The following is a 100,963-nucleotide window of genomic DNA, read 5'->3' as shown; positions in this document are numbered from 1 at the left end:
CCCGCCGGTAGACGTCGGCGGTCGCCTCGGCGATCCGGCTCCAGTCGAAGTCCGCGGCCAGCCGCGACTGCGCCGCCTTCGCCCGCTTCGCCGCGGCCGGCGCGTCGCTGAGCACCGCCGTCACGGCGTTGGTCAATTCCGCGACATCGCCGGGGCTGAACGCGAGCCCGGTCTCGCCGTGCACCACGACCTCGCCGAGCCCGCCGGCGGTCGACGCCACGAGCGGCGCCTTCGCGGCCGCGGCCTCCAGCGCGACGATCCCGAACGGCTCGTACCGGCTGGGCAGCACGACGGCGTCGGCGGCGGCCAGCGCCGCCCGCAGGTCGCGGTCGGAGAGGTGCCCGACGAAGTCGACCGCGCGCCGCACCCGCAGCTTCCGCGACTGTTCGACCAGCTCGTCGAAGTGTCGTCCTTTTCCGGCAACAACGACGCGCGTGCCCGGGTGACGGCGCCGGATGCGGGGGAGCGCGGCGAGCAGGTCCTGCACGCCCTTCTCCCACTCGAGCCGTCCGAAGTAGAGCAACAGCGGCGCGCCGGCCGGGCTGTAGACCTCGCGGGCGCGGGCGATCTCCTTCGCCGGCACCTGCCAGCCGCGTTCCTCGATGCCGTTGTGGATCACCGTGACGTCGGCCGCCTCGACCTCGAAGAGGTGCGCGACCTCGCGGCGCATGGCCTGCGAGCAGGTGATCAGCGCGTCGGCGCGGTTCGCCAGCCACCACTCGACCGAGTGAACCTGCTGGTTGAGCGGGTGCGACAGCCAGCCGGAGTGCCGTCCCGCCTCGGTCGCGTGGATCGTGCCGACCAACGGCACCCGCGCGGCTTCGGCGATCGCGATCGCCGGGTGCGCGACCAGCCAGTCGTGCGCGTGGACGACATCGGGCTGCCAGGTGCGCAGCAGGTCCTGGGCGGCGCGGATCATGGCGTGCCCCATGGCCAGCGTCCAGGCGACGAGGTCCCGCTCGAACGTCACGTGCATCGGGTCCTCGGCGACCCGGATGATCCGGACGCCCTCGACGACGCGGTCGGTGCGCGGGTGCGTCCCGGCGTCGGTGCCGGCGGCGTGGCGGCAGAGCACCACGACCTCGTGACCCTGACGCGCCAGGTGGGTGGCGAGCGCGTGCACGTGCCGGGCCAGGCCTCCGATGGCCACTGGCGGGTACTCCCACGACAGCATCAGCACACGCATGGGCAGAGGTTACTCGCGAGTCAGAACGCCCCGACGCGCCCGTGCTGGCGAAGTGTTCACATGTGATCCCGATCACTGGCGAGCACGCCGAACTCTGCCACCATCGACCGGGATGACTTCTCCCGAGGACACCGGCTGGCGCCGGCTCGACCCGCCCCTGCCGACCCCGTGGAGCGGCGACGTCGCTCCGGGCAACGCGCTGCCCGAGTACCCGCGGCCCCAGCTGACCCGGCCCCGCTGGCTGAGCTTGAACGGCGTCTGGGAGTACGCGGGCTGGCCGTCGTCGGAAAACGAACCACGGTCGTCCGGGTACGCCGAGCGGATCCTGGTGCCGTTCCCGCCGGAGTCGGCGTTGTCCGGAATCGGACGACGCGACGAGGTCCTCTGGTACCGGCGGCTCTTCGAGCTCCCGCCGGACTGGACCGGCGCACGGGTTCTCCTCCACTTCGGCGCGGTCGACCAGACGGCGAAGGTGTGGGTCAACAACCAGCTCGTCGCGACCCACGAAGGCGGCTACACGGCGTTCAGCGCGGACATCACCGACGTCCTGCGCGCGTCGGGGCCGCAGGAGCTGACCGTGCGGGCCGAGGACCGCACCGACATCGAGACGTTCCCGGTCGGCAAGCAGCGCAACGCCCCCGGCGGGATCTGCTACACGGCGTCGTCCGGAATCTGGCAAACGGTCTGGCTGGAGCCGGTGCCCGACCACCGCGTCGACCGGCTGGACCTGACGCCCGACCTGGCCGGCGTGACGGTGTTCCCGCAGGTCACCGGCGGTGCCGAGGTCGTTGTCATTCTTTCGGCAACCGGCGAGGAGGTGGCACGCGCGTCGGGCGCGGCCGGGACGTCGGTCCGCGTGGACGTCCCCTCGCCGCGCCTCTGGACCCCCGACGACCCGCACCTCTACGACCTGCGCGTCGAACTCCGGGACCGCCACGGCGCGCTCCTCGACGAGGTCGGCGGCTACGCGGGCCTGCGGACGATCGGCCTGGTCCCGGACGAGCGGGGCCGCCCGCGGATCGCCCTCAACGGCCGTGTCACTTTTTTGCACGGGCCGCTCGACCAGGGCTACTGGCCGGACGGCATCTCCACCGCGCCCACCGACGAAGCCCTGCGTTTCGACCTCGAAAAGACCAAGGAGCTGGGCTTCAACTTCGTCCGCAAGCACGTCAAGGTGGAGCCGGCCCGCTGGTACTTCTGGGCGGACACGCTGGGCTTGGTCGTCTGGCAGGACATGCCCTCGCTGACGGTGTCGTTCGACGGCCCGCCCGGGATCGCGCCGGACCCGGTGCCGCGGGCCCGCGAACGGTTCGAAGCGGAACTGGTCGAGATGATCGAACAGCTGCGGTCGGTCCCGTCGATCGTCGGCTGGGTGCCGTTCAACGAGGGCTGGGGCGAGTTCGACACGGCGCGTGTCGCGGAACTGGTCAAAGCCCTGGACCCGACGCGCCTGGTGATCGCGAACAGCGGCGTCAACTGCTGCTTCTCCCGCCCGGACACCGGCGCCGGCGACGTCTACGACGACCACACGTACGTCGGCCCGGGCGACCCCGCGGTCCACGACGCCCGCGCGATCGTCGACGGCGAGTACGGCGGTCTCGGCCTGGTCCTCGACGACCACCGCTGGCCGGGCCCGCCGAACGCGTACGAGATGACGCCCACCCGGGAGCGGCTCACCGAGCGCTACGCGGAAGTGAGCGCGGCGCTCGAGCGCGTGGTGGCGGAGCGCGGGCTGTCCGGTGCCGTCTACACCCAGACGACCGATGTCGAAAACGAGGTCAACGGCCTGCTGACGTACGACCGCCGGGTGGTCAAAGCGGACCCGGCAGTGGTTGCGAAATGCGCGAAGGCAGTGATCGAGGCGGGCTCGGCCTGACCGCGTTGACGCTGGTCAGCGCCGTGGTCGACTTTCGGCAACGGTCCGGGAGCGGCTCGTCGCGCCTGCTGGTCAGCTTTCGGCAACCGCCCTGAGCAGGCCGTCGCGCCCGTGGTCGAGCGCCGACAGCAGCGCCCCGCGCAGCGCCGCCGAGTCCGTCACTTCACCGGCTTCCACCCAGACCGGACCGGGTGTCAGTTCGCGGACCGTTCGCCGGATTTCGGCCACGAGTTCCCCGCGGCTCCCGGCCGGCCCGCCCAGCAGAACGAGATCCGGGTCGACGATGGTGCAGATCGCGGCCACGGCCCGCCCCAGCGTCGCGCCGAGCAGCCGCAGCCGTTCCGCGGCGAGGGCGTCTTCGGCGGCCCGGTCGAGCGTGGTCAAAATTTCGCCGACGTCCAGCGAAGGCGCATCCGGCCGGCCGAACCCCTGGTCGGCGAGTGCGGAAGCCAGCGTCGAGCCCGAGCTGTCCAGGTAGCCGATCTCGCCGGCCAGCCCGTGCGCGCCGCGGACGAGCTGGTCGCCGACGTAGAGGCTCACGCCGAGCCCCGCGCCGACGTAGACGTAGGCGAAGCTCTTCGCCTCCCGGGCGGCGCCTTCCCGTCGTTCGGCGAGCGCCGAGAAGTTGACGTCGTTGTCGAGCAGCACGCCGGCCCCGACGTCCCCGGCTCGGAGCCGCCCCTCGGGGAACGGTGACCCCGGCAGCGCGACGACCTCGTGGGTGACCGGGTCCACGGGGTTGGCCACCGAGACCGCGGTCGCTCGCGCCGGCCCCGTTCCCGCGGCGCTCGCGGCGGCGACGGCCACCCGGACGGCCTCGGTGATCGGCCGGCCGTCGGGCGCGTGCTGTTCGGTGGCCAGGACGGCCCCGGTCAGATCGGTCGTCACCGTGCGGACGCCCTGCTGGTTCACCTCCGCGGCGACGACGCGCCCGGCGTCGGCGGCCAGCTCGTAGAACGTGGCGATCCGGCCGCGGCGGCCGGTCTGGTCGGTGCCGGTGGCCCGCAGCGCGCCCGCCGTTTCGAGCCGGCGGACGGACTCCGAGATCGTCGGCTTCGAGATCCCGGTGGCCGCGGCGAGCTCGGCACGCGTGGTCCGGCCGTGGGTGAAGACCTGGTCGAGCACCGCGCGGTCGGTCATGGCCCGCAGCATCGCCAGGCGCGGGAGCGGCCGGTCGGGGTCGGACATCGCACCTCTTGTGGCGGGGAAGGAACTGGGGTTACCGTAGCGGGGACATTCTAGTAAGGAGTCCTAACCAAAAACCGGAGGACGCCGATGACCACCACCGAACTGCCCGCGAACATGGCCGAGGCCGTCACGCGCGCCAAGCGGGAGCTGCGCGCCCGGATCGGCGACGTCGCCGGCGCGTTCGCCGGGATCCGGGACTGGACGCGCCGGGAGGTCGACGCCGTCGCCGCCGATCCGGACGCCTTCCCCGTGGTCCGGTTTCGCGACATCGCCGACGGAACCGTGCCGGACCGCACGCTCGGCGCGATCCGGCGCCGCGGCTGCGCCGTCGTCAAAGGCACTTTCGCGCGCGAAACGGCCGAGACCTGGGACGCCGAACTCGCCGCCTACCTCGCGGACAACGACTTCGACGGCACCTACCAGGGCCCGGCCGACGACGTCTTCGCCGGGCTCGCCTCCGGCCAGCCACAGATCTACCCCGTCTACTGGTCGAAGCCGCAGATCCAGGCGCGCCAGCACGAGCACATGGTCGCGGTCCGGCGTTTCCTCAACTCCTTCTGGCGGCACGAATCGCAGGGCCGCGTCTGGTTCGACCCGGATCGCGACACGGCCTACCCCGACCGCATCCGCCGCCGCGCGCCCGGATCGGCGTCGCTCGGCCTGTCCGCCCACACCGACTCCGGCTCGGTCGAACGCTGGCTGCTGCCCGCCTACCAGCAGGTCTTCCGGCACGTCTTCGACGGCGACTGGCGTGCCTACGACCCCTGGGACGGCGCCCACCGCACCGAAGTCGACGAATACCCGTCGACGGTGATGTGCTCGGCGTTCCGCACCTTCCAGGGCTGGACCGCGTTGTCGGAAATGCGGCAAGGCGACGGCGTGCTGCACGTGGTGCCGATCCCATCGGCGATCGCGTACGTCCTGCTCCGCGCGCTCCAGGACGACATCCCCGACGACGACCTCTGCGGCGCGGCCAACGGCCAGGCGCTGCCGGTCAACGACAAGTACCACGACGACCTGCTGCCGGCGCTGACGTCGATCCCCGACGTCGAGCCGGGCGACACGGTGTGGTGGCACGGCGACGTCGTCCACGCGGTCGCCGACGGCACCAACCCGGACCGGTGGGGAAACGTCATGTACATCCCGGCGAGCCCGCACTGCGCGAAGAACGCCGCGTACGCGGCGAAATGCGGCCGCGCTTTCCTGGCCGGCAAGAGCCCGGGCGATTTCGCGCCGGAAGACTACGAAGTGAACTGGACCGGCCGGGCCACGCTCGACGACCTCGACGCCGTCGGGCGCGACCAGCTCGGGCTGTGACCCGGCGACGGTGGGGGACCGGCGTCCCCCACCGGCGGCCGTCACGCCGGAAGCGCCGCTTCGATGGCCTTGACGACCGTCTCGTCCTCGGGCTCGGTGCGCGGCCGGAACCGCGCCAGGACCTCGCCGTCCGCGCCGATCAGGAACTTCTCGAAGTTCCACTGGACGTCGCCCGCGGCACCCTCGGCGTCGGCGGTCTTGGTCAGCTCCGCGTAGAGCGGGTGCCGGCCCTCGCCGTTGACGTCGATCTTCTCGAACAGCGGGAACGTGACGCCGTAGGTCGTCGAGCAGAACGTCTGGATCTCGTCGGCGCTGCCCGGTTCCTGCCCGGCGAACTGGTTGCACGGAAAACCGACCACGGAGAAGCCCTGGCCGCCGAAGCGTTCCTGCAGCCGCTCGAGGCCGGAGTACTGCGGGGTCAGGCCGCACTTCGACGCGACGTTGACCACGAGCAGCGCCTTGCCGGCGAGCGAGCCCAGCGAGCTGTCCTGCCCGTCGAGGGTCTTGACCGGAATTTCGTGGATTCCCATGGGGCCCTTTCAGTCGTGCTTCAGCGCCCGGGCGTCGAGGTGCCCGAACGGTCCGTCGTCGGCGCGGTAAGCGGCGGCGAGTTCTTCGGCCCGCGCGCGCTCGCCGCGGCGCAGCAGCCCGGCCAGCGCGTCGAACCGTTCGGTGTGGACGGCCGCGCGGCGGCGCGCGTAGTCCGCGGCCGAGTCTTTCGTGACCATGAACGCCCAGTCGCTTTCCAGTGCCAGCATCGCCTCGGCGACGGCCTGGTCGGCGACGGTGTCCCGGGCTGTTGTCCCCAAATCGGCAACGAGGTCGAGCAGCCGCCGCTGCAGTGCCGAGTTGGCTTCGACCATGTCCTTGACCTGCTCGCCGTCCCAGACGCGCCAGTCCTTGCCCGACCCCCACGACGACGCCGGCAGGTCGATCGGCTCGCCGACGTGGTCGGCTTCGATCGCCCCCTTCAGCGTCGTCACGCGGACGCCGGCCTCGGGCAGCGCCCGCAGCACGCCTTCCAGCCAGGCCGGTCCTTCGTGCCACCAGTGCCCGAACAGCTCCGTGTCGTACGCGGCGACCACGAGCGCCTCACGCCCGTGCTGCGCCTTCAGCGAACGCAGCCGCGTCACGACCGTCTCGACGAAGTCCTTGACGTGCTGCTGCAGCACGTCCGCGGCGAGCGCGGGGTCGTAGGGCGCCTTGTCCTGCGGCTCGACCGTCTTGCCGGTGACCCGCGCCGCCTTCAGCCCGACCTCGTGCTGCCAGGTGTGGAAGTCGCGGTACGCGGCGTGCCCGGGGTAGCCGGCCTTCGGCGACCAGACGCGGTAGGTGACTTCGAGGTCTCGTCCGAAAGCGACCACGTCGCTCGCGCCGACCGGCCGCGCGGCCCACGTCTCGCCGCGCAGCGACGGGCCGTCCACCATGAACCGCCGCACGCCGGCGGCGGCGTAGTCGTTTTCCATGCCAGGCGCGTAGCCGCACTCCGGCGCCCAGATCCCCTCGGGCCGCGACCCGAGCCGCAGCGCCGTGTCGGCGAGCCCGGCGTTCAGCGCGAACTCGCGCACCCGCGGGTCCAGCAGCGGCTGGAACGGGTGGGCCAGCGGGCCCCCGAGCAGCTCGATAGTCGAATTTTCGACCAGGGACCGCAGCACCGGGGAAAAGCCGTGCCGCCAGCGCGTGCCCAGCTCTTCGGCGGCGCGGACGGCGGTCCGGTGCTCGGCCGCCGCGAGCTCGCGCAGCAGCGGGTCGCCGCGCCACAACGTCGACGCGTGCTGGGCGCGCAGCTGCCAGTGGCCGAGCCAGTCGTGGAACGCGCGGATGCTGTACGGGTCGTCGAGCTGCGCGGCGAGCACCGGCGTCACGCCCAGCGTCAGCACGTCCCGGCGCCCCTCGGCGGCGAAGCGTTCGAGCAGGTCGACCATCGGCAGGTACGAATGCGCCCACGCCTGGTACAGCCATTCCTCGCCGACCGGCCAGGTCCCGTGGTGCGGCAGCCACGGCAGGTGGCTGTGCACGACGAGGCAGAACGTCCCTTCGCTCATCGGCGCACCGCCACGGCGATCAGGTCGAGGCTCGCGTCCAGGTCGTCGCCGTGGATGTCGAACCCGGAGGCTTCGATCGCGGCGACGTCGGCGAGCAGCGCCGCCGGCCAGACGGCCTGGCCGGGCAGCTCACCCATGACCACGTCGAGCTGGGCGTCGATGAGTGAACCGCCGTACCGCTCGTCGAGCGCGCGCACGGCCTCGCCGTGGTGCAGCCCGTGCAGCGTCTCGATCTCGAAACCGGCGTCGTCGAGCAGCCCGGCCAGCTCAGACGGCGCCAGCTCACGGGTGTGGAACGGGTTCAGCGGCGTGTCGCTGTCCGGCGTGAACGTCAGCCGGTTCGGCGTCGTGACCAGCAGTTTGCCGTTTTCCGGCAACACCCGCCGGCACTCGGCGAGGAAGCCCGCCTGGTCCCACAGGTGCTCGATGACCTGGAAGTTGGCCACGACGTCGACCGCGCCGTCGCGCACCGGCAGGAACGCCAGGTTCGCCCGCGCGACGGCGAGCTCGGGGTAGCGGCGGGCGACGTGCTCGGTGGTCGGCACGTCGTAGTCGAGCGCGAGCACCCGGCGGGCGGTGGTCGCGAGGAGGCTAGCGCCGTAGCCCTCGCCGCAGCCGGCTTCGAGCACCGTCGCGTCCGCGCAGTGGGGGAGCAGGGCGGCGTACGCGGCTTCGTGGCGCTTGAACCAGTAGTTCTCCTCGGCGATGCCGGGGACGGTCCGTTCACCGGTCAGGTGCAGCGCCTCGGCCCGGGTGGCTGGGGTGGTCACCTGCGCGACCATAGCGGGTGTCACGTCCGGGCAGCCGGGCTCGTTCCGTGGTCATGCAACGGACCATCACCCGCGTACTGCTCGTCTTCTTCGGCCTGGTCGAAGCCGTGGTCGGAATCTGGCCACTGCTCTCGCCCACGGGCTTCTACCAGGACTTTCCCGGTTTCCGCACCGGCTGGGTGGCCATGGACGGCGCCTTCAACGAGCACCTCCTGCGCGACTTCGGCGGCCTCAACCTGGCCCTCGCCGCCCTGCTGATCGGCGCCGCCGTGATCGGTACCACAGCGGTCGCGCGGCTGGCCGGCGTGGCGGGGCTGCTGTTCGGCCTGCCGCACTTCGTCTACCACCTCGGCCACGTGGCGCACTTCGAGCGGCTCGACCAGGTGCTGATCATCGCGACGACCGGCCTCGGCGTCGTGGTCCCGCTCGTGGTCCTGCTGGTCCCGGGGCGGCGCGTCAGCCCACCGGCGACACCGTGATGCCGAGCGCGCCCGGGCCGAGGTGCGCGCCGATGACCGTGCTCGCCTCGACGACCATGCTCTCGGCCATCGCGGGCACCCGGCGTTCGATCTGCCTGCCGATTTCGAGCTCGTGGTCGCTGGCGCCGAACCGGGTGACCGCGATGTCGGCGCGGAACCCGCCGGACTTCTTCACCGCGAGGTCGACCATCTTGGCCAGCGCCCGCCGCGTGCCGGGGACCCTGGCCAGCGGCGCGACCTCGCCGTCCTTGACCGTGAGCAGCGGCTTGATCGAGAACGCGGTGCCGAGCATCGCCTGCGCGGCGCCGATCCGCCCACCCCGGCGCAGGTACTCCAGCGTGTCGACGTAGATGAACTCGGTGCTGGTCAGGCACCGGCGTTCGGCGGCTTCGATGACGCGCGCGGCGTCCGCGCCCGCCGCGGCCGCCCGGGCCGCCGACACCACGGCGAAGCCCAGGCTCATCCCGGTGGTGCGGCTGTCGAGGACGTGCACCGGGATGCGGACCTGCTGGGCGGCGTCCCGGGCCGCGCGGACGGTGTCGGACATGCGGCCGGAGATGTGGATGCTGACGATGGCGGTCGCCCCGGCGGCGGCCGCCTCCTGGTAGGTCCAGAAGAACGCCCCCGGATCCGGGGGCGAAGTGGTCAGGACTTCCCCGGCTCTCAGCGCGTCGATGACCTTGCCGCGGTCGAAGCGGTTTTCGTCGTCGAAGTGACCACCCAGGTTCAGCTGGATCTGGACGACCCCGATCGCCCAGCGGGCGGCGACGATGTCGGGCAGGCAGGAGCTCGAGTCGGTGATGACGGCGATGCGCGCGGGCATGCTGGGGAAGGTTAATGCCTGACATGCACTGCGAGTAGGCCGTGGTTGGTCCGATCGGACGAACGGCTGTTCAAGCGGGGTAACCGGTCGACTACTGGGACGATGGTCCCATTAGATTGCGCATCCAGGTGAAAGGCGTCACCTCGGCGGGTGCTGGGCGCCGATCAGCCCTAATCTACCGGCCAGTAGAGCACTGTCCCGTGGTCGACCGCGGGCCACGAACCGGGAGGTCGAAGCAGACCCATGACCAACATCGTCGTCCTGGTCAAGCAGGTACCGGACACCTACTCGGAGCGGAAGCTCAACGGGTCCGACCACACCCTTGACCGCGAATCCGCCGACGCCGTGCTCGACGAGATCAACGAGAAGGCCGTCGAAGAGGCGCTGAAGATCAAGGAAGCCGGCGAGGGCGAGGTCACCGTGATCTCGGTGGGCCCGGACCGCGCGACCGACGCCATCCGCAAGGCGCTGTCCATGGGCGCCGACAAGGCCATCCACGTCTCGGACGAGGCGCTGCACGGCTCCGACGCGATCGCCACCGCCAAGGTGCTCGCCGCCGCGGTCGCCAAGGTCGAAGGCTACGACCTGATCATCGCCGGCAACGAGTCCTCCGACGGCCGCGGCGGCGCCGTCCCGGCGATCCTCGCCGAGCTGCTCGGCCTGCCGCAGGTCACCTACGCTCGCGAGGTCACCGTCGAGGGCACGACCATCAAGGCCGTCCGCGAGACCGAGGACGGGCTCACTCGCCTCGAGGCGAACCTGCCCGCGGTGGTGAGCGTCGGCGAGAAGATCAACGAGCCGCGCTACCCGTCCTTCAAGGGCATCATGGCCGCGAAGAAGAAGCCGGTCGAGACGTTCACCATCGCCGACCTGGGCGTCGACGCGGGCGAGGTCGGCCTCGGCAACGCGTGGTCCACCGTGACCGAATCCGCGCCGAAGCCGCCGCGCACCGCCGGCGAGAAGGTCGAAGACGAGGGCGACGGCGGCACCAAGGTCGCCGAGTACCTGGTCGGCCAGAAGCTCATCTGACAACGGCTCTTCGAGGAGGAACAAGAACATGGCTGAAGTACTCGTCCTCGTCGACCACGTCGACGGTGAGGTCAAGAAGGTCACGCTCGAGCTGCTGACCGCCGCCCGCGCGCTCGGTGAGCCGTCGGCCGTCGTCGTCGGCCCGACCGGGACCGCCGCGAAGGCGAAGCAGGCGCTGGCGTCGCACGGTGCCGCCAAGGTGTATGTCGCGGAAGGCGACGACGCCGCGAACTACCTGGTCACGCCCAAGGTGGACGTGCTCGCCGCGCTCGCGCAGCAGGCGTCCCCGGCCGCCGTGCTCCTCACCGCCAGCGGTGAGGGCAAGGAGGTCGCCGCCCGCCTTGCCGTGCGCCTGGGCTCCGGCCTGATCTACGACGCCGTGGGCGTCAACGGCGACGGCGTCATCGACCAGTCCATCTTCGGTGGCGCGTTCTCCGTCAAGTCCAAGTCCGCGAAGGGCGCGCCCGTCGTGTCCATCCGCCCGGGCGCGGTCGAGGCCGAGCCGGCCGAGGGCGCGGCGGCCGAAGAGACCGTCGAGATCCCCGCGGTCGACGCGGCGAAGGCCACCCGCATCACCGGCGTCGAGCCGGTCACCGGCGGTGACCGTCCGGAGCTGACCGAGGCCTCGATCGTGGTCTCCGGTGGCCGTGGTGTCGGCTCGGCGGAGAAGTTCGACGTCGTCGAGAAGCTGGCCGACTCGCTCGGCGCGGCCGTCGGCGCGTCGCGTGCCGCGGTCGACTCCGGCTACTACCCGGCGCAGTTCCAGGTGGGCCAGACCGGCAAGACGGTGTCGCCGCAGCTGTACATCGCGCTCGGCATCTCCGGCGCGATCCAGCACCGCGCCGGCATGCAGACGTCGAAGACGATCATCGCCGTCAACAAGGACCCGGAGGCGCCGATCTTCGAGATCGCCGACTTCGGCATCGTCGGCGACCTGTTCAACGTCGCGCCGCAGCTGACCGAAGCGGTCGAGAAGCGCAAGGGCTGATCCAGTCCGTCGAAAGGGCCTCCCGGGACGTCCCGGGAGGCCCTTTTCGCGTTTTCAGCACCTGAGAGAAGCCTGAGAACCCGCCATTAACTGAACGTGCACCAATCGGTCATCGGATGGCACTCTCCGAGGCTTCCTACGCGCGGGTACACCTTGACCATGACGACGTCACAGCTCCTCGTCAGCACTGATCAGGCGGGTGTCGAGCTCCCCGCGGACGCTCCCCGGTACTCCCTCCTCGTCGCCCACGCGAACGACGAAGTGGTCGCCGCGCAACGCCTCCGGCACCGCGTTTTCGCCGAGGAAATGGGAGCGCGGCTGCACTCGCTCCGGCCCGGTCTCGACGTGGACGAGTTCGACGAGTTCTGCGACCACCTCGTCGTCCGCGACGACAACACCGGCGAGATCGTCGGCTGCTACCGGATGCTGCCGCCCGACCGCGCCGCGCGGGCCGGGAAGCTCTACGCCGACAGCGAGTTCGACCTGGGCGCGCTCGACGCGATCCGGCCGCACCTAGTCGAAACCGGCCGGTCCTGCGTGCACCCCGACCACCGCAGCGGCGCCGTCGTCAGCCTGGTCTGGGCCGGGATCGCCCGCTACATGCTGCTGTCCGGCCACCGGTACCTCGCCGGCTGCGCGTCCGTCCCCCTGGTCGACGGCGGTTCCTTCGCCGCCGGCGTGTGGGACCTCCTGCGCACCAAGCACTACTCGGACGAGGCCACCCGCGTCTCGCCGCTGATCCCGTGGGACTGCTCGGAGATCGAACGCCCGGCGCGCGCCACGCTGCCGCCGCTGATCAAGGGCTACGTCCGCCTCGGCGCCAAGGTCCACGGGCCGCCCGCGCTCGACGCCGACTTCGGCGTCGCGGACTTCTTCGTCGTGCTGGACCTGCACAACGTCGACGAGCGCTACCTGAAGTTCTTCCTCGGGACCCAGGGATGAGCCACGCCTGGATGCCGACGTCCCCCTGCGGCGACGGCTGCCTGACCGACGGCGACGCGGTGGTCGGCCTCCCACGCCGGATCCTGCGCTTCACGGCGGCGATCACGGCCGTGCTGGCGGCGCTGCTGTCGGCGCCCCTGCTGCTGGTGCCGTGGGGCCGCGAACGCCGGATCCGGCTGATCTTCCGCGGCGTGCTGCGGGCGTTCGGCGTCCGCCTGGACGTCCGCGGCGGCGAGGACTTCCTGACCGCGCCCGCCGGCCGCGGCGCCCTGGTCGTCAACAACCACATCTCGTGGCTGGACATCGTCGCGATCAACGCCCTGCGCCCGATGCGCGCGCTGGCCAAGAAGGAGATCGCGGGCTGGCCGGTGCTGGGCGGCCTGGTCCGCCGCGGCGGCAGCATCTTCCTCGACCGCGAGCGGCTGACGACGCTGCCCGCCACGATGGCGTCGCTCGCCGACGCGCTCCGCACGGGCTCGCTGGTGAGCGTCACCCCGGAGGGCACGACCTGGTGCGGCCTGGCGTCGGGCCGCTTCACGACGGCGACGTTCCAGGCAGCCATCGACGGCGGCGTCCCGGTGCGCCCGATCGCGCTGCGCTACCGCCTCGCCGACGGCCGCGAGACCAGCCGCCCCGCGTTCATCGGCCCGGAGTCGCTGATCGCTTCGCTACGCCGGGTCGCCGCACTGCGCGGCCTGGTCCTGGAGGTCCACATCTGCCCGGAAATCGCCCCCGGCCGCGCGGAGAACCGCCGCGAGCTGGCGGCCCTCGCCGAGGCGGCGGTCCATTCCGCGCTGGGCACGGTCCAGATCCCGGCGCAGCGGCGCCGCCGGACCGCACGCCGTCAGCCGGCGCCCCTGGCTTCGCCTCCCGCGAAGTGATCCGGGCCCTGTCGCCGCGATCCGGCGACAGGCCCGGATTGGCCGGGTTCAGCCGACGGTGATCGTGAGCTTCCCGCCGGGATGCCCGCCCTCGCTCTCGGTCTGCGCGGCGGCCGCGTCGGCGAGCGGGTAGCTCTTGCCGTGTGCGAGACCGACGCCGTGGTCGGTCACCCAGCCGGCGATCCCGGTCAGCACCTCGCGGCTCTGCTCACCCCCGCTGGAGAACGTGATCCCCAGCTCGAACGCGGCCGCGTCGGCGATGGTGACGACCCGGTCCTTCGTGCCCCGCAGCTCGACGGACCCGGGCAGCACCCCGTGCCCGACGGCGTCGAACACGGCGTCGATCGGCCCGGACGCGGCCTCGCGGACGCGCTCCACCCAGCCGTCGCCGTAGCGCACGGGAACGACGCCCAGCGACTTCAGGGCGTCGAGGCTGCGGCTCCCGCCGGTCCCGATGACGGTCACCCCCTGCGCGACGGCGACCTGGGCGGCGAACCGCCCGACGGTGCCGCTGGCGCCGTGGAGCAGCAGCGTCTCGCCCTCGCGGACGCCCAGCAGCCCGAGGACGCGAAGCGCGGTTTCCCCGGCGACCGGCAACGCCGCGGCGTCCGCCCACGAAAGGCTCGCCGGCTTCGGCGCGAGCGTCTTCGCCAGCGCGTACTCGGCGTAAGCGCCGGTCTCGGACCAGCCGAACACCTCGTCACCGACGGCGAAGTCCGCGCCCTCACCGACGGCGTCGACGACCCCGGCGACCTCGAGACCGGGCGTGTGCGGGAAGGCGACCTGGAAGTTCTGCTGCATGAAGCCGTTGCGGATCTTCCAGTCGATCGGGTTGACGCCGGCGGCCCGCACGGCCAGCCGCACCTGCCCCGGGCCGGGCTCCGGCACCGGCACCTCGGACAGCTGCAGGACGTCCGGTCCGCCGTAAGCGGAGAAGGTGATCGCTCGCATGGTTGTTCGGCACTCCTCGGTCGGTGAGAACTTCCTCGTCACATAGTCAACTCGCCCCGGCGCCCCCGCCGAACCACCCGGACGAGCAGTGTTCACTAGCCGGACGAGCAGGCCGCCCGACGGCGGACGCGCCTACCTTGGGGGTCATGGACGCTTCCTGGTCGGACCCGCGGCACGTGCTCGACGTCGTCGACCGGCTGCTGTCGGCCCCTCGGCCCCAGTTCCTCAGCCGGTTCTCCACCGAACTGGGGCGGCTGATCCCGCACCGAGCCGCCGCGATGCAGACGGGCGACTGCCCCCGCAGCCCGCTCAAGGCCGTCGGCGACGAGACGATTACAGCGACCGTGACGAGCGTCGAGCTGCAGCGCCTGGCCGACCGCAGCGAGCCGGGCAAAGCCCTGGTCATCGACGGCGACCTGGGTGGAACCGAACGCCGCATCGTCCTGCTCGCCTCGACGCCGGCGATCGGCAAGGGCGCCGTGCTCGCCGTGGTGCCCGAGGCCGGGGAACTGCACGCTGTCGACCTGGAGCTGGCCGCTCAGCTGTGGCACATCGTCAGCACGGACGCCGCCCAGCGCGCGACGGACCCGGGCCCGGACGTCCTGGCCAGCAGCCTCGCCGCGGCCTCCGCCCGAGCCCAGGCGATCACCGACCTCGGCCAGACCCACGCGGCGACGTTGGCCACGCTCCTGGCGGTGCTCCGTTCCAGCCGCCTCTCGGACACCGCCGCCCGCCGCACCGCGGTCGACCTCGCGGCCGACGCGCTGCTCGAGCTCAAGGGCGTGGTCGACCGCGACCAGGTCCTGTCGGTCGAACAGGCCGACACGGCCTTCGCGGTGTTGAAGACCCAGCTGGCCGACCTGGTGCGCCACACGGAGGTCGACGTCGACCTCGCCGACCCGATCGGCGACGCGTCCCTCCCGCAGGACATCGCCCACACGGCCCGCACCCTGACCCGTGGCCTGGTGCTCGCCGCCTTGGACCGCCCGACGACGACCCGTCTCCGAGCGTCCTGGCGCCTGGACGGAACAACGCTCCGCATCACCGTCCGTGACGACTGCCCGGAGGTCGCCGACGCGATCCCGGCCCGCGGCCTGACCGACCGCCTCACCGCCCTGGGCGGCCACTGGGAGGTCGACGCGGTACCCGGCTGGGGCACGACGATCACGGCGGTCCTCCCGCTCGGCGTGGCCGAACCGCCGGAGCTGCGCCCGCTGGACCGCCTCAACCCGCGCGAACTGGAGGTCCTATCGGGCATCTCCCAGGGCTTGCGCAACCGGCAGATCGCCGAACAGCTGCAGCTCAGCGAGCACACGGTCAAGTTCCACGTCCGCAACATTCTTGAGAAGCTGAGCGTGACCTCCCGCGGCGAGGCCGCCGCCCTGGCCCGCGACCTGCCCCTGGACCCGGTGACCCACCGCACGGCCTGAGGCGTCTTGACCTCCAGCGGGCTGGAGGTTGCACGCTGCTGATCATGGCCTCGACGATCGATTCCGCACCTCGCCGCCGAAGTGTGCTGTGGAGCGCGGAACACCGCCTGACGACGATCGCCCTGCTGCTCGTGGTCACGTTGGTCGCTTTCGAGAACATGGGCGTGGCGACGGCGATGCCGACCCTGGTCGCCGACCTCGACGGCCTGGCGCTGTACTCGTGGCCCTTCACGACCTTCCTCATCTCCAGCGTGGTCGCCACGGTCCTGTCAGGCCGCATCGGCGACCGCCGTGGCCCCGCACCGGCGTTGCTGGCCGGCCCCGCGCTGTTCGCGACCGGCCTGATCGTCGCGGGAGCGGCGAACGGCATGCCGGTCTTCCTCCTCGGCCGCGCATTGCAGGGCTTCGGTTCCGGCCTGCTCCTGGTCTCGGTCTCACTCCTGATCGCGCTGACGTTCACCGACCACGAACGCCCGGTCATCTACGCGGCCAACGCGGCAGCTTGGGTCCTGCCGGCGGTCATCGGCCCCTCGGTCGCCGGCCTGGTCACGGTCAGCATCGGCTGGCGCTGGATCTTCCTCGGCCTGGTCCCGCTCGTGGTCGTCGGAGCGGTCATGCTCCTCGTGGTCATCCGACGGCTGCCCCCGCACGCACCCGCCCTCGACGGTCGCCGCGCGAGCGTGCCCCAGGCGATCATCGCCGCCCTCGGCGTCGCGGCACTGACGTGGGCGGCCCAGCACCACTCCCTCCTTTCGCTCGGCTACGGCGCGCTTGGCCTCGTAGCCCTGGGCTACGCCCTGCGTACCCTCCTGCCGGTCGGAACGCTGACCTCCCGCCCGGGCCTGCCGACAGTCGTCGCTTCGCGCGCCCTGATCGCGGGCGCGTACGCCGGGATGGAGGCGTACCTGCCGCTGACGATGAGCGCCGTCCACGGCTACGGCCCCGCTCTCGCCGGCCTGCCCCTGACGATCACGGCGTTGGGCTGGTCCGCGGCGTCGGCAGCCCAAGGCCGGTTCCTCAACTGGTCGAGGGAGGCCTCGCTGCGCACAGGGTTTTGGCTGGTCGCGGCGGGGCTCGTCTGCTTCGGCCTGGTCTCGCAGCCCTGGTGCCCAGGCTGGCTCGCATTCGTGGCCTGCGCGGTCGGTGGTGCAGGCATGGGGATCGCGATGCCCGCGATATCGGTTCTCCTGCTGCGCTACTCACCCGAAGGTGAACGCGGCTTCAATACCTCAGCGATGCAGCTCGCAGACTGGGTGGGTTCCGCCCTGCTGATCGGCTTGGGCGGCGTCCTGCTCGGCGTGGTCGGCTCGGTACTCGACCCGTCGCCGGCGATGGCCCTGCTCACCCTCGCATTGGCGACGTTGGCGCTGCTGGGCGTCCGGCTGACCGGGCGGTGGCCGTCAAAGGTGTGACAGCCCACTTCGACGGCCAGGGTGGGCTTGGTCACGCGCTGGAGCGGACTACTCTGGTAGAGCGATGACCTATCTCGACCACGCGGCGACTACTCCGATGTTGCCCGAAGCCATAGCGGCGATGACCGAGGCGCTGTCCACCGTGGGCAACGCCTCCGCGCTGCATTCTTCGGGCCGCCGAGCTCGCCGGATGGTCGAGGAAGCCCGCGAAACCATCGCTGACGCGCTGGGCGCTCGTCCCTCCGAAGTCATCTTCACCGGCGGCGGCACCGAGAGCGACAATCTCGCGATCAAAGGCATCTACTGGGCTCGCCACGAAGAACGAGAGCAGCGCCGTCGCGTCCTATGCGGTGCCGCGGAGCACCACGCAGTACTCGACACTGTCGAATGGCTCGAAGCCCACTGCGGCGCCGAGGTCGTCTTGCTCGACGTGGACAACCAGGGACGCGTTTCGCCTGACGTCCTCCGCGCAGCCATCGCCGAGGAGCCCGACACCGTGGCGCTGGCCACTGTGATGTGGGCCAACAACGAGGTCGGCACGATCAACCCGATCGCCGGCCTGGCGGCAGTATGCGCCGAGTTCGAAATCCCATTCCACACTGATGCGGTTCAAGCTGTCGGCGCCGTTCCCGTGGATTTCGCCGCGAGCGGCGCAGCGGCCCTGACCCTGACCGGGCACAAGCTCGGTGGTCCGATCGGCGTGGGAGCGCTGCTGCTCGGACGGGATGTGACTTGCGTGCCTCTGCTGCACGGCGGTGGCCAGGAACGCAATGTCCGTTCCGGCACCTTGGATGTCCCGGCCATCGTGGGTTTCGCAGCAGCAGTTCGGACCAGCGTCACCACGCGAGCTGATTACGCCAAGCGCGTGGAGGGACTCCGGGACGAGCTCGTCGAGGTCATCCAGCGCGAAGTCCCCGACGTCATCCTCAACGGCGGGGACGGCGAGAGGCTGCCCAGCCACGCTCACTTCACGTTCCCTGGATGTGCTGGTGACAGCTTGCTGATGCTGCTCGACGCCAAGGGCATTGAATGCTCGACTGGATCGGCATGCACTGCCGGCGTCGCCCAGCCGAGCCACGTGCTGCTCGCCATGGGGGCCGATCCGGCCGCGGCCCGCGGTTCCCTCCGTTTCTCTCTTGGTCACACATCCACAGTTACCGATGTCGAGGCAGTGGCCGCGGAGATCGGCGGAGTCGTCCTGCGTGCACGGCAGGCCGGCCTCGCCGGAATGCGCAAGAAGACCCAGAAGCAAGAGGTGTAAGGCAATGCGGGTTTTGGCCGCGATGAGCGGAGGAGTGGACTCGGCAGTCGCCGCAGCGCGCGCGGTGGATGCCGGGCACGACGTCGTTGGCGTGCACCTGGCGCTGTCGGCCAAACCGGGAACGTTGCGAACCGGTTCGCGAGGGTGCTGCACGATCGAAGACTCGCACGATGCCCGGCGAGCCGCGGATATTCTTGGCATTCCTTTCTACATCTGGGATTTCGCCGAGCGATTCACCGAAGAGGTCGTCGAGACCTTCGTCGGCGAATACGCCGCCGGACGCACCCCTAACCCGTGCGTGACCTGCAACGAGAAGATCAAGTTCGAAGCTCTTCTCGAGAAGGCGATGGCGCTCGGCTTCGACGCGGTCGCTACCGGTCACTATGCGCGCCTGTCGGTTGTCGACGGTGTGCCTGAGCTTCGCCGTAGCGCGGACAGCGGCAAGGACCAATCCTACGTGCTCGCTTCCCTGACCGCGGAACAGCTCAGCCACGCCATGTTCCCCCTCGGCGACTCCTGGAAGTCTGATGTTCGAGCGGAGGCAGAGCGGCGAGGCTTGTCTGTTGCCAACAAGCCCGACAGTCACGATATCTGCTTCATCCCGGACGGCGACACCAAGAAGTTCCTGGAAAACCGCTTGGGGCAACGTCCGGGTGAGCTCGTCGACGCGGAGACGGGTGCGGTCCTCGGCCGGCACACCGGAGTGCACGGATTCACGGTCGGCCAGCGCAAGGGCCTGGGGATCGACGCTCCGGCGCCGGACGGCCGTCCGCGGTACGTCCTGTCGCTCGAACCGGTGTCCGGCTCCGTCAAGGTCGGTCCTGCCGCCGAGCTCGGCGTCAAGGTAATCGAGGCTGATCGAGCGATCTGGCCCAGCGGCAACCCGCTGACCGAACCGACCGAGTGCGTGGTCCAGGTCAGGGCTCATGGAGGCATTGTCGACGCGGTCGCCGACGTGGACTCCGACACCATGACAGTGCACCTGCGTGAGCCGCTCCGCGGAGTCGCTCCGGGCCAGGTCGTCGTTCTCTACCGGCCGGACTCCGAAGGCGGGGACGTCGTCCTGGGCAGCGCGAAGATCTCCGGTACTCGCTGATCACCCATCACTTCCGAGTCTTCTTTCGGCTTCGGTTACCCCGCCGTTGCTCTGGCTGGATCGACGGTGGCGTCGTCGAATGCACTTGCCCTGCCGGCGTCGCGACGTTCACGGTGCCATCCGAGGTGATTTCGTAGTCCCAACCGGGTTGTCTCTTCAGCCTGCGATGTCGTGAGCAATAAGTGACGGGCTGATCCGCTGTGCCTTCGGCTCCGCCCACGGGACGGGTCGCTTCGATCCCGCAATTCTGTGCAGGACGTGTGCATCCCGGCTGCCGGCATTCCTGGTCCCGGACCCGGATGAACTCGTCCTGGTGGAGGGGATAGCGCGTCGGCGAGAGTTCGAGGGCTTGACCGGTACGCGGCTCGGTGAGAACCCGTCGCAGTGCTGTGTTGGGCCCGCCGATGATGTTGCGGGCAACCGCGGCGGCGATCGGTCCGCGGCCGGCCAAAGCCGCTGGCGTTTCGCTGAGGCCGAGGTATGTGTCGAGGTCGATGTGCAGGAAGACCTCGGTGCGCTCGCTCGGGCCGCCCGTGCCGCTGAGCAGCAGATCCATGGCCACATCCGCGCGGAGCTGATCGAGGGAGCGAGCCTCTTGCGGAGTCTTCAGCGCTCGCGCGGCCCGATCGATGCGGGCGTAGGCAGCGGTCGCCTTCTCGGTCGGCGCGTTGTTGACCGAAATGTGGGTCACGCCGGTGTCCTGGTGGTGCAGCGCGAGACGCCGCTCGATGAGTTTCTGCTCGGTACGGAGTGCCGCGCCTTGCGGGTCGGCTTGCGCGGCCGCGTAGGTTGCCGCTCGACGGACCTGAGTGGCGTTCCTACCCGGGACTCGGTCCTCGAGTGTCGCATCGACGGCGCCTATGTGTTCTTGGGACAACCAGGCCGTCGCGTCGGTGACCTTCATGGCGCGGTAGAGATCGAGTCTGCCGTCGTCCATGAGGTTCAACATGCGGGGGAGCCGGACGATCAGTGCGCTGGCAGCCGAAACGATGGCTCTGGCGCGATGTTCGGTTATCGACAGGGCGAGTGCTACTTCCGAAGCTGCGCTGGGCTCACGTCTCCGCCGCACACTCAGATTTGCGATCGCTCTCAACTGAACAGCTTGGAGCTTGGAGATCTCCGCGTCGGTATCGCGGATGAGGTCGATGACTTGGTCGTCTTTCATGCGCTGCAACGATTCCGGGTCACAACGGACCGAGCGCAGCATCGTGGGGAGTCTGTCGTCGCTGCTCGTGGAGTCGGTTGCAGTGACGAGCTTGCGTACTGGTTGGGAAGGTGCCATGAGTTCGACCGTACGACGGCTCGCGGAAAAAGTCATCGAAAGGGCGCGAACGGTCCGTTCGCGCCCCTCATGGCTTGACGTAGTGCAATTAATTCGGAATGGTTTGCGTGCGTAGACGTTCGTGTCTGGTCGTGCAGGAGGTGGCTCGAGTGCCTTTGTGTCCGAAGTGGACAGAATGGCGATTGGCTGGCGGTGTGGGTGGTATTGCTCAGAGCTTGAGCTTGAATCCCGTGTGGCTCGGGACGAAACCGAGGCGTTCGTAGAAGCGGTGCGCGTCCGCTCGGGAGGTGTCGGACGTGAGCTGCACGAGTGCGCACTCGCGCCGCCGCGACTCGGTGATCGCCCACTGCATGAGGTCGGCGCCCAGCCCGGAGCCGCGGTGGTCCGCGTGGACACGTACGGCTTCGATCTGACCGCGAAACGCGCCTCGTCGGGCGAGGCCGGGGATGATCGTCAGTTGCAGCGTTCCGACCGGTTCGTCGTCGGACGCGACGACGACCAGCAGCTGATTGGAATCTTTGACGATTTCGTCGAATGCGCGCAGATAGGGGGCAAGGTCGTCAGGGTCGTCTCGGGTAGCGCCCAGCTGGTCGTCCGCCAGCATGCGCACGATTGCACCGATATCCTCACGTCGTGCTCTGCGGATCACGTATTCGGTCACAACACCCAGTATCACAGCGCGCGGGTGAAGCCTTGATAGCTGTGCTCGAAACCGAAGCGCGCATAGAACTCCCGCAGCTCGCCGCGAGTGAGACCGGAGTCCAGGTGGACACGAGCGCAGCCTCGCCGGCGGGCTTCGTCTATACCCCAGGTCAGAAGCGCACTCGTCACGCCGCGTCGGGTGGCGCGGATGCCTTCGAGCAGGCCGCGGGTCGCGCCGTTCCACGAGAGTCCTTGAAGCACCGTCAGTTGTGCGGTTCCGACGATGCCGTTGTGGTCCTCGGCCACGACCAGCGAGACGTGAGGGGTGTTCATGAGCTCACGGAGTGTCGCTGCCAACGGCTCATCGTGCGCGCCGAACAGGCGCTCAAGCGCCTCGATGTCCGTGGTGCGGGCGCGTCTGATGACATCCATTTCACCCAGTATGCAGGACGCCCGGCGATGGCTGTCGCTGTTACGGGGCGGCTACTCCCGGTGCTGCCTACGCGATCATCAAGCTACCGTGTAGTGCCGAACGCCGTCGACGATCTGCGTTGTCAGTTTTCCTTGCGACGCCAGCAGGTCGAGGTGAGCGGCGGTTTCCAGGACCGCGAGCATCTGGTTGAACGAGTCCATTTCGGACAGCTTGCGGTTCCGGCGGGTCCAGCCGACCCGGTGCGCGGCTTCGTTGGCGGTGGTCGCACCGGCTGCGATCTGGGATCCCATCGTTTCGAGGCGCTGCCGATGGTGTTCCAGCAGTTCGTCGACTCGCGTGTGCACGCTGTCGGACACGGGGCCGTGCGCGGGAAGCATTCGGCGGTCCGGCATCGCGCGCACCAGGCGGAGAGAGCCGATGAAGTCGTTGAGCGGCAACTCGGCGGGAACGGGCTGGAACCCGATCGACGGTGTAATGTGCGGCAGCACGTGGTCACCGGAGAACAACAGTTCGGCGGTGTCGTCGACGAAGACCACGTGCCCGGCCGTGTGTCCGGGGGTGGCGACGACGTTGAACTCGCGGCCGGGCAGGATCGGCCGGCGGCCAGGTGTCAGCCATTCGTCGGGCGCCTCCCAGAGATCGGCTTCCGTGTGGCGCCGGTTCGTGCCGAATTCCCGAGCGAGCGCCTCGACGACTTCGGCGGCGCCGGCCTGAAACAGGAGATCGACCTGGGCCTCCATCGGCAACCGGTCGGGATTGCCCGACGCCTTGAGCGATGGTTCCTCGTCCTGGCCGAGGGCGATCTTCGAGCCGAATTCGCGGCGGAGGACGACAGCCTGCGAATAGTGGTCCCGGTGCACGTGGGTGACCAGGAATTCGCTCACGTCAGCGAGTTCCGCGCCGATGCCACCGAGGGCATCCGCAAGCTGTTGTCGGGCCACGCTCAGTGCCCAACCCGAATCGACCAGGACTAGCTTCTCGCCATCGGTGACCGCGTAGACGTTGACCGCGCGCAGACCGTCGTTCGGCAGCGGCAAGGGGATTCGGTAGACACCGGCCGAGACCTCGTAGATCCCGGGCTCGGTCCAGCTCCTGTCGCTGTTTTCCGGCAACGGTTCCACGGTGACCTCCGTCCCGGCGAGACTGCGGCGTCCCGGCCTTTATTCACATTGAGCCGTGCCGGGCCCGCTGTCCACCGGGAGGAGATGAGACGCCGGTCACTTGATCAGTCGGTGTCCTGCTTCAGTGCGGTGTCGATCGTGAGCGCCGCGGCGACGACCATGCTGGCGAGCGGATCGGGCAGGGGGTGGGGGATCTCCACGACGTAGTTGTCAGCCGTCGTGAAAGCGGCCTTGATGAAGCCGCCCCACGTCTTCGTGACCCGGGCGACCTCGGTGCCGGTGTGGTCGCGGATCGAGAAGTTCCAGGCTCGCCAGTTCTCGGCGAAGATCCCGCCGACCGAACGGCCGTCCACGATGAAGCCGAAGCGGATCTTCCCGAAGACGTTCTCCTGCACGATCTCGCCGATCGGGGTCTCGTCGGCGCGAGTGACCAGGAAGCGTGATTTGAACACCTTCGCGGGCCGGGTCACCTTCAGCACTGTGCTGTGGTTGGCGTCGCGGACCTCGAACTTGTGGGTCAGGAACTGGTCGTACTTGGTCAGGAGCCGGATCGCCTTCTTCAGCGTGCTCTGGCCGACCTCCACCACGCCGCCGAGGCGGTTCCCGTTCTGATCGAAGACACCGAACTCGTTGGCCATCTCGATCAGCTTGGCGCGTTGGTTGACCACCAGCACCGGCTCGGTGAACAGGGTGCCCCCGCCGCTGCGTGCCGCCCCGCGGCCGCGCATCGCGCGGGTGACCTGGTTCTGGATCCGAGCGGGATCGTGGCCGCGTTCGATGTCCAGCTCGATCGGCGTCGAGTCGCTCGGCGGTGGTGCCTGGTGGGCGGGACGGGTGTTGGCGGTCCAGGCCTGGCCGTCCCACCATCGATGCAGACGGGGGTCCCGCGCATCGGGATACCAGCCCGGCTGCGGTGGCGAACTCGTCATGGCCGGTCAGCCTATCCGCGAGGGCACGTTCGTGGCGGCGGTAAACGGAAATGCGGCGAATGTCCGCATCGAGGCTGGCTGCCGAGACAGCCCGGTCTGCGCCGTCGGCGGGTGGTCGACCAGAATCGGTGGTCGTGAGTGAGCGACTTTGGCCCATCGGCGCCGCGACGGCGATCGGTTCGATGCCGGGTACCGACCCCGCGGAGGCGGCCGCGGTCGTGTTCGGCGAGCTGCCCGACTTCCCGCACCTGCCTGAGCTGCCGGCCCGCGGCGTCGGGGCCGACATGCTCGGCCGGACCGCCGCGTTGCTGGTCGACTTGGCCGTCGACGTCGTCCCGAGCGGCTATCGCGTCGCGACCCGGCCTGGTCATGACCATCGCCGGGCCGTCGACCTGCTTCGCTGGGACCTCGACGCCGTCCAGGAAGCGAGGGAGAGGGCCGGGGCCACCCCGCCCGTCTTCAAGGTCCAGCTCGCCGGGCCGTGGACGCTCGGCGCCGGGATCGAGCTGCCGAGAGGCCACCGGGTGCTCACCGACCGCGGCGCCTTGAGGGATTTCACGTCATCCCTGCTGGACGGGCTCGCGGGCCATGTCGCGGAGGTGCAAGCCAGGACCGGCGCGCTGGTGGTTGTCCAGTTCGACGAGCCGTCGTTGCCCGCCGTTCTGGCCGGCAGCCTGTCGACGCCGTCCGGCTACGGGAACGTCCCGGCGGTCCCGGAGCCCGAGGCCCGTGACCTGCTCACCACCGTGATCGAGGGCGCCCGCAGGATCACTGGGCGGCCGGTGATCCTGCACTGTTGCGCCGGCAAACCACCGCTCGGCCTGCTGCGCAAGGCTGGTGCGGACGCGCTGGCCTTCGACCTCGCGGCGCTCGACGGTGCGTCCGCCGCCTTCCTGGATGAGATCGGCGAGGTGTGGGACGGCGGGGCGACCCTGTTCCTGGGAGCAGTCCCCACCACGGGACCCGCGTCGCCGCCGAGTCTCAAGGACGTCGGCGAGCCCGCGTTCCGGTTGGCCGATCGGCTCGGCTTCAACCGCAGCGTCCTCGCGGAACGTGCCGTGCCGACCCCTGCTTGCGGCCTGGCCGGCGCGACGCCGGAATGGATGCGCCGGGCGCTCGCACTGACGCGTGATCTGGGCAAGGCCTTCGTGGAGCCGCCGGAAGGCTGGTGACGGAATCCGGCAACTCGCCGACGTCGGCTCCACCCGGCCACTAGCGTGTCGGTAGCCGACTGAACGAGGACCGTCCGCAACCATGCGCCTGTTTCGCCGCAAGAACACCGTCGCCGACCCGCCCGACCCCCGTACCGCCTGGCCCGAGCAGCACGTGCCGGACGACCCGGCGGCCGCCGCGGAGGCGTTCTGGCAGGGGTGGTTCGAGCTGCTTCCGCTGGTCAGCGCCGCTCTTGGGGAGGGCGAACCGCACCGGGTGGAGCACGAGCTCTGCCAGCTGGTCGAGGCGCTGCACCCGCGGCTGCACTTCTCCCTCGAACGTGGTCGCCAAGCGATCTATGCCCTGGTCGTGACCGGTCAGGAGGATCCCGAGGTGCGGCCGTTCACCGACGCGTGGCGGGCCGCCGCGCCGCCGGACGACGCGATCTGGGAGTACCACGATTCGGTTCCGCCGGTGCCCGATCCGACCGAGGTCACGGTGAACCTCGGCGAGCGCCGGATCGCGCTGGCCGACGTCCGGGTCGTCGCGCAGGTGGACGACGACGAGCGGGTGGTCGACGTCGCCGTCTACCACCCCGGGTTCGGTGACCTCGACGACGTCACCCGGCGGACCCTGACGTTCCTGCCGCTCGACGCCACACTGGGTGAACGGCTCGCCGCCGAACGACTACGGCGCGTCGAGACCGCGGAGGTCGAGCCGGCCGGTGCGATCACCCTTCTGGAGTTCCGTGAACTGGTCCGTGGGCTGGCCAGCGGGCCGGACGAAAATGTCGGTACCCCCGGCTAGGGTTACCACCCGTGAGCAGCACCGAACTCCCCCAGGACCAGATCGCGGCGGTCGACGCTCCCGTGACCGCCGAGGACGTCACCGACGTCCCGGCCGACGTGCGTGAGCGGCACGGCGCCCTCGCCGAGGAACTGCGGAACCACCAGTTCCGCTACTACGTCCTGGACTCGCCGATCATCTCCGACGGGCAGTTCGACGAGCTCCTGGGCGAGCTCCAGCAGCTCGAGGAAGCGCACCCCGCGCTGGTCACACCCGATTCGCCGAGCCAGCGGGTCGGCGGCACGTTCTCGACCGAGTTCACCGCGTACGACCACCTCGAGCGGATGCTCAGCCTGGACAACGTGTTCGACCGGGACGAGTTCCTCACCTGGGTGGAACGGGTCGAAAAGGAGGTCGGGCGCACCGAGTTCCTCGCCGAGCTGAAGATCGACGGCCTGGCGATCAACCTGTTGTACGAAAACGGCCACCTCACCCGCGCGCTCACCCGGGGTGACGGCCGGACCGGCGAGGACGTCACGCTCAACGTCCGCACGCTCGACCAAGTCCCGGAGACGCTGACCGGCACCGATCAGTTCCCGGTGCCCGCCCTGGTGGAGGTGCGAGGCGAGGTCTACTTCCGCGTCGAGGACTTCCTCGAGCTGAACGCGAAGATGGTCGAAGCGGGGAAGCCGCCGTACGCGAATCCGCGCAACACCGCGGCCGGCTCGCTGCGGCAGAAGGACCCCAAAATCACCCGTGAGCGGCGGCTGCGGCTGATCTGCCACGGGCTCGGCAAGCGCGAGGGTTTCGAGCCGCAGCGCCAGTCGGAGGCGTACGACGCGCTGGCGGCGTGGGGCTTGCCGGTGTCGCCGCACAGCAAGGTCCTGTCGACGGCCGAGGAACTCACCGAGCACATCGTCTACTGGGGCGAGCACCGGCACGACGCCGAACACGAGATCGACGGCGTCGTCATCAAGGTCGACCAGGTGGCGCTGCAGCGGCGGCTGGGCACGACGTCGCGTGCGCCGCGGTGGGCGATCGCGTACAAGTACCCGCCGGAAGAGGCCATCACCACACTGCTGGACATCCAGGTCGGCGTCGGACGGACCGGCCGGGTGACGCCGTTCGCGGTCACCGAGCCGGTCAAGGTCGCCGGGTCGACGGTGGCGAGGGCCACGCTTCACAACGCGGAAGAGGTCAAGCGCAAGGGCGTGCTGATCGGCGACCGGATCGTCATCCGGAAGGCCGGCGACGTCATCCCCGAAGTGCTCGGGCCGGTGGTGGACGCGCGCACGGGCGACGAGCGCGAGTTCGTCATGCCCACCCACTGTCCTGAATGCGGCACCGAGCTCGCCTACCAGAAGGAAGGCGACAAGGACATCCGCTGCCCCAACACGCGGTTCTGCCCCGCGCAGCTGCGGGAGCGGCTCTTCCACCTGGCCGGGCGCGGTGCCTTCGACATCGAGGTCCTCGGGTACGAGGCGGCGGTCGCGCTGCTCGACGCCCGCGTGGTCGCCGACGAGGGCGATGTCTTCGATCTGAACGAGGAGAGCCTCGCCGAGGTCGAGCTGTTCCGCACCAAGGCCGGCGAGTTGTCGGCGAACGCGCGAAAGCTGATCGCGAACCTCGACGCGGCGAAGGACAGGCCGCTGTGGAAGGTGCTGGTCGCGCTGTCGATCCGGCACGTCGGGCCGACTGCCGCCCAGGCGCTGGCCCGCGAGTTCGGGTCGATCGAACGCATCGAGCAGGCCACCGAAGAGGAGCTGGCCGACGTCGACGGCGTGGGTCCGACCATTGCCCATGCGACGCAGGAATGGTTCGAGGTCGGCTGGCACCGGGAGATCGTCGAAAAATGGCGACGCGCCGGCGTCCGGATGGAAGAGGAGCGCGACGAGTCGATCCCGCGCAACCTCGAAGGGCTTTCGATCGTGGTGACGGGCTCGCTCGACGGCTTCTCCCGCGACGAAGCCAAGGAGGTCATCATGGCTCGCGGTGGCAAGGCCGCCGGGTCGGTTTCGAAGAAGACCGCGTTCGTCGTCGTCGGGGATTCGCCTGGTTCGAAATACGACAAGGCGGTGCAGCTCAAGGTCCCTGTGCTCGACGAAGGCGGCTTCCGCGTCCTTCTGGAGCGGGGGCCCGAGGCGGCTCAGGAGGTGGCGCTGCCGACCGGGGACGAGACCTCCGAAGGCGAGCCTGGGGAGACGGATGAGTGATGTCGAGATCCGGCCGCCGCGCTCCGAGGAGTACGCCGCGGCGGGGGAGGTGACGGTCCGGGCTTACGACGTCGACGGTCACCTGGCCGGTGACGTCGGGTACGACGCCGTGCTGCGTGACGTCGCGCGGCGGGCCGAGCAGGCCGAGGTCCTCGTCGCCGTCGATGGTGCGGGGGAAGTGCTCGGGACTGTGACCGTCGTGCTCCCGGGGTCTGGTTTCGCCGAGATTTCGCGTCCCGGCGAACTGGAGTTCCGGATGCTGGCGGTCGCGCCGTCGGCGCGGGGCCGGGGCATCGGTGAGGCGCTGACGAAGGCAGTGCTCGACCGCGCCCGGACGCTGGGCATCCCCAAGGTCGTGCTGAGCAGCGTCGAAGACATGCGCAGCGCGCACCGGCTCTACGAGCGGCTCGGGTTCGCGCGCCTGCCCGAGCGGGACTGGCGGCCGTTCCCGCACATCAGCCTGATCGCCTACCAAATCGACGTCTGACCTGGGGTTGGTCGAAAAGGGGCGAGCCCGCGCGGGCTCGCCCCTGGGTCAATCCGCTCCAGGGTCAGCCGTCGAGGACGACCGCGACGATGCCCGCGAGGTGGGCCAGCCGGGCGACCTCGGCGGCTCGGAAGGCCGGGCCGCCCGGGCGGGCGACCAGCAGCGCCTTGCCTGGTTTGCCGAGCGGCGTGGCGGCCAGCTCGGTGCCGAGCTCCTTCCACGTCTCCGGGATCCAGGCCTCCTCGCCGTCGAGGACGGTCGCGCGCTCCAGCGGCAGCCAGGGAAAGTCGGTGATGGGCGTCTCCGGCGCGGCACTCGACGACGCCAGCCGGACCGCGCCGGTTTCGGCGTGCTCGACGACCATCGCCCAGCCGGCGCGGACGATGCGGGGCACGCCCTCGGCCAGGATGTCGAGGCCCGACTTCGGCTGCGCGGCGATCTCTTCGACCAGCTCGAGCTCGCGATGGGTGTCCAGGACACCCGCATAGGGCCGGACGGCGTCCACTTCGACGCCTTCGACGCTTTCCGCCGCCGTGATCAGCGCGTCGGGCAGGCGGCCCGACGGGAGTTCGACGACCAGGTCGTCCACGGCCACTCCGGTGCCGCGTTCGACGACGTCCACGCTGAGGATGTCGGCGCCTACCGTGCCGAGCGCCGTGGCGACCGCGCCGAGGGTCCCCGGGCTGTCCGGAAGGAGGACCCGGATCAGGAACGACACCACGCGCCCCTCTCACCTCTGGCGTCCCAGCCTTGCCGTGGGACGCTGAATGCCGGTCGCCGATTGTGACAGACCCGCCCGGCTCGCGGGACCTGCTGTCCGGCGGGCGGGACGCGAGCGTCGCCGGACGGCACTCGGCTTGCGCCGGGCGTAACCCAGTCGAGTCCGCCCGCGCCGTCACCATAGACTTGCAGCTTCCGAGACAACCCGCACAGCACAACCCGGGAGTCACCCGCGTGCCCAACATTTCCCGAGACGAGGTCGCGCACCTCGCGAAGCTGGCCAGGCTGGCCGTGACCGACGACGAGCTCGACGTCTTCGCCGGCCAGCTCGACCAGATCCTGGACTCGGTGGCCAAGGTGAGCGAGGTCGCCGCCGACGACGTGCCGCCGACCTCGCACGCCGTGCCGCTGACGAACGTCTTCCGGCAGGACGTTGTCGTTCCCGGGCTGACGCAGCAGCAGGCGCTGGCCGGTGCGCCGGCCGCCGAGGACGGGCGTTTCCGGGTGCCGCGGATTCTGGGGGAAGAGCAGTGACCGAGCTCATCAAGCTGACCGCCGCGGAGCTGGCGGAGAAGATCCACGCGCGTGAAGTGTCCGCGGTCGAGGTCACGCAGGCCCACCTGGACCGGATCGCCGAGGTCGACGACCACATCCACGCGTTCCTGCACGTCGACACCGAGGGCGCGCTGGCCGCGGCCAAGGCCGTCGACGAGGGCATCGCCGAGGGGAAGGCGCCCGCGTCGGCGCTGGCCGGGGTGCCGCTCGCGCTGAAGGACGTCCTGACCACCCAGGGTGTGCCGACGACCTGTGGTTCGAAAACGCTCGAAGGCTGGATCCCGCCGTACGACGCGACCGTGACGCGCAAGCTGCGCGAGGCCGGCGTCGTCATCCTCGGCAAGACCAACATGGACGAGTTCGCCATGGGGTCGTCGACGGAGAACTCGGCCTACGGCCCGACGCACAACCCGTGGGACCACGCCCGCATCCCGGGCGGGTCGGGTGGTGGTTCGTCGGCGTCGATCGCGGCCTTCGAGGCGGCCATCGCGATCGGCACCGACACCGGTGGCTCGATCCGGCAGCCGGGGTCCGTGACGGGCACCGTCGGGGTCAAGCCGACCTACGGCGGGGTGTCGCGCTACGGCCTGGTCGCTTTTTCGTCATCGCTCGACCAGGCCGGTCCGTGCGCGCGGACGGTGCTCGACGCGGCGCTGCTGCACGAGGTCATCGCCGGGCACGACCCGCTGGACTCCACCTCCATCGACGCGCCGGTGCCGCCGGTGGTCGCCGCCGCCCGGCAGGGCATGACGGGTGACCTCAAGGGTGTCAAGGTCGGCGTCGTGAAGGAGTTCGGTGGGGACGGCTACCAGCCGGGCGTCGAGCGGTCGTTCCAGGCCGCCGTCGAGCAGCTGCGGGCGCTGGGTGCCGAGGTCGTCGAGGTCTCTTGTCCGCATTTCGTCTACGCGCTGCCCGCCTACTACCTGATCGCGCCGAGCGAGTGCTCGTCGAACCTCGCGCGGTTCGACGCCATGCGTTACGGCCTGCGCGTCGCCGACGACGGCACGCACAGCGCCGAAGAGGTCATGTCGCTCACGCGGGAAAAGGGCTTCGGCGCCGAGGTCAAGCGGCGCATCATGCTCGGGACCTACGCGCTGTCGTCCGGCTACTACGACGCGTACTACGGCTCGGCGCAGAAGGTGCGCACGCTGATCACGCGTGACTTCGACGCCGCCTTCGAAAAGGTCGATGTCCTCGTTTCGCCCACGACGCCGACCACGGCGTTCAAGATCGGCGAGCGCGTGGACGACCCGATGGCGATGTACCTCGCGGACCTGTGCACGATCCCGTCGAACCTCGCCGGCAACGCCGCCATGAGCGTGCCGAGCGGGCTGTCGGACGAGGACGGGCTGCCGGTCGGCCTGCAGATCATGGCCCCGGCGCTCGCCGATGACCGGCTCTACCGGGTCGGCGCCGCCTACGAGGCCGCTCGCGACGCCGCCGCCGGCGGGGCGCTCATCCACAAGGTCCCGGAGCTGGGAGGAACGAAGTGACTGCCGTGGCCGAGTTGATGGACTACGCCGACGTCATCGAGCGCTTCAACCCCGTTCTCGGGCTCGAAGTGCACGTCGAGCTGAACACGAACACGAAGATGTTCTGCGGCTGCCCGAACGAGTTCGGCGGCGAGCCGAACACGAAGGTCTGCCCGACCTGCCTCGGCCTGCCCGGGGCGCTGCCGGCCGTCAACGGCAAGGCCGTCGAGGGCGCGATCCGGATCGGTCTCGCGCTGAACTGCGAGATCGCCGAGTGGTGCCGGTTCGCCCGGAAGAACTACTTCTATCCGGACATGCCGAAGAACTTCCAGACGTCGCAGTACGACGAGCCGATCGCGTTCAACGGATACCTCGACGTCACGCTCGACGACGGTGAAGTCGTGCGCGTGGAGATCGAGCGCGCGCACATGGAGGAGGACACCGGCAAGTCGCTGCACGTCGGTGGCGCCACCGGCCGGATCCACGGTGCCGAGCACTCGCTGCTCGACTACAACCGGGCCGGCGTTCCGCTGATCGAAATCGTCACCAAGCCGATCGAGGGCACGGGCGAGCGGGCACCCGAGGTCGCGCGGGCGTACGTCAGCGCGTTGCGTGACCTGCTTCGCGCGCTCGACGTGTCGGACGTCCGCATGGACCAGGGCTCGCTGCGGTGCGACGCGAACGTTTCGCTGATGGCGAAGGACGCGACCGAGTTCGGTACCCGTACCGAGACGAAGAACGTCAACTCGCTGCGGAGCGTCGAACGGGCCGTTCGCTACGAGATGACGCGCCAGGCGGCCATCCTCGCCGAGGGCGGTTCGATCAAGCAGGAGACGCGGCACTTCCAGGAGGCCGACGGCACGACGTCGTCGGGCCGGACGAAGGAGACCGCGGAGGACTACCGGTACTTCCCGGAGCCCGACCTGGTCCCGATCGCGCCGTCGCGCGAATGGGTCGAACAGCTGCGCGGCACGCTGCCGGAGATGCCTTCGGAGCGGCGGAAGCGGATCCAGCAGGAATGGTCACTTTCCGACGAAGCCCTGCGTGACCTGCTGAACGTCGGTGCGGTCGACCTCGTCGCGGCCACCGTCGAGGCCGGTGCGTCGCCGGACGAGGCGCGCGGCTGGTGGGTCAACACCCTCGCGCAGGAGGCGAACTCGCGTGAGGTCGAGCTGGCCGATCTGCCGATCACGCCGAAGCAGCTGGCCGAGGTCATCGCGCTGGTTTCGTCCGGTGAGCTGACGAACAAGCTGGCCAAGGAGGTCGTCCAGGGCGTGCTCGCCGGCGAGGGCGAGCCGCGCGAGGTCGTCGAGAAGCGCGGGCTGAAGGTCGTCTCGGACGACTCGGCTCTGCTCGCGGCGATCGACGAGGCCCTGGCGGCGCAGCCGGACGTGGCCGAGAAGATCCGCGGCGGCAAGGTCGCCGCGGCCGGCGCGATCGTCGGTGCGGTCATGAAGGCGACCAAGGGGCAGGCCGACGCCAAGCGGGTCCGGGAACTGATCATCGAGCGCGTCGGCTCCTGATCGTTTTCATGACGTCGCCGTTTTCCGTCAAGAGCGTCACCTGGCGCGAGTGGCTCGGCCTGACGGCCGGGCTGCTCGCGCTGGGGTCGACGTTCCTGCCGTGGACCACGCTGAGCACGAACAAACCGGACATCGAGGTCATCCTCTCGTCCCTGCCGCACAGCGACGTCGTGCGGAACGCGTGGCAGTCGAGCTTCTTCGCCTGGTGCCCGCCGCTGCCGCTGCTGCTGGCCGGACTGGTCGTGGTCGTTTTCGGGCGAATCCGGAAAGCGCGGGTCAGCGGCCTGCCACACCTGTGGCTGGTGGTCGCCGCGGCGTCGCTCCTGCTGATGGTGCTCGGCTGGTTCACGCTCGACTGGGAGTTCGACGCCGACCAGCGCGGCATCTTCGACGCCGCCGGGATCGCCATCGGTGCGGGCTTCGGGCGGTTTCTCGGGCTGTTCGCCGCGGTCGTTTCGGCTGTTGTCGCTTTCTTGGACATCCGGGCAGTTCGCGCCGAGAGCCGGCAGCCGCGGAAGCGCGACCCCAGGAGCAAGAGCCGCTGATCGGGTGGGTGCCGGAGTGGCGGCGCTCGGCGAAAGTGCTGCCGTTCGAGGCGGCGGTGCGGGTGACAGCGGCTGACCTGCGCCGTGGCTCCGGGTCGGAGGATGCGGCTGATGGCGTCCGAGGTTCGAGCCGGAGAACGTGTCGGCTGGGCGTCAGCGCTGAGGGCCTGAAGCCTTGGTGGCGTTGAAGTCGCGATGCCGAAGGGCCCGCTGAGGCTGTCGTCCGTTCCGGTTGACCACCCCGGGTGACAACGTTGACATCGAACCAGTGCGTTGCGTGAGAAAGCGCTTTCTGGAACGGTCGGCGGTAGTGGACCGAGGAGGGAGACCTGGGTTGACTCACGGAAAGCGCTTACGGGTCGCCGTTGTCGGCGCCGGGGGTATCGCGGCCGGCCATCGGGCTGCCTTCCAGTCGTACCGCGATGACGTCGACATCGTGGCCGCCGCCGATGTCGATGAGGCCCGGGCTGTCGCGTTTTGTGCCGAGGCCGGGAATGCCAAGCCGTATGGCGATCTCGATACCTTGCTCGCCGAGCAGGAACCCGATCTCGTCTCGATCTGCACGCCGCCGGGACTGCACGTCGAGCAGACCACGAAGGCGCTCGACAGCGGGGCCTGGGTCTGGTGCGAGAAGCCGCCGTGCCGGTCGCTCGCCGAGTACGACGAGATGGCCGCCGCCGAGCGGGAGGGTGGGCCCTACGTTTCGTTCGTTTTCCAGCAACGGTCCGGGGCCGGGGCCGCGCACTTCCGGAGCCTGCTCGCGGAGGGGGAACTGGGGCGTCCGCTGGTCGCGCACTGCCAGACCACCTGGTACCGCGATGCCGCCTACTACGCGGTGCCGTGGCGCGGGCGCTGGGACTCCGAGGGCGGCGGGCCCGCTATGGGACACGGCATCCACCAGATGGACCTCCTGCTCCACCTGCTCGGCGACTGGGTCGAGGTGCGCGCGATGACCGCGCGGCTGGTGCACGACGTCGAGACCGAGGACGTCTCCACCGCGCTCGTGCGGTTCGAGTCGGGGGCGCTCGCGACCGTCGTCAACAGCGTCCTGTCGCCGGACGAGGTGAGCCGGATCCGGGTCGACTGCGAAAACGCCACCGTCGAGCTGACCCACCTCTACGGCTACGGCGCCAAGGACTGGCGCTACACCCCGGCGCCGCACGTTGCCGAAAAAGCGACGAAGCGCTGGTCAGTGGCTTCGGCCGACGTCAGCTCGCATGTCGCCGCGTTCGGTCCGGTCCTCGTCGCCCATCGGGCCGGGCGGCGGCCGCCGTGCAGCGGGGAGGACGGGCGGCGGGTGCTGGAGTTCGTCGCGGCGTTGTACAAGTCCGCGGACACCGGGCTCGCGGTGCGCCGCGGGGAGATCGTGCCCGGCGACGCCTTCCACCGGTCCATGGCCGGAGCGCGGGCGTGAGCGCGGCGATCACGGTCACGCACCGGCACGGGGAGCGCGTGACCGTCGAGGCCGGCGGGGTCCAGCTGATGTCCTATGTGTACAAGCCCGACCCGGTGGCCTTCGAGTCCCGCAAGCCCTACACCCACCCGCTGCGGACCCTCGGCGGCCGCGGCGTCAGCGGGTACCGGCCCGCCGACCACCGGTGGCACAAGGGCCTGCAGATGACGTCCAGCCACCTGTCCGGGCAGAACTTCTGGGGCGGCCACACCTACGTCCCCGGCGATTGGTACCAGGACCTGCCCGACCGCATTGGCTCGATGCGGCACGACGACTTCGCCGCCTTCACCGTCGACCCCGACCGGCTGCGCTTCACCGAACGGCTCACCTGGGTCGCCAACGACGGCGCGGAGTGGGCGAGGGAGCGGCGTGACCTCGTCGTCCACTCGGTCGAGCCGGACGAAGGGGCCTGGGCGCTCGACTGGGGGATCGAGCTGACCAACGTCCGGGACGCCCCGCTCGAGTTCGGCAGCCCGACGACCGCCGGTCGCGAGCTGGCCGGGTACACCGGGCTGCACTGGCGGGGGCCGCGCGACTTCAGCGGCGGGCGCGTTCTCGGGCCCGGCGGTCTCGGCAGCGAAGACATGATGGGCGTGCAGGCGCCGTGGCTGGCGTTCGTCGGTGAGCACGACGACGTCGACGCGCATTCCACGCTGGTCTTCGCGCATTGGCCGGAAAACGACCAGGCGATCCACGAGTCGCACTGGTTCGTCCGCTCGCGGGAGACGCCCATGGTCGCTTTCTCGTGGGCGTTTTTCGACGAATTCGCGCTGGAGCCGGGGGAGAGCTTCACCTACCGCTACCGGATCGTCGTCGCCGATGGGGCGTGGGACCGCGGTCGGGTGAGCAGCTACCTGGATCGGCACGGATGGTCATGAACGCGTTCCCACTTCCAGGTGGAATCGGGGTCTCGCACCTGCGCGCCTACGACTGGGCGGCGGAGGATGGGGTGTGTGGCGGCAGCCCGCACCTGCACCTCGCCTGCACCGAGGCGTACGTCGTCACCGGCGGCCGTGGCGCGGTCCAGACGCTGAGCGCCGGCGGCTACGACGAGACGCCTCTGGAAGCCGGCGTGATCGCGTGGTTCGCGCCGGGGACCGTGCACCGGATGGTCCAGGAAGACGGGCTGCGCGTCACGGTGCTGATGCAGAACAGCGGGCTGCCCGAGGCGGGGGACGCGGTGTTCACCTTCCCGCCCGACGTGCTCGCCGACCCGGTCGCCTACGCCGAGGCAGCGGCGTTGCCGAAAACCGACCACGCCGCTCGTCAACGCCGTGACCTGGCGATTCGTGGTTACCTGCCGCTGCGGCAGGCGCTGCGGGACGGCGACCCGGAGCCGCTGCGGGAGTTCCACCGGGCGGCCGTCGCGCTCGTTTCGCCGAAAATCGGCGACTGGGTTCCGCGGTGGCGGGCCGGGGCGTTGCGGGCCGCCGAGCTGACCGGGGCGCACCTCGCGGCGCTCGCCGTCGGCGACGGGAGCCACCTCGAGCGGTCCGGCGTCCGGGTCGCGGCACCTTCGAACCCGGACGGCTACGGCATGTGCGGCCGTCGCGCGGATTACGACATCGACCAGGAAGGCCGGCAGTGATGAACCAGCCCAGTATCGGAGTGCTGCTCAACGGGGTCACCGGCCGGATGGGCTACCGGCAGCACCTGCTCCGATCGGTCTTGTCGATTCGCGACCAGGGCGGCGTCGCCCTGCCGGACGGCAGCCGCGTGCAGCTCGAGCCGATCCTCGCCGGCCGCAACGCCGCGAAGCTCAAGGACCTGGCCGACCGCCACGACGTGACCGCATGGACCACCGACCCGGAGTCCGCGCTGGCCGACGCCGGCATCTACTTCGACGCGCAGCTGACGTCGGCGCGGGAGCCGTCGGTGCGGGCGGCGATCGCCGCGGGCAAGCACGTCTACGCCGAGAAGCCCCTTGCCGAAAAACTGACATCGGCGCTGGAGCTGGCCGGGCTCGCGCGGGACGCCGGGATCTGCCACGGCGTCGTGCACGACAAGCTGTTCCTGCCCGGGCTGCGGAAGCTGCGCCGGCTGATCGACGGCGGGTTCTTCGGTCGGGTCCTGTCGGTGCGGGGCGAGTTCGGCTACTGGGTCTTCGAGGGCGACTGGCAGGAGACGCAGCGCCCGAGCTGGAACTACCGCGCCGAGGACGGCGGCGGCATCGTCCTCGACATGTTCTGCCATTGGAACTACGTGCTCGAGAACCTCTTCGGCCGCGTCGAGGCCGTGACCGCGAAAGCGACAACGCACATCCCACGTCGCTGGGACGAGCGGGGTGAGGCGTACGCGGCTACGGCCGACGACGCCGCGTACGGGATCTTCGAGCTGGAATCCGGGGTCGTCGCGCAGATCAACTCGTCGTGGTCGACGCGGGTGTTCCGCGACGAGCTCGTCGAGTTCCAGGTCGACGGCACCGAGGGCAGCGCCGTCGCCGGACTGCGGCGCTGCCGGGTCCAGCACCGCTCCGCGACGCCGAAGCCGGTCTGGAACCCCGACCTGCCCGCGACTGAGCCGTTCCGCGACCAGTGGCAGGAGGTCCCGGACAACGCCGAGTTCGACAACGGCTTCAAGGCGCAGTGGGAGGAGTTCGTCCGGGACGTGGTCGCCGGGCGACCACACCGCTACGACTTCTTCTCGGCGGCTCGTGGGCTGCAGCTCGCCGAAGCCGGGCTGACGTCGTCGGCGGAGGGGCGGCGCGTGGAGCTGAAGCCGCTCGCTTGACGGTCCTGACCAGCGAAAACAGGCTCTGGTCGAAAAACGGCGAACGCGGGCGTCAGTCCTTGCCGTTGCCGCCGCCGGAGGTCGCCGGGGTGATCAGGACGACGCGGTCGTCGCTCGACACCGGCGCGCCGCCGTCCTTGTTGACCGTGCCGGCCACCGCGAGCTGCGGGTTGATCATGCTCATCCCGGCGAGGCGCCCGTACGTCACCGGCGGTTTGCCGGTCTTGCCGTCGAGGCTGACCGTCGGCTTGCCGCTGACCGCGCCCTCCGGGGTGACCGGCAGGTTCTGCAGGTTGCCGGCCAGTGACGTGCCGACCGAGACCGAGCCGTTGGCGTCGACGAAGTCGGCGCAGCCCGCGACACCCGGCTTGTCGGGCCACGTCCACGCCGGCGTCGTCAGCGGCTGCCCGGCCTGGAGGCGGTAGAGGACGTCCTTGTCGGCGAGCCGGTCGGTGACCCAGACGCGGCCGCCGTCGGCCGAGGCGCACAGGCCGCCGGGGGCGTGCAGGCCGGCCGCCACGGTCAGGGCACCGCTCGGGTTGCCGGCCGCGGCCTTGCCGGACGTGTCGATGCGCAGCACCTTGCCAGCCAGGGAGTTCGGGTCGGCGGCGGCGTTCGGGTTGCCCGCGTCACCCGTCGCGACCAGCAGCGCGCCGCGGTTGTCGGTCGCGATCGTGCCGCGGTTGCCGGACGCGCCCTTCGGGATGCCGGTGAGCACCGGCTTCGCGGCCTGGCCCTTCGCGAAGCGCACCACGCGGTTGTCCGTCGCCGTCGTCACATAGGCGAACACCAGCTGGTCTTCGACGTACGACGGCGAGAGCGCGAGCCCGGTCAGGCCGCCGTCACCGGCCGCCTGGACGTCGAGCTTCGCGAAGTCCGTCGCGTCCTTGCCCGCCGTCGCCAGCAGCACGCGGCCGCTCTTGCGCTCGCCCGCGAGCGCGCTCGGCGTCGACCCGTCGCCCGGCAGGCCGACCACCGCCGCGACGGTGTCCAGGCACGTCGAGATCACCGACGGGTCGAAATCCTTGCAGCCCTGGGGTGGCGGCACCGGCGTCGCGGACTGGCCGGGACGCGCCTGCTTGCCGTCGCCGCCCGAATCCGCGCCGGGGCCCTGGACCTGGGGCGGCGATTCGGGGCTCGGAACGGGAGCGGGACTGAACGACTGGCCGGCCGCGGTGTCGTCGAACCGCGCGCAGCCGGCGGGCAGCAGGACACCGCAGGCCAGGATCGCCAGCAGGGCCGACCGGTACCGAGTGCGCATGATCCCCCAGCCTAGGGCCCGCCGCGTGAACCATGGGTGAGTACTCCTGGTTTACGTTGGGGATCATGACGCTGACCGTGCTGGTTCCCGACGACGAGGGCATGACCGTGCTCGCCGAGGTCCCGCGGGTCCTGCCCGTGCGCTACCAGTGGGGCGAACCCGTGCCCCCGGAAGCGGCGAAGGCGGAGGTCCTCATCCCCGGCAAGCACCCGCCCGGCGAGGAGCTCTGGCGCACACTCCCGAACCTCAAGCTGATCCAGCTGCTGTCCGCCGGCGCCGAGGACTGGGTGGGCAAGGTGCCCGACGGCGTCCTGCTCTCCACCTGCCGCGGCGCGCACGGCGGGAGCACCGCCGAATGGGTCGTCGCGGTGCTGCTGTCGATGTACCGGAAGCTGGACGTCTTCGCGGCGGCGCAGCGCGAGGGCCGGTGGGAGCGGCAGACGGCCGACACGCTGCAGGGCAAGCGCGTGCTCGTCATCGGCGCCGGCGACCTGGGGCGGCACCTGCGGCGCCGGCTCGAGCCGTTCGACGCGCGGTGCACGATGGTCGGGATGACCGCGCGCGAAGGCGTGCACGGCGTCAGCGAGCTGCCCGCGCTGCTCGGGCTGCACGACGCCGTGGTGCTGATGGTGCCGCTGACCTCGCGCACCCGGGGCATGGTCGACGCGGAGTTCCTGGCCGAGATGCGCGATGGCGCGGTGCTGGTCAACGTCTCGCGCGGCGCGGTCGTGGACACCGGCGCCCTGGTCGCCGAACTGACCACAGGACGGCTGCGCGCCGCGCTCGACGTCACCGATCCCGAGCCGCCGCCGTCCGGGCACCCGCTGTGGACGGTGCCGGGGCTGCTGCTGACCCCGCACATCGGCGGGTCGGTGCGCGGGGTGCGGGGGCGGTCGTACGCCGTCGCGGCGGCGGAAATCGCCCGGTACGCCGGCGGCGAGCTGCCGGACAACCTCGTCCACGGCGAATACTGAGCTCGCCAGGCCCGCGCCGATCCCCTACCCTTCGCGCGTGAGCAGTGGAGACGATTTTTCGCAGCAGCCCACCAGCCTTCTCTCCGACGTCGAGGACGACGGGGGTGACGACACCCCGCGCCAGGGCGGGCTCGGTCTCGGCCTGCTGATCCTGCGGCTGGCGCTCGGCGTGACCATGGGCGCGCACGGTCTGCAGCACCTGTTCGGCCTGTTCGGCGGGCCGGGCATCGGCGGGTTCGCGCGCGTGCTGGAGACGTTCGGCTACCACAAGCAGACGACGCTGCTGTCGTGGATCACGGGGATCGCCGAAGTCGGCGGCGGGGTGCTGGTGATCGTCGGGCTGTTCACGCCGCTCGCGGCGGCCGCGCTGCTCGGCGTGGCGGCGAACGCCGTGTACGCGAAGTTCCACGGCGGGTTCTTCGAGCAGCAGGGGCAGGGGTTCGAGCTGGAGCTGCTGCTGGGGGCTTCCGCGCTGAGCTTGCTGTTCACCGGGGCCGGGCCGGTTTCGCTGGAGCGGAACACGCCGTGGCGGAAGCGGCCGCTGCCGCTGGGGCTGGTGTCGCTGCTGCTGGCCGCGGCGGCGACCGTGGTGGTCATCGTCCTGACGCGGTAGGGCGCCGCCGCGGTCTGGGTTCGGCTCGGCTGGGCGGGCGTGGGTCTGGCTCTGCGGCGCAGCGCCCTTGGCGACGACTTGGTCGTGCGGGGCTGCCGGGGTCGGCTCGGCGCGGCGGCCTGGGGACAACTCGGCCGTGCGGGCCGGCCTGTGGACAGCTCGGGTCCGCGGCAGCCGCCTGGCCCGGAACTGTCGGTGCTCGCCGGTAACGTTGAAACCGGGGGTCCCCCTCGCGGCCGAGGGGTGGTCCGGGCACCGAAAAGGCCGCCCCGGAGCGGGACGGCCTTCGCGGCTGGAGCCGGGATGGTGCGGAGCGGCTGCCTACTTGTTCACGTCGCGGACCGCGCCCGTGTCCGCCGACGTCGCCATGCGGGCGTACGCGCGCAGCGCCGCCGTCACCGGGCGCTGGCGCTCCTTCGGCTGCCACGGCCGCTCCGACGCCTCCATCTTCGACCGGCGCTCCGCCAGGACCTCCGCGTCCACCAGCAGCTCCAGCCGGCGCTCGTGGACGTCGAGGAGGATGCGGTCGCCGTTCTCGACCAGGCCGATCAGGCCGCCGGCCGCCGCCTCCGGGGAGATGTGGCCGACCGAGATGCCCGAGGAACCGCCCGAGAAGCGGCCGTCCGTGATCAGGGCGCACTTCTTGCCGAGGCCCGAACCCTTCAGGAACGCCGTCGGGTGCAGCATTTCCTGCATGCCCGGGCCGCCTGCCGGGCCCTCGTAGCGGATCACCAGGACCTCGCCCGGCTGGATCTCCTTCTTGAGGATCGCCGAGACCGCTTCCTCCTGGCTCTCCAGGACCCGCGCCGGGCCTTCGAAGTGCCACAGGTCCTCGTCGATGCCCGCCGCCTTGATGACGGCGCCGTTCTCCGCCAGGTTGCCGCGCAGGATGGCCAGGCCGCCGTCCTTCGTGTACGCGTGCTCGACGGAGCGGATGCAGCCGCCGGCGGCGTCCGTGTCCAGGGACGACCAGCGGTTCGACGTCGAAAATGCCTCGGTCGTGCGGACGCCGCCCGGTGCCGCGTGGAACAGTTCGAGAGCGGCCGGAGACGGCGAAGCGGCCCGGATGTCCCACGAACCGAGCCAGGAATCCAGGTCCCGGGAGTGGACCGACCAGACGTCGGTGTTCAGCAGGCCGCCGCGGTACAGCTCGCCCAGGATCGCCGGGATGCCGCCGGCGCGGTGGACGTCTTCCATGTGGTAGTCCGAGTTCGGTGCGACCTTGGACAGGCACGGCACGCGGCGGCCGATCGCGTCGATGTCGGCGATCGTGAAGTCGACCTCGCCCTCCTGCGCGGCGGCGAGGATGTGCAGCACCGTGTTCGTCGAGCCGCCCATCGCCATGTCGAGGGCCATCGCGTTCTCGAACGCCGCCTTCGACGCGATCGAGCGCGGCAGCACCGAGTCGTCGTCCTGCTCGTACCAGCGCTTGCACAGCTCGACGACCGTGCGCCCGGCCTCCTCGAACAGCGCGCGGCGCGCGGCGTGCGTCGCCAGCGTGGAGCCGTTGCCCGGCAGGGAAAGCCCGAGCGCCTCGGTGAGGCAGTTCATGGAGTTCGCGGTGAACATGCCCGAGCACGAGCCGCACGTCGGGCACGCGGAACGCTCGACGATGTCGAGGCCGTCCTCGTCGACCTCCGGGCTCGCGGACGCGGCGATCGCGGTGATCAGGTCGGTCGGGGCCTGGGCGACGCCGCCGACGACGACCGCCTTGCCCGCCTCCATCGGCCCGCCGGAGACGAACACCACCGGGATGTTCAGCCGCATCGCGGCGTTGAGCATGCCCGGGGTGATCTTGTCGCAGTTGGAGATGCACACCAGGGCGTCGGCCTGGTGCGCGTTGACCATGTACTCCACCGAGTCGGCGATGATCTCGCGCGAGGGCAGCGAGTAGAGCATGCCGGAGTGGCCCATGGCGATGCCGTCGTCGACGGCGATGGTGTGGAACTCACGCGCGACGCCGCCGGCTTCCTTGACCGCGCCGGCGACGATCTCGCCGAGGTCCTTGAGGTGCACGTGGCCGGGCACGAACTGCGTGTAGGAGTTGGCGATCGCCACGATCGGCTTGCCGAAATCGCTGTCGGTCATGCCGGTGGCGCGCCAGAGCGAGCGCGCGCCCGCCGCGTTGCGGCCGTGGGTGGTGGTCCGGGAACGGAGAGGCGGCACGGCGAAACTCCCAGGTCGGATGGTCGGCGGGAACACTCCGCCAAACTGGTCCTACCAATTTATGCCAGTCGTGCGGAGCCCGTCCATCGAGGGTGCTACGAGCCGGGCTTGAGGTCTTCCTCTTCGAGCAGGCCGCTCGGATCGGCGACGAGGCCCTCGCTCACCAGCGACAGCACCGGCAGGTGCCGGGTCCGGACCGTCGGCAGCGGCACCTTCGTGTCGTCCTTCAGCACCGCCTGGACGCGGGACTTCTTGGTGATCGCGAGGCCCTTGAGCGCCGACCACGGCACGTCGCGCTTGCCGAACATCGTCCGGATCGCGAGCCCTTCGCGCGTGGCGATGGTGCGGTGGCGGACCACGAAGACCGCGAGCGCGATCGGGAAGATGTAGAGCCACTGCAGGTACGGGATTTCCCCGAGCGCGATCGGCGTCACGCACACCGTCAGGAGCGCGATCGCCATGAACGACGTGCGGGGGACGCGGAAGACGGCCTTCCGGCCCTCGTCCTGCTGAGCTTTTTCGGCCACCCCGAAATGGTGCACCGCGGCCGCGACCGGCCCGAACCCGGGTCGGGCGGGCGTGACACGCGTCGCGGCGGCGTCCAGCATCCGGACACACCGTCCCGCAGAGTTGACACCCGCGCGGCGTTCCGGCTAGCGTCATCGCCGTGACACCGCTGACCGGCCTCGTACTTCCCAAGCGCGTCGACGCTTAGGGAAGTCCTTCCGCTGCGTCGACGCGCGACCCTCGTGCGACCTTACGGTCGGCGAGGGTTTTTTGTTGCCCGAGGAGAAGAGCTTCTTCGCCGTACCGCATCAAACTGACCCGAACGAGTGACACCGAGACCCACGAGGCAGAACCGATGACCAGTGCCACGTCGCGCAGCGACGCGAAACCCGGGCCGACGCCCGGTACGTCCGGAGCCCGTCCGAAGCCGGCGCCCCCGGCGGGAACGCCGGTGCGCGTCACCGGCGCCCAGTCGCTCGTGCGCTCGCTCGAGGCCGTCGGCGCCGAGGTGGTCTTCGGCATTCCGGGCGGCACCATCCTGCCCGCCTACGACCCGCTGCTCGACTCGACGAAGGTCCGCCACGTCCTGGTCCGCCACGAACAGGGCGCGGGCCACGCGGCGACCGGCTACGCGCAGGCCACCGGCAAGGTCGGCGTGTGCATGGCCACGTCCGGCCCCGGCGCGACCAACCTGGTCACGCCGCTCGCGGACGCCAACATGGACTCCGTTCCGGTGGTGGCCATCACCGGCCAGCAGACCCGGGCGCTGATCGGCACCGACGCGTTCCAGGAAGCCGACATCTGCGGCATCACCATGCCGATCACCAAGCACAACTTCCTCGTCACGGACCCGGCGGAGATCCCGCGGACCATCGCCGAGGCGTTCCACCTGGCCGCGACCGGCCGCCCCGGCCCGGTCCTGGTGGACATCCCCAAGGACGTGCTGCAGGAGATGACCTCGTTCTCCTGGCCGACCGAGCTGCGTCTCCCGGGCTACCGCCCGACGCTGCGCCCGCACGGCAAGCAGGTCCGCGAAGCCGCGAAGCTGATCGCGAAGTCGCGCCGCCCGGTGCTCTACGTCGGCGGCGGCGTGATCAAGGCCGAAGCGCACGAGCAGCTGAAGCAGCTGGCCGAGCTGACGAACATCCCCGTCGTCACCACGCTGATGGCGCGCGGCGCGTTCCCCGACTCGCACCCGCAGCACCTCGGCATGCCGGGCATGCACGGCTCGGTCGCCGCGGTCGCCGCGATGCAGCGCGCCGACCTGCTCATCGCGCTCGGCGCCCGCTTCGACGACCGGGTCACCGGCCAGCTGTCGTCGTTCGCGCCGGACGCCGCGGTCGTGCACGCCGACATCGACCCCGCCGAGATCTCCAAGAACCGCAAGGCCGACGTGCCGATCGTGGGGGACTGCAAGGAGATCATCGGCGAGCTGATCACCGCCGTCACCACGGAGTTCGAGCACGGCGGCAAGCCCGACCTCACCGACTGGTGGACGCAGGCCGACGACTGGCGCAAGGGGTACCCGGCCGGGTACGAGTGGCCCGACGACGGTTCGCTGTCGCCGCAGTACGTCATCGAGCGGATCGGCCAGATCGTCGGCCCGGACGCGGTGTACGCCGCGGGCGTCGGCCAGCACCAGATGTGGGCCGCGCAGTTCGTCAAGTACGAGAACCCGCGCACCTGGATCAACTCCGGCGGCCTCGGCACCATGGGGTACGCGGTGCCCGCCGCGATGGGCGCGCAGTTCGGCGTCCCCGGCACGCAGGTCTGGGCGATCGACGGCGACGGCTGCTTCCAGATGACCAACCAGGAGCTGGCCACCTGCGCCATCGAGGGCGCGCCGATCAAGGTCGCCGTGATCAACAACGGCAACCTGGGCATGGTCCGGCAGTGGCAGAACCTCTTCTACTCGGAGCGGTACTCCAACACCGACCTCGGCACGCACAAGCACCGCATCCCGGACTTCGTGCTGCTGGCCGAGGCGCTGGGCTGCGCCGGGCTGCGCTGCGAGACCAAGGAAGACGTCGACGCCACCATCCGCCGCGCGATGGAGATCAACGACCGCCCCGTCGTGATCGACTTCGTGGTCGGGAAGGATGCCCAGGTGTGGCCGATGGTCGCCGCGGGCACCGGCAACGACGAGATCATGGCGGTCCGGGGCATCCGGCCGCTGTTCGACGACGACGAGGTTTCGGTGGAGACGACGGAAGCCGCCGCGGAAGGTGGCGAGCACTGAGATGACCGTCCACACGCTGAGTGTCCTGGTCGAGAACAAGCCCGGTGTGCTCGCGCGCGTCTCCGGCCTGTTCTCCCGCCGTGGTTTCAACATCGAGTCCCTTGCCGTCGGGCCCACGGAAAACCCCGAGGTGTCCCGGATGACGATCGTGGTCGCCGTGGAAGAGCTACCGCTCGAACAGGTGACGAAGCAGCTCAACAAGCTGGTCAACGTGATCAAGATCGTCGAGCTGGAGCAGTCGACCGCCGTGCAGCGCGAACTGCTGCTCGTGAAGGTGCGCGCCGACAACACCGTGCGCAGCCAGGTCCTCGAAACCGTCCAGCTCTTCCGCGCCAAGGTGGTGGACGTCTCTCCCGAGGCGCTCACCGTCGAGGCCACCGGGACGTCCGACAAGATCGGTGCGCTGCTGCGGATGCTGGAGCCGTATGGCATCCGCGAGCTCGTGCAGTCCGGCATGGTCGCGGTGGGTCGCGGCGCCCGTTCGATCACCGCAACCTCCCCGCGCTAATCCATCCATGCCCCCGCCACCACCCTCAACGGAGGCGCTTCGCGCCGCTGGTGGAATCTTGAAGTCAGGAAAGGAAGCAACACCCCCATGGCAGTGGAAATCTTCTACGACGACGACGCCGACCTTTCGATCATCCAGGGGCGCAAGGTCGCTGTCATCGGCTACGGCAGCCAGGGCCACGCCCACTCGCTGAGCCTGCGCGACTCCGGCGTCGACGTCCGCATCGGCCTGCCCGAGGGGTCCAAGTCGCGGGCGAAGGCCGAAGAGCAGGGCCTGCGCGTGCTCACCCCGGCCGAGGCGTCGGCCGAGGCCGACCTGATCATGATCCTGGCGCCGGACACCAAGCAGCGCTTCATCTACGAGCAGGACATCGCGCCGAACCTCAAGGACGGCGACGCGCTGTTCTTCGGCCACGGCTTCAACATCCGCTACGACCTGATCAAGCCGCCGTCCAACGTGGACGTCGCCATGGTCGCCCCCAAGGGCCCGGGGCACCTCGTGCGCCGCCAGTTCGTCGACGGCAAGGGCGTCCCGGCGCTCATCGCCGTGGAGCAGGACGCGTCCGGCAACGCCCAGGCGCTCGCCCTCTCCTACGCGGCCGCCATTGGTGGCGCCCGCGCCGGCGTCATCAAGACGACGTTCACCGAGGAGACCGAGACCGACCTCTTCGGCGAGCAGGCCGTGCTCTGCGGTGGCGCGTCCGCGCTGGTGCAGACCGGTTTCGAGGTGCTCACCGAGGCCGGCTACGCCCCGGAGATCGCCTACTTCGAGGTGCTGCACGAGCTGAAGCTGATCGTCGACCTCATGTACGAGGGCGGCATCGCGCGCCAGCGCTACTCGATCTCCGACACCGCCGAGTACGGCGACCTGACCCGCGGCCCGCGCGTCATCTCGCCGGCGGTCAAGGAAGAGATGAAGAAGATCCTCGGCGAGATCCAGGACGGCACGTTCGCCCGCGAATGGGTCGCCGAGGACGAGGCCGGCCGGCCGAACTTCACCAAGCTCGAGGAGCAGGGCAACCAGCACCCGATCGAGGCGACCGGCAAGAAGCTGCGCGACCTGATGTCGTGGGTGGACCGGCCGATCACCGAGACCGCCTGATCTTCCGCGAGTTCCGTGAAGGCCTCCTTACCGGTCGAAAACGCCGGTAAGGAGGCCTTCACGGCTTTTCGGGGTGGCTCGTTACGCTGGCCGCATGACCGATGACAAGGCGCACATCCGGCACCACCTCGACCTTTCCGGGGCGGAGTGGATCCGGGGCGAGCCCGCGGGCGTCACCCTGGACGAGGTCGTCGAGTACGCGTTCGTCGAGCACACCGACGGTGCCACCTACGTCGCGCTGCGGCGCTCGCCGGACGTCGACGGCACGATCATGGTCTTCACGATGTCGGAGTGGGACGCGTTCGTGAAGGGCGTCGACGACGGCGAGTTCGACGACCTCGGCGCCTAAGCGAGCTTCGCGGCCAGCTCGGGGATCTTGCCGAGGTCACCGGCGATGCCGAGGTGGTCGCCGTAGTCGCGGGATTCGACGACGAGGCCGTCGCGCACCCGCATGGCGAAGATGTTGGCGATCCGCACCGGCCGCCCGCCGTACTCGCCCTGGTAGGCGAACTCGCCGATCAGCACCTCCGGGTCGGCGCCCTGGTAGGTGGTCAGGTCCGCGATCGCGAAACGCGGGTTCATCGCCTTGCCCGCGGCGAAGTGCTCGCGCAGCTCGTTGCGCGTGCGCACGACGGCCGAACCCGGCAGGAACGGGTGCGTCACGTGCGTTTCTTCGGCGTACAGCTCCGGCAGCGCGTCCCAGCGCCCGCCCGCGACACCGTGCACGAGCCGCTCGAACGCCGTGCCCGCGCTCTCCGGCACGACCGGGGACAGCTCGCGTGGCGGGGCCTGCTCGTACGCCTTGACCAGCTGGTCGACGCCGTTCCGGATGACGGCGAGCTTCAGGTAGTCGTGGTAGTCGCGGGAATGGACGATCAGGCCGTCGCGGACGCGCAGCACCTGGATGTTGGCCGCCGAGATCGTGCGGCCGGTTTCGACGGATTCGGCGTCGTAGTCGTATTCCGCGACGATCACCTCGGGGTCCGTCGTCTCGTGCACGACGACGTTCTTCCGCTTGAGCCGGTACGCGCCCGCGAGGGCGCCGGTGAACCGCTCGTGGACGGCGTCGCGGCCGGTCAGGCGCGTCGGCCGGGGGACGGCCTGCGGGTGTTCGACGACGGTGTCCTCCGCGTACAGCGCGGAAAGCTCGCCGTAGCGGCCTTCGCTGATCCCGTCGGACAACGCGGTGAAGACGTCGCGGGGTGTGGTCATGGGTCCTCCCAGAAGACAAAACGGAGTCTGTAGTCCGTCTCCGAAGATACGGACTACAGACTCCGCTTGTCTAGTGGAGCAGCTCCTGGGCCGCCGGCTGCCCGCACACCTCCGCCCACGTCTCCGGGGTGCTGTCGAAGTTCGCGTCCCGCGCGCTCCGGTCGGCGCCGCCGTCGAGGAGGGTCTGGATGACGTCGAGGTGCCCGGACTGCGCGGCCAGGTGCAGGGCCGTGACGCCTTCGCCGTGCTTCGGGCCGCCGAACGTGCCCCGGTGGTTCACGGCGGCGCCGAGGTCAAGCAGCGTCCGGACGGCGGCGAGCCTGCCCTGTGCCGCCGCCCACGCCAGCGCCGTGCCGCGGTAGACGTCGGCGTTCACGTCGGCCCCGCGCGAAACCAGCGTGCGCAGCGCCTCGGTGCGGTCGTTGCGGGCAGCCCAGGCGAGCGCTTCGTCCCGGGCTTCGGCCGGGTCGTCCGTCGGCTGCCACGCGGGGAAACCGCTGTGGGGCCGGTAAAACCCGCGGTGGTCGCCGCCGCGGCCCGACGTCAGGAGTTCGTCGAGGAGGTCGCTGTCGCCGAGCCCGGCCGCGACCCGCAGGTTGCCCGGGGCGCGGCTGTGCGCGGCCAGGGTCTCCGCGGCTTCGCGGTGCCCCCAGAACAGGGCGACGACCAGGGGAGTGCCGCCGTCGCCGCGGGCGGAGACGGCGACCGGGGCACCGGCTTCCAGTAGCAAGTCGAGCAGCAGCGGCAGATTGCTGTACGCCGCTTGGTGCAGCGGGGTCCAGCCGTGGACGTTCCCGCGTGCCGGGTCGGCGCCGTGGGCGAGCAGCACGCGGCTCAGGCGCTCGTCGCAGGTCGCGCCCGCCATGCCGAGCAGCTCGTTGCCGTTGGTGCCGCGGGCGGTGACCAGCCAGGGAAACTCGCCAAGGAGGGTTTCGAGCTGCTCGGCGTCCCGCGCCTCGACCGCCCGGTACGCGCGGGCGAACGGCTCGCCACTGTCCACAAGAGACTCGACGTGCGCGCGAAGTGCCTGCCAGGAACCGAATCCGTGCTCGTGAGCCACGACCACGCGGGCGCCGTCAGGGGTGAGTGGCTGGTTCCAGCGGTCGAACGGCTCGCGGGCGCCGGGCGTCCCGTCCTCGGCCGAGGCGAGCAGGCCGAGCGCGCGCTCGGCGTAATACTCGATGTCCTGGTGGTACGGGTGCTGCAGGTTTTCGCCGGGCAGCACGCCCATGGTGCCTCCTCGGACGGGACGCGGCCCGCAACCGCGTCCCGCCAGCCTACTCCCGTCAGGGCAGCAGATCCGCCAAGCGGCGGTAGGAGTCCTTCGTCCGCGCGAGGACCTGGACGCAGACGTGGTCGGCGCCCGCGTCGAGGTGGGCGCGGATCCGGTCGGCGACCTGCTGCTCGCCGACCGCGACGACGGCGTCGACCAGCCGGTCGCTGCCGCCGTCGGCGAGGTCTTCGTCGGTGAAGCCGAGGCGGCGCAGGTTCGTCCGGTGGTGGGGTGCCTGCCGCACGTAGAAACCGGCGTGCTCCCGGGCCACCTCCGGGGCCGCGTCGAGCACCACCGCCTGCTCGACGGCGAGGTACTTGCCGGGGCCGAGCCGCTCGCGCGCCATGGCCGTGTGCTCCGGCGGGACGAAGTACGGGTGGGTGCCGTCGGCGCGTTCGGCCGCCAGGTCGAGGAGTTTCGGGCCGAGCGCGGCGAGCAGCCGGCGCGGCCGCGGTGACGGCTGCGGCAGGCCCGGCAGCTCGGCCGCGTCCATCCCGTCGAGGTACTCGCGCAACGCCGTCAGCGGGCGCGCACCGGGCCGGTGCCCGCCGAGCGCGGCGATGAACCGGCCCGGGTAGGCCTCGCCCAGCGCCCGGATGGCGCCTTCCGCGGCGAGCGGTGAACGCTGGTCGAACCGCGCGACCCCGGTGGCGACGGTCAGCTTCGACGACGCCGCGAGCAGCAGCGCGGCCTGCGTGAACGCCTCTCGCCCGGCGTACTCGCCGAACCAGATGGCGTCGAAGCCGAGTTCTTCGGCTTCCGCGGCGGTTTCGCGGAGTTCGCCGATCGGGGCGCCGTCGAAGAACCGCCAGATCCCGACGCTCATCGGAGCACCGCCGGGGCCAGCTCGACCAGCGCGTCCACAGTGGACTCGAACGTGGTCGCGGACGGCGTCAGCAGGACGTGGTCCGCGCCCGCGTCGAGCATTTCCCCGACGCGTTTCGCGATGGTCGCGGCGTCGCCCCAGAGGACGAGGTCGTCGACGAACCGGTCGCTGGGGCCGTCGATGTCGGCTTCGGTGTAGCCGAGCCGTTTCCAGCCCGCGAGGTAGGCCTTCACCCCGAACTGCCGCGACTGCGCCACGCTGCGCCGGACGCTCGCGCGGGCGTCCTCGCGGCTGCCGAGCAGCACGGTCTGGTGGGGGATCAGCAGCTTGTCCGGCCCGAGGATCTCGCGGGCGTACGGCGTGTGCGAAACCGGCTGGGCGAACGGGTGCGCGCCGTCGGCGTGGTCGCGGGCCAGCTCCAGCATCTTCGGCCCGACCGCGGCCAGCACCCGCGGAAAGGCCACCGGGGCGGGGTTTTCCTGCGCCACTGTGTCCATTTCGGACAGATAGGCCCGCATCCGGTCCAGCGGCCGGTACTCCTCGCCGTACTTCGCCGCCTGGACCGCGTGCCCGATGCCGACGCCGAGCACGAACCGGCCCGGGTGGGCGTGGGCGAGGGTCGCCCCGCCCTTTTCGGCGGTCCGCCCGGGCCGCGCCCAGACGTTGGCGATGCCGGCGCCGAGCACGACGTCCGGTACCGAGGCGAGCAGGTCGCCGAAGGCGGCGAACAGTTCGCGGCCGCCGGGGCCTTCGCCGCTCCAGACCGAGCCGTAGCCGGCCTCGGCGAGCCGCCGCGTCGCCGCGCGTTCGACGTCCGGGGGCGGGGCCAGTGGCGCGCTCGGCAACCAGGCGCCGACCGCGCCGAGCCGGGTCCGCGTGTCTTCGATCAGGGTCATCCTCGAAATCCTCCCAGTAAGATGAGGCTGCCTCCGGTTAATATACGGAGGCAGCCTCCGATTGGCTACCCGGTAAGGTCGGGAGGGCGATGACCGACGTGAAACCGATGCGCGCGGACGCCCGCCGCAACTACGAGCGCCTCCTCGAGGAGGCCCAGCGCGCCTTCGCCGAACACGGCGTCGAGGCGTCCCTGGAAGACATCGCGCGCCGCGCCGGGGTCGGCATCGGCACGCTCTACCGGCACTTCCCGACCCGGGAAGCCCTGCTCGAAACGCTGTTGCGCGCCCGCTTCGACGGCCAGGCCGGCCGCGCGCGCGAGCTGCTGGCCCACCCCGAACCGCTGAACGCGCTGCAGACCTGGCTGGCCGGGCTCGGCGACGCGACCGGGACCTTCCGCGGCCTGGTCGAGCTGACCGCCGACGCGCTGAGCGACGAAACGTCCCGGCTCTACGCGTCGTGCCACGCGATGCGCGAGGCCGGTTCCCAGCTAGTGGAACGCGCGAAGGAAGCGGGCGAGCTGCGCGCGGACGTCACGACGCACGAGCTCCTTCTGTTGCTGCACGCGGCATCCTGGGCGGGCGGGCACCTGCCCGGCGAGGGGGGCATGCAGCGCCTGCTGGCTCTTGTTTTCGAGGGATTACGAGCGAGTTAACACCATGGGAAGCCAGGGGGCCGCCCAGCGGGTTAAACTCCGCCACGACCGGGGCACAACGACGTGCTGAGATCCGTCTGCCGACCCAGAGCGTCCTGGAAGTGACCAGATAGTGGGAGCCGCATCGTGAGCAAGCCCAGCAAACCCGTCGTCCTCATCGCGGAGAAGCTCGCCCCCTCCGTGCTGAGTGTGTTCGGTGACGAGGTGGAGGTCCGGCACGTCGACGGCACGGACCGATCCGCGCTGCTCGAGGCGGTGAAGAGCGCCGACGCGCTCCTGGTCCGCTCCGCGACCAAGGTCGATGCCGAGGTCCTCGCCGCCACCACGCAGCTGAAGGTCGTCGCCCGCGCCGGCGTCGGCCTGGACAACGTCGAGGTCCCCGCCGCCACCGAGCGCGGTGTCCTGGTCGTCAACGCCCCGACGTCCAACATCGTCTCCGCCGCCGAGCACGCCGTCGCCCTGCTGCTGTCGGTCGCGCGCCGCGTCCCGGCCGCCGACCAGAGCCTCCGCGGCGGCGAGTGGAAGCGCAGCTCGTTCTCCGGCGTCGAGCTGCAGGGCAAGACCGTCGGCGTCGTCGGCCTCGGCAAGATCGGGCAGCTGTTCGCCCAGCGCCTGGCCGCCTTCGACACCAAGCTCATCGCGTACGACCCCTACGTCTCGGCCGCGCGCGCCGCGCAGCTGGGCATCGAGCTCGTCACCCTCGACGAGCTGCTGGCCCGCGCCGACGCGATCTCCATCCACCTGCCGAAGACGCCGGAAACCAAGGGCCTGATCGACGCCGAGGCGCTGAAGAAGACCAAGCCGGGCGTCATCATCGTCAACGCCGCCCGCGGTGGCCTCATCGTCGAAGAGGACCTGGCCGACGCGCTGCGCTCGGGCCACGTCGGCGGGGCCGGCGTCGACGTCTTCGTCACCGAGCCGACCACGTCGAGCCCGCTGTTCAACCTGGACAACGTCGTCGTGACGCCGCACCTGGGCGCGTCGACGGCCGAGGCGCAGGACCGCGCGGGCACCGACGTCGCGAAGTCCGTGCTGCTGGCGCTGCGCGGCGACTTCGTGCCGGACGCGGTGAACGTCTCCGGCGGCGGCGCGGTCGGCGAGCACGTCCGCCCGTACCTGTCGCTGACCCAGAAGCTCGGCACGCTGCTGACCGCGCTGAACACGAAGGCGCCGACGTCGGTGACCGTGACCGTCAAGGGCGAGCTGACCAGCGAGGACACCGCGGTGCTGCAGCTGGCGGCGCTGCGCGGGGTGTTCACCGGCGTGGTCGAGGACCAGGTCACGTTCGTCAACGCGCCGCAGCTGGCGGAGAAGCTGGGCGTGCAGGTCGAGCTCACGACCGAGCCGGAGAGCCCGAAGTTCCGCAGCCTGGTCACCGTGCGCGCGGTGCACTCGGACGGGCAGGCGCTGACGGTGTCCGGTTCGGTCACCGGCAAGGACGAGGTCGAGAAGCTGGTCGAGGTCAACGGCCGCGGCTTCGACCTGCGCGCCGAGGGCACGGTCCTGCTGGTCGAGTACCCGGACCGGCCGGGCGTGATGGGCCGCGTCGGTACGCTGCTCGGCGAGGCGGGCATCAACATCGAGGCCGCGCAGATCAGCCAGACCACCGACGGCTCCGACGCGGTGATGCTGCTGCGCGTCGACCGCCACATCGACGCGCACCTGCTGGAGCCGATCGGCGCCGCGGTCGGGGCGCACACGATCCGCGCCGTCGACTTCAACTGACACAACCCTTTCGAAGGCCCCCTGCCACCCGGCAGGGGGCCTTCGCGCGCAATCACAACTACATAACGGAGTCCTTTGCCTACGTAAGTAGGTGTTTTGGGGCATTAGGTTCTCCCCGCGAGGTTGAACCACGCGCCGTCGAGGGCACGGCGCTGTGCCGCGCTTCACCGTCGGGGGTGTCAGGAGCGGCAGGCAGGTTCGGGTCCAGACCTCGAGTAAGGGGCCGACTCATGAGCAGATCCCGCTTGCCCGCTCGCGTCACGACGGCGTTGTTCGCCGTCGTGCTGGCGGCCGCGCTGGGGGCGCCGGTGGCGAGCGCGGCGGACGCTCCGCTCGCCGACGGCGTCGCACCGGCGAAGATCGACGACGCCCAGCTCCAAGGCAAGCTTTCCCCGCGCCTGGGCGCCGCGCAGGGCCGCGTCACCGCGTTCGTCGAGCTGGCCAAGAAGCCCGCCGTCGACGCGTTCACCGCCGCGCAGCCGCAGGGCAAGGACCAGGCCAAGCGCGCCGCCAAGGCCGCCAAGGCCGACACCGCCGCCGCGGTCGAGTCCGTCGTCGGCCAGCTGCGCGCGGGCAACGCCCAGCCGCAGGTCGTCACCCAGACCGCCAACGCGGTCCCCGGCGTGGTCGTCACCGCCGACGCCGCCAAGCTGCGCGAGGTCGCGAAGCGGGCGGACGTCGTCGCGGTCCGCACCGTCGTGCCGAAGACCCGCACCAACGCCAGCGCCGCGCAGCTGACCAACACCCTCGCGGCGTGGCAGCAGACCGGCAAGTTCGGCGACGGCGTCCGCGTCGGCGTGATCGACGACGGCATCGACTACACCCACGCCGACTTCGGCGGCCCCGGCACGCAGGCCGCGTACAAGAGCGTCGACAGCACCAAGCCGACCCCGCTGTTCCCCAGCGCCAAGGTCGTCGGCGGCACGGACCTCGTCGGCGACGACTACGACGCCGCGACCGCCGGCAAGACCACCCCGAAGCCGGACCCGAACCCGCTCGCCTGCGGTGAGCACGGCACGCACGTCGCCGGCACCATCGGCGGCTTCGGCGTCACCGCCGACGGCAAGACCTTCAAGGGCGACTACAAGAAGCTGGACGCCAAGAAGGTCGACGCGATGCAGATCGGCCCGGGCACGGCGCCGAAGTCGCTCCTCTACGCCATCAAGGTGTTCGGCTGCGCGGGCTCGACCAACGTCACCTCGCAGGCGCTCGACTGGGCGCTCGACCCGGACGGCGACGGCGACTTCACCGACCACCTCGACGTCGTCAACCTCTCGCTGGGCTCCGACTTCGGCGCCCCGGACGACCCGGACTCGCTGTTCGTGCGCAAGCTCGCCGCGAACAACGTCCTCCCGGTGATCTCGGCGGGCAACGGCGGCGACATCAACGACATCGCCGGTTCGCCGGGCAACACCCCCGAGGCGCTGACGGTGGCCTCGACGCGTGACGCGGGCATCCTGCGCGACGCCGCCGAGGTCAAGGCGCCGACGACCGCCGCGGGCCAGAAGACCGGGCAGTACAGCCAGAACTACACCGGTTACGACACCCTCGACCTGACCGCTCCGGTCGTCGCGCTCTCGGCGGCGAACGCGGCGGGCTGCGCGCCGTACTCCGCCGAGGACAAGGCGAAGGCGGCGGGCAAGTTCGTCTTCCTGGAGTGGGACGACAACGACTCGACCCGCGCGTGCGGTTCGGCGGCCCGGGCGAACAACGCCCAGGCGGCCGGGGCGAAGGGCGCGCTGCTGTCGTCCACTTTGGAGCACTTCAGCGCCGGCATCGCGGGCAACGCGGCGATCCCGATGTTCCAGTTCACCGGCTCCGCGACCAAGACGCTGCGCGCGGCGCTGACCGCGGGCACGCTGCAGATCCGGCTCTACGGCACGGGACGCGCGTCGATCCAGACCACCGACAAGACCATCGTGGACACCCCGAGCTCGTTCACCTCGCGCGGCACCCGCGGCCCGGCCCTCAAGCCGGACGTCGCCGCGCCGGGTGACACGATCACCTCGGCGTTCCGCGGCAGCGGCAACGGCCGGACGGTGCTTTCGGGTACGTCGATGGCGGCCCCGCACACCGCGGGCATCACCGCGCTGGTCCGCCAGTCCCACCCGGACTGGTCGGTCGAGGAGGTCAAGGCGTCGGTCATCGACACCGCCGGCCACGACGTCTCCGACGGCGCCGGCCACACCTACGCGCCGCAGCGCGTCGGCAGCGGCCGCATCGACGCCAAGGCGGCGCTGGACAACCAGGTGCTCGCCTACGTCCAGGACGACCCGGGCGCGGTCAGCGTCAGCTTCGGCACGGTCGAGGCCTCCGGGCCGGTGACGCTGTCGAAGACGATCAAGCTGGTGAACAAGGGCGTCACGCCCGCCGAGTACTCGGTGGCCTACCAGGCGGTCAACGCGCTGCCCGGCGTCGAGTACACAGTGGACAAGCAGACGGTGAAGCTGACCCCGCGCGGCACCGCCAAGGTCAAGGTGACGCTGAAGATCACCGACCCGAAAGCGCTGCGCAAGGTCATGGACCCGACCATGCAGGCCACCCAGGCCGGCCTGGCCCGGCAGTTCGTCGCCGACGCTTCCGGCCGCGTCGCCTTCACGCCGAAGAGCGGCGCCAAGGTGCCGCTGCGGGTTTCGGTCTACGCCGCGCCGAAGCCGGTGTCGACGATTTCGACGCCGCAGTCGGTGAAGTTCGGCGCGGACGCGACCCAGGCCGTGCTGAACCTGACCGGCAAGGGCGTCGACCAGGGTGCCGGCGCGCAGCGGTACCGCTCGCTGATCAGCGTGCTCGAACTGCAGGCGGAGTCCCCGCAGCTGCCCGAGTGCGACGCGGACGTGGTCACCGACTGCACGCTGAACAAAACGGCCAAGGGCGGCGACCTCCGCTACATCGGCGCGGCTTCGACCGCTCCGCTGGCGAAGGCGCAGGGCGAGCCGGAGAACGCGGTCCTCGCGTTCGGCCTCTCCACGTGGGGCGACTGGGCGAACATCGGCAGCAACACCTCGCCGTTCGTCGACATCGACACCACCGGGGACGGGCAGCCGGACTTCGAGACCTACGTGACCAAGGCGACTTCCACGGACGTGCTGCTGGCCGTCACGGTCGCGCTGACCGCGGGCTTCCCGACGGTCGACGTCCAGGCGGTCAACGGCCAGCTCGGCGACGTCGACACCAACGTGTTCGACACGAACGTGATCACGCTGCCGGTTTCGCTGGCGGCGCTGGGCATCGACGTGAACGCCGACAGCCACCGCGTTTCCTACACGGTGGGCACCAGCGGGTTCTACGTCGCGCCGGGCACGACGAACGGGCTGATCGACTACGTCGGCACGCCGCTTTCGTTCGACGCGCTCGCGCCGGGGTACTCCGTCCAGGGCGGTGGCGACGCCGCACTGGGTTACGTCGCGAAGCCGGGCACGGCGCTGGTCGTCACCCGGAACGCGGCGTCGGCCGCGGCGGACAACGCGCTCGGGCTGCTGGCCATCGAGCACCACAACGCCGCGGGGAACCGGGCGAACGTGGTCAAGGTGGACGCGGCGGGCGACCGTCAGCCGATCGGGGCCGGCCGCCGCTAGTCCGTGGCAAGATCGATCTGTGCAGGAACAGGGGCGTCTCCGGCGGGTTCCCGCCGGGGGCGCCCCTGTCCGTATTCACCCGATTGGGTGTCTCACCCTGCGGGAGGATGCGGCATAAGGGTGGTGCGGCTACGGCGGTTTGTCTACGGCCGGTAACCTTCCGGCTGCTGGCGTTTTGTTGCGGTGGGCCATCGGTGCGGCCGGTGGTCCGGTCGACGGAGGTGTGTGGATGCGGCTCGCGGTGATCCCAGGAGACGGGATCGGGCCCGAGGTGGTCTCCGAGGCGCTGAAGGTGCTCGGCGAGGTAGTACCGACGGCGGAGATCACGAACTACGACCTCGGCGCGGCGCGATGGCACTCGACCGGTGAGCTGCTCCCCGAGTCGGTCCTCGGCGAGCTCCGCCAGCACGACGCGATCCTGCTGGGCGCGGTCGGCGACCCGACGGTGCCGAGCGGCATCCTCGAGCGCGGCCTGCTGCTGCGCCTGCGGTTCGAGATGGACCACCACGTCAACCTGCGCCCGGCGCGGCTGTACCCGGGTGTCCGTGGTCCGCTGGCCGACGCGGGCGACGTCGACATGGTGGTCGTGCGCGAAGGCACCGAAGGCCCGTACGCGGGGACTGGTGGCCTGCTGCGCAAGGACACGGAGCACGAGATCGCGACGGAGGTCAGCGTCAACACGGCGTTCGGCATCCGCCGCGTGGTCGCGGACGCGTTCAACCGCGCCGAGGCCCGGCCCCGCAAGCACTTGACGCTGGTGCACAAGACCAACGTGCTCGAGTACGCGGGTTCGCTGTGGTCGCGCATCGTCGAAGAGGTCTCGCTGGAGCACCCGGAGGTGACGGTCGCGTACTCCCACGTGGACGCGGCGACCATCCACCTGGTGACGGACCCGTCCCGGTTCGACGTGATCGTGACGGACAACCTGTTCGGCGACATCATCACGGACCTGGCGGCCGCGGTGACCGGCGGCATCGGGCTGGCGGCGAGCGGGAACCTGGACATCACGCGCCGGAACCCGAGCATGTTCGAGCCGGTGCACGGGTCGGCGCCGGACATCGCGGGGCAGGGTCTGGCGGACCCGACCGCGGCGGTGCTGTCGGTTTCGCTGCTGCTGGACCACTTGGGTCAGAAGGAGGCGGCTCGGCGGATCGAGGCTTCGGTGGCGTTCGATCTGGCTACGCGGGATCAGTCTTCGCCGGGGGCTACGCAGGCCATCGGGGATCGGCTGGCGGCTCTGGTTTCGTCGAACGTGCGGACGGCGGGCTGAGTTTTTCGTTCGGGAGAGCCCCGCGCCTTCGTGGCGCGGGGCTTTTTCGTGCCCGGGGGTGGCTTTGGCTCGGCCGGCGTTGTGAATGACTCATTCACCTCATCCGAGGCCAGGGCCCGGCAAGGTCGCGTCGGCGAGTGGGTGACCGGGCCCAGGCTGGCCGCGTGGTCTGTCCGGCGTCGCGGGGATGTCGTGAAAGGGTCGTTCATGGCGTCTGGTGAGGTGAACGACTCTTTCATGACATCGCGGATGGGCGGATCGGCCGTGCTGCCCGACTTTGCCCGGGACCCTGCCGCCGGAGTGACATGAATGACTCATTCATGTCACTGGACGACATGAATGAGTCATTCACAACGTCTGCGGAAGCTCCGGCGGGCCTGCCAGCCGAGTTGTCCACAGGCCCCTCGTGATGTGGACAAGCCGGTGCCCAGACCGCTTCCCAGCCGGTTCTGTCGGCAGCCGCCGATAGACTGGACCGGGGTCAGCCCCCAGGGACGGGTGGGGCCTGCGGGGTGGGGTGTTCCCGGATGGTGGGAGCTTGACCCAGTTTGTGGACTTCCCGCGAAAGCGTGTGGCATGATGCGACCGTGACCAGCTTCGCGATCATTATCGACGAGCGCGCCGGACGGTAGCTCCACAAGAGCACCCGGCGCGCAACCTCTCGCACCCATGCGGGAGGTTTTTTTGTTGCCACGAAACGATTGGGAGAAGACCGTGACCCGCCAGGAGCCCGCCGATACCCCGCTCGGCGATGCCTTCCACCTCTACGACACCACCCTGCGCGACGGTGCGCAGCGGGAAGGCATCACCTACTCGGTCCAGGACAAGCTCGCCGTCGCGCGGCTGCTGGACGAGCTGGGCGTCGGGTTCATCGAGGGTGGCTGGCCCGGTGCGCTCCCCAAGGACACGGAGTTCTTCGCCCGGGCGGCGAAGGGCGAGCTCAAGCTGAACCACGCCGCCCTCGTCGCGTTCGGGGCCACGCGCAAGGCCGGCACCACCGCCGACGCCGATCCGCAGGTCCGCGCGCTGCTCGACAGTGAAGCGCCCGTCATCACGCTCGTGGCGAAGTCCGATCTGCGGCACATCGAACGCGCTCTCCGCGTCGACGTCGACGAAGCCTGCGCGATGGTCAAGGACACCGTCGAATTCCTGACGAAGGAAGGCCGGCGGGTTTTCCTCGACGCCGAGCACTTCTTCGACGGCTACGCGTTTTCGCCCGAGACCTCGCTCAGGGTCCTCGACGCCGCCGCGCACGCGGGTGCCGACGTCCTCGTCCTGTGCGACACCAACGGCGGCCAGTTGCCGCTGGGTCTCGCCGAGACGGTGAAGACCATCAAGGAAAAGACCGGATTCCGCCTCGGGATCCACTGTCAGGACGACACTTCCTGCGCCGTGGCGAATTCCGTCGCCGCGGTGCAGGCCGGCGCGACGCACGTCCAGTGCACCGCCAACGGTTACGGCGAGCGGGCCGGCAACGCCGACCTCTTCGCCGTGACAGGGAACCTCGTGACCAAGCTCGGCATGGACGTCCTCCCGACCGGAGGAGCGGCCGAGCTGACCCGGGTCTCCCATGCCCTTGCCGAAATCGCGAACATCGCCCCCTACACCCACCAGGCTTACGTAGGGGCGTCGGCCTTTGCCCACAAGGCAGGGCTGCACGCGAGCGCGATCAAGGTGGATCCGTTGCTGTACAACCACATCGATCCGTCTTCCGTCGGCAACGACATGCGGGTGCTGGTCACGGAGATGGCCGGCAGGGCCAGCCTCGAGCTCAAGGGACGTGAGCTCGGGGTCGACCTTGCCGGCCGGCCCGAAGCGCTGACGAGCGCCATCACCAAGGTCAAGCGCCTCGAATCCGAGGGCTGGTCCTTCGAGGCCGCCGACGCCTCCCTGGAACTGCTGCTGCGCCAGGAAGCCGATGTTCCGGCAGAGTCGCCGTTCGAGCTGGAGTCCTACCGGGTGGTGCTCGACCACCGCGCCGACGCCGAGGTCGTGTCCGAAGCCACGGTCAAGGTGCACGTCGGCGGCCAGCGCGTCATCGCCACCGCCGAAGGCATCGGCCCGGTGCACGCTCTCGACGCCGCCCTCCGGAAAGCCTTGAGCCCTCACCTGTCCTGGTTGGACAGTGTGGAGCTCGCCGACTACAAGGTCCGCATCCTCCAGGGCCACCCGGGCACCGACGCGGTGACGCGCGTGCTGGTCGAGAGCACCGACGGCGAACGCGAGTGGACCACCGTCGGCGTGCACGGCAACATCGTCGAGGCCAGCTGGCTGGCCCTCTGCGACGCGCTGGTCCACAAGAGCAGCACCGTGGCCCCGGTCACGGAAACCGCGGACGTAGACTGACCCCGTGCGCCTAGCCCGTATTGCTCATCCCGGTGGTGTCGCGTTCGCTTCGGTCGAAGGGGACGGTGACGACGCCCAGGTCCTGGAAATCGCCGAGCACCCGTTCGGCAACCCCAACTTCACCGGCAAGCGGTGGCCGCTGGCCGACGTCCGGCTGCTCGCGCCGATCCTGCCGTCGAAGGTGATCGCGGTCGGCCGGAACTACGCCAAGCACGCGGCCGAGTTCGGCAACGAGGTGCCCAGCGCCCCGATGCTGTTCCTCAAGCCGTCCACCACGGTCGTCGGCCCCAACGCGCCGATCCGCCGTCCCTCGGACGTGGGCCGCGTCGACTTCGAGGGCGAGCTGGCCATCGTCATCGGGCAGCCGGTGAAGAACGTGCCCGCCGCGCGTGCCGCGAGCGCGATACTCGGCTACACGGTCGCCAACGACGTCAGCGCGCGCGACCTGCAGAAGTCCGACGGCCAGTGGGGCCGCGCGAAGGGCTTCGACACGTTCTGCCCGCTCGGGCCGTGGATCGAGACGTCGCTCGACGCGTCCGACCTCTCGCTCAAGGCCGAAGTCGACGGCGAACTCAAGCAGGACGGCCGCACGTCCGACCTGGTCCACAAGATCCCCGAGCTGGTCGAGTTCGTCTCCGGCGTGATGACGCTCCTGCCCGGCGATGTCATCCTGACCGGCACCCCCGAGGGCGTCGGCCCGATCGAGGGCGGTCAGAGCGTCTCGATCACCATCGAAGGCATCGGCACCCTGACCAACCCGGTCGAGAACGTCTAACCCCTGGTCGCCGGCTCCATCGGCCGCCGGGCGAACGCCGGGGCGTGCTCCGGCCGCAGCCCGAGGCCGAGGAGCCGGGCCGGGAAGTACGACAGCCGCGGGAACCGCGCGAACGCCTTGATCATCGGCTCCGGCGGGCCGTTGCGCCTGCCCGCCATCACGGCGCGCACGACGCCGCGGTGCAGCAGCCGCTGCAGCCCCTGCACCAGCAGCGTCGGCGCGAGCCGCCGCGCGCGCACCTTCGCCAGGTCCGCCTCCGTCGGACGCCCCCGCCGCAGCGGCTCGGCCAGCAGCGTGGCCGCCGCGACCGCGTCCTGCACCGCGAGGTTGATGCCGACGCCGCCGATCGGCGACATCGCGTGCGCGGCGTCGCCGATGCACAGCAGGCCGTCGGTGTGCCACTTGCGCAGCAGGTTCAGCCGCACGTCGAGGAACTTGACGTCGTCCATCGTCTTCAGCTCGTCCACCCGGTCGCTGAACTCGGGGCAGATCTGCGCCACGTTCTCCCGGAAGGCTTCGATGCCCTGCTCGCGCAGGTCTTCGCCCTTCGGCGCGAGGTAGGCGACCTGGTAGAAGTCCGGCCGGGGGAGCGGCACCGCGAAGCGCCGGTCCCGCATCTTCGGCAGCAGCATGCCGCCCTCTTCGTCGTCGTGCCGCGAGAGGCGGAACCACCAGACGTCGAACGGGCAGTCGTACTCGCGCGGCACCAGGCCGGCCTCGCGCCGCGCCAGCGACCAGCGGCCGTCGGCGGCGATGACCAGGTCCGCGCGGATTTCCCCGGTCTCACCGGCCGCCGTACGGTAGGTGATGCCCGCGACACGGCCGTGCTCGCGGACCAGCCCGGTGCATTCGGTCTCCATCCGCTGGACGAACGTCGGCTCCTTGCGGGCGCTCTCGGCGAGCAGGTCGAGGAAGTCCCACTGCGGCACCATCGCGATGTACGGGTGGGGGACCTTCAGCCGGGTGAAGTCGGCCAGCTTCATCATCTCGCCGTTCTCCTGCGGGAACCCGGCGGCGGTCAGCTCGCTGTGCGGCAGCGCGTGGAACTTCTCGCCGAGGCCCAGTTCGTCGAGCAGGGTCAGCGTCGACGGGTGCACCGTGTCGCCGCGGAAGTCGCGCAGGAAGTCCGCGTGCTTCTCCAGCACCGTCACCTCGACGCCGGCCCGGGCCAGCAGGAGCCCCGTGACCATCCCGGCCGGCCCGCCACCGATGACGACGCAGGTCGTGCGCTCGGTCATCTCGACCATCTCCCCATCTATTCATCGCGTGTTGAATAACTTGAGAATGCACCCGCCGGACCCCGGCGTCAAGGGGTGTGACCGGGGATACGCTGATCGGGCGAGCCCGCTTCGTTGCCGGAAACCGTCCAAACGCGACAGTTGGTCGAATCCGCGCGGGCAGGACCGCGGTTCGCCGCCGCGCGCTTGTGGACGGAGCGGATTCCCCGTCGCCGCAAGGGTTTTCAGGGACTGGGAACGTTTCGCACGCCAGGAGTCGACGTCGCCCGCCCGTGGCGCCGGATAACCGAAAGGCGACGGTTCGCCAACTGGGAGTAGAGCCGGTGCGCCGGAACAGGGGAGCGCCAATCACCTCTTTGGCAGCGTCGCGAACGCGGCGGTTGCCCTAGCCTCACTGGGTGGATTTCGCCTTGGCACCCCGGACCCCTTCGCGAACCGCCTCGCCCGCCGCGGGAGCGTCCGAGCCCTGGGCGCCGCCCGAGTTGCGGCTGGTGTGCCTGGACATCGACGACACCTTGATCGACTGCACCGCCGCGATCCGCCGCAGCCTCCACATCCTCACCGGCCGGGGTGACCTGTGGCCGTTGTGGGACTTGATCACCGAAGAGCACGTCGCCCTGGTCGTCGCCGGCGAAATCGACTACGCGACCATGCACCAGCGGCGCACCGACTGCTTCCTCGCCGAGATCGGCATCCTCGCCGACGCCGAGCAGGTGCTCTCCTTCGAACGCCGCCGAAGAGAGCTGCTCGACCATTCGTGGCAGCTGTTCGACGACGTCCTCCCGTGCCTGGAGTGGCTCCGCGCGGCGGGCCTGGCGCTGGCCGCGGTGACGAACGCGTCGGGGGTCCACCAGCGGCGCAAGATCGCCGACCTCGGCCTGGCCCCGTTCTTCGACCACGTGGCCATCGCGGGCGAGCTCGGGGTGGCCAAACCCGATCCGGTGATGTTCCACACGGTCTGCCTCGGCATGGACTGCGCCCCCGCCCAGGCCGTCCACGTCGGCGACAAACTGGACACGGACGCGATCGGCGCCCGCGACGCGGGCCTCGGCGCGATCTGGCTCGACCGCGACGGCATCGGCGAGCGCGCCCCTGCCGGCGTCCACACGGTGGCCGGCCTCGCCGAGCTGCCTGAGCTGCTGGTTTCCGAGTACGCAACGATCGGCGTCCCCGCTCAGCGCCGCGGCGAGACCCCCGCGTTCACCGTCGGGAACGGCGTGCTCTAGTATTTCTCCTCGTGCGGTGCTGAACCGGCCAAGCCGGGAAAGTACCTCACTGGGGTATGGTGTAATTGGCAGCACGACTGGTTCTGGTCCAGTTAGTCTAGGTTCGAGTCCTGGTACCCCAGCTGCGGAGAGTGACCCCCCTGCGGAGCGAGAAATCGCCTCTGGTAAGTTCTCTCCAGCAAGAAAAACAGAAAAGCCTTGGGAAACCAGGGAAGTTCCTAGCCCCCGTCGTCTAGCGGCCTAGGACGCCGGCCTCTCACGCCGGTAGCGTGGGTTCGAATCCCATCGGGGGTACAAACAGCTACCACCCAAGCTCGGTTGACCCAGGTCAGTCGAGCTTTTTGGTTGGGTAGCAGACATGGCGTCGGAGATCCTCTCTGCGGCTTCCGCCGTCTTGGGCAGCTGATCCACTGGCAGTGTAACTGTGATCGTCACCTCATCGCCGCGCCCGTGGACGTGGACACTCAATCTCGTGACTTCGAACAGCTCGCTCAGAAGCTTTCGGGGCGCCTTCGCCAGGTTCACCGCGAGGTAGGGGAGCGCCTCGATCCGGGTGAGATCGGCCGGCGTAGGTCCGGCCTCTTGGTCGGCCACGTCCAGTTGCGCGAGGAGGGCCAGTGAAGCGGTCTTCTCACCTTCGAGATCGTTGTAGTTCTGGCGGAGCCCGCGGGTGAACGGATCGTCGGGGTCACCCTCCCGAGCTTGGCGCATGATCGAATCCTGCTGCTGCGAGATCGTGGCCAGGCGTTTCCGCTGGCGCAGGCGCTCCGACTCTCGCTCCCGAGAAGCGGTGTCGTCAACACTTGCCAGCTCGGCTTCGAGGATCGCTCGTCGTTCGGTGCCGAAGAGCCGGTCGGCGTAGAACCGGCAGATCGCCTCCAGGAGTTCGTCCTCGCGGATGCGGATCGACGTCGGCAGCCCGGCGTGGAGGGCGGGCTTGCCCTGGTTGTTCTTGCCGGGCCAGCAGAGGTAGTAAACGACCTTCTTGTGCTTCATGTCGCCGACCATCCGTCGGCCGCAGCTGTGGAGCACCCGTCCCCGGAGGACGTACTTGCGCTCGGTCTCGGGGTGGTTGTTGCGTGTGTCACCGTCGCGTGAGCCGCGACCGGTCCTGCGGTCGCGGTTGATCTCGTCGAACATCCACTTGGGGATCAGGGGTTCGTGGACCGGCTTCGGCGACCAGACCCACTTGTACAGTTCGTTGACCCGGCCGCGCTTCGACGTCGTCGCGCGCCGGTTGAAGACCTGGTAGCCGGTGTACTTCGGGTTGCAGAGGATGTTGTACACGGCGCTCCTGCTCCAGGCGCCGCGAGTGCGGGCTTTGCACGGAGCTTCCGGTGGTGGGTACTTTTCCAGGTCGGCGTTCAGCAGATCGGTGATTGCCGTGCAGCCGAGGCCTTCGTAGTACCGCCAGTGGGCGATCTGGGTGACGGTCTGGCCCCGGACACCGTCCGGTTCGAGCCGAGACTTGGTCTTGCCCTTCTCCGCCTTGACCGGGCTCGGGTGCGGGACGATCTTGGCCTTGTAGCCGTAGGGTGGCTGGCCGATGTTCCAGCCGTCGCGGACGTGGGTGCACAACCCACCCCACGACTGCTCCAGGGTGTTGAGGACTTCGTACTCGGCGATCGACTGGTTGATCCGGCGCTGCAGAACGCGCTGGGCTCGGCTGCCGGTGAGCGTCAGCGGCTCGTTGGAGGCGAACAGCGGGACGTCCGCACGCTCGAGCTCTCGTTCGACCGAGAGCCCCTCGAACGCCCGCCTGGCGACGCGGGCGATGTTCTCGCAGATGACGACGTCGAAGCGGCGATCGCGCCGGGACGCCTCGTCGAGGAGATCGGTGATGCCGCCGGCGCGGGGGATCGGGATGTCGAAGCGCTCGTACCCCTGGCCCCGGCCGCGCGCGTCGAGTTCGAGGCGCCCGGACTCGACGTCGAAGAAGTGCGCGGTGATGACCCACGAGGCCGGGATGGCGTTCTTGCTGTTGGTCAGCTGGCGGATGATGGACTGGCGCGGGTCTTGCTGGTCTTCGGTCGAGGTGCGCGCGAGGAACGCGACGCGGACCTCGTCGTTGAGCAACGCCTTCGGCATCCCCAGCGGGGACACGGCGTAGTCGGACAGGCCGGCTGAGGGCGGTGCCCAATCCTGCGTGGTCATGGTTGCTTGCTCTTTTCGGACGTCTCTTGGAGGCGCGTCTCAGCCCAGCCGAGGAGTTCGTGCGTGATGGTCGCTATCCGGCGGCGGACTCGGGCGCCTTCTGCGCCGGAGATGGATTCGATGTGAACGGAGTACGTTCGTTCACACGCTAACTCGGATTTCCCCGCCGCAGCAAGCAAAGGATCTTTTGGTTCGGAAGGCTGGTCCACGAGAGCACCCCCGCGACTGAGCGAGACTTTCACCGAATCTGCGAGATAGGCACGCTTGCCGCGGACCTCGCTGATTCTCGAAGCCGACGAAGTCAGAGCGCCGTCTCGGCCGGCGAGACCTGCTCCCGCGGCGGTCTCGTCGCGGCCGCCGCGGTTCACTCGGAAGTGTGAATGTCGGCTTGCTCCTGGTCGGGGGCAGGGAACTGGCTCAGGGAGGGAGCGAGCACCGGTTCCGACGCTGGCCCGGATCTTGTCATCCGAGTGAAGGAGCCGGCGTCATGTCGTCGTCGAGCAGCCGTTCCACCGCGAACAGCCCCCTCACCATGCTGCAGAAGCAGTTCGAGCAGGACCGCGTCGTCGCGACGTTCGACGAGGCGCTGAGCAGCTGGTCGAGCGAATCGCCCGCGCTCGCCGACATCACGTGCCACCAGGATCTGGTCGCGGTCTTGGCGACGCGCGACTACCCCCGTCACGACGAGGTGCTGCACGCGCTCCTCACCCGCGCTGCGGAGCCCGGGGGCGTGGTCGCGGCCGAGATCGTGGTGAACGCGATGCTTCCGGCGGTGCCGGGGATTGTCGGCCGGGTCGTGCACGCGGTGCGGGTGGCTGCCGGGGGTGTCGGCGTCCGGCGCGGTGTGACGGGTGGTGGTGTTTCGGCGGCGGAGGACAGCCGGGACATCCAGGCGTCGGTCATCGGGCACCTGTGGGAGCAGTCTCGCTGCTATCCGTTGCGGCGCCGGAACCGTGTCGCGGCGAATCTCGTGCGCGAGACCCAGCGCGCGGCGCAGCGAGACTTCGGTGTCGGCTGCCGCGGACGTGGTGAGCATGGACGACGACGAGGTCCACCGACCTCTGGCGGCGGTCCCGGCGGAGATGGACGCGTCGGAGGAGTTGCTGGGGTTGCTGTCGTGGGCGGTGGCGGAGGAGCGGCTGGACGAGCATTCCGCGACGATCCTGACCACGCGGTTCTTCGGTGATCCGGTGGGCCGGGACGGCGTGGCCACGGACCGGCAGATCGGGACGTTGCTGAGGTTGAGCCAGCCGACGATCACCCGGCACCGTCAGCGTGCGCTGGAGCAGCTCACGGCCGCTGCGGCCGAGTTTCCCGGAGGTGATCTTCCTTGGGCCGGTTGAATCACACCGGCTCCTCGGTCACGTGACTCAGGTGCTGAGGGAAGCGTTTGCGGCGAGGGTGGAGGTGAGCGGTGATCAGGTTCCGAAGCCGAACGGGATCCGGACCCGACCCACTGGCTCGCCGTCGCGGTACAACCCACGCGATTTTCGCTTACAACCACGCTGAGTAGTACGTGCGGAAAGTGCTTGCGGGCGCAGCAGCACGACTGTGGTGCGGTCCTGGCACCAAGTCGTGCTGCGCGGGCAGCGGCCGGGATCCAGGCGGATGACTTGGTCTTCTTCGGGACCGGCACGGGGCGCATCACGCACGTCGGCCTCGCTCTCGCAAGCGGTTCCACGGTCAACTCCCCGGACTTCGGCAAGCCGGCGTGCGTCGACCTCATCAGCAGAGCGCTCTGTGCGACGTGTCCTGCAGACCCGTGAAGAGCAGCCTCTGCTTGTGGGTGGGGCCGGACAGCACGTGCGCTCGCCGGACTTGCCCGCTCATTTCGGATTCTCCGCTTCGACAACGCGCACGTGGTTTCCGGCGACTTCTGCCCAGGACTCGGCATCGACATCGCCGGCTCCTCCGCGGTACCAACGGCCTCCAGAGGGATCGCGATACCACCGGTTTCCCGCTTCGGCTTCGAGAACTGTGCCAACTGGTGGCTCGGGATCTGCCGGTGTCAGAAATTTGTCGCTCATTCCACTCTTCCTGCGTTCGGCTGGCCGGATGTGGCCTGTTCCAAGAACGTCACAGAATCGCTGAACGTCCGCTATTGGTGGGCGGGTTCGCGCGCGCGGTCATGGGATGGGCGTACCGGGGCTGAGCTTCAGCCCGTGTTTGAGAGCCAGGTCGTCATTGCGCTCCCCGAGTTGCCCGGTTCGATCGTCGGGTCCTACGTCGGCCCCGCGTTCGCCGGCATCGACGGACGTGCGCTTCAGCCAGGTCGGCGCGGAGAATCCGGCCTCAGTGCGAATGCCGACATGTTCCCCGGCACGCATGGCCGTCAGGCCGTGCTGGAACACAGGGCGCCGAAGGCGCTCCGTCTGGGCGACCTCGTCGTGCGCGGCGCGTTCTGGTGGGTGACCGCCGTGGCTGCCGCGATCCTGATCGCGGTGTTCGTCCGCCACCGACACCTCCGTTCCCGCCACCTCCGCATCCGAGTCCGGTTCGACCTGTTGCCGACGTCGGCCTTCGATCCGTCGCTGCAAAGCTGTGCTGGGGTTCGCGCATCAGCTGGGACAAGTGTGACCCGTGCACGGGTGATGAGCTCGTTTATCCCGACGTCGAGATCCGCCGGGTGGCATCACGAAGCGGGCTTGGTCGACGGCGAGGGTGGTTCGTCCTCGCCGTCGACGGGACGGCAGCGGTGATCTCTCCCCAGTGATCTGCTGGCCACCACAGTTACTTCCGCGCGGCGGCGACCTTCTTGCGCGGCGCGCGCTTCCGCGGCGCCGGGGCCTCGGCCTCTGCCGCCTGGGCTGCTTCGTAGGCCGAAATGACCTCGGAGGAGAGACGGCCCCGCTCGGAGACCTCGTAGCCGTTCGCGCCGGCCCACGCGCGGATCTGCTGGTTGCGGTCGCGGTCCCTCGCGGTGGTGGTGGTCGACTGGCCGGTCGCCACCCGGACCTTGCGCCCACCGACTCGGCGGGCGGCGGCGACGTAACGGGCGAACTCCTCGCGCAGGGCGGCACCGTTTTCGTCCGACAGGTCGATTTCGTACGTCACGCCGTCGAGACCGAACTGGACGGTCTGGGTTGCGGTGGTGCCGTCGATGTCGTCGAGGATCTCGACGAGGACTTTCTGAGCCACTGAATACTCCTCGGCTGGATGCGCGTCGGTGAACGCGGGTTGTGACAGGTTGCACAATGCACAACGTTCTTCCGTGGAGTGTATCTGCCGCGAGGTCGGGTCGGCAATTCAGCCTGCGGTTTCGGTTGTATCAATCCTGTGATCTTGTCCGTGTCTGGTGTTGCGCAGAGTTGCGGAGGGTGCCTGTGGGAGGAGAACCCGGTCTGGCCTCGGTGAATCCGCGCACGTCTTGCCTCGACCTCATTCCGCTGACGTCGGCCAGGAGTCGCTATCACGCCCGCTGCGTCGGCAGGAATCGCGAAGGAAAGGGGACAGGCTGTTCGGCGCAGTCGCGGAGAACGCGGCCGAACTGCTCGAAGAGTTCCAGCCGGTCGCGTGTCCGACGGCCGGAGATCGTGTGCGGAAAGCGACGAACCTGACTCAATGAGTGGGGAACAAGTTCACGACCGACGAGCCGTTTTGGCTGGTTCGGTGTGCCGCGTAAATTCCCGGCCGCGCAGGCGCACTTGCGGAGCGTGATCGGTGCGTTGGACGTGTCCTGCGGCGAGAATTGCTGGCGGGCGCGGCCCGCGGGTGTTCGACCGGCGCTTTCGCGCGGGATGGCGAAACCCAGTGCCAATTCAACGGTGACGCGCGCCCTGCCTGCGAGGCGCTCTGCTACCTTGCGATGCGGCTCCTGGTGGACTATGCGCCGACGCTCTTCCAGATCCCGACGCTGCTGCACGAAGAGACCTGGCGAGAGCCGATCCTGCCGATGCTGAAGCCGTGCGTGCCCCGGACGCGACAACGGTCGTCACGAACATCATCGACTGGCTCCGGACGACCCCACACTGTCGGCGTTCCTGATCACCTCGGTGATGATCTACGACCTGTTCCGTTCGTCGACGAGTTCGCTGCCGTCGACGGTGCTTCCCGCGGCTACCTCGCGGCGGCTCGCCCGGAAACACGCAGGGCGAGCTACGCGCGGATCGCGGCCTCTGTGGTCGGCCGGTCTGGCTACTTTGAACATCCAAAGTAGTCAAGGCTGTGTCGTCGCGCCGGGGTTTCGTCGACGACCCGCCCGGCGGTGAGCGCGGTAGCCCCACGAGACGATGGCAGCGGCGATCGTCGGCACGACCGTCAGCGGAGGCATCCTGGAGGTCTCGCCGAGCACCCTCGACGAAACGCCGCGCGGAGTTCGCGCAGGGCGACGTGACGGGTCTGAGCACTCATCTGCTCGAACACCGGTAGAAGGAGCCAGCATCCGCAGAGGGTGCTGCGGACTTCCGCTGGCGGGAGCCGACCGCCGCCGAACTCGCGCCCGTCGCCGCTTCGATGGCCGACTGGAGCTGGGACCGGGTGGCCGCCTGCGGTGGCCCGGACCCACGACCGGCGAGGGATTGCGACCATGCGAACGTGATCAGAGCCACACCGGCCGGCAACCCCCGGCTTGCTCGGCGGCCTCACCCGGTTCCGGTGGGCACAACCTCGTTCGGGATGCGCCGGACGAGGGGTATCAGGCCGAACGGGATCCCTTTGGGCGAACGATCGGCGTGACCGGCTGGCTGGGTTCCGGGCCGTTGCTATGATGGCAGTTCACGGCGGTGGGGACCACGTAGGGCTGTGAGCGCAACGCCGCTGCCGGGCGCGGGTCGGCTTGCCGAGGGGGGAGGGGCACGCCGACCCGCGGGCTGGACGCTACACGAGGAGCAGTGGCCCGGCCTCGGCAACGTTGCCTTCTGTGGCGACGCTCTCCTGACCACCTCCCACATTCGCGGTTCTCGACTGGATATGGGACGTGGATCCGAAACGGACGGTGGATGAGTGAACGGCGAGGAAAGGTTCACGGACGGCAAAACTCTTGCGAGCAAACTATTTCCTGGAGACGCCGGCTCAGTCGGAGGGGCGTTCGGGCAGTCGACAGTTGGCTGTACGTAGTAGGGCGGCTACGGTCTGACAGGGGGCGCAGGCGGCGATGTGCCGACCGAGAAGCTCGCTGCGGCGACGGGGGAGCGCGCCGCGGACCCAGGCGCCCAGCTGCCGGCGTGGTTCGCGGCAGCGTGATGCGTCACTTTCGGGGACCTGGGCCTGCAGGTAGGCCTGGCGCAGGCCCTCTCGCGCGCGCTTGGCCAGTGCGGCCGCGCTGTTCGGCGACAGGTCGAGCAACAGGCCGGCGTCGGCGAGGGAGCTGCCTTCCACTTCAGTGCGCCAGAGCACCGTCCGCCAGCGCCGGGGCAGGCTCAGGAAGGCCGACCAGACGAGGCGCTCGTCCGCGCGGCCCAGCGGGAGAGGCGGCGTTGGACTGCTCCTGATGAAGCTGTCGGGAATCGTTTCCCAGAGCTCGATCGCCCCGCTCTTGCGGCGCCACCGCGACAGCAGGTTTCGCATCGTCACCACCAGGTACGGGCGCAGGTCCTCGCGGGGGCCGCCGCCCTTCTGCACGATGGCCATCACCCGCGTGAACGTCTCCGACACCAAGTCGTCCGGCTCGGCGGGGTGGTGTGTCCAGCCGGTCGCCATCCGCCGTAGTGGTTCGGCGTGCCGCCGGAACAGCAGCTCGCACGCGTGCGTGTCACCGGCGCGCAGGGCCGCGAGCAACACTTCGTCCGAAGGGGGATCCGTGGTCTCCATCACGTCCTCCGGGATGGCCTGACCGATCATGGATATCCGGTTCCGGCATTCTGCGTCCAGCTGGACACCGGAAGTAGCAGGGGCAGAACTGTGCGGTATCGGTCGGCGAGGTTGCGGGTATGTGGCCCTTGTGGCCTCACCCTCGTCGCCGCCGGGACTTGCCTCTGCCCACACGCGACGTATTCTTCGCGTGTCTCCAGCTAAACGTATTGAGTGTGTTGAGTCCAGCCGGAATTGTACGCGGCCGGGAGGGCAGATGGGGTCGGAAGTCTTCGTTCGGGCAGCCGGAATCGGCAGCACGGTGACCTACCTGGTTGCCGGGCAGGTCCTCCCCAGGCTGTGCCGACGTGGGGAAGTTGTCGGCGAGGCCGTGCCAGATGCCGAAACTGACGGCAACTGGATCCTCGTGCGCACCCACGGCTGCCCGGACGGCGCGGCTCCGGAGTGGGTACGGGAAAGTGACATCATCGATGTGGTGGCGCCCGGATGAGGGCGCGTGCACTGCCGCGCACAGTCGTTGTGATCGGACTGCTCGCGGCGTTCGCTGGGCCGTCAATGTGATCACTGGATGTAAAGTCTTGGCGAATTGTGGGTTTGCGGGCGGTAAGATGGCTTGCAGCTGATTCGTCCGCCGGACGCCTGGATCACTCCGCGCCTGAGTGGTAATTCACGATGATTCTGAAACAGCTTGCCGTCTGGAGGGGTGCGGGACAAGGTCAAGGGCGCCGCGGCGAGCAGCCCGGTCTCCGGCGCGCGGCCGGCGAGGCTCCGGACGACGTGCCGTGCACGGACCGGTCGGCCGGCTGGGGTGTGCGCGTTCTGCGCCTGCTCCCGCAGACGCCGGCACTCCCTATCGACAGGAATGGCCGAGCCCGCCTCAACGCTGCGTCGCAGTGCACCTGCACCGCCAGTTCCGGCCTGGGGTCAGACGCCAGCATGGGCGAGCGTAACCTTGTCGTCACGCATTTCCACCACACCGGCCGCATTGCCGGGAGCGTTGACCAGCAACCCCACGAGGTCCTCTGCGATCCTGCGCGCGGCATCTTCGGTGTCGACGCTGGTAAAAGTGGACTCCGCGGGACCGAGTCCGTGCACCGTGCCGTCGACGGCCGGCAGCAGCAACTTCACGCTGAAGTTTTCCGTATGACCGCGCGGGACTCCATGGAGACCCTTTTCCTAGCGGACCCCGACGACCTTGTCCGCGCGTTGCCGGCCCTGGGTGACCCGAATCCACAATCGTGAGGAAACCATGTACACATCGTGACAGTGTCGTTCCCCGGGTCCGGTAGCGACACGTCCGCGCCTCACGTGACAACGGCTGAGCCAGGTGTCGGGCCGACTGAACTCCCCCTGCGGGTGGCTGACTGGGCGGCACCTTCCCCGATCTCCCCGTCGATACGCATCCCCGTGCGCCCCGCGGTGATCCGCTGCCGGCGCTGGAAATTCACCGCGCTTCGTACTTCCCTCAACCGGCTCAGCGCTGTGGTCCTGGCCAATCCGTCCGCGGCGGGAAGATCCGGCGCGAACACGTCGCCGGTGCCGGTGAGCACGATCGCCCGGTCCGGGCCGATGTAGGCGAGCGCGGCGCCCAACCGGTCCAGCAGTTCGCGGTTCAATGAGCCTGACGGCGCCGGCCGGACGCGGACCACGACCACTCCCCGCGAATACTGAAGCTCGAGCACGGTGTCCTCCTCGACACGGGAATGGTGCCCGGAAAGTCGAATATGTGGAGCATAGAGGCGATGTCGGCCCCCGCTCCGTCTCACATTGAGACCGCCGCTTCCGGACCGGTGATCGAGTCCGGGGACGCGCGTCGCTCAGCCCTGGCGTGACCCTCGCGGGGGAGAAGACTCCCCGATGGGGGTGATCGACTCCCTTGTCTGCTCCGGGGAGCCGCTCGGGGTTGGTCAGCGGCAACTGGGCTGCTGTCCTCGCCTGACCCCGGGGCCGAACGCCAACAGCAACGGCTGCCGAAGCCTTGGGCCGTTGTCGGACGCCTGTCACCGCGTGGTGCCCGTCGGCCCGCGCGACGTCGGCGGTCGCGGCGCGGCCGATGACGAGCCGGCCGGTGGGTGGCAGGTGCGCCTGCGCGAGCACTGCTTGGCCCACTTCGCGCAGCTCGGGCCGGGGTCCAGCCCCGCTTCGGCGGCGAGCGTCTCGAGCGCAGTGCCATCGACACCGCCGAGCGCTGCCTGTCCGGGTGCCGGCACGATGCCTGACGTCTACCCGATGCGACGCGCGGCTTGCCCGTGGCGCCGGACCAGGCGTGGCGATGAGCGCGTCCAGCCGGAACGCCGTCAGGATCTTGACCCGAGCCAAGCCGGGTGTTGGGCACGAAGGACATCGCTCGATTGCTTCGAGCGGTATGCCGGTGCGAGAGAGCGGTCGGCGCGGCCGCGAGTGCTCGGTTCAGCTGTTGTCAGGCTTGGCGGCCGATTCCCCTGCGGACTCGGGCTCCGGTTCAACGGCGGGCGCGGTCGGCTCCGCGGCCTTGAACGCGGCGTAGATCTCTTTGGGAATCCGGCCCCGCTCGGCGATCCCGTATCCGTTGGCTTGTGCCCAGGCGCGGACTTCCTGGTTGCGCTCGCGTTGTGCCGCCCCCGTCGAGCTGCTCCGGTTCCCCGCCGTCGACTGGCCGACGGTCACCTTGATCCGGCGCCCGCCGGTGCGCCGGCCTGCTTCGATGTATCGAGCGAACTCGTCGCGCAGCGCCGCAGCGTTCTCGTCGGACAGGTCGATCTCGTAGGAGACGCCGTCGAGGGCGAACGGCACCGTCTGCGTTGCGGCCCCGCCGTCGAGGTCGTCGACGACTTCAATGAGGACTCTCTGTGCCATGGGAGCGCCTTTCGCCGGGGAGGGTGATCGTCGAAACCGTGACCGCGGGGCGCTCGGTGTTCTGGCCTCACAGTCCGGCGAGGTCGTGGATCCCTGCGCAAGCGGCGGCGAGGTATCCGTGGGCCGTCAGCAGTTCGGTGTGGCTGTTGGCGGATGGGCTGAGGCGAAGGCGCGATTTCGGTTATCAGTGACAGGGTGCCGCCGGGATCGGGGGCGACGGCCACGGCCGGAGTGTCGGCGGTCATCAATCCCTTCCGTTCGTCGGCCCGGCGTGAGGCAATATTAGCTCGTAGATCGCCCGGGTAGCGTCCGTGTAGTATCTGAGGGTGCGGTCTCCGCAGGTGAACACGCGAATACCATCTGGTCGAGTTACCCCGGGCGGGGTAGCATTCGGACGTTATTGCCTGTAAAGTTACTCGTCCGTCGGACGTGCATAATTGCGACAAGGTCGCTACCGGAAACGTTCGTCCTTGTTCTCGGTTGGACTGACCCCGGCTGGTTGATCCAGGTCGAGTGAGAGTCATACTGCCGCTGGCGTAGCCCGCTCGGCGGACTGAAGGCCGACAACGCGAATCGGTCGTGGCGGACAAAGAACTCGAGATCGATGCGGTGCGGGATCCGGAACGCCTACCTCACGCCCACGGCAAGGCCGTGGCGCAGCGGCTACGTCGAGTCGTTCGACAGCCGCATCCGCGAAGAATGCCTGAACATCAACATCTCCCTCGGCTACCAGCCGACGGCGGTCTGCGCTGCCGGCTGCACCCACCGATGAAAGTGCGACTCGCAGTAACCAAGACGTGGCCCGATCGGACGGTCAACACGGGACAACCCATTGGCGCGCTATCCGTTGCCGGTGAGGTTCCGTCGCATGAACACCTGCGGGTGGCCGTCGCGGCTGCCAGTGAGGTCGCGAAGCTTGACGAAGCCTGCGCGTTCGAACATCGAGACCGTGCCCACCGAAGCCATCGTGCGGCTGAGCTTGTCGCCGCGATTGTCAACTGGGTACCCCTCGACAGTGGATGCACCGTGCCGGGAAGCGTGCTCAACTGCTTCGGCCAGGAGCGTCGTTGCGACCCCGCGACCGCCGTGCTCGGGCTGGACGCGGAAGCACCAGATCACCCACGCAGACTGGTCATCCACTTCGCCATACCTCTTCGAGGTGGCGAACTCGTGCAGATCCGCCTTCGGTGCCACGCCCACCCAGCCAACGGCGGTCGCGCCGTCGTAGGCCAACAGGCCCGGGGAATACGGCAACGCATGGCACAGCGACTCGGCCGCGGCGGCGCGCTGCTCACCAACGAGCCGGCTGAAGTCGCCAGGTGCCAGGCGATAGCTCAGGCACCAACATCCCTTCGCATTCGCCCGCTTGGGCGCCAGGATGCCGGCGACCCCCGGAAATCGGTCGCCCGTCGCAGGGTGCACCACATAGGTCACAGCGACAAAGCTACACATCCAGGCCGACAACCAACAGCCGGTCACGATCTAAGTTCTCGATTCGGATGGAGCGTGTCTCGTGAGCGCAAGGTCCATTTTGGACATGCGCCGTGGCGAACGGCGCGCAAGGGTTGCGCGCATTGGTGATCGGTCGAGCCCAGCCTCGTCGCTCGATGCCCACCCGGGGCGTCCTTGGCGGCAGCCGTCGCTCGGCAGCTTCGAGCCAAGCTCAACCCGTTCGGGGTCCCCCACGCGGGTTCGCTCCGCTGGGAGTTGAGCCGGGCGAACCGGGCTCGGTCCCGCAGAATGGTCGCATGAGCCGAGCGGGATTGACGGCGGAACGGGAGCACGTCGGTGCGACTGCTCGACGCACGCGACGGGTGCTGTACGGAGCGGGTTTGGGTGCGTTGCTCGCGGCCGCGGCGTGGGTGATGTCATGGGCGGTGATGCACGTCTGAAGCCGCGACTTGCCGGCGGCCGCCACATCCGATCTGCTTCGGCGTCACTCGGCTCCCTCACGTGGGGTGCACGATTTGCCGTAACCCGGCTGCTACCCGACGATCTCGGTGCACCGCGCGCACCAAGTACATCGGCGTGCGGGTGAACGGGAAAGGAAGTCGGTATGGGCCAGCAACTGAAGGACGGGCTCGGGCAGGCGTGGAACCTGGTGGCCACGTTCGTTCCGAAACTCGTGGGATTCTTGATCATCCTGCTGATCGGCTGGCTGATCGCGAAGGCGATTTCGAAAGCGCTGGGGCTGGTCCTCGGCAAAGTCGGGTTCGGGAAACTGGTCGAGAAGACCGGTCTTTCCGGGAACGTCGGCAGTCAGAAGATCGACGCGGCGGGGATCCTCGTCAAATTGGTGTACTACTTCATCCTGCTGATCGCGTTGCAGCTGGCGTTCGGGGTGTTCGGGCCGACGAACCCGGTGAGCCAGCTGCTCAACGACATCATCGCGTTCCTGCCGCGGATCGTGGTGGCGCTGGTGCTGGTCGTGGTAGCGGCGGCGGTCGCGAAGGTCGTGCGGGACGTGGTGGCGTCGGCGTTGTCGGGGCGGGGTGCGGCGCGTCCGTTGTCGATGGCGGCGTACTGGCTGATCATGGCGTTCGGCATCATCGCGGCGCTGGGCCAGGTGAACATCGCGACGGCGATCACGGGCCCGGTCCTGATCGCGGTGCTGGCGACGATCGGCGGCGTGATCGTGGTCGGTTTCGGCGGTGGTCTGATCAAGCCGGCCCAGGACCGCTGGCAGGGCTGGCTCGCGAACCTGCAGAGCCAGACCGGTCGCCGGGACGCGGCGAACAGCCCGGCCGTCCCGAACGGCGCGGACGCGCCGACCCCGCCGGTTGAAACGCCGTACGCCAGCCACCCAGACAGGGGGCAGTACGCCAACCGGTGACGTTCTCGTGGTCGGCCCGGCGGGCGAGCGCCGGGCCGGTTTCACTTGGTGCGTTCAACTCGATCCAGACCGCAGCACGCTGGGCCGTTGTCGGCGCCCGGTCGTGTCATGGTGCGGCGCGGTCGACCGGCCCCAGGAGGTTGGCGCAGCTGAACGCTGCGTCGGCCGTGCCGGACAGTCGGACTGTCCAATTGCTCGGCGAAAATCGTTCGCCCGCGACCGCCGCTACCACGGATCGGCGCACCCGCGCCGACTCCCGACCGCATTGCGGGCAGGCTGCAGTGGTCGCCACCGGTCAGGTGTGCAATGCGGCAGCAATGCAGGATCGCATGCCCCGAACAGCCGACAGAAAGCCACGGCAGGCTAGAAGCACGTTCAAGCCAGGTCCAGGCTACGCGGTCTCGCTGATGTCGCCGCGAACTCGCCGGATCTTCTCGATCGCACGCAGAGCCGCCGAGTCCGGGATGTCGATGTCGCGCACGCCGTGGATCGCTGCTTCGGCGCCGCTGTCGAACAGCGGGACCGGCGACCGGTAGTTCACCACAGACTGTGCCGTTTCCGGACTGATTTGACCGGAAAAGACCGCCAGCCGCAGCGCCAGGAGTTCGTCACCGTCGTGGCAGCCTGCCCAGCCGGCACAAATGCGCCTGCGAGCGTCCGCACCGTCGTTCTGGTGACATTGGAACAGGCCGCCTGGCTGCAATCCCGTTTCGGCATCGTAGCGAGGAAGCTTCGCGTACTCGCTCGCGTGCCAGACGCCAGAGGGGGCATCACGCCGATAAGGGCAAGAAGCACACGGCCTCGGCACAGGAGGCCCGATCTGCTGATCGTCCACGGTCAGACTCCGCATCACAGGCGCACCGACGGGCTCGCGCGCACTTCCAGTTGCCTCCGGGCAGTGTCCCACCGCAGCGTTGATCACGACTGTCCGGGTGATGTGTGGGGACGCGAACCGGCTGTGGGTCGCCACCTGCGCGGAGGCAGACCGATTGTGAGGGTTAGCTCTTCTGGCGTATCTCCGACGGGCCCTGCGTCACGGCGGAAGACCAGGTCCGTCGCACGGTGGGCGTCCAGCAGGACGGGGCGACCATGACGTGAAAGGTCAGGCGGTGAGCGGTAGAGATGATGTCGGTGCGGCCGACTGTGTACGGAGGGGACTTCGTCGCCGTTGGCGGGTCGCGAGTATCACCAGCGGCTGGCGGTTCCCGAGGGACTGGGCCGTGCCCGAAGTGGACGATGTGTGCCGCTCGGCCCCTGTTCGCGGCGACCTGATCGGAGCGCTGGCCAAGCTGGGCCGGGCGCGAGCGCACACGGGTGCCGGGCTGGACGAGACACTGCAAGACGTCGCCGCGCTGCACGCGGTCCTGGAACGCGGATCAGACCCCGATGGGTTGATCTCCGCCGACCCCGACGCTGTGCCGCCGGCCATGCTCCGGGCCGCCGAGGCGGGCTGGGCGGACGTCGCGACCACCGCTTCCGAGACGGCGACCACGGAACCCTTGACCGGCCTGGCGACGGAGGAGTACCTCCGCGCCCGGCTGGTCGAGGTGTACCGGCAGGCCGCGCGCGGCAAGGGTGACGTGGCGCCGACGCGGGTGCTGCTGGTGATCGGAATCGATCTCTCCCGCGTCGCGCGCCGGTACCGGCCGATGGCCATGGTCCTGGTCGCCGATGTCGTCCGCACTGTCTTCGACGATGGGGAGACTGCCGCGGTACTCGATTGGTCGACGGCAGTGGTCCTTGCCGAGCAGGACGCGGACTTGGGGTGCCGCATCAGGTGCGTCCGCCGGCAGATCGCCGATCGGTTGTCGGGTGATCCGCAGCTCGCGGTCGCGGCTCACACCGAAATCCGGTTGCATCGCTTGCCCGACACTTGGGCGGGGGCGCACGACCTGCTGCGCATCGTCGGACAAGGGGAAGTGCCGAGATGCCGCAGGCGGTGATCTGCGGTGAGGCCGGGGATCCCGGCGGGCATGGGTCGGCGTCACGCGACCAAGGTGGCACGCAGCAACGTGCTCGCGTTCCCGTCCACGCAGGAGGGTTTAGGGCTGGCCGCGATGGAGGCCCTCGCCGCAGGGGTGCCGTGGTGACCCGCGACTGCCCGATGCTGCACGAGGTCTTCGGCGGGCCGCGAGGTTCCCCAGCGGTTTGTCACGGAGAGGTGCCGACCAGATCTCGGTACCGGCCCAGCGCGCATCGAGCGGTGCGTCTTGGCGAGGGGCAGGTCCGCGGAGGGCGGCGTGTCGGAGCCGAAGTCGCGCCACGTCCCGGCGGCGCCGGCCAGTACGGACGAGTGTCGCGTTTTCCACCACGCGGGCGGCCGCTGTGCGCGGAGGGTGCCTGCCAGTAAAGTCGCGCCAATGGGGGTTTTGTTCGTGCCGTATCCGGCGAGGGGGCATGTCGGTCCGTTCCTGGCCGTCGCGGCGGAGCTCGCGCGGCGGGGGGAGCGAGCGCGAATGGTGGTGCCTCCGGGGTATGAGCCAGCCGTGCGCGCCGCCGGCGTCGTACCGGTGGTGGCCGGATCGGACCGTGGTGCGCGGGTGCCGGCCGGCTGGGGGCCTGCCGATCTGGCGGACCGCGTCCGTGCGACGACCGAACGCCGCCGCACCGCCCGTTCGGTGCGCGAAGCGTGTACACGGGAGTTTGCGGAGCACCGGCCTGCTCTCGCGGTCGTGGACCCCCATGCGCGCTGGACCCGGGCGCTGCCCGCTCGGCGCTCCGCGTGGCTGTGGACGACGTCGCCGGGCGTGCCGGCCGGGGACACGCCGATGCTCGTGAACGGTCTTCCGCAGCTCCGGCCATGTGGACTGCCGAGTGGCCGGATCCGGTTCATCGGGCCGCTGCTGGGCGGACTGCGGGCGACCGTCCCAGGCTTCCCGTTCGACCGGCTGGCGGGCCGTCGGGTGCTCGTCGGCTCCTTCGGCACGGTCTTCGCCCGGCGGCCGCAGTGGTTGCGTGCCCTCGCCGAGGCGTTTCGAGGCAGTGACTGGACACTCGTGCTCGCCACGGGGTCCGTGCCCGTCACGGCGCTGGGGCCGCTGCCCGGCAACGTCCTGGCCTGCCCGTTCGTCCCGCAGCAGGATCTGCTCCGGCACGCCGACGCCCTGCTGACGCACGGCGGCATGAATTCGGTGCTCGAGGCGGCGCACGCGGGCGTGCCGATGCTGGTACGGCCGCGAAGCCGGGAACAGCGCCGGACCGCGCTCCGGGTGGCCGAGCTGGGGGCCGGCGCCGTGCTCGAGCGGGTGGGTGCGCTGCGAGCCGGGCTCGAGCGGCTGGTCGGGCACGCGGATACCGCCGACCGGGTGCGGGAATTCAGCATGCTGGTCCGGGCGGCGCCGGCCGTCGCCGAGGCAGCCGATCAGCTCCTCCAGCTGGCCCATCCTCGTCGGATGGGCTGAAGGTGAAGCCGTCGGTGCCGCTGACCCGATAGGGTCGACCGCACGCCTTGAGGGAGGGACGCGTGACCGAAGAGTCGGCTCCGCCGTGGACACTGCCCCGCAAACCGTTGTGCGTGAACCGGGTCACCGAAATCGACGAGCTGTCGTCGGCGCAAGTGCGAGCGTTCGCGAACGGGCAACCGATGCTGGTCCAGCTCGCCGGGCCGCGGGGGATCGGGAAGACCACCCTGGCCGTCGAGCTGGCATATCGGTTCGCGGACGACTACCCGGACGGCGGGGTTTTCCTCGACGCACGCGGCTCGGATCCGCAAGGCGTGGTGCCGGCCGAGGATCTGGCCCGGCAGCTGCTGAGCCAGCTGGGCACGCCCGCGCAGCACATTCCGGGAGCGCCCGAGGATCGGCTGGCGACGGCGCGCGGCGCGGTTGCGGGCAAGCGGCTCATCGTGGTCGTCGACGACGTGAAGCTGCTGGCGCAGCTGGACGGTCTTTTCGGTGATGTGTCCCGAAGCGCGATCGTCGTCACCAGCCGCAGCCGGCTCGAAGCGCTCGCCAGCCGGCAGCAGTTCCTGCGATTCGACCTTCCGGTGTTCGACGTCGACGCGACCGCGAAGCTGATCGAGGCGATCGCCCCGCCGGCGTTCGCCGTGCCGCTCGCGGTCGTGAGTGGTCTGCGCGCCAAGTGCGCCGGGCTGCCGCTGGCGCTCGCCGCCGGGGCCGGCCGGATCACCAGTGGCGAAGACGATCCGGCCGACTTCGTCGCCGGGTTGCGGCTGGCCGACCTCGAGCAGGACGGCGAACTTTCGGTCGAAGGCGTCTTCGACGCCATCTACTGCGACCTGCCCGCCGTGGAACAGGCCGACTACCGGCTGCTGGCGCTCATTCCCGGTCCCGACTTCGGAGTCGGCGTGGCGGCCGCGGTACTGGGGTGTCCCGACCGGGAGGCGCGCCGCCGGGTCGCCCAGCTGGTCCGGAAGTACCTGCTGATTTCGTCCGGTTCCGGGCGCCACCGGTTCCACGACCTGATCCGTGAACACGCGGCCGGGATCGCCTGGGCCAAGTCGCCCGGCGCGGCCCAGGATGTGGTGGAGCGGGCGACCCGCTGGCTCGCACACCGCGCCGTGGCGCTCGACCGCGCCTACGCGCGCCGCCCGGTGCCGGTGGGCAGCGAAACCCTCTACGAGTCGATCGCCGCGGCACACGACGGGGCCACCGCCGCCGCACGGGAGTTCGACGTCGAGTGGCCGAACCTCGTCGCCGCGGCCCGGAGCTGCGCGGATCTGGGGTGGCCGGACCTGGCGATCGCCGTCCCTGCCGCCCTCTACTCGTTCGCTTACCAGACCCGGCGGTCCGGTGATTTGACCGGTCTGTACCAGCGGGCGCTGGACCTGGCGGAGACAGCGCCGGTGAAGTGGCAGCTTCACCGGGATCTCGCCGGGCTGCACGAACAGCTCGGCGACGGCGAAGAAGTGGTCGGGTTCGCCCGGGCGGCCGCAGCCGACGGCTACGAGCCGGGCATGTCCAGTGCGTTCGAATGGGAAGGCCTGGGGCACGAGCAGTGCGGCAGGCTCCCGGCAGCCAAGGCGGCGTTCCGGGAGGCCATCGCCTGGATTCCCTCGATCGGTGATCCGGTGCACGAGGAACGCTCGGCCGCGCTGCTGCGGATGCACTTCAGCCGTGTTGCCCTGAAGGAAGGCGAAGCCGCGGAAGCCGAGCCCGAGCTGGTCACCGCGGCCGCCTACTTCGCGGCGCCGCCGGAGGACGCCCCGAACCTGGCGCGCTGCGAAGCGCTTCTTGGCGACATCGCCCGAGGCCGAGAGGACAACCGGGCCGCCGAGACCCGTTGGTCGAGGGCGTGCGCGGCCTACGAAAGCGTCTCCATGGCAGGTGCCGCCGCGGAGGTGCTCGGCAAACTGGCAGCACTCGCCGACAGCGAAGGACGTCTCGATGATGCCCGCGCATACCGGGCGCGCGCGAAACAGCTGCGAGAAGACCCTCAGTCCACCTGAACCCGCACCACAACGACTCGCTCGTCCAGCTCGAGCTGCACGGACGGGCCGAGGCCGGCCGGGTCGAGGCCGGCGGCGGACCAGGCGAACGGGACCGAGGCAAGCGCCTCTGGGGCAACATCGGCAGCACGGAGCGTCAGCGTGGTGCCGTCGCGCATGCGGACCGAGACGGCGTCTTCGTTGAGGACGGCGCTTAGAGTGCAACGGGGATGGCGGGTGAAGACGGTGTGGTGCCAGTGCGCCGGGTCTCGTCCCGGGTCCTCGGCCCGGCACGTCAGAACGGCCGCGGTGGTGCGCAGCGTCCTGATCGGATAGTCGATCCAGCAGCTGATGTGGGTGTCGGCCGCAGTGCTGGGCCGGACGCCGTGCGCCGGGCGCTGGACCTCGGCCGGACGCCGTGACATGCGGATGATGCGGTGTGCGGCGTCGCACTCGTGGGTCACGAGGTGCGCCCGGGACGACGGGCCGGAAAGTGCGATGCCGGTCGAGGACACCGGGACGACAGCCGGTTCGCCGGCAGGTTCCGCGAGGTCGAGCAGGGAGTAGAAGCTCTTTCTCAGCAGCGCGAGCGACTCGCCCGGCACGGACGTCACCAGGTCGGCCACCGGCGCGAATCGCCCGGTAGCACGTGATTCCACGGCGGCGGAGATCGCGGGCGCATACGGGCCGTGGACCGGCAACCGGCCGGCCGTGTCGCCCAGGACGGAGATCGGGGTCGACGGCGGCACGTCGTCGAACGCGCCGAGCAGCGTCGGCCGCCCGAGGGCCGCGGCGTACCCGGTGACCGAGCCGTGGTCGCCGATGACGAGGTCGGCGGCCACGAGTCCGGCGCGCCACCCGTCGAGCTCGTCGAGCACCAGCATGCCGGACCGGAGGCAGTCGGCGTACCACTGGCGCACGGCGCCGCGGCCGTGCCCGTGGCTGATGTTCGGGTGCAGCACGAGCGCGACGACGTAGCGGTCCGGGGAAAGCTCGGCGACCAGCTCGCGGGGGAGTTGCGGCCGGCTGCCCAGCAGTGATGGTGACGACCAGGTGGAGGTCAGGACGACGAGCGTCCGGTCGCCCACGCCCAGCGCGCTCCGATACCGGTCACGGAAAGGAACGCTGGCGGTGAGCCGATCGAAGCACGGATCCCCCGCGACAACGGCGACTTCGGCTGCCGCGGGGATTTCGGCCTCGAGCCGGCGGAGCTGGTCGGCGTGGGAGAGCACGAAGGCGTCCGCGATCGGACGCCCGGCGCGGAGAAGCCATTCGGGTGAAAAGCCGAAAGCTCTGCTCTCTGCTCTCTGCTCTCTGCTCTCTGCTCTCTGCTCTCTGCTCTCTGCTCTCTGCTCTCTGCTCTCTGCTCTCTGCTCTCCGCTCTCCGCTCTCTGCTCTCCGCTCTCCGCTCTCCGCTCTCCGCGGAGGATATTTAGTGTATCCAATTCCGTGGGAAAGAATTGCGCGCCGCGCCGGTATATCGGTCAGGTCGCCGTGGTGGCTGGCGCTGATGGCGAGATCGAAAGGCGTTCGTGTTGCCTGTTCCCAGGGAATCGTGATGAATTCTGTTCCGGTCAGTGCCGCCGCGAGTCCGTCGCGGAACGGATCGGCGTCGATGTCGGTGAACACCAGCTGAACCCGTGAGTCGTTTTCGAACGCTGGTGTGACATCGAGCAACCGGTTCAGAGTGGCCACGTTGTGCGCGACCAGAAGCACACTCCGTTGTGGACGGACGGTTGTCCAGCGCGCCGCGTGGACGCCGATGGGTACCGAGACGTGGGGCCCGCTGGTCACTCTGTGCACCCCGTCATCTGCGTCGTCCTGCTCGTCGCCCCGATCGTAGCCGATCAGACCGCGTGGTCCAGGTGTTGCGCAGCGCACAGGGTTGATCGGCTCATCGCAGAGCGACAGCGACGGGCGGCGTGCGGCGTGCGGGTCAGTCAGTGACCGGGGTGTGTGGTCGGCCCGCCCGTGGGGTGAGTGGGAGCCGGGTCGGGATGGTCGGCGGACGGGTGCGACTGGCCATCGTGGTCCCGTCCGTGGTCCGCCGACGAGGTGCCGGTCACCGCGACGTCGGGGTGGCCGGGCTGGTCGGCCAGCAGTTGGGTGCAGTAGGCGTCGACCTTTTCCCTGCCACCCGCGGTCGTGATCAGGAAGCTGAACGCCGGGTTCTCCAGGGCTTTGCCGTGCTCGGCGCCGGCACCGGAGGTGTAGGCGTGGCACAGCCCCACGGGCGACGGCGACGGCGACGCCGATGAGGCGTCATGGGCGCGGCTTTTGTCGGTGCTGGGCAGGTGACTGTCCGAGGGTGCGCTCGCCGGGGTGTCGGAAACGCTGGAGCCCGCCGGGGAGTTCCCGTGCAGCGGGCTGGGCAGAACGCCGGTCGCGGCGGCCGCCACGACGCCGGTGGCCGTCACGGCCCCGGCCGCGACGAGCGCCGCGACCTTCGCCGTGAGCAGCTTCGCCAGCAAGCTCTTGATCATCGAGGGTCTCCGTAGCTGGGGGATCGGGGCGAGACGAGCGTCGCGAAACGCCGTGAGCGCAGCGTGTTCGCCGGCCAGTTCGCCGTCGCGTGCGGGGGCGGCCGCGGCGGCGAGCAGGTCGGTCAACGCGTGCCTGCCGGTGGCCGGGGCGTCGTCAAGCAGGTGCTCAGCGGTGCGCCGGTCGAGGCGTCGACTCCGGTTCATCCTCATCTCACCTCCTTCAGCGCCGAAGTCCTCAGTTGTGTCACACCCGCTGACCTGCGGATTACCGACGCGTCCCCGGCCGGAGAGCTGGGCTGGTCGAGGTACTCGGCCAGCTTGCGCAGCCCGCGGTAGGCCGCGGTGCGCACCGCTCCGGGGCGCTTGCCCAGTACCTTCGCCGCGGCGGCAGCGTCCAGCCCTATGACCGCTCGCAACAGCACCGCCTCGGCCTGGTCACGGGGCAGCTTGGAGATCAACGCCAGTGCCGCGTCGGTGCCGATCGCGGCCATCGCCGACCCGGCGGTGTCCTCACGGGCGGGCAGCGAGGCCAGTTGCTCCACGTCGTCCGTGCCGACCGGCCGTCTTCGCCGGTGGCGCAGGAAATCCAGGGCCCGGTGCCGGGCGATGGTCGCCGCCCAGCCGCGAAACCCGTCCAGGTCACCACGGAAGGTTCCCAGATCGCGCGCGATCTGCAGCCACGCCTCCGACGCGATGTCCTCGGCGTCCATGCCCACCAGGACGCGCAGGTAGCGCAGCAGGCCCGGCTGGACGGCCCGGTACAGCACGCGAAACGAGTCGTCGTCGCCGTGCTGTGCGGACCGCAACGCAGCCGAGGGGTCTGCACCCTCCACGGTCCATGATGTCCGTCGTTCCGGGTGTTCGTCCGGAACGTCCTGTCCTTCACCGCCGGGGCGGACCGACACGTGTACCTCACCACCTTCGTCAAACCCGCCCCCGCGTGTATGACCGCGACATCATCGTCCACAAGGGCCCCGCGGCGGAACCCCCCGCCCGGCTCAGGCGGTCCGGCCGGCCCCGTTCCGGCTTCCTCGCGGACGTGCGCCGTTACCCGGCGGATCTGGAATGCTCCGTCGGTATGACTCAGAATTGGGTGACGTTCCTGATCGCGTCGCTGACCGCGGTCACCGGATTGGCCGGTGCGATCGGCGGGCAGCTCGTGGCTTCGAGCCGTGCGGTCAAGCTCGCGCGGCTCGAACGCGTGGGTCGGCTCGAAGACCAGGTTCGAGAGGAACGACGGACCTCCTATGCTCGCTTCCTGGTCGCGACACGGCTGGTCCCTCCGGCCGCGAAATCTGCGGATCCCGCAGTCGCCGATCCCGCGCTCTCCGCGCTTCGTGAGGCTGCTGCGTACGTCGAGCTGGCCGGTCCTGCGGGCTTCGAGGGGCTGCTGTCACGCGTGCTCGACTCTGCTGACCGATGGGTGATGCTGGCAGGGCGTCAAGGGCCGACATCGCCCGATGCCCAAGCGGCCGGGGCGGAGTACCAGGGTGCCTCGCTCGAATTACGTTCGCGGATGCTCGCCGCGCTCGGTCGATGACGCGTGCGCGAGGGGCGGGTGAGGAGTCCCTCGAGGTGGTTCCAGGCTGGCGGTGCTAGCCTGAGACGACCGGTCATATTGATCTCTCGGACCCACGAGCCAATTTCCACGATCGACAGTCCACTGTGTTCACCGCTTCGACGGTGGACCGGAACGGAGAAGAACCATGTCCACGACATACCGCGCCTTCGAAGCCGTCGGCACCCGCGGTCTCCGGCTGGTCGAGCGCGACCTGGTCGAGCCCGGGCCTGGGCACGTGAGGATTCGCGTCGAGGCCTGCGGTGTCTGCCACAGCGACGTGCTCGCCGTGGAGGGCATGCGCCCCGATCCGGCCGTGCCCGTCGTACCCGGGCACGAGATCGTCGGCGTGATCGACGCCGTCGGCGCCGGTGTCACTGCCTGGGCACCCGGGGAGCGCGTCGGCGTCGGTTTCCTCGGTGGCCAATGCGGTGAGTGCGAACCATGCCGCCGCGGCGACTTCGTGAACTGCCTCGATCAGCCGCAGACCGGCACGTCCGTCGACGGCGGATATGCCGAGGTCGTCCACGCTCGTGCCAGTGGTCTCGTGCGCATCCCCGACGGGCTCTCCGCGGTCGAGGCCGCGCCGCTGCTGTGCGCGGGACTGACCACCTTCACCGCCCTGGGAAAGGGCGCGGCCAGGCCCGGGGCGCTCGTGGCGGTCCAGGGGATCGGCGGCCTCGGGCACCTCGGTCTCCAGTACGCACGCAGTCTCGGCTACCGCGTCGTCGCCATCGCGCGCGGTGCCGAGAAGCGGCAGCTCGCCGTCGACCTGGGTGCCGGCGAGTACATCGACAGCACGGAGGTGGACCCGGGGGAGGCTCTGCGGGGACTGGGCGGAGCCGCGCTCATCATCGCGACCGCCGCCAGTGGTTCGTCCATGAGCCCGCTGGTGTCCGGCCTGGCTCCGGGCGGGAAGCTGGTGGTGGTCGGCGCCGCGCCGGATCCGTTGACGGTCAGCACGGTCGACCTGATCTTCGGTTCGCGCACCATCGCGGGCAGCCTCACCGGGTCCTCCATCGAGAACGAGGACAACCTCGCGTTCAGTGTGGCGCACGGCATTCGCCCGCAGGTCGAGGTCATGCCCTTCGGCCGCGCGCGGGAAGCGTACGAGCGGATGCTCAGCGGTGCTGCCCGGTTCCGGGTGGTTCTCGACCTGAGCGCCTGACGGCTGGTTCCCGCGCGGCGGCCGGGCGAGGCCGCCGGTGTGCACGACATCGCAACCTGTGCGGTCCCGTGCCCGTCAGCCGGGCGGCGGCAGGGCGAGCACAGTCGAGTTGCGCAGCCGGTGCAGCAGGAAGGCGGTGCCGAGGCGGGTGCGGCCGAACCCCTCCAGGGGGTTGAACCCGAGGGCGGCGGAGATCGTCTGGAGTCGGCTGTGGAGCGTGCTGTGGTGGATGTTGAGCAGGCGCGCGGCCTCGCGGACGGACTGCGTCGTGACGATCGCGCTCACCGTCTCGATGCCCCAGGCATGCTGCGCGACCTTGTCGAGAGCGTTGGCGTCGCCGTGATGGGCGTCGTCGCCCGCCTCGGCGAGCAGTTCGACGAGCCCGCTGTAGGTGTCGGCGAGGATCATCGGCTCCTCCGGCGGTACGCAGAGGCGCAGCGCGACCACCGCGGTCCGGAACGAGCGATCCAGCGCGTCGATGGTCGCGGGCACCCCGATCCCGCACGGCGAGGCCGTGAACGGCTCATACCCCTCCGGTACGACGACCGCGTGGATCGGACCCGACGGAGTGCCGATGACGTCCTCGGGACCGGCCGGTCGGCCGTGCCAGACCGCGAACAGCGGAGCGGCGACGACGCGGTAGCGGTGGGTCGCGACGAGGCCGAGCGCACTCGCGGCGGCGAGTCGCTCGTCCGGTGTAGTCGCGCGCTCGGTGAGCACTCCGAGGTGGCGGCGGTTGTCAACCTCGCGCACCCCACGTCCGTAGCGGATCCTGATGGCCAGTGCCAGCCGCTCCAGGATGATGGCGTCGTTGGGCATCGGTTTGCCCTCGCGTTCGAGCCAAACCGCGATCCCATCGGAGAGCTCCGCGGTCGCGTCGGCGCACCGATGGGGGACAGGCTCGTGTGCGAGCTCGCCTTTCTGCGTGACCCGCATGGTGCGCGGCGGGTCGTCGCGCCGGAAGCCTGCCGTGCAGCCGGCGAGCGAGGCCGCTGCCGACAGCAGTGCGCGGGTGTTGACGTTGCCGACGATCAGCTCGTCGAAGCACGCGATGACGCGTAGCCCCAGACTCGCGCTGGGGTCGAGGCGGGCGATCCGGCCCAGGAGCTCCTGCATCTCAGTCCGCCAGTCAGTCCGCCAGGATCTTCTCGACCCAGGTGTTGCGGGCCCGGATCATCGACCGGCCCACGTTGGTGTGCGGCGCGAAGATGTCGCAGGCGTGGAAGGCGCCCGCCCACACGTGCAGCTCGGCGTCGCCACCGGCGCGCCAGATCCGGTCGGCGTACTCGATCGCCTCGTCGCGGAAGATTTCCGCGGAGCCGACGTCGATGAACGCGGGTGGCAGGCCGGTCAGGTCGACGGCACGGGACGGGGCGGCGTACGGCGACACCTCGTCGCTGCCGCGGAGCGCACCGAGCAGTGCTTCCCAGCCGGTCTCGTTGCTCACCCGGTCCCACACGCCGATGCCGTCGAACTGCTCCGTCGACGCCGTGATGCAGCGGTCGTCGAGCATCGGGTAGTCGAGCACCTGCCCGCGCAGCCGCGGGCCGCCGCGATCGCGTGCCGCCAGCGCGACGCCGGCCGCGAGTCCCCCGCCGGCGCTCGCACCGGCGACCAGGACCCTGTCCGGGCGCACGTCGAGTGCGGCGGTGTTGCCGGCCAGCCATTCCAGCGCGGCGTACATGTCCTCGCGCGGGTAAGGGTCGGCGAACTCGGGAGCGAGCCGGTAGTCGACCGACAGCAGCGTGACGCCGAGGTCGGTGACCCAGTCGAGCACCAGATCGAGCCCGCTGAACTTGTCGCCGAACATCAAGCCGCCGGAGTGGGCGTAGAGCACGGCTGGGCGAACGCCGGTGAATTCGCTGGAGCGCAATACGGCGGCGGTGATCGGGTCGCCCCGGTGTCCGGGTAGCACGACCTCGGTGACCTCGATCCGCCGCTGGGCGAAGACCTCCGCCATCGGCGGCGAGGCGTACGACGTCCGCATGAAGTCGATCAGGGCCGGGGTGATGGTCGGCGGGAACATGCCGCCCACGACCGCCAGACCCGCCTTGAGCTCGGCGTCGAAACCGGGTCGTGGCACCGCGCTGGTCGTCGTCATCGACGCCTCCTCGTTTCGATGACAAGAGTACGGCGGGTGTCCCGGCCGGTACCAGCCGAACGGCGGACCGCACGACGGGTCCGGAGTCCGGAAACCGCCAACTGGCGGCATTCGGACATCGAACTGCGTCGGATTGTCGGTTGTGGTCCCAATCACATATCGATCAAGCTCGGACACGCTGCAACCGCGCACGCGTGAGAGGAACCGAACCCGATGAGCGAAGCAATCAGGACGGCTGTGGACGCTGTCGTCCAGAAGGCCGTCGACGGGCCGACGTCCGGCGAAGGCCGGGTACCGGGGGTCGTCGCCGGCGTCACCGACCGTGACGGCGACGTGTACCTCGCCGCCGCGGGTGTCCGCGATCTGTCGACCGGCACCGCGATGACGACGGACACGGTGTTCAACATCTGGTCGACCACCAAGGCGATCGCAGGCACCGCCGCGCTGCAATTGGTGGAGTCGGGCGAGCTGGACCTGATGGCGCCGGCCAAGGAGTACGCCCCGGAGATCGGCGAGTTGCAGGTCATCGACGGCTTCGATGACGCGGGCCAGCCGATCTTGCGCCCACCGGCCAGTGACATCACCACCCACCAGCTGCTGACGCACACCGCGGGCTTCGGCTACGACTTCTTCAACGAGACCTACAACCGGCTCGCCGAGGAGCACGGGCAGCCCAGTGTCGCCACGGCCAGCCGGGCCGCACTGCGGACTCCGCTGCTGTTCGACCCCGGCACCCAGTGGGAGTACGGCAGCAACATCGACTGGGCAGGCCAGGTGGTCGAGGGCATCACCGGCAAGCGGCTCGGCGAAGTCTGCCAGGAGCGCGTCTTCGGGCCCCTCGGGATGACCGACTCCGCGTTCGCCCCGTCCGAGGACATGCTGGCCCGCAAGGTGCGGCACCACCAGCGGCAGGACGACGGCACGCTGACCCCGAGCGACTTCGCCGCACCCACGACACCCGAAGTCGACTTCGGCGGCCACGGCCTGTTCTCCACCGTGCCCGACTATCTGAAGTTCATCCGGATGTGGCTCAACGAAGGGCGCAGCGCCACTGGCGAGCAGGTGCTTTCGCCGGAGTCGGTCGAGCTCGGCTTCCACAATCAACTGCCCGCCAACCTGCGGGTCAAGCTGCTGCCCGGCGTCATCGAGTGGCTGTCCAACGACGCCGAGTTCTTCCCCGGGCTGAAGAAGACCTGGTCGTACACCTTCCAGTACACCGAAGAGCCGTTCCCGACCGGCCGGCCGGTCGGCGCCATCGGCTGGGCGGGCCTGGCCAACCTCTTCTACTGGATCGACCGTGAGAACGGCTTCGGCGGCTATTGGGCGACCCAGATCCTGCCGTTCGCCGACGGTCCCTCTTTCACCGGCTTCGTGGACTTCGAGACCGCGGCTTACGACGCCCTCAAGGCGTGAGCGGAGTCGTCGTTCTTCGGCCGGGGCGCCCGTCAGGCGCGCCTCGGCCGAAGCTCGGGCCTGCCGGCCCCGAAGTCGTTCACCAACCAGAATGGGCTGTCGCCGTCGTCTCGGCGTTCGCGCAGCACGTCGATGTTGATCCGGCTGCGGGTGCCGCCACCTCCACCACGGGCGGAAAGGTGAACTGCGCCGGAAATACCGCGAGGACGTGGAAGAGCAGCTCAACATCCTCGGGTTCTTGACCACTATCGCGATCCTGTGGACCACCGTCCCGATCCAGGGCGGTCCCGGAGCGCCGAAGGCTGCATGCCGAACTGGATCGACGTCTTGACGAGTAAGACGACCGGTCATATAGTCGCTGGCGACGAAGAAAGGTAATGATGTGACGGATTTGAAGGACGTTGTCATCGAGGCTCATGGCGGCCTCGGCAGGTGGAAGAAGCTGACGAGGGTCTCCGCGCATCTCGTGTGCGGCGGTGGTCTCTGGCCGTTGAAGGGCCAGGACGGGATCCTCGCCGACGTGACCGTGCTCGTGGATCTGCAGCGTCAGTTCGCGAGTCATCGCCCCTTCGGTGAACCGGGGCTGCGAACCGCGTTCACGGCAAACCGGGTGGCCGTCGATCGTGAGGACGGCAGCGTCGTCGAGGAGCGGACCGACCCGCGGGCGTCGTTCGCGAACCACGTGGTGCAAACTCCGTGGGACCGGCTGGACGTCGCGTACTTCGCCGGCTACGCGATGTGGACCTATCTCACCGCACCGTTCAGCTTCGACCGCCCGGGATTCCGCACTCGGGAACTGTCGCCGTGGCGGGAAAACGGTGAGACCTGGCGTCGTCTCGAAGTCGAGTTCCCCGAGGACGTCGCGACGCATTGCCGAACGCAGGTCTTCTACTTCGGCGACGACGGGCTGCTCAGGCGGCACGACTACGAGGCCGAGGTCGTCAAGGCCGGTCCTGCGGCGCACTACGCCTTCGACTACAAGGACGTCGACGGAATCATGGTCCCGACGAGACGCCGGGTCTACTCGCTGTCCGCCGACGGCAGTCCGGACTTCGGGCAGCTCGCGGTGTCGATCGACCTCGACGAGATCGCGTTCGCCTGACGCTCGCGACCCTCTCTGCCAGGTCTGGTTGACAAGGGACAAGCCGACCGGTCATATTGACTGTGGAGGTAGCCATGGGAAGGCCGAGTGTGCGTGAGGAGATCGTCGACGCCGCCGTCGAGGAGTTCCACGCGCGGGGATTCAACGGGACGGGCGTGAAGGTCATCACCGACACGGCCGGCGTCCCGAAGGGGTCGTTCTACAACCACTTCGAGAGCAAGGAAGCGCTCGCGGTGGTCGCCCTGGAGCGGTACGGGGCGACCATGCGGCTGGAGGACCTCGCGGATCGGACGGTCGAACCCCTGGAGCGGTTGCGGCGGCACTTCGAATACCTTCGCGCCAAAATGGACGAAACGAATCTCACCCGTGGTTGCCTGTTCGGCAATTTCGGCTCCGAAATCGTGGATCACAGCCGGATGATCCGCACTGCTGTGCAGCGCAGCCTTAAGCGGTGGTCGTCGGCGGTGGCAGCTGTTCTCGCCGAATGCGTCAAGCGGGGAGATGTCGATGCCGGCATCGATCCGCAGGAGACGGCCGTGTTCATCGTCAGCGCCTGGGAAGGGGCCTTGATCTCGGCCCGGGCCGGTCGCTCAGGCGCGGCATTCGATGCTTTCTTTTCTCTCGTTTTCGGCAGGTTGCTGCGACCGGCGCAGGACGCGTAGCGGTCGGCAGGCGCCAGGGCGGACGACGTCGATCCTCCCGGCCCGCTGAAGATATCGGGTGGTTGCCCGTTGCCAGTCGCCTACCCAGATCTCGCACCTCGGCAGCCTCCTAGTGCGGCGTAGCGCTGTCGGTCCGTGCGGTCGCCGGGGCAGCTGAGGCACTGCCGAGGTTGTCGGCGACGGCGAGCCAGGCGACGCCGGCGTGCACGGCGGTCACGACGACCGCGGAGCTGGGGCCGCGAACGGTGGCGGTACGACCGTCCGGGGAGACATCGAGAGACCAGCCGTGACCGCTGTCGACGCGATGCGGCCGGCGGGCGCGCAGGGCCGAGACGATGACGCCGCCAACCTTGCGGACAGCGTTGGCCTGCCCGCGGCTCCACTGCACCGGGCTTGCTTGTCCGGTCAGCCAGTCCCAGTCGGGAGCCGGGCCGAGGTCGAAGGCGACCTTGCGGTCGCCGTCGCGGGACCAGCCGCGCACGGTGAACACGCCGGCGACGTAGCCGTTGGCGACGGCGAGCAACTCGTCGCCGAAGGCCTCGAGCGTGCTGTCGGCGATGTTGGCCCACCGGCCGGCCGCGCATGCGCGGACGTCGCCGGCCCGCTCGTCGTCGCCGGTGAAGCTGACCGTGATGTTGACCGCGAGCATGCCGTGTCTCCGGGGTGGGCGGGTGATGTCTGGTCTGAGGCCGGTACGGCAGCCGCGGCTTGGGATGTTGCCGCGTTGTTGCTGGTAGTGGCCCAGGTCGGTCTCGTTCTTCGCGAACTGGGGACGCTTCCTCCCACGCCCAACGGGATCCGGCGACCCGGATGAGTTGGGCGACGGGGACCGGGTGGGAAACGGCCTGGGGTCAACCGGCGTCGGAGACGTTTTCGTTGTCGTCGACGGCGGTTTGCGCCGCTACTTCGGGGGTATCGAAGTGGAGGGCGCCCTGGACCGCGTTGAAGTGCGTGTTGAGGTAGTCTCGGCGCGCGTCAAGGGGTACAGACTCGGCGTATTCCATGAGGTCGCGGGCGCGGTCCGTGAAGCCTCTTGCCGCAGCCTGCTCCATGAATGTTCGACGGAAGTCGCTCCAGTCGTCGTCCCATGTGGGCAAGTAATCGATGCAGAAGTAGAACCAGGCGTTCGCGTCGGCGCCGTACACGGCCGCCGTTGCATCAGGGTGCTCGGGTGGTGAGACTGAGCCGGATAATTCGTCGGGCTGGGTAGTGGATGACACGTATTCGAGCGCACCTGCGTAGTATTCGTTGGCGTTGTGGACACGCGAGGGAAGGTCGTCGCCAGAGAACTGTGCGATAAACAAGTCAGCGAGCTTTGCCATTCCTTCTCGTTGAGCTGCGTCCTTGAACCAGTCGGAGAACGTGGGCCAGGATGCTTCGGAGCGGTCCCAGTACGGCAATTGCCTTACGCAGAAGGCCAGCCATTTGGGACTATTGAAATCGGGAACGACAGGACCGGCTGGTGTGTTGACGTCGGTCTCGTCGGCGCCGAAGTCGACTGGCGTGTTTTCGACGTCGGTGTTGGCCTCATGGAGTTCTGGCTGGTACGCGATCTGTTCGAACTCGTCGCTCTCGATGAAGGCGTCGCGTTCGTTGTCATCCTCTATGGCGTCGAGTTGAGTACTCATGGCTTGAGCGACCGGATCGTATTCACCGTCACCGACGCCCAGTTCGATGAGGAAGGCTTCGAAGTGCACTGTCCAGTGAGTGGCTGGGTCGCTGCGCCGCTGCTGCCTGAAGTTCACCAGCGGTGTGGAGAGCCAGAACCGTACTCGATCTTCGTGGGTCGCCATTAAACCTCCAAGCGGGAGTTGTGCAGTCACAGTCCGTGATGGTCACGCTAGTGGTCCTGCGTGTCGGCGGGGTGCACGTTTGGGCAGGTATGAGGGCACGGCGAGGTCCATCTGGCCTCACCCTTGCGTTGCCCGAGAACGTGGCGATCGCGGTTCGAGCACGTTGTCGGGATTGCGCCGGCCGGCCCGAGCTGGTCGTCGCTGTTCGCGGCCGAGCATCTCGTGGATTCATGGGAGCCGGCGGGACGACGCAAAAGCGCTGTCCGACTTGCCGCAGATCGCCTGTCAGGGCGATGCGGTGCTGACCAGGGGCACCGCGGTCAACCGGTACGCCGGCTTCGAGGAGATGATCGGCCACGAGGAAATCGCCTCGGTCAACCCGACCGCGACCCGCGTCGAGCACCTGGCGAACATCCACCGGACTGCCCGCCCGAGCGCGAAAGCCCTCGGCATCGGGCTGGTCGACCCGCCCTGGCCCGCCGGACGCCTCGGCGGGCAAGTCCCCGGCGCGCGCCGGAAACCGGGATACGCCGGGGACACCCACCACCCCGGACCTTGGTGCCCGAGGTGATCACCATCCTGCCGGATCAGCGGGGAAGCGCCGGAAACCGGTCCCGCGCTCGGTTCCACCGGCACGTGAACGCTCTCCAAGGCGTGCTGGCGGCGGTCGGTCTGGAGAACGGGTCGGAATCCCTGCCTGCCTCGACAGGTGGGTGGCGGGCAGCGCAACATCCCGACGGTCCTCCGGCCGATCCGGACACGCCCTGCCGGTACGTCGGCATGGTCGAAGTCGCCGGCTGCTTTCGGCATCGGCCACCGAGCAGTCGCGAACTGGCGGGCCCGCTACGCCGACATCCGCCCTTCCCCGAACCCGAGCATCGTCGGCGACACCCTCGGCTGGGCTGCGTCCTGACCGGGCAACGGACCTCGTTGCCCAGGAAGCGTCGAACCTGCAACCGGGGTGCCGCACGTTGTCCGGCCAAGGGCGGGGTTACTGCCGGGAATTCGAACCATGCGGCTCCGGTGGTCGGATTCCTTGAGGTCCTGGTCGGGTGGTGCGACGAGGGCGTTGCCGGCTGGGGCCGTCACAACCGGCTCCGACCAACCGCGATGCCGCTCAGGTGTAAGTCACCGTCGTGGCGCCTGTGGCGGCGTTCCAGCTGATGTAGCCGTGCTGGAAGTTGCTGCGCCGGCCACCCGTGATGGCGTACTCGTCGCTGATCGGGTAGCCGAGTGCGCTGCGTTCCCAGCCGAGTGCGGCCCACTGGTTGCGGATGGCGCCGTAGACGCCCCATGCGCCGGTGGTGGGGGTCCAGTAGATGGAGGCGCCTTTGGTGAAGTGGTTGTAGCGGCCGATGCCGTCCGGGGTGCCGGTTTCGTCGGTGGTCGGGTAGCCGACGGGGCCTGTTTCCCAGCCGAGTGTGGCCCAGTGTGATCGGATGGCGCCGTGGGTGGACCATGCGCCGGTGGCGGGGGTCCAGTAGATGGAGGCGCCGTTGGCGAAGTGGTTGTAGCGGCCGACGCCGTCCGGGGTGCCGGTCTCGTCCGTCACCGGGAACCCGAGCAGCCCGGCAGGTCCGCCGAGAGCGTAGTCGCGGCCCAGGATTGCGCCGTGCACTTCCCACGCTCCCGTAGCCGAGGAGTAGTCGATGATGCCGTACTGGTAGTTCTGCCGGCGGCCAGTCGACACGGGGAACTCCGCGCCGGACGGATAGCCGAGGTAGGACCCGGACCCGCCCACGGCGTTGTAGTGCTGTGCGATCGGGTCACCGCCGGCCGAGAGCCCGCCGGTGCCGTTGGGGGTGCCCAGGCCGCTTGGTCCGTCGTAGCCGGGCACGGCGGTGCACAGGTAGCTGCCGGCGCAGGATCCGTTGTGGCCGGAGCTGACGTCGTAGGTTTCCGTGCGGTACCGGTAGGGGTATGACGCGGGATAGCTGCCCGCGGCGGGAAGCCCGGCCAGGGCGTAGGCGCCGGCTATGAATGGGGCGCCCGCGCTGGTGCCCCCGACGACGGCCCAGCCGCTTTGTCCGTTGAGCGGAGTGCTGTCGTAGACGGCGACCCCGGTCTGCGGGTCCGCCACGGCCGACACGTCGGAGGTGGTGCGCTTGGCGCAGCCGCCGTCAGTCTGCCAGGCCGGTTTGGGGTCGTAAACCGAGCAGCCGGATCCAGCGCCGCTCCAGGCGCTCTCGGTCCACCCTCGCGGAGTGTTCGACCTGGTCAGCGAGGTTCCGCCGACGGCGGTGACGTACTGGGAACTGGCGGGGTATTCCGCGCCGAATCCGGCGTCGCCCGAAGAAACGGTGATGGCAACACCGGAATGGTTGAAGTAGGCGGCATCGTAATTGGCGTCCTGCGCTGACTCGGGGCCGCCATAACTGTTCGATACGTATTTCGCGCCCAGGGCGACCGCGGTGTTCAGGGCCGAGCCGAGATCCTTCATGTAGGCGGAGTTCGCCTCGACGAGGAGAATGTTGCAGCTGGGGCAACTCGCCGACACCATATCCAGATCGAGGGCGATTTCTCCGCCCCAACCGGGGTCGGCCGGTGGCGGGTTCGCCCCGCCTGACTGGTTCACCTTGCGGAAGCAGCCGTTCGCCGTCGTGCACGGGGGCAACCCGTACTGAGCGCGGTAGGTGTTCAGATCGGACTCCGCTGTCGGCAGGTCATAGGCGTCGACGATGGCGACAGTGCGCCCCCTGCCACCCAGGGTCACCGGCAGCCGGTAGGCGCTCTGCAATTCCGCTGGTCCGTAGCCGGCAGGCACCGAGTTCGGTGCGAGTCGCGAGGTGGTCTCGTCGGTGCGGAAGACGGCATGGCAGCTGGCCTGGTGCGCTGCCGGCACCCCGCAAGCTCGGTGGGTGGGATGCGTCCCCGCACCGCCCGAGGAGTGAACCTCCGCTGCCGGCGCCGCTCCTGCGCCGGATACCACCAACCCGGCGACCGTCACGGCCACGGTCGCGACGGCCAACGCGCGCAGCGGCACCGAGCCGCCTCTGCCGTTTGCCCTCGTACTCGTATTTCCGCGCGCAGGAGTCATGGCTCGGGCACCTTCCGTACGTCGGCAGCAGCGGCGAAAGCAGCCGCTGAGTCGTCGCCTCACATCGGGCACGAAGCATTGCAAGAACAACGAACCAGAGCAACGCTGCCGGCGTGCTGCAGCGGGCACATCGCCCCCTGCCGGGCGTTGACTAGTCGCGGGCACCGAGCCGTCTCACCGTCCTGTCGACCAGGGGATCAGTGATCAGCACGATCGGCTCGATAGCACCCTCGTGGCATGATCCGGTCATCGCGTCTGCCAAAAGTGTGCCTACTGGCACGCGGCAGCGTGCCTGCCAAGGCAGGCTGGCCTGCTCGTCGGCTCTGCTTGCCCCGGCTTTGTGGGGGAGCCGTGCGAGATTCGCGGGCTGGCAGGCACCGTGGTCGATTTACAGTGGACCCACGTGCCGACCGGCCACCAAGTGACCGCGCGGCGCCTTCGAAGCGTGCGAGGATGCGGCCCGCCAGGCCGCGAATTAGCGCGTCAGGCTTGAGCAGAACGAGGGGCCGCTTAGAGCGTGTCTTGCGTGGTGATCGGTCGCTGGTGAGCGATGATCTTGGCTGTGGTTGATCGGTTGTCGTTGCGGTTGGTTCCGGACGAGTTGTGGGCGTTGGCGGAGCCGTTGATCCCGGTGTTCGAGCCGCGTCCGCAGGGCGGTGGCACTGCCCCGGTGGACGCTCGTGCGGTGTTCACCGCGATTGTGTACGTGCTGACCAGCGGGTGTGCGTGGCGGGATCTGCCGCCGTCGTTCGGGGTGCCGTTCCAGACCGCGCACCGCCGCTTCAGCCAGTGGACCAAAGCCGGATTGTGGCGAAGCTTGCACCACGCGCTCTTGGACGAGCTCGGCAACCAGGGCCTGCTCGACTGGAGCCGCGCGATCGTGGACGGTGCCTGCGTACGGGCGAAAAAAGGGGATCTATGACCGGTCCCAGCCCGGTCGACCGCGGCAAGCCCGGCTCGAAAATCCATGCCCTGTCCGACCGCGCCGGGCTGCCGCTTGCCGTCGCGGTCTCTGCCGCGAACACGCACGACTCGGCCGCACTCAAGCCGCTGGTGATGGCGATACCGGCGATCCGCTCCCGCCGTGGTCCGCGGCGCCGCAAGCCGGCCAAGCTGCACGCCGACAAGGCCTACGACCAGCCTGTCCTGCGACGCTGGCTCCGCGACCGCGGCATCAAGGTCCGCATCGCCCGCAAAGGCATCGAATCCAAGGACAAACTCGGTAAGTACCGCTGGGTGATCGAACGGACCATGGCCTGGTTCACCGGATACCGCCGCCTGACCCTGCGCTACGAACGCAAAGCTGAGCACTTCCTCGCGTTCCTCATCCTCGGAGCCGGCCTCACCTGCTACAAGAAACTCCGCAAACTAACCACATGAGACAAGCTCTTAGTGAAAGATCCCCATAGGCGGCCAGTTATCGCCCCGGTGACGTGTCCGTTTCGTCGTGCGGCAAGGCTCGCGCGATGTGAAGACCAGCAGGGAGATCCTCGAGGCGTATGACCTCACGGGGAATTACCGGGCAGCGGCGACGCTGGCCGGGTGCGACCACCAAGCGCCTCAAGCTGCCGCACCTGCGCCGCGCGTCGTCGTCACCCAACGTGCCAGCTACCGGCTGGCCCAGGTCACCTCCGGACAAGGGGTGATGCCGCCGCGCTAACACCACTCACCACCCAGGCGGGGAAGTATCTGGCCGCCACCGGGGAGTCCTGAATGGCCGTCAGCGGGGAGAACCACTGACGGCCTAAGGGGAGATCCAGATCCATCTGACCGTTGACGAACGACCCATCGCCGGGCTGGCCGGTTACCACCGCCTTACCATCCACTACGAACGCAAACCCAGCCAGCACCTCGCCTTCCTCACTCCCGGCGCCGGAATCACCTACTACAAGAAAGGGTCTGCCCAGACTTCGGTTGACACCGGGGCTGACTGTTTCTCAGGCCGCTGACGTGGCCGTGTAGATGGTCTCAAACTCGACCGGGGTGAGCTTGCCCAGCCCCCGTTGGCGGCGTTTGCGGTGGTACTTCGTCTCGATCCAGGACACGATCGCCAACCGGAGCTCCTCCCGGGTGCGCCACCGGCGGGTATCGAGAACGTTCTTCTGCAGCAACGAAAAGAACGACTCCATCGCAGCATTGTCACCACACGCACCGACCCGACCCATCGACCCGGTCAGCCCATGACCGCGCAGCAGGCGCTGGTAGGCCGCCGATCGGAACTGGGCTCCGCGGTCGGAGTGGACCACGACGTCGTGCGGGTCGCGCAGCGCGATCGCGTTGCGCAGCGCGCTGACGGCGAGTGAGGCCCGCATGTGCGAGGCGATGGAGTATCCGACGATCTTGTTGGAGTAGCAGTCCTTGACCGCACACAAGTACAGCTTGCCCTCACCGGTGGGATGCTCGGTGATATCGGTCAACCACTTGGTATTCGGCGCGGCGGCGGTGAAATCCCGGCGGATCAGGTCGTCGTGCACCGGCGGCCCCGCCTGGCGGGAACGGCCTTTCTTCCTGGCGTGCAGCGAGAAGATCTTCTGCATCGAGCAGATCCGCCACACCCGGTTCTCCGAGGCAGTGAACCCGCGGCGGGCG

91 protein-coding genes, 2 tRNA genes and 2 pseudogenes are annotated in these 100,963 nt (G+C 69.7%); 56 read left to right on the top strand and 39 right to left on the bottom strand.

Annotated elements, in window-relative coordinates; translation table 11 throughout:
• Positions 1–1,186: glycosyltransferase family 4 protein (locus G3I65_RS05175; RefSeq protein WP_160695066.1), on the bottom strand; the 1,186-nt coding region annotated here is incomplete at its 3' end.
• Positions 1,187–1,298: 112 nt separating this feature from the next.
• Here G3I65_RS05175 and G3I65_RS05170 point away from each other — a divergent pair.
• Positions 1,299–3,062: a glycoside hydrolase family 2 protein gene (locus G3I65_RS05170; protein WP_160695065.1), complete on the top strand. Its 1,764-nt coding sequence runs from the start codon at positions 1,299–1,301 to the stop codon at positions 3,060–3,062.
• Positions 3,063–3,134: 72 nt separating this feature from the next.
• On the opposite strand, the gene G3I65_RS05165 is transcribed toward G3I65_RS05170, so the two are convergent.
• Positions 3,135–4,250 carry an ROK family transcriptional regulator gene (locus tag G3I65_RS05165; protein ID WP_160695064.1) on the bottom strand — a complete coding sequence of 372 codons (1,116 nt, stop codon included), beginning with the start codon at positions 4,248–4,250 and terminating at the stop codon, positions 3,135–3,137.
• Positions 4,251–4,337: 87 nt separating this feature from the next.
• Between G3I65_RS05165 and G3I65_RS05160 the strand changes: the two genes are divergently transcribed.
• Positions 4,338–5,567, top strand: coding sequence for a YbiU family protein (locus G3I65_RS05160; protein WP_160695063.1), 1,230 nt, complete (start codon positions 4,338–4,340; stop codon positions 5,565–5,567).
• Positions 5,568–5,608: 41 nt separating this feature from the next.
• Here G3I65_RS05160 and G3I65_RS05155 read toward each other — a convergent pair whose 3' ends face one another.
• The 3 genes from G3I65_RS05155 to G3I65_RS05145 are packed head-to-tail and all read right to left on the bottom strand — an operon-like array spanning position 5,609 to position 8,382.
• On the bottom strand, positions 5,609–6,097 hold the full coding sequence (locus G3I65_RS05155; RefSeq protein ID WP_160695062.1) for a glutathione peroxidase: 489 nt from the start codon (positions 6,095–6,097) through the stop codon (positions 5,609–5,611).
• Between the two features lie 9 nt (positions 6,098–6,106).
• Positions 6,107–7,612 (bottom strand): glycoside hydrolase family 57 protein, encoded by a 1,506-nt coding sequence (locus tag G3I65_RS05150; protein ID WP_160695061.1) that lies wholly within the window; start codon positions 7,610–7,612, stop codon positions 6,107–6,109.
• A complete protein-coding gene (locus tag G3I65_RS05145) occupies positions 7,609–8,382 on the bottom strand; it encodes a class I SAM-dependent methyltransferase (protein WP_160695060.1) in 774 nt (257 codons plus the stop codon). Before G3I65_RS05145 ends, G3I65_RS05150 begins: the two co-directional genes overlap by 4 nt.
• Positions 8,383–8,435: 53 nt before the next feature.
• Between G3I65_RS05145 and G3I65_RS05140 the strand changes: the two genes are divergently transcribed.
• Positions 8,436–8,861: a hypothetical protein gene (locus G3I65_RS05140; protein ID WP_163046646.1), complete on the top strand. Its 426-nt coding sequence runs from the start codon at positions 8,436–8,438 to the stop codon at positions 8,859–8,861.
• Here the strand turns inward: G3I65_RS05140 and G3I65_RS05135 are convergent.
• The gene (locus G3I65_RS05135) at positions 8,839–9,684 is read right to left on the bottom strand and encodes a DegV family protein (RefSeq protein ID WP_125306320.1); all 846 of its coding nucleotides are present in this window, start codon (positions 9,682–9,684) and stop codon (positions 8,839–8,841) included. The two genes, G3I65_RS05140 and G3I65_RS05135, sit on opposite strands and share 23 nt — an antisense overlap.
• A gap of 243 nt (positions 9,685–9,927) precedes the next feature.
• Between G3I65_RS05135 and G3I65_RS05130 the strand changes: the two genes are divergently transcribed.
• The 4 genes from G3I65_RS05130 to G3I65_RS05115 all read left to right on the top strand — a co-directional run bounded on the left by G3I65_RS05130 (position 9,928) and on the right by G3I65_RS05115 (position 13,524).
• Positions 9,928–10,713, top strand: coding sequence for an electron transfer flavoprotein subunit beta/FixA family protein (locus G3I65_RS05130; RefSeq protein WP_160695058.1), 786 nt, complete (start codon positions 9,928–9,930; stop codon positions 10,711–10,713).
• A 28-nt stretch (positions 10,714–10,741) separates the two neighbouring features.
• Positions 10,742–11,701 (top strand): electron transfer flavoprotein subunit alpha/FixB family protein, encoded by a 960-nt coding sequence (locus tag G3I65_RS05125; RefSeq protein WP_160695057.1) that lies wholly within the window; start codon positions 10,742–10,744, stop codon positions 11,699–11,701.
• Between the two features lie 159 nt (positions 11,702–11,860).
• Positions 11,861–12,643 (top strand): GNAT family N-acetyltransferase, encoded by a 783-nt coding sequence (locus G3I65_RS05120; RefSeq protein WP_160695056.1) that lies wholly within the window; start codon positions 11,861–11,863, stop codon positions 12,641–12,643.
• Positions 12,640–13,524, top strand: a complete 885-nt coding sequence (locus G3I65_RS05115; RefSeq protein WP_160695055.1) for a 1-acyl-sn-glycerol-3-phosphate acyltransferase — start codon at positions 12,640–12,642, stop codon at positions 13,522–13,524. Before G3I65_RS05120 ends, G3I65_RS05115 begins: the two co-directional genes overlap by 4 nt.
• Before the next feature lie 48 nt (positions 13,525–13,572).
• Here the strand turns inward: G3I65_RS05115 and G3I65_RS05110 are convergent, their stop codons facing one another.
• Entirely contained in the window at positions 13,573–14,475 is a 903-nt protein-coding gene (locus G3I65_RS05110; protein WP_160695054.1) for an NADP-dependent oxidoreductase, read from the bottom strand.
• Positions 14,476–14,621: 146 nt separating this feature from the next.
• Between G3I65_RS05110 and G3I65_RS05105 the strand changes: the two genes are divergently transcribed.
• The 4 genes from G3I65_RS05105 to mnmA all read left to right on the top strand — a co-directional run bounded on the left by G3I65_RS05105 (position 14,622) and on the right by mnmA (position 19,674).
• Positions 14,622–15,905: a LuxR C-terminal-related transcriptional regulator gene (locus G3I65_RS05105; protein ID WP_160695053.1), complete on the top strand. Its 1,284-nt coding sequence runs from the start codon at positions 14,622–14,624 to the stop codon at positions 15,903–15,905.
• Positions 15,906–15,949: 44 nt separating this feature from the next.
• Positions 15,950–17,317 carry an MFS transporter gene (locus G3I65_RS05100; protein WP_160695052.1) on the top strand — a complete coding sequence of 456 codons (1,368 nt, stop codon included), beginning with the start codon at positions 15,950–15,952 and terminating at the stop codon, positions 17,315–17,317.
• 64 nt (positions 17,318–17,381) lie between these two features.
• Entirely contained in the window at positions 17,382–18,578 is a 1,197-nt protein-coding gene (locus G3I65_RS05095) for a cysteine desulfurase family protein (RefSeq protein ID WP_160695051.1), read from the top strand.
• A 4-nt stretch (positions 18,579–18,582) separates the two neighbouring features.
• Positions 18,583–19,674, top strand: coding sequence for a tRNA 2-thiouridine(34) synthase MnmA (gene mnmA, locus G3I65_RS05090; RefSeq protein WP_160695050.1), 1,092 nt, complete (start codon positions 18,583–18,585; stop codon positions 19,672–19,674).
• Between the two features lie 7 nt (positions 19,675–19,681).
• Here the strand turns inward: mnmA and G3I65_RS05085 are convergent, their stop codons facing one another.
• The 5 genes from G3I65_RS05085 to G3I65_RS05065 form a co-directional block, all read right to left on the bottom strand.
• Complete coding sequence (locus G3I65_RS05085; protein WP_239070519.1) at positions 19,682–20,881, bottom strand: DUF222 domain-containing protein; 1,200 nt, start codon at positions 20,879–20,881, stop codon at positions 19,682–19,684.
• 283 nt (positions 20,882–21,164) lie between these two features.
• Positions 21,165–21,617 carry a GNAT family N-acetyltransferase gene (locus tag G3I65_RS05080; RefSeq protein ID WP_160695049.1) on the bottom strand — a complete coding sequence of 151 codons (453 nt, stop codon included), beginning with the start codon at positions 21,615–21,617 and terminating at the stop codon, positions 21,165–21,167.
• Between the two features lie 11 nt (positions 21,618–21,628).
• Positions 21,629–22,030 (bottom strand): GNAT family N-acetyltransferase, encoded by a 402-nt coding sequence (locus tag G3I65_RS05075; protein WP_160695048.1) that lies wholly within the window; start codon positions 22,028–22,030, stop codon positions 21,629–21,631.
• Positions 22,031–22,108: 78 nt separating this feature from the next.
• Complete coding sequence (locus G3I65_RS05070; protein ID WP_160695047.1) at positions 22,109–23,152, bottom strand: MBL fold metallo-hydrolase; 1,044 nt, start codon at positions 23,150–23,152, stop codon at positions 22,109–22,111.
• A gap of 104 nt (positions 23,153–23,256) precedes the next feature.
• The gene (locus G3I65_RS05065) at positions 23,257–24,081 is read right to left on the bottom strand and encodes a phospholipid scramblase-related protein (protein ID WP_160695046.1); all 825 of its coding nucleotides are present in this window, start codon (positions 24,079–24,081) and stop codon (positions 23,257–23,259) included.
• Positions 24,082–24,215: 134 nt separating this feature from the next.
• Between G3I65_RS05065 and G3I65_RS05060 the strand changes: the two genes are divergently transcribed.
• From G3I65_RS05060 to G3I65_RS05045, 4 genes are all read left to right on the top strand, one after another.
• The gene (locus G3I65_RS05060) at positions 24,216–25,253 is read left to right on the top strand and encodes a methionine synthase (RefSeq protein WP_160695045.1); all 1,038 of its coding nucleotides are present in this window, start codon (positions 24,216–24,218) and stop codon (positions 25,251–25,253) included.
• Between the two features lie 82 nt (positions 25,254–25,335).
• Entirely contained in the window at positions 25,336–26,040 is a 705-nt protein-coding gene (locus G3I65_RS05055; RefSeq protein ID WP_160695044.1) for a hypothetical protein, read from the top strand.
• An 11-nt stretch (positions 26,041–26,051) separates the two neighbouring features.
• On the top strand, positions 26,052–28,232 hold the full coding sequence (gene ligA, locus G3I65_RS05050; protein ID WP_160695043.1) for an NAD-dependent DNA ligase LigA: 2,181 nt from the start codon (positions 26,052–26,054) through the stop codon (positions 28,230–28,232).
• Complete coding sequence (locus G3I65_RS05045; RefSeq protein WP_160695042.1) at positions 28,225–28,719, top strand: GNAT family N-acetyltransferase; 495 nt, start codon at positions 28,225–28,227, stop codon at positions 28,717–28,719. Before ligA ends, G3I65_RS05045 begins: the two co-directional genes overlap by 8 nt.
• A gap of 64 nt (positions 28,720–28,783) precedes the next feature.
• Here the strand turns inward: G3I65_RS05045 and G3I65_RS05040 are convergent, their stop codons facing one another.
• Complete coding sequence (locus G3I65_RS05040; protein WP_163046647.1) at positions 28,784–29,437, bottom strand: amino acid-binding protein; 654 nt, start codon at positions 29,435–29,437, stop codon at positions 28,784–28,786.
• A 236-nt stretch (positions 29,438–29,673) separates the two neighbouring features.
• Here G3I65_RS05040 and gatC point away from each other — a divergent pair, with 236 nt between their 5' ends.
• The 8 genes from gatC (at position 29,674) to G3I65_RS05000 (ending at position 37,717) form a co-directional block, all read left to right on the top strand.
• Positions 29,674–29,973 (top strand): Asp-tRNA(Asn)/Glu-tRNA(Gln) amidotransferase subunit GatC, encoded by a 300-nt coding sequence (gene gatC, locus G3I65_RS05035; RefSeq protein ID WP_003080804.1) that lies wholly within the window; start codon positions 29,674–29,676, stop codon positions 29,971–29,973.
• On the top strand, positions 29,970–31,487 hold the full coding sequence (gene gatA, locus G3I65_RS05030; protein WP_125306340.1) for an Asp-tRNA(Asn)/Glu-tRNA(Gln) amidotransferase subunit GatA: 1,518 nt from the start codon (positions 29,970–29,972) through the stop codon (positions 31,485–31,487). The genes gatC and gatA overlap by 4 nt, the downstream gene beginning before the upstream one ends.
• Entirely contained in the window at positions 31,484–32,989 is a 1,506-nt protein-coding gene (gatB, locus tag G3I65_RS05025; RefSeq protein ID WP_160695041.1) for an Asp-tRNA(Asn)/Glu-tRNA(Gln) amidotransferase subunit GatB, read from the top strand. The genes gatA and gatB overlap by 4 nt, the downstream gene beginning before the upstream one ends.
• Before the next feature lie 8 nt (positions 32,990–32,997).
• Positions 32,998–33,534, top strand: coding sequence for a hypothetical protein (locus tag G3I65_RS05020; RefSeq protein ID WP_160695040.1), 537 nt, complete (start codon positions 32,998–33,000; stop codon positions 33,532–33,534).
• A 334-nt stretch (positions 33,535–33,868) separates the two neighbouring features.
• Positions 33,869–34,948, top strand: a complete 1,080-nt coding sequence (locus G3I65_RS05015) for a Gfo/Idh/MocA family protein (RefSeq protein ID WP_160695039.1) — start codon at positions 33,869–33,871, stop codon at positions 34,946–34,948.
• Entirely contained in the window at positions 34,945–35,865 is a 921-nt protein-coding gene (locus tag G3I65_RS05010; RefSeq protein ID WP_160695038.1) for a PmoA family protein, read from the top strand. Before G3I65_RS05015 ends, G3I65_RS05010 begins: the two co-directional genes overlap by 4 nt.
• A complete protein-coding gene (locus G3I65_RS05005; RefSeq protein WP_160695037.1) occupies positions 35,862–36,575 on the top strand; it encodes a cupin domain-containing protein in 714 nt (237 codons plus the stop codon). The genes G3I65_RS05010 and G3I65_RS05005 overlap by 4 nt, the downstream gene beginning before the upstream one ends.
• Complete coding sequence (locus tag G3I65_RS05000) at positions 36,575–37,717, top strand: Gfo/Idh/MocA family protein (RefSeq protein ID WP_160695036.1); 1,143 nt, start codon at positions 36,575–36,577, stop codon at positions 37,715–37,717. Before G3I65_RS05005 ends, G3I65_RS05000 begins: the two co-directional genes overlap by 1 nt.
• A 52-nt stretch (positions 37,718–37,769) precedes the next feature.
• On the opposite strand, the gene G3I65_RS04995 is transcribed toward G3I65_RS05000, so the two are convergent.
• The gene (locus G3I65_RS04995; RefSeq protein WP_160695035.1) at positions 37,770–38,978 is read right to left on the bottom strand and encodes a sorbosone dehydrogenase family protein; all 1,209 of its coding nucleotides are present in this window, start codon (positions 38,976–38,978) and stop codon (positions 37,770–37,772) included.
• Between the two features lie 65 nt (positions 38,979–39,043).
• Here G3I65_RS04995 and G3I65_RS04990 point away from each other — a divergent pair, with 65 nt between their 5' ends.
• Together G3I65_RS04990 and G3I65_RS04985 are read left to right on the top strand one after the other, a co-directional pair.
• A complete protein-coding gene (locus G3I65_RS04990; RefSeq protein ID WP_163046645.1) occupies positions 39,044–39,952 on the top strand; it encodes a 2-hydroxyacid dehydrogenase in 909 nt (302 codons plus the stop codon).
• Between the two features lie 37 nt (positions 39,953–39,989).
• Positions 39,990–40,565: a DoxX family membrane protein gene (locus tag G3I65_RS04985; RefSeq protein ID WP_125306349.1), complete on the top strand. Its 576-nt coding sequence runs from the start codon at positions 39,990–39,992 to the stop codon at positions 40,563–40,565.
• Between the two features lie 321 nt (positions 40,566–40,886).
• On the opposite strand, the gene ilvD is transcribed toward G3I65_RS04985, so the two are convergent.
• Together ilvD and G3I65_RS04975 are read right to left on the bottom strand one after the other, a co-directional pair.
• Positions 40,887–42,731 (bottom strand): dihydroxy-acid dehydratase, encoded by a 1,845-nt coding sequence (ilvD, locus tag G3I65_RS04980; RefSeq protein ID WP_160695033.1) that lies wholly within the window; start codon positions 42,729–42,731, stop codon positions 40,887–40,889.
• Positions 42,732–42,826: 95 nt separating this feature from the next.
• Positions 42,827–43,258, bottom strand: coding sequence for a PH domain-containing protein (locus tag G3I65_RS04975; RefSeq protein ID WP_249026889.1), 432 nt, complete (start codon positions 43,256–43,258; stop codon positions 42,827–42,829).
• A gap of 335 nt (positions 43,259–43,593) precedes the next feature.
• On the opposite strand from G3I65_RS04975, the gene G3I65_RS04970 reads away from it, so the two are divergent.
• From G3I65_RS04970 to G3I65_RS04955, 4 genes are all read left to right on the top strand, one after another.
• The gene (locus G3I65_RS04970) at positions 43,594–45,477 is read left to right on the top strand and encodes an acetolactate synthase large subunit (RefSeq protein WP_163046644.1); all 1,884 of its coding nucleotides are present in this window, start codon (positions 43,594–43,596) and stop codon (positions 45,475–45,477) included.
• Between the two features lies 1 nt (position 45,478).
• Positions 45,479–45,985 (top strand): acetolactate synthase small subunit, encoded by a 507-nt coding sequence (ilvN, locus tag G3I65_RS04965; RefSeq protein WP_086842284.1) that lies wholly within the window; start codon positions 45,479–45,481, stop codon positions 45,983–45,985.
• A gap of 87 nt (positions 45,986–46,072) precedes the next feature.
• Positions 46,073–47,086, top strand: coding sequence for a ketol-acid reductoisomerase (gene ilvC / locus G3I65_RS04960; RefSeq protein ID WP_086842286.1), 1,014 nt, complete (start codon positions 46,073–46,075; stop codon positions 47,084–47,086).
• Positions 47,087–47,180: 94 nt separating this feature from the next.
• Positions 47,181–47,435 (top strand): DUF397 domain-containing protein, encoded by a 255-nt coding sequence (locus G3I65_RS04955; protein ID WP_125306352.1) that lies wholly within the window; start codon positions 47,181–47,183, stop codon positions 47,433–47,435.
• Here the strand turns inward: G3I65_RS04955 and G3I65_RS04950 are convergent.
• The 4 genes from G3I65_RS04950 to G3I65_RS04935 all read right to left on the bottom strand — a co-directional run bounded on the left by G3I65_RS04950 (position 47,432) and on the right by G3I65_RS04935 (position 51,293).
• Positions 47,432–48,298 carry a nuclear transport factor 2 family protein gene (locus tag G3I65_RS04950; RefSeq protein WP_160695031.1) on the bottom strand — a complete coding sequence of 289 codons (867 nt, stop codon included), beginning with the start codon at positions 48,296–48,298 and terminating at the stop codon, positions 47,432–47,434. The two genes, G3I65_RS04955 and G3I65_RS04950, sit on opposite strands and share 4 nt — an antisense overlap.
• Positions 48,299–48,368: 70 nt before the next feature.
• The gene (locus tag G3I65_RS04945; RefSeq protein WP_160695030.1) at positions 48,369–49,529 is read right to left on the bottom strand and encodes an ankyrin repeat domain-containing protein; all 1,161 of its coding nucleotides are present in this window, start codon (positions 49,527–49,529) and stop codon (positions 48,369–48,371) included.
• Positions 49,530–49,584: 55 nt separating this feature from the next.
• Entirely contained in the window at positions 49,585–50,397 is an 813-nt protein-coding gene (locus tag G3I65_RS04940) for a TIGR03620 family F420-dependent LLM class oxidoreductase (protein ID WP_160695029.1), read from the bottom strand.
• Positions 50,394–51,293 (bottom strand): TIGR03620 family F420-dependent LLM class oxidoreductase, encoded by a 900-nt coding sequence (locus G3I65_RS04935; protein WP_160695028.1) that lies wholly within the window; start codon positions 51,291–51,293, stop codon positions 50,394–50,396. Before G3I65_RS04935 ends, G3I65_RS04940 begins: the two co-directional genes overlap by 4 nt.
• Before the next feature lie 89 nt (positions 51,294–51,382).
• On the opposite strand from G3I65_RS04935, the gene G3I65_RS04930 reads away from it, so the two are divergent.
• The 6 genes from G3I65_RS04930 (at position 51,383) to G3I65_RS04905 (ending at position 61,637) form a co-directional block, all read left to right on the top strand.
• Positions 51,383–51,946 (top strand): TetR/AcrR family transcriptional regulator, encoded by a 564-nt coding sequence (locus tag G3I65_RS04930; RefSeq protein WP_160695027.1) that lies wholly within the window; start codon positions 51,383–51,385, stop codon positions 51,944–51,946.
• 126 nt (positions 51,947–52,072) lie between these two features.
• Complete coding sequence (gene serA / locus G3I65_RS04925; RefSeq protein ID WP_160695026.1) at positions 52,073–53,671, top strand: phosphoglycerate dehydrogenase; 1,599 nt, start codon at positions 52,073–52,075, stop codon at positions 53,669–53,671.
• A 230-nt stretch (positions 53,672–53,901) separates the two neighbouring features.
• Positions 53,902–57,246 (top strand): S8 family serine peptidase, encoded by a 3,345-nt coding sequence (locus G3I65_RS04920; RefSeq protein WP_163046643.1) that lies wholly within the window; start codon positions 53,902–53,904, stop codon positions 57,244–57,246.
• 229 nt (positions 57,247–57,475) lie between these two features.
• Positions 57,476–58,516, top strand: a complete 1,041-nt coding sequence (locus G3I65_RS04915; RefSeq protein ID WP_125306359.1) for a 3-isopropylmalate dehydrogenase — start codon at positions 57,476–57,478, stop codon at positions 58,514–58,516.
• A 714-nt stretch (positions 58,517–59,230) separates the two neighbouring features.
• Positions 59,231–60,862, top strand: a complete 1,632-nt coding sequence (gene cimA / locus G3I65_RS04910; protein ID WP_160695073.1) for a citramalate synthase — start codon at positions 59,231–59,233, stop codon at positions 60,860–60,862.
• 4 nt (positions 60,863–60,866) lie between these two features.
• A complete protein-coding gene (locus G3I65_RS04905; RefSeq protein WP_160695025.1) occupies positions 60,867–61,637 on the top strand; it encodes a fumarylacetoacetate hydrolase family protein in 771 nt (256 codons plus the stop codon).
• On the opposite strand, the gene G3I65_RS04900 is transcribed toward G3I65_RS04905, so the two are convergent.
• On the bottom strand, positions 61,634–62,884 hold the full coding sequence (locus G3I65_RS04900; protein ID WP_160695024.1) for an FAD-dependent oxidoreductase: 1,251 nt from the start codon (positions 62,882–62,884) through the stop codon (positions 61,634–61,636). The two genes, G3I65_RS04905 and G3I65_RS04900, sit on opposite strands and share 4 nt — an antisense overlap.
• A gap of 482 nt (positions 62,885–63,366) precedes the next feature.
• Here G3I65_RS04900 and G3I65_RS04895 point away from each other — a divergent pair, with 482 nt between their 5' ends.
• The 4 genes from G3I65_RS04895 (at position 63,367) to G3I65_RS57015 (ending at position 65,199) form a co-directional block, all read left to right on the top strand.
• A complete protein-coding gene (locus G3I65_RS04895) occupies positions 63,367–64,101 on the top strand; it encodes an HAD family hydrolase (protein WP_191983974.1) in 735 nt (244 codons plus the stop codon).
• A gap of 50 nt (positions 64,102–64,151) precedes the next feature.
• Positions 64,152–64,223: transfer RNA gene (locus tag G3I65_RS04890), tRNA-Gln, on the top strand.
• Between the two features lie 99 nt (positions 64,224–64,322).
• Positions 64,323–64,395, top strand: a tRNA-Glu gene (locus G3I65_RS04885).
• A 408-nt stretch (positions 64,396–64,803) separates the two neighbouring features.
• Positions 64,804–65,199 (top strand): hypothetical protein, encoded by a 396-nt coding sequence (locus G3I65_RS57015; protein WP_239070513.1) that lies wholly within the window; start codon positions 64,804–64,806, stop codon positions 65,197–65,199.
• Between the two features lie 72 nt (positions 65,200–65,271).
• Here G3I65_RS57015 and G3I65_RS57010 read toward each other — a convergent pair.
• A pseudogene (locus tag G3I65_RS57010) lies at positions 65,272–65,481 on the bottom strand (recombinase family protein); the annotation flags it as partial.
• A gap of 33 nt (positions 65,482–65,514) precedes the next feature.
• Between G3I65_RS57010 and G3I65_RS57005 the strand changes: the two are divergent.
• From G3I65_RS57005 to G3I65_RS57000, 3 genes are all read left to right on the top strand, one after another.
• Complete coding sequence (locus G3I65_RS57005) at positions 65,515–66,228, top strand: hypothetical protein (RefSeq protein WP_239070510.1); 714 nt, start codon at positions 65,515–65,517, stop codon at positions 66,226–66,228.
• Positions 66,229–66,742: 514 nt separating this feature from the next.
• Positions 66,743–67,441 (top strand): hypothetical protein, encoded by a 699-nt coding sequence (locus G3I65_RS04875; protein ID WP_239070506.1) that lies wholly within the window; start codon positions 66,743–66,745, stop codon positions 67,439–67,441.
• Positions 67,442–68,114: 673 nt separating this feature from the next.
• Positions 68,115–68,954, top strand: a complete 840-nt coding sequence (locus G3I65_RS57000) for a hypothetical protein (RefSeq protein ID WP_239070503.1) — start codon at positions 68,115–68,117, stop codon at positions 68,952–68,954.
• A gap of 31 nt (positions 68,955–68,985) precedes the next feature.
• On the opposite strand, the gene G3I65_RS04865 is transcribed toward G3I65_RS57000, so the two are convergent.
• The 3 genes from G3I65_RS04865 to G3I65_RS04855 form a co-directional block, all read right to left on the bottom strand.
• Positions 68,986–69,393, bottom strand: coding sequence for an Lsr2 family protein (locus G3I65_RS04865; RefSeq protein WP_160695022.1), 408 nt, complete (start codon positions 69,391–69,393; stop codon positions 68,986–68,988).
• Positions 69,394–69,664: 271 nt separating this feature from the next.
• The gene (locus G3I65_RS04860) at positions 69,665–70,117 is read right to left on the bottom strand and encodes a hypothetical protein (RefSeq protein ID WP_163046642.1); all 453 of its coding nucleotides are present in this window, start codon (positions 70,115–70,117) and stop codon (positions 69,665–69,667) included.
• Positions 70,118–71,265: 1,148 nt separating this feature from the next.
• The gene (locus G3I65_RS04855; protein WP_239070500.1) at positions 71,266–72,033 is read right to left on the bottom strand and encodes a sigma-70 family RNA polymerase sigma factor; all 768 of its coding nucleotides are present in this window, start codon (positions 72,031–72,033) and stop codon (positions 71,266–71,268) included.
• A 226-nt stretch (positions 72,034–72,259) separates the two neighbouring features.
• Between G3I65_RS04855 and G3I65_RS04850 the strand changes: the two genes are divergently transcribed.
• Positions 72,260–72,493 carry a hypothetical protein gene (locus tag G3I65_RS04850; protein WP_160695021.1) on the top strand — a complete coding sequence of 78 codons (234 nt, stop codon included), beginning with the start codon at positions 72,260–72,262 and terminating at the stop codon, positions 72,491–72,493.
• 434 nt (positions 72,494–72,927) lie between these two features.
• Here the strand turns inward: G3I65_RS04850 and G3I65_RS04845 are convergent, their stop codons facing one another.
• The 3 genes from G3I65_RS04845 to G3I65_RS04835 all read right to left on the bottom strand — a co-directional run bounded on the left by G3I65_RS04845 (position 72,928) and on the right by G3I65_RS04835 (position 74,838).
• A complete protein-coding gene (locus tag G3I65_RS04845; protein ID WP_160695020.1) occupies positions 72,928–73,131 on the bottom strand; it encodes a hypothetical protein in 204 nt (67 codons plus the stop codon).
• A gap of 176 nt (positions 73,132–73,307) precedes the next feature.
• Positions 73,308–73,685, bottom strand: a complete 378-nt coding sequence (locus G3I65_RS04840; protein ID WP_160695019.1) for a hypothetical protein — start codon at positions 73,683–73,685, stop codon at positions 73,308–73,310.
• Positions 73,686–74,412: 727 nt separating this feature from the next.
• Positions 74,413–74,838 (bottom strand): Lsr2 family protein, encoded by a 426-nt coding sequence (locus tag G3I65_RS04835; protein WP_160695018.1) that lies wholly within the window; start codon positions 74,836–74,838, stop codon positions 74,413–74,415.
• A 628-nt stretch (positions 74,839–75,466) separates the two neighbouring features.
• Between G3I65_RS04835 and G3I65_RS04830 the strand changes: the two are divergent.
• Positions 75,467–75,610: pseudogene (locus G3I65_RS04830) on the top strand (IS3 family transposase); the annotation flags it as partial.
• A gap of 68 nt (positions 75,611–75,678) precedes the next feature.
• Here the strand turns inward: G3I65_RS04830 and G3I65_RS04825 are convergent.
• The gene (locus G3I65_RS04825; RefSeq protein WP_203612282.1) at positions 75,679–76,272 is read right to left on the bottom strand and encodes an N-acetyltransferase; all 594 of its coding nucleotides are present in this window, start codon (positions 76,270–76,272) and stop codon (positions 75,679–75,681) included.
• 622 nt (positions 76,273–76,894) lie between these two features.
• Between G3I65_RS04825 and G3I65_RS04820 the strand changes: the two genes are divergently transcribed.
• Positions 76,895–77,671 (top strand): hypothetical protein, encoded by a 777-nt coding sequence (locus tag G3I65_RS04820; protein WP_160695017.1) that lies wholly within the window; start codon positions 76,895–76,897, stop codon positions 77,669–77,671.
• 391 nt (positions 77,672–78,062) lie between these two features.
• Here the strand turns inward: G3I65_RS04820 and G3I65_RS56355 are convergent, their stop codons facing one another.
• Complete coding sequence (locus G3I65_RS56355) at positions 78,063–78,506, bottom strand: DUF6283 family protein (RefSeq protein WP_203612281.1); 444 nt, start codon at positions 78,504–78,506, stop codon at positions 78,063–78,065.
• A 385-nt stretch (positions 78,507–78,891) separates the two neighbouring features.
• Between G3I65_RS56355 and G3I65_RS04810 the strand changes: the two genes are divergently transcribed.
• The 4 genes from G3I65_RS04810 (at position 78,892) to G3I65_RS04795 (ending at position 83,078) form a co-directional block, all read left to right on the top strand.
• Positions 78,892–79,614: a hypothetical protein gene (locus G3I65_RS04810; protein ID WP_160695016.1), complete on the top strand. Its 723-nt coding sequence runs from the start codon at positions 78,892–78,894 to the stop codon at positions 79,612–79,614.
• Between the two features lie 54 nt (positions 79,615–79,668).
• A complete protein-coding gene (locus G3I65_RS59010; protein WP_345944070.1) occupies positions 79,669–79,761 on the top strand; it encodes a glycosyltransferase in 93 nt (30 codons plus the stop codon).
• A 582-nt stretch (positions 79,762–80,343) separates the two neighbouring features.
• Positions 80,344–81,072, top strand: a complete 729-nt coding sequence (locus G3I65_RS04800; RefSeq protein ID WP_309235265.1) for a nucleotide disphospho-sugar-binding domain-containing protein — start codon at positions 80,344–80,346, stop codon at positions 81,070–81,072.
• Positions 81,073–81,134: 62 nt separating this feature from the next.
• Positions 81,135–83,078 carry a hypothetical protein gene (locus G3I65_RS04795; RefSeq protein ID WP_160695014.1) on the top strand — a complete coding sequence of 648 codons (1,944 nt, stop codon included), beginning with the start codon at positions 81,135–81,137 and terminating at the stop codon, positions 83,076–83,078.
• On the opposite strand, the gene G3I65_RS04790 is transcribed toward G3I65_RS04795, so the two are convergent.
• The 3 genes from G3I65_RS04790 to G3I65_RS04780 form a co-directional block, all read right to left on the bottom strand.
• A complete protein-coding gene (locus G3I65_RS04790; protein WP_160695013.1) occupies positions 83,066–84,289 on the bottom strand; it encodes a hypothetical protein in 1,224 nt (407 codons plus the stop codon). The two genes, G3I65_RS04795 and G3I65_RS04790, sit on opposite strands and share 13 nt — an antisense overlap.
• Before the next feature lie 708 nt (positions 84,290–84,997).
• Positions 84,998–85,744 carry a hypothetical protein gene (locus G3I65_RS04785; protein WP_160695012.1) on the bottom strand — a complete coding sequence of 249 codons (747 nt, stop codon included), beginning with the start codon at positions 85,742–85,744 and terminating at the stop codon, positions 84,998–85,000.
• 2 nt (positions 85,745–85,746) lie between these two features.
• On the bottom strand, positions 85,747–86,307 hold the full coding sequence (locus tag G3I65_RS04780) for a sigma-70 family RNA polymerase sigma factor (protein ID WP_309235264.1): 561 nt from the start codon (positions 86,305–86,307) through the stop codon (positions 85,747–85,749).
• A gap of 326 nt (positions 86,308–86,633) precedes the next feature.
• Here G3I65_RS04780 and G3I65_RS04775 point away from each other — a divergent pair, with 326 nt between their 5' ends.
• Entirely contained in the window at positions 86,634–87,080 is a 447-nt protein-coding gene (locus G3I65_RS04775; RefSeq protein ID WP_160695010.1) for a hypothetical protein, read from the top strand.
• 166 nt (positions 87,081–87,246) lie between these two features.
• Complete coding sequence (locus G3I65_RS04770; protein WP_160695009.1) at positions 87,247–88,266, top strand: alcohol dehydrogenase catalytic domain-containing protein; 1,020 nt, start codon at positions 87,247–87,249, stop codon at positions 88,264–88,266.
• 75 nt (positions 88,267–88,341) lie between these two features.
• On the opposite strand, the gene G3I65_RS04765 is transcribed toward G3I65_RS04770, so the two are convergent.
• Both G3I65_RS04765 and G3I65_RS04760 read right to left on the bottom strand, forming a co-directional pair.
• Positions 88,342–89,382, bottom strand: coding sequence for a helix-turn-helix domain-containing protein (locus G3I65_RS04765; protein WP_160695008.1), 1,041 nt, complete (start codon positions 89,380–89,382; stop codon positions 88,342–88,344).
• 13 nt (positions 89,383–89,395) lie between these two features.
• The gene (locus G3I65_RS04760; RefSeq protein ID WP_203612280.1) at positions 89,396–90,367 is read right to left on the bottom strand and encodes an alpha/beta hydrolase; all 972 of its coding nucleotides are present in this window, start codon (positions 90,365–90,367) and stop codon (positions 89,396–89,398) included.
• Positions 90,368–90,580: 213 nt separating this feature from the next.
• Here G3I65_RS04760 and G3I65_RS04755 point away from each other — a divergent pair, with 213 nt between their 5' ends.
• The 3 genes from G3I65_RS04755 (at position 90,581) to G3I65_RS04740 (ending at position 93,544) form a co-directional block, all read left to right on the top strand.
• Positions 90,581–91,780 (top strand): serine hydrolase, encoded by a 1,200-nt coding sequence (locus tag G3I65_RS04755; protein ID WP_160695007.1) that lies wholly within the window; start codon positions 90,581–90,583, stop codon positions 91,778–91,780.
• Positions 91,781–92,162: 382 nt separating this feature from the next.
• Positions 92,163–92,882, top strand: a complete 720-nt coding sequence (locus tag G3I65_RS04745) for a hypothetical protein (RefSeq protein WP_160695006.1) — start codon at positions 92,163–92,165, stop codon at positions 92,880–92,882.
• An 89-nt stretch (positions 92,883–92,971) separates the two neighbouring features.
• On the top strand, positions 92,972–93,544 hold the full coding sequence (locus tag G3I65_RS04740) for a TetR/AcrR family transcriptional regulator (protein ID WP_160695005.1): 573 nt from the start codon (positions 92,972–92,974) through the stop codon (positions 93,542–93,544).
• 109 nt (positions 93,545–93,653) lie between these two features.
• On the opposite strand, the gene G3I65_RS04735 is transcribed toward G3I65_RS04740, so the two are convergent.
• Both G3I65_RS04735 and G3I65_RS04730 read right to left on the bottom strand, forming a co-directional pair.
• Complete coding sequence (locus tag G3I65_RS04735) at positions 93,654–94,193, bottom strand: hypothetical protein (RefSeq protein WP_160695004.1); 540 nt, start codon at positions 94,191–94,193, stop codon at positions 93,654–93,656.
• A 202-nt stretch (positions 94,194–94,395) separates the two neighbouring features.
• A complete protein-coding gene (locus tag G3I65_RS04730) occupies positions 94,396–95,337 on the bottom strand; it encodes a hypothetical protein (RefSeq protein ID WP_160695003.1) in 942 nt (313 codons plus the stop codon).
• A gap of 298 nt (positions 95,338–95,635) precedes the next feature.
• Between G3I65_RS04730 and G3I65_RS04725 the strand changes: the two genes are divergently transcribed.
• The gene (locus G3I65_RS04725) at positions 95,636–95,908 is read left to right on the top strand and encodes a hypothetical protein (RefSeq protein ID WP_160695002.1); all 273 of its coding nucleotides are present in this window, start codon (positions 95,636–95,638) and stop codon (positions 95,906–95,908) included.
• Positions 95,909–96,454: 546 nt separating this feature from the next.
• Here the strand turns inward: G3I65_RS04725 and G3I65_RS04720 are convergent.
• Positions 96,455–98,320: a hypothetical protein gene (locus tag G3I65_RS04720; protein ID WP_160695001.1), complete on the bottom strand. Its 1,866-nt coding sequence runs from the start codon at positions 98,318–98,320 to the stop codon at positions 96,455–96,457.
• Between the two features lie 604 nt (positions 98,321–98,924).
• Between G3I65_RS04720 and G3I65_RS04710 the strand changes: the two genes are divergently transcribed.
• Positions 98,925–99,754, top strand: a protein-coding gene (locus tag G3I65_RS04710) for an IS5 family transposase (protein ID WP_375336661.1) whose coding sequence is annotated in 2 segments (ribosomal slippage) — positions 98,925–99,285 and positions 99,285–99,754 — 831 coding nt in all. Because the reading frame shifts where the segments join, the coding sequence is not laid out codon by codon here.
• A 557-nt stretch (positions 99,755–100,311) separates the two neighbouring features.
• On the opposite strand, the gene G3I65_RS04705 is transcribed toward G3I65_RS04710, so the two are convergent.
• Positions 100,312–100,963 (bottom strand): IS3 family transposase (locus G3I65_RS04705; protein ID WP_160694999.1); only part of this gene is annotated, 652 nt, incomplete at its 5' end.

Origin of the sequence: Amycolatopsis sp. SID8362, from assembly GCF_010550475.1 — a bacterium.
Classification (GTDB): Bacteria; Actinomycetota; Actinomycetes; order Mycobacteriales; family Pseudonocardiaceae; genus Amycolatopsis; species Amycolatopsis eburnea.
This window is presented reverse-complemented; position numbering and strand designations above follow the sequence as displayed.

Bases quoted from the DNA above. Each gene is read 5' to 3' on its own strand.
- G3I65_RS05170 (WP_160695065.1), top strand. From the start codon at position 1,299: ATGACTTCTCCCGAGGACACCGGCTGGCGCCGGCTCGACCCGCCCCTG.
- G3I65_RS05165 (WP_160695064.1), bottom strand. From the start codon at position 4,250: ATGTCCGACCCCGACCGGCCGCTCCCGCGCCTGGCGATGCTGCGGGCC.
- G3I65_RS05160 (WP_160695063.1), top strand. From the start codon at position 4,338: ATGACCACCACCGAACTGCCCGCGAACATGGCCGAGGCCGTCACGCGC.
- G3I65_RS05155 (WP_160695062.1), bottom strand. From the start codon at position 6,097: ATGGGAATCCACGAAATTCCGGTCAAGACCCTCGACGGGCAGGACAGC.
- G3I65_RS05150 (WP_160695061.1), bottom strand. From the start codon at position 7,612: ATGAGCGAAGGGACGTTCTGCCTCGTCGTGCACAGCCACCTGCCGTGG.
- G3I65_RS05140 (WP_163046646.1), top strand. From the start codon at position 8,436: ATGCAACGGACCATCACCCGCGTACTGCTCGTCTTCTTCGGCCTGGTC.
- G3I65_RS05135 (WP_125306320.1), bottom strand. From the start codon at position 9,684: ATGCCCGCGCGCATCGCCGTCATCACCGACTCGAGCTCCTGCCTGCCC.
- G3I65_RS05130 (WP_160695058.1), top strand. From the start codon at position 9,928: ATGACCAACATCGTCGTCCTGGTCAAGCAGGTACCGGACACCTACTCG.
- G3I65_RS05125 (WP_160695057.1), top strand. From the start codon at position 10,742: ATGGCTGAAGTACTCGTCCTCGTCGACCACGTCGACGGTGAGGTCAAG.
- G3I65_RS05120 (WP_160695056.1), top strand. From the start codon at position 11,861: ATGACGACGTCACAGCTCCTCGTCAGCACTGATCAGGCGGGTGTCGAG.
- G3I65_RS05115 (WP_160695055.1), top strand. From the start codon at position 12,640: ATGAGCCACGCCTGGATGCCGACGTCCCCCTGCGGCGACGGCTGCCTG.
- G3I65_RS05110 (WP_160695054.1), bottom strand. From the start codon at position 14,475: ATGCGAGCGATCACCTTCTCCGCTTACGGCGGACCGGACGTCCTGCAG.
- G3I65_RS05105 (WP_160695053.1), top strand. From the start codon at position 14,622: ATGGACGCTTCCTGGTCGGACCCGCGGCACGTGCTCGACGTCGTCGAC.
- G3I65_RS05100 (WP_160695052.1), top strand. From the start codon at position 15,950: ATGGCCTCGACGATCGATTCCGCACCTCGCCGCCGAAGTGTGCTGTGG.
- G3I65_RS05095 (WP_160695051.1), top strand. From the start codon at position 17,382: ATGACCTATCTCGACCACGCGGCGACTACTCCGATGTTGCCCGAAGCC.
- mnmA (WP_160695050.1), top strand. From the start codon at position 18,583: ATGCGGGTTTTGGCCGCGATGAGCGGAGGAGTGGACTCGGCAGTCGCC.
- G3I65_RS05085 (WP_239070519.1), bottom strand. From the start codon at position 20,881: ATGCTGCGCTCGGTCCGTTGTGACCCGGAATCGTTGCAGCGCATGAAA.
- G3I65_RS05075 (WP_160695048.1), bottom strand. From the start codon at position 22,030: ATGGATGTCATCAGACGCGCCCGCACCACGGACATCGAGGCGCTTGAG.
- G3I65_RS05065 (WP_160695046.1), bottom strand. From the start codon at position 24,081: ATGACGAGTTCGCCACCGCAGCCGGGCTGGTATCCCGATGCGCGGGAC.
- G3I65_RS05055 (WP_160695044.1), top strand. From the start codon at position 25,336: ATGCGCCTGTTTCGCCGCAAGAACACCGTCGCCGACCCGCCCGACCCC.
- G3I65_RS05045 (WP_160695042.1), top strand. From the start codon at position 28,225: ATGAGTGATGTCGAGATCCGGCCGCCGCGCTCCGAGGAGTACGCCGCG.
- G3I65_RS05020 (WP_160695040.1), top strand. From the start codon at position 32,998: ATGACGTCGCCGTTTTCCGTCAAGAGCGTCACCTGGCGCGAGTGGCTC.
- G3I65_RS05005 (WP_160695037.1), top strand. From the start codon at position 35,862: ATGAACGCGTTCCCACTTCCAGGTGGAATCGGGGTCTCGCACCTGCGC.
- G3I65_RS05000 (WP_160695036.1), top strand. From the start codon at position 36,575: ATGAACCAGCCCAGTATCGGAGTGCTGCTCAACGGGGTCACCGGCCGG.
- G3I65_RS04995 (WP_160695035.1), bottom strand. From the start codon at position 38,978: ATGCGCACTCGGTACCGGTCGGCCCTGCTGGCGATCCTGGCCTGCGGT.
- G3I65_RS04990 (WP_163046645.1), top strand. From the start codon at position 39,044: ATGACGCTGACCGTGCTGGTTCCCGACGACGAGGGCATGACCGTGCTC.
- G3I65_RS04970 (WP_163046644.1), top strand. From the start codon at position 43,594: ATGACCAGTGCCACGTCGCGCAGCGACGCGAAACCCGGGCCGACGCCC.
- ilvN (WP_086842284.1), top strand. From the start codon at position 45,479: ATGACCGTCCACACGCTGAGTGTCCTGGTCGAGAACAAGCCCGGTGTG.
- ilvC (WP_086842286.1), top strand. From the start codon at position 46,073: ATGGCAGTGGAAATCTTCTACGACGACGACGCCGACCTTTCGATCATC.
- G3I65_RS04955 (WP_125306352.1), top strand. From the start codon at position 47,181: ATGACCGATGACAAGGCGCACATCCGGCACCACCTCGACCTTTCCGGG.
- G3I65_RS04950 (WP_160695031.1), bottom strand. From the start codon at position 48,298: ATGACCACACCCCGCGACGTCTTCACCGCGTTGTCCGACGGGATCAGC.
- G3I65_RS04945 (WP_160695030.1), bottom strand. From the start codon at position 49,529: ATGGGCGTGCTGCCCGGCGAAAACCTGCAGCACCCGTACCACCAGGAC.
- G3I65_RS04940 (WP_160695029.1), bottom strand. From the start codon at position 50,397: ATGAGCGTCGGGATCTGGCGGTTCTTCGACGGCGCCCCGATCGGCGAA.
- G3I65_RS04935 (WP_160695028.1), bottom strand. From the start codon at position 51,293: ATGACCCTGATCGAAGACACGCGGACCCGGCTCGGCGCGGTCGGCGCC.
- G3I65_RS04930 (WP_160695027.1), top strand. From the start codon at position 51,383: ATGACCGACGTGAAACCGATGCGCGCGGACGCCCGCCGCAACTACGAG.
- G3I65_RS04920 (WP_163046643.1), top strand. From the start codon at position 53,902: ATGAGCAGATCCCGCTTGCCCGCTCGCGTCACGACGGCGTTGTTCGCC.
- G3I65_RS04915 (WP_125306359.1), top strand. From the start codon at position 57,476: ATGCGGCTCGCGGTGATCCCAGGAGACGGGATCGGGCCCGAGGTGGTC.
- G3I65_RS04900 (WP_160695024.1), bottom strand. From the start codon at position 62,884: ATGGTCGAGATGACCGAGCGCACGACCTGCGTCGTCATCGGTGGCGGG.
- G3I65_RS04875 (WP_239070506.1), top strand. From the start codon at position 66,743: ATGTCGTCGTCGAGCAGCCGTTCCACCGCGAACAGCCCCCTCACCATG.
- G3I65_RS04855 (WP_239070500.1), bottom strand. From the start codon at position 72,033: ATGATCGGTCAGGCCATCCCGGAGGACGTGATGGAGACCACGGATCCC.
- G3I65_RS04850 (WP_160695021.1), top strand. From the start codon at position 72,260: ATGGGGTCGGAAGTCTTCGTTCGGGCAGCCGGAATCGGCAGCACGGTG.
- G3I65_RS04835 (WP_160695018.1), bottom strand. From the start codon at position 74,838: ATGGCACAGAGAGTCCTCATTGAAGTCGTCGACGACCTCGACGGCGGG.
- G3I65_RS04820 (WP_160695017.1), top strand. From the start codon at position 76,895: ATGGGCCAGCAACTGAAGGACGGGCTCGGGCAGGCGTGGAACCTGGTG.
- G3I65_RS04785 (WP_160695012.1), bottom strand. From the start codon at position 85,744: ATGAACCGGAGTCGACGCCTCGACCGGCGCACCGCTGAGCACCTGCTT.
- G3I65_RS04770 (WP_160695009.1), top strand. From the start codon at position 87,247: ATGTCCACGACATACCGCGCCTTCGAAGCCGTCGGCACCCGCGGTCTC.
- G3I65_RS04765 (WP_160695008.1), bottom strand. From the start codon at position 89,382: ATGCAGGAGCTCCTGGGCCGGATCGCCCGCCTCGACCCCAGCGCGAGT.
- G3I65_RS04760 (WP_203612280.1), bottom strand. From the start codon at position 90,367: ATGACGACGACCAGCGCGGTGCCACGACCCGGTTTCGACGCCGAGCTC.
- G3I65_RS04755 (WP_160695007.1), top strand. From the start codon at position 90,581: ATGAGCGAAGCAATCAGGACGGCTGTGGACGCTGTCGTCCAGAAGGCC.
- G3I65_RS04735 (WP_160695004.1), bottom strand. From the start codon at position 94,193: ATGCTCGCGGTCAACATCACGGTCAGCTTCACCGGCGACGACGAGCGG.
- G3I65_RS04730 (WP_160695003.1), bottom strand. From the start codon at position 95,337: ATGGCGACCCACGAAGATCGAGTACGGTTCTGGCTCTCCACACCGCTG.